This is a genomic window from Postechiella marina (assembly GCF_039538365.1).
Lineage (GTDB): Bacteria > Bacteroidota > Bacteroidia > Flavobacteriales > Flavobacteriaceae > Postechiella > Postechiella marina.
In genome coordinates, this window is the sequence record NZ_BAABCA010000006.1 from 230687 (window position 1) to 346029 (window position 115343).

Consider the following 115343-nt stretch of genomic DNA (forward strand, 5'->3'; position numbering starts at 1 on the left):
CGAACAGTCGTTACTATTAAAAAAAGGAAATTGGCTTTGGACAGAATTATTAGATACCGAAGCAATTTACTATTGTAAACTCTTCTTTTTTTCAGAAAAAAAGCTAACCGATTTTTTAAGTAAGTACACTAAAGACGTTAAGCCTTACCAAGAAAAAGTGCCTTATTTTGTTATTGAAAACGATGATTATATTGCGTCTTTTATAAGCTCTCTTTCATCTAAAACGTTTGAAAACAGCACCTATTGCGATGCTATGTTATCGCTTAAATTTGAAGAAATATTACTGTATTTACTAGACAAATATGGTAGTGAGTTTGAACATTACTTACACGCTTTAATTTCTAAAGAAGTATCACCTTTTAAAAATATAGTAGAAGATCATGTGCATTCTAATTTAAAATTAGAAGAAATTGCCTTTTTATGCAACATGAGCTTGTCTACATTTAAAAGACATTTTACTGCAGAATATAAGGAAGCTCCAGGAAAATGGCTAAAAGACAAACGCCTACAAAAGGCTAAAGAACTTTTACAAGGAGGCGATTTAAAAGCGTCTGATATCTATTTAGATGTAGGTTATAACAACCTATCTAACTTTAGTGTGGCCTTTAAAAACAAGTTCGGAATTAGTCCAACAGAAATTTAAAAATCACTAAACATTCCTAAAACACTAATTACCAATACTTATGATTAAGTTTTAATATTTACCTAACTAATAAAAACACAATTTGAACTTTTTTCATAAGTTATTGAGCCTTTTCAATAAATAAGAAGCTTTGCTTCCATTATACATTTGCATCATCATTACAAACGCTTGGTTTTTCAAGCATCATTTTAAAAAATTAAAACACAGTAATATGGCAAATGTAGCAAAACCCGAATTTAAAGAAAAATACGGAAACTTTATTGGAGGTAAATTTGTTGCCCCAATTAAAGGACAATATTTTGAAAACAGATCTCCTGTAGATGGAAAAGTATTTACACAAGCAGCAAGATCAACACAAGAAGATATAAATCTTGCATTAGATGCAGCTCACGAAGCATTTCCTGCATGGAGCAACTCATCTGCAACAGAGCGTAGCAATGCGTTATTAAAAATTGCTCAGGTTATGGAAGATAACTTAGAGTATCTAGCAACCTTAGAAACAATAGATAATGGTAAGCCAATTCGTGAAGCACGCGCTGCAGATATTCCCTACTGTATCGATCACTTCCGTTATTTTGCAGGAGTTATTCGTGCAGATGAAGGTAGTATTTCAGAACACGATAAAGACACCGTTAGTATTGTATTACACGAACCAGTTGGTGTAGTTGGTGAAATTATCCCATGGAACTTCCCAATGTTAATGTTAGCATGGAAAATTGCTCCAGCTTTAGCAGCAGGTTGTACAGCGGTTGTAAAACCAGCAGAACAAACACCTACAAGTGTTATGGCATTAATGGAACTAATTGGTGATATTTTACCAGCAGGTGTATTAAATATTGTAACTGGTTTTGGTAAAGAAGCTGGTGCAGCATTAGCAACATCAAACCGAATTGCTAAATTATCGTTTACAGGTTCTACAGAAACTGGACGTACGGTATTACATAATGCAGCAGAAAATATTATTCCTGTAACTATGGAGTTAGGTGGAAAATCGCCTAACATTTTCTTCCCATCTGTAGCAGATCAAGATGATGAATTCTTTAGTAAAGCAGTAGAAGGCGCATTAATGTTTGCTTTAAATCAAGGAGAAATTTGCACGTCTCCATCTCGTATTTTAGTACACGAAGACATTGCAGATCGTTTTGTTGAAAAAATGCAAGAACGTTTAAAATTAGTAAAACCAGGAAACCCATTAGATCCAGAAACAATGATTGGTTCTCAGGTATCTAAAGCACAATATGAAAAAATATTAAACTATATTAAAATTGGTATTGAAGAAGGTGCTGCTGTTTTAGCTGGTGGTGAAGCTGGTAATTATGAAGGCGAATTAGCCGATGGTTACTACGTACAACCAACTGTTTTAAAAGGTGATAACAAAATGCGTGTTTTCCAAGAAGAGATTTTTGGACCAGTAGTAGCCTTAACAACCTTTAAAACTACTGAAGAAGCTATTGCTATTGCAAACGACACACCTTACGGTTTAGGTGCTGGTGTTTGGTCTCGTGATGCTCACGAGTTATACCAAGTACCACGTGCCATACAAGCAGGTAGAGTTTGGGTAAACCAATACAACACCTATCCTGCTCACGCTCCTTTTGGTGGTGTTAAAGAATCTGGCTTTGGTCGTGAAAACCATAAAATGGCTTTAGATCATTACCGTGTTGTAAAAAACATGTTAATCTCTTACGATAAAAAACCAATGGGCTTCTTTTAATTAAATTAAACCTATAGACTTTTATAAAAACCTCAGGCTTGTCTGGGGTTTTGTAGTTTTAAGTTTGACTTTGACAGAAAAAAACGATAATTTCGTTTAACCATCGGAAGGTCTTTATCTAAAAGGATATTTTCCCTTTTTATATGTTAATATAGCAACCAAAAACCTTAATTAAATGAAGACAACACACTTTTTTATATTCTTTTTATTAGTTTTAATTTGGGCTTGTAACGACAAAGAAAAAATAAGTCCGATGCATCCAGAAAACTGGTCTAAACGCACTGCAGTTATTAGCGAAACAGATACGCTTGAACACGGGAAATCTTACCTATCGGTTTATTCTCAAATTTATAGCATTTCGGAACATAAAACACATAATTTAACTGCTATGATTAGCTTAAGAAATACTAGCGAAACAGATACTATTTATGTACTAAGAGCCGATTATTACGACACACATGGCAAATCTATTAGAAAATATTTTGATAAACCTGTTTTTTTAGCTCCTATGGAAACTGCGGAAATTATTATAGATGAAATTGATATTTCTGGTGGTACAGGATCTAATTTTATTTTTGAATGGAAAACGCCTCTAAACTGCTCTGAACCGTTGTTTGAAGGTGTAATGAATTCTACTATGGGCCAACAAGGTTTATCGTTTACAACACATGCCAAACGTATTAAATAAATATGGCAGAAATTTTAACTTCAATATTTTTTATTTTTGCTGTAATCGATCCTATAGGAACCATTCCTGTTTATTTGGAAGCCACCAAAGAGTTTGATGCACACCATAAAAAGAAAGTCGCAATTCGCGCATCGATAATAGCCTTTTTTATTCTTTTGTTTTTTATTGTAATTGGCCAGTTAATTTTAGAAGGCATGGCAGTTTCTCTTGATGCTTTTCAAATTTCGGGCGGTGTTATACTGTTTTTATTTGCGCTAACCATGATATTTGGCGATGGTAAACCAGAACAAGAAAAAAATAAAATAACAGATTATAAACACGTTACCATTTTCCCAATTGCAATACCTTCTATTGCTTCACCTGGTGCAATTATGGCAGTAGTTTTACTAACAGACAACCATATTTACACCATACAACAACAAACCATAACAACAGCGCTTGTGCTTTTTGTTATTGGCTTAACTTGTTTAATACTTTTAACAGCAGGTCATTTACAAAAAAGAATTGGTAGCTATGGCATTACGGTTATTAGTAAAATTATGGGATTAATATTGGCATCTTACGCTGTACAAAGTATTTTAAGTGGTATTAGCAGTTATTTTGCAAACGTTTAAATACTTACTTAATACCTTTAATTTACAATAAACACATAGTGTTTCTTTTTTCTAATTACTAAAAAGTATTAACCCATTATAATACACCATATGTTTCAATTAAAAACTTTACCAATAGCAGTTTAAAAACAATCTTATTATAATATTGTTTTTATACATTTGTAGCATGCAAGAACAGACACAAATTTTTGGAATTAGAGCGATAATAGAAGCCATAAATTCTAGCGAAACTATTGATAAAGTATTTCTTCAAAAGGGATTAAGCGGAGACCTTTTTAGCGAGCTAGAATCTTTATTAAATAAAAAATCGGTTAACAAATCTTATGTTCCTGTAGAGAAACTAAATCGGTTAACCAATAAAAACCATCAAGGTGCAGTGGCACAAATATCGCCTATTGCTTTTCACGACATGGAAACTTTGGTTAACAGTGTTATGGAGTCTGGTAAAACACCTATGTTTTTGCTTTTAGACCAATTAAGCGATGTTAGAAATTTTGGCGCTATAATTAGAACTGCCGAGTGTACTGGTGTAGATGGTATTATTGTACAGAAAAAAGGCGGTGCTCCTGTAAATGGAGATACTATTAAAACGAGTGCTGGTGCTGTTTTTAAAATTCCGTTGTGTAAAGTAGACCATATTAAAGATGCTGTATTTTTTATGCAGGCTTCTGGCATTAAAGTTATTGCTGCAACAGAAAAAACAAACGACACCCTTTACGATGTTTCGTTTACAGAACCTTGTGCCATTATTATGGGTAGCGAAGGTAGAGGTATTAACCCCTCGACATTAAAGGTGGTTGATGCTAAAGCTAAATTACCATTGCTTGGCGAAATAGAATCGTTAAACGTATCTGTGGCTTGTGGTGCTTTTTTATACGAAGCTGTAAGACAGAGACGCTAGCTTTTAACCCTTTGCAGTAAAGTTCTCGTCTTCTTTAGGTTTTACTTTTAAAAAATATTTAACCACTGGTGGTGGTATTTCATCAATATCTATTGGTTCTACTTCGGTTTCTATAAAGTTACCGTTTTCGTCGAAGTGTTGTAAAAACACATCGTCTTCTTCGTTAAAATTATCTTGTTCCCAAACATACTTTTTAGGTTGTGCTATTTGTTTTTTAAAGAGCATGGCAAATACTAAACCGGTTATTAAGCCAGATAAATGGCCTTCCCAAGAAATGCCTTCTTTTATTGGCATAGTATACCAAATCATGCTGCCATAAAGAAAAACCACTAATAAGGATAAGGCTATTAGGCGATAATATTTAGCAAAAACACCTTTAAAAAATGTAAAACTCACTAAAACATAAATAAGTCCGCTAGCTCCAATATGATAAGATGGCCTACCTATGCACCATGTTAAAAAGCCAGAAAGTAAGATACCGTATAAAATAACTTTCCAGGCTACGGGTCTGTAAAAGTAAAACAAGGCTGTACACAACACGAGTAATGGTATACTGTTGTGGTACAAATGCTCTATATCGCCATGTATAAATGGACTAAATATTACGCCACGCAATCCTTTTAAATTTTGCGGGTAAACGCCATAGTTACTAAAATTAAATCCAAATCTTATTTCGAACCAAAAGACAAGCCACAATGTTAAAACAAAAAATAGTGGGTAGGCAATTACTCCTGTTGTAAATTTAAATGGTTCGGTTTGCTTTATCATAGTTAACTAAAGATAGCAAATAGTTAACCAACTTTATGTTTGGTGCTAAATTGGCAGATAGGCTCGCGTGAGCGATTGAGCTATTTGTTTGAAATCCTTTTTGTTTTTTTTTCTAAACAAAAAGATTGAGTAGCGAAAGCGCGACCCCGATTTTTCTTCGGGGGCACGCCCAAAATAAAAATTTAAAGTATTTTTACACTATGAATGTGAATGAACCTTTAGCGGAACGTTTAAGACCAAAAACGTTAGATGATTATGTAAGTCAAGCCCATTTGGTTGGGGCTAATGGTGTATTAACGCAACATTTAAAACAAGGTTTAATACCGTCGATGCTCTTTTGGGGACCTCCAGGAACAGGTAAAACAACATTGGCTAATATTATTGCTAACGAATCTGGCAGACCTTTTTACACGCTTAGTGCCATAAACTCTGGTGTTAAAGATATTAGAGATGTTATTGATAAGGCTAAACAGAGTGGCGGTTTGTTTACTACTAAAAACCCTATTTTATTTATTGACGAAATACATAGGTTTAGTAAATCGCAACAAGATTCTTTATTACAGGCTGTAGAAAAAGGGTGGATTACGCTTATTGGCGCTACTACAGAAAACCCTAGCTTTGAGGTTATACCTGCCCTTTTATCGCGTTGCCAAGTATATATTTTAAATGCTTTTGAGAAAAAGGACTTAGAGACACTTTTAAATCGTGCCATTGCTACTGACGAGCATATGGCTGCAAAAAAAATTACACTTAAAGAAACTAGTGCACTACTTAGATTATCTGGCGGAGATGGTAGAAAATTGCTTAATATTTTTGAGCTTATTGTAAATTCGTATAACGATGATACTGTGGTTATTACTAACGAGGCTGTGCTGCAAAAGGTGCAAAATAACACGGTACGATACGATAAAACTGGCGAGCAACATTACGATATTATTTCGGCTTTTATAAAATCTATTCGTGGTAGCGACCCCAATGCTGCAGTATACTGGCTTGCTAGAATGGTTGAAGGTGGTGAAGATGTTAAGTTTATTGCCCGCAGACTTTTAATTTTGGCTAGCGAAGATATTGGTAACGCCAACCCTACTGCATTGGTTATTGCTAATAATGCGTTTCAGGCAGTGAGTACTATTGGTTTTCCGGAGTCTAGAATTATATTAAGTCAATGCGCTACTTACTTGGCCTGCTCGCCAAAAAGTAATGCAGCTTATTTGGCTATTGGCCAAGCGCAACAATTGGTTAAACAAACCGGCGATTTACCTGTACCGTTAGAAATTAGAAATGCGCCTACCAAATTAATGAAAGAGCTTGGTTATGGCGATAATTACAAATACGCGCACAATTATAACAACAATTTTGCGCCTCAAGAATTTTTACCTGACGACATTAAAAACACCAAGTTTTACGAACCTGGTAATAACGCTAGAGAAAATGCACACCGCGATTTTTTAAAACAACGCTGGAAAGATAAATATGGTTATTAAAACAAAAAAATTAGCCATATAATTATGAAAAAAAACGTACTACTAATATTGCTAGTTTTAATTTCGAAGCTTTTATGGGCTCAGAACGAAAATGATATTATTCAATTTAACAACATACTAAATCAATTTAATAATGTTCGAGATTTTTGTATTTCGGCTGATGGAAATGAAGCCTTTTTTACTATACAAAGCCCGAATGGTAAAATTTCTCAATTAGCCACTATTAAGAAAGAAGATAATACATGGTTAGAGCCTGAGCTATTGCCCTTTTGTGATTCGTTTATGTATTTAGAACCTTTTTTATCGATGCATGAAAAACGGTTGTTTTTTGCTTCCAACAGGCCTTTAAATGATTCTTTTGCTGAAAAAAAGGATTTTGACATTTGGTATGTTGATAGAGATAGTAAAAAAGGTAAATGGTCTGAACCCAAGAATATAGGAAAAACAATTAACTCAGAGTCAGACGAATTTTATCCAACTATTAGCGATAACAATAATCTATATTTTACAAAGGACGCTCCAAATGGTTTTGGAAAAGATGATATTTATTTTTGTAAATGGGAGGATGGAAAATATTTAGCTCCTGTTCTTTTAAATAAAAATATTAATAGTGCTGGTTATGAGTTTAATGCCTTTGTTTCCAAGAAAGAAGACTTTATACTGTATACCAAGTACAATACGGAAGATGGACAAGGAAGTGGCGATTTATATATTTCAAAAAAAGAATTAGACGGAACCTGGGGCAAATCAAAAAACATAGGCGTACCTATTAATACTAAATTTATGGAATACTGCCCTTTCTATGACGAGAAAAACCAAATCTTGTATTTTACAAGTAAAAGGCAAGATATTAAACCAAAAAAATTTAAAAGCATATTAGATTTTAAAAAATATACCGAAGAAAGTAAAAACGGTTTAAGTAAAATTTATATGACGCCTTTCTGTATAGAAAAATGACACAAGCATCAACGTTTATAGAAGTTGTAGCTAAAATTAGGTATTATGAGAATCTATTTTCACAAAACGAAAACAAAATATTAAGCAGAAGAAATTAGAAATAGCCCCCACATGTACTAACAAGTTACTAAACATAAGCCAATTGCACCTTTTTTATTTTAAAAAACAAGAATCTATTTTAATCCTGATATTACTATTATGGACATTAAATGTATTTAGTCAACCGGATGCTTTTTTACAAGCTAACAGCGCTAAAGAATGGCAGCTTGTTTTTAAAGATAAATGTACTACCGACTGGACAAAACATTGGACTTTAGACGGTTTAATTGCCAGCGTAGAAAACACAAAAAAAGGCATGCATTTTAAAGCAGGACCCGAAGCAAAAAACGATGCGCACCATGCTGTAATCTGGACAAAAGCGTCATTTAACGGAGATATTAAGATTAAATACGATTATACGCGCACAGACCATGCCATACGCTGGGTAAATATTTTATACATTCAAGCAACTGGAAATAGCGAGAAGGGGTTTGCTCCTGACATATCTACATGGGAAAAATCTCGAAAAATTCCTACTATGAAAACTTATTTTGAAAACATGAATTTACTGCATATTAGCTATGCAGCGTTTAATAATATAGGAGATAGTACGTATTATGTTAGAGCGAGAAGGTATCCTAAACCTAGTAACAATAATTTTAATGCAACCAGAATTACGCCATCGTACGATGAGCTTGGGTATTTTAAAACGGGACAGAAATACCACATAACCGTTATAAAAACTAAAAGGCATCTGTTCTTTAAAATGAAAAGTAAAGATCAGGAAGAACTGTTTTCTTGGGATATTTCTAAAATTGATTCCATTACTACTGGTAGAATTGGATTGAGACACATGTATACACGATCTGCTCTATATAAAAATTTCAAAATTTATAGCAAATAATTAACTTCAAGCTATTTCCAATTTTCTAACTTATAGTCTTCAATTTTTTTATTAATAAAACCTTCTTTATTGTTTTTTATAATTTGAAGCGTTTCACCAGAATATAATTCGGGATAAAACTCTCTAATGTGTTTATCGCTCCAAAGAGATAATTCTGCTATTATTGGCATTAGGTCTACACCCTTTTCGGTTAATGTATAAATATTGGTTTTCTTATTATCTGGCAGTTTATCTTTTGTGATAATCTTAAACTCTTCAAGCATTTTTAATCTTGATGATAATATGTTAGTAGCAATAGCTTCTTCACTCTCAATAAAATCTTTAAACGTTTTTTTTCCTTCAGTCAGCATTTGTTTAACAATAACCAAAGCCCATTTATCGCCAATAACATCAAGCGCAACGGTTATAGGGCAATTACATCTAAATTTATGTTCCATTATATCTAACGTATTTATAATTGATTACAAAGGTACAATTTTTATTTTTTTACTTGCAAAATGAAATTAATTTAATTTTTACTTGCATAATAAAAGTAATGTATATATTTTTGCTTGCGTTTTAAAAGTAATAAATAATATATAAAACAAATAAAAATGAAAAATGTAATTATCACAGGAAGCAGTAACGGATTTGGATACCTTTCAGCAAAACTATTTGCAGACAACGGTTATAAGGTATATGCCACAATGAGAAATCCTAACGGAAGCAATTCTGAAAAGAAACAAGAACTGGAAAATTATTCTTCAAACGTTAAGGTTGTAGCTATGGATGTTGCTAATGATGACTCCGTTACAAAAGCAATGGACAGCATAATTAAAGAAGAAGGTTCCATAGATGTTTTAATAAACAACGCTGGTATTATGCATTTAGGAATTGCAGAAGCGTTTAGTGTAGCCCAAGCAGATGACTTAATGAATATAAACTATTATGGTATTATTAGAACCTCACAAGCAGTATTACCAACTATGCGTAAAGCAGGAAAAGGGTTAATAATTAATACAACATCTGCCTATGGTAGAGTACCTGCTCCGTTTGCAGCAACTTATAGTGCATCTAAAGCAGCAGTAGAAGCGTATACACAAAGTTTAAAATATGAATTGGCACCTACTGGAGTAGAATCTATTTTAGTTGAACCAGGACCATTTGCTACTAATTTAGGAAATTCATTTGTTCCAGAAGCTAGAACAGAAATTGTAGCGGAGAACCCAGAATTACAGAAGATTCTTGGCACTATGGTTGAAGGATTTGGTGAGTTAATGCAGTCAGAAGATATTCCACAGCCTAGTATAGTTGCCGACGCTTATTTAAAACTGGCAGAAATGTCTCAAGGCACAAGACCAACACGTACAACCGTTGGATTGCCATTTGGCGCAGACAAGGTTAATGAACTAACGCAGTCTATACAAGATGAGTCTTTAAGCAATTACAAATTAGAGTACTTATTAGAAACAAAAATTAAATAAAATGACCAATAATATAGCAGACAAAGTAGTAGTCATTACAGGTGGAAGTAGCGGATTAGGAGAAGCTACAGCGCATTATTTGGCAGAAAAAGGAGCAAAAGTAGTATTAGGTGCTCGTAGAGTAGAAAAATTAGAAAAAGTGGCTACCGAAATTAAAGAAAATGGAGGTGCTGTTGAAATTTTAAGAACAGATGTTACCAGTGCCGATGATGTAAAAGCTTTGGTAAAAAAAGCCATTGACAGTTTTGGCAAAATTGATGTTATGGTCAATAATGCCGGTATTATGCCTTTGGCACCATTAAGTGCTTTAAAAGTTAACGAATGGGACAGTATGATTGATGTTAACATAAAAGGTGTGTTATACGGTATTGCTGCAGCCTTGCCAGAATTTGAAAAACAAAAATCGGGTCACTTTATCAATTTAGCATCTGTTGCGGGATTAAAAGTAAGCCCAGGCGGAGCAGTGTATAGCGGAACTAAATATGCAGTGCGTGCCATAAGTGAAGGATTAAGGCAAGAGGTTGGTAAAGATATTAGAACCACAATTCTTTCACCGGGTTTAATAGATTCTGAACTACAATTAGGAAGCTCAGATGAGGGCACTTCGCAATTTATACAGCAAGTTTACAAAGATGCCATTCCTGCAATTTCCATTGCAAAAGCTGTTACTTACGCTATTGAACAACCTGCAGATGTAGATATTAACGAACTCGTAATTCGTCCTACGATACAAGAATTTTAAAATAAAATTAGAATAAAATGGAAGATTTTAAAAAAATATGGAATAACTGGTGTGAAAGTTGGACCATAACTAATAACGCGGAAAGAGAACAAGAGTTACAGAAATTTATAGCCGATGATTTTAAATATACAGATCCGCTTTATCAAGCCAAAGGCCTTACCCAGATATCTGATTATATAGCTCAGTTTCAAGAGCAATTTCCTGGAACAACATTTGTTCCAACAAAAATACTTTCTCATCACGATAGATATCTAATAAAATGGGATATGCTAAACGAAAAGAATGAAGTTGTTGATGATGGAACCAGTTTTGCATTAGTTGAAGACAATAGATTAAAAGACATTACTGGATTCTTTGATGTAGATAATTATCCTAATCTATAATTCAGCCTTTTAACAAAAAAATGTTATTTCAAAAATCACAGTAGTATATTTTATTATTACTGTGATTTTTTTATTTAAGCAATCATCCTAAGCCTATTGCAAATAGTGGATATAAAAAATAAGGTTTAGTCGCTTAAACGAAATGATTTTAATAAATTTATAGTCTGTAACTTAACAGAAAAACAGCATATGTAATTCAAATACTTTTAATATCTCAACCCGATCTGAGCTATATTAAAATTTATAGCAAATAATAACCTTTACAGACATGAATGAAGACAGTATTTCTAAAAAATGCAAAGGATGTAATACTGCATTAACAGGTCCGTTTTGCGCTCAATGCGGAACTCCTAGAGTGCTTCCTAAAATTGATGCCTCGTATATTATATCAGAGATAGTTAGTGTGCTAAACTTTAACAAAGGCATTTTTTACACTATAAAAGAATTACTTACAAGACCCGGAGATAGCGTCCAAAAATTTATTCATAACGATAGAAAAAGACTTGTAAAACCTATAATATTTTTAATTGTATGCTCTTTAATTTATACGCTAGCACAACAGTTTTTAAAATTTGAAGATGGCTATGTTAACGCTGGAGGCTTTGGAGACTCTACAGTTACAACCATTTACAAATGGATTCAGAAAAACTATGGCTACGCAAATATTTTAATGTCCATCTTTATAGCGCTTTGGATTAAACTCTTCTTTAAAAAGCACCATTACAACTTTTTCGAAATTACTATTTTACTGTGTTTTGCTGTAGGCATAGCCATGCTTATTTATACCATATTTGGACTTTTAGAAACTGTTACGCACCTTAAAATTTTACATTTTGGAGGCATTATAGGCGTTATATATATTTCTTGGGCCATTGGGCAGTTTTTCGATAAAAACAAAAAAATCAATTATTTAAAAGGGTTTTTAGCTTATTTTATAGGTATGCTAACCTTTTATTTTCTTGCAGTAGCTTTGGGCTTAGTTATAGATTTATTATCAAAAAATTAAAGTAATACTCTAGTACTTGCTAGTTTATAAAAACATAAATAAAAAAAGACATAGTGCCCATTTTAAACGCAACTGTTCAAAACATAAAAAAACCAACAAAAGATAGATTATCCTTTGTTGGTTTTCTTTTAAATATAAAGTCTAGTTTACTAATATAATACGCTTAAAACTTAATATTTAAAGCTTCTTGTTTTAATGTTTTACCTTCGTAATATTCGGCAACCCAACTGTCTCCTTTTTTATAAATAATGGCATTTTTACCCTCTATTAAATATACATTACTTAAGCCTGTATGCTGTATTTTATAAACCACTTTTGGCGAACTATCTACCAACTGGAAACCGTTTTCTGTTTCTTGAGCATATAACACTCCAGACATTGATTTAGAAACAACTGGTTTTGCTACAACCACCTCTTTTGTTACCGTTTGTACAACTTGTGCTTTTGGCGCAACAACTTGCTTAGCCTCTTCCTGCTTTTGTTTTTTAAGGGTTTCTATTTCTTCTTTTAATTTTTGTATCTCGTTGTTAGAAATCTCCTCATTTTTAGCCACAACACTTGGCTGCTTTACAACTGTAGTGGTTTGTCCTTTTTTAGGAGTGTATTTGTAATTTAAAGCTTTAAAAGATAAAAATGCATCTCTTAAAGATTCATTATAAGCTTTACCAAATTCCTTTTCTCTACTTTCTCCTGTTTTAGACGTATACACCACTTTATCGTTACAGTCTTTTAAAACAGCTTTAAGTCTCGTTTTAAACATCCCTGGCTCTTTAAACACATCTACTCTTAAAGCAGAACACCTGTTATTAAAATAACCTTCAGGGTATTGATCTCCTTCCATAAAAGCAGAATAACCATATTTTTCGAACAAAAACTTAGCTAATCCATTCATTCTATACTCGTCAGGATGTTTTAAGAATGAAAATTGCTTTGGCACTATAATGTATTTGTATTCGTTTAAGTTTTCTTGAGAGAATACACTTGCAACTATAAAAAAAGCTATAAGTGCTGATAAGATATTAGTTTTCATTTTCTATTAAATATGTAATTAAGTCCTAATTGTAAAGATACACTTTGTGCATTATATACGTTTTGATATTCTAAAAAATTATCTGCCATTAAGTAAAGATTAACGTTTCCTAAATGGGCAGAAACCCCTAATCCAACGTTTTTAAACGAGAAGGCATCAACAGTATATGTTGCCTTTGCACTTAAGCCATTAAAAAGTCTGCGATAATAATACGCAGTTAAAGCCATTTGCGGTTGTTTGGGTCTTGCTATGGCATAAAGTTGTAGACCTACTCTATTTAAATATTCGTCGTTATCACTTAAACAATTGCATGCTTCTGTTTTCTTTTTACCAAAAGCATAATTTAACGATGCGTTTAATTTAGCTGGTCGCCAAGTTGTATATTTAGTTTTTGTACTATCTACCTCAAATAATTCTTCAAACTCATCTTCTACATTACTCCAATAATCATCTGCTGTTTGCCCCTCTGGCGACTCGTAGAATAATGGATCTACGCCTTCAAACTGATAATTGCCTTCAATTTTATAATTTTCAACATCTTTTGTATGGCTTATAAAACCTATATCTAGCAAACTAGCATCTACAGTCCATTGTTTGTCTATCTTTTGGGTAAAACCAATATCGAAACCTAACCCTAAATTACCACCTAATAAAAGTCTTTTTTTATAATCGTTTGCAGTAAATCTATCTTCTTCTCCACTTGTTGTATAGCCAGAAGTACGTAATTCTAAATCTAAATTAAAAATATGATTGTAAAAATTATTTTGCCCTATTCTAGTAACAAAAGAGCCTTTATTATTTGTTGAATTTGCATTTAATATACTAGAATAAACTTTACCACGCACACCAAAACTAAAGTTATTGTTTACCTGTTTATTATAACCTATATGCCACACAGAGATTAACTCGGCACTTAAATTGGCATGGCTAGCATCAAACACCCTATTTACATTGTTTTGATTGCCTTCGTAAGCTAAAATAGCATAGTCTTTTGGGTAATACGATATAAAATCGAACTCTTGATACACACCAAAACTAATATACTCTTTTTTATCAAAAATGCTGCCTATTGCAAAACCTCCCGAAAAAATTTCTATCTGTTGGTTTGCTGTAACAAAATTGTTTTCTTGCATACTATAAATAGCATTTTCTAGTTTTGTATTAAAGTTAACTCCATTATCTGCAAATAAATCGTAAACCGAAATACCAGAACTACCAGAATTAAAATGTATGTGAGATAACAGAGGAATACCAAAATACCATTTATTGGTAACCTGGCCTCCAGGATTTTGTATTAATGCCTGCGGAATTTCTGAAAAGCCATATAATATTTGTTTATTTTGCCCTAAGGAAAAACAGGAAACAAGAAATAATAAATAGGTAATTTTCCTCATATTTAGCGATCGATATTTAAATAAAATACTCCTTTTGATTTTAAATGAATGCTTCCTGGTGAATTGGGATCTACAGGAGCTCCTGGCAACATAGTTAACCTAAAAACCAAAGTTGTTGTCTCCTTTAAGTTCTCTAAGGTTTCGTCCTCAAAAACCTCTATATGCTCGAAAGTTAAATTTTCGTTATTTGGCGAAGCATCTGCAGAAAAAGTAAACGAGTGTCTTAGTGTATTGGTATTATCTAAAAAATCTACTTGAACTTGGTATGCTCTATTTATCGAGTTTACAGTTTCGAAAACAAGCTCTGCTTTAATAAGATTATCGTTAACAAACTCATTATCAAAAATATCTAACACCACATAATCTCCTGCGGTGTAAGCACCACTTCCTCCTAAAAAGAAATCGCCTGCTGCAGCTTCAAAATAAAACAAACTAGACTCTAAAACCGGATTAATCTCTAAATCATTAACTTGATCAAGATCGATTTCTTCTGTACAAGAAACGCCAATTAAGCCCATTGAGATTACAAAAAATGCAATTTTAAATAAATGTTTAATCATAGGTCTATTAAACGATAGTTAAATTAAATTCGTATTATTTTATAAAAATTTCTTTAAATGAAGTAAGCTATTTATCTGTTTTATATCTTTATTAACTGTGGTGTTATGCACATCAAAAAAGATACTTTCCATACCCATATTTTTAGCTCCTAAAACATCTGCTTCAAAATCGTCGCCAATCATTACACTATTACTTACAGTTGTATTGGCTTGGTTTAATGCGAAGTCGAAAATTTTAGGGTTAGGCTTTTTAACACCTACCATTTCTGAGTTTGTAACGGTTTTAAAATAATGATTAATCTTCGATTTCTCTAATTTACCTTGTTGTACCTCATCAAAACCATTAGTAATTATATGAAGCGTGTATTTGGTGTTTAAGTAATCTAGAATCTCTAAGGTATGATCTAATAAATAATTAAACGATGTTAAATGGTCTATATAATCGTCTGCCAATTTATTAACAATAGCTTTATCGACCTTAAAATTTAATTCTTTAAAAGTATCGTTTAACCTACCAAAACGTAAAGCTTCCTTTTCAACTTTTTCTTCCCTATATAATTTCCAATAATTTAAATTAATAGGTTTATATGATGCTAAAAAAACACTAACATTAACATCTAGATTGTTAATGTTAAATATCTTGCCAAAAGCCAGCTCAGAGTTTTTATCAAAGTCCCATAAAGTATGGTCTAAGTCAAAAAAAACATCGGTTATTCCTTTTATTTTCATAATACTATTTTTTCAACATTAATCGTTAGCCGATTCTAATATCATATTAAACAAATCTTTAAAGCCTTTCCATCTGGTATCTGTACTAAAAGTATAATTATGAAAAACAGGAACAAACTCTCCATTAACTTGTTTTATTTCGCGAATTAAACCATTTAAAATCTGCTTTTTATCTAATAACGATTTTGTTTTTAGCAAAGTATAATCCATTAAATGATAAGAGCAAACCTTTAAAGGTGTCTGCACTTCGTAATCTAAATCGTAAAATAAAAAAGGCGTGCACGAGCCCGCTCTAAAGCCTATATGGTTTACATACCCCATGGTATAATCTTCTTTTACCTCCAACTCTATTAAGTTTCTATACGATTCTGGTAAATTTAATTTAGAAAACGATTGCCTAGAAGAACATAACGACATGTTAATAATGTTTTCCATTTGTAATTTTTCTTTTTTAAGAATTGAAATATCTTCGATAGAAAAATATGAGGTTTTTAAACCTACTTTGCAATAATCTGCCACATGCTTAATGAGAGATACAAACTTCTTTTTGTTTACATTTATACCCTTATCGTAAGTAGAAAAAGCGCCTATTAAAAAGAAAAACACAAACTTATAAGGTGTTTGTTTTTGCTTATTTATAAGGTATTTAAACGTATCGTGCGGATCGTGTTTTAAACCAGAAACCACCATAAAACGCATGTACACACGTTTAAATTTTAATGTAAAAATATCTTTAATAAACCCACCAAGCGATCTTAAAATGCCTTTTAATTTATATAAATATGCACTAGGTACATCTATAATAGGACGAATACTGTATGTTCTTGCTGGAAATTCGAAATCTGGAAAATGACCTTGCAATGCTTCTTTAAATTTATACGCCCAAATATCTACAACGGGTTGGTGTAAAAACCCATGTTTGTAACCTAGACTCTCGGTTGCTAAAAAACGTCCATAATCGTCTTTAACATGTGGTAAATATTCTTCGTATCTAGAAAGCAAATAAAAAGCTGAAGCAAAAATATCAAAAGGCATGGCACTTTTATCTCCATTAAAAAAAAAGCCTTTTGTGTTTTCCCAGTTTTGCACATTTATTTCTACATCAGATAAACCTTGTTCGAATAATATATCGTGACTTTTTATAAAAAACTCGCTTCCTAATTGCTGTTTTGTATAAGACATTTTTAGGCTATCGTGAGCAATAAAAGCCTCTATTTTTGTTGTAAACTCTACCTGAATTCCTAAAACTCTTATACAAATGTGCTTAAAAACATATTTTAATCTAGGCGATATTTTATGTGTATATACTAAAAGCATTCTTTATTTGTAAACTCTAATCATAAAAATTTAAGGACATTAACTAATAATTAAATAATAGTCAACCTGTTATACTTTTTACAACAAACTCTCGTCTGCAAAACTAAAATATGCTTTTTCTGTTACAATGACGTGGTCTAAAACTTTTATATCTAAACTTTCGGCTGCTTTTTTTAATTTAGAAGTAATTTGCTTATCTGCCTCACTAGGTCTTAATGTACCTGAGGGATGGTTATGCGATAAAATTAACCCTGTTGCTCCTACCTCCAAAGCACTTTTAAGCACTAAACGAACATCGACCAAAGTACCAGTAATACCTCCTTTACTTAATTGATTTTTTTGAATTACTTTATTAGAATTGTTTAAATAAATAATCCAGAATTCTTCGTGCTCTAGCTCGCCTATTACAGGTTGCATTAACTCGAAAACAGCAGTACTAGATGTTATCTTCATTTTTTCTAAAGCCTCTTCGCCACGACGCCTACGCCCCAACTCTAGAGCTGCAATAATGGTAATAGCTTTAGCCTCTCCAATGCCTTTAAACTCCATAAGCTGTTTAATTGTACGCTTACCTAATTCGCTTAAATTATTATCTACACTAGCTAAAATTCGTTTACAAAGTGCTACTGCACTTTCGTCTCTGTTACCAGAGCCTATTAAAATAGCAACTAATTCGGCATCGCTTAAAACACTTTTGCCTTTGTAAAGCAATTTTTCTCTTGGCTGGTCGTCTTGCGACCAATTTTTTATTGAAAATGAAGTAGATTTTTCACTCATGTGATAAAGCTACATATTTTTTTTAATTCTTTTCAAGAGCTGAAAATAAAAAGTTAATTTAATAAGCTTAGCGCCAAAATAGTTATACTACCTTTTTTGTTAATCGATCTTCTCGACTAAAAGATTTAAGCAATTTATATAACTTAACAGGATTAAATGGTTTGCCCATAAAACCATTCATTTTGTAACGTTCTGTTTTTTCTTTAATATCTGTTTGAGCAAAAGCAGTAAGGGCTATTATAGGAATATTTGATTTATAGTTAGGTAACGCTCTTATAATTTTTGTGGTTTGATATCCATTTAAAATAGGCATTTGAAGATCCATTAAAACAACATCAAAATCTGTTCTATCTAAAAGATTTAGTACTTCTTCTCCGTTTTCTGCTATTTTATAATCGACTTTCCACTTCATAAAAAAGCGTTTTAAAATAAGCACATTCATTTTATTATCTTCTGCAATTAAAACCTTTAAATTAATAGGCTTATAATCTGGCTGTATTTTTACCATTTCTGGCTCGTAAAGATTTAACCTATTACTTACCTTAAAATCGACATTAAAAGAAAATGTAGAACCTTTACCAATTTCGCTTTCCACATCTAAATCGCTGCCTTGCAGAGTTAACAACTTTTTACTTATAGAAAGTCCCAGACCAGTACCACCGTATTTAACAGAGGTTTCTGAGTTGGCTTGCATAAAGCTTTCGAAAATAGTTGCTTGTCTATTTTTAGAAATACCAATACCAGTGTCTTTAACTTTAAATTCTAATTTTACTTTATTTTCGTCTACTCCTAAATTATTAATAGACAGCGTAATGCTTCCTTTTTCTGTAAACTTTAAAGAATTGCTTAAAAGGTTTTTTATTACTTGAGTAAGTTTTAATCTATCTCCTATTATATTATTTGGCACATCTTTACCTTTTATTAAATAAAATTTTAATCCTTTTTCTTTAGCTATTATGCTAAAATGAGATTGTATATTCTCTAGGAAATATTTAAAACTAAAATCTTTTTCTGCTACTTTTAATTTACCCGATTTAATTTTATCAAAATCTAACAAATCGTTAATTAGCCCTAGCAAATGCTCGCCAGAGTATTTTAAGGCCTTTAAATTTTCGGCTTGTTCGGGTAAATAGTCTTCCATTAACAGAATGTTAGACAAACCTGTTACTGCATTTAAAGGCGTTCTTATTTCGTGAGACATCGTAGAGAAAAACTCGTCTTTAGACAAACTTGCTTTATGCAACTCTAACTCTGTATTCTTTAAATTTGTAACATCTATAATAGTACCTATAAACCCGCAAGGGTTACCTTTTTTACAATAAATAAGTTTAGATTTTACTTCTAGCCACATCGATTTGTTGCCTTTATCGTACTTAAATATAAATTTAATATGCTTCTTTTCTCTAGAAAGTAATTTTTCAAACTCCTCGTTACCAACAATATTTTCTGGCACAAGAAAATCTTTAAAGCTTCTACCAATAGATTTACTAACCGAAAAACCAGAATATTCTTTCCAAGCTTTATTTAAATATGTAAAGTTACCATCTAAATCTGTCTCAAAAATAATTCCGCCTACATTAGCAACAATATGTTCTAATTGTGTTTTTGTGTTATCTCGTTCGTTTTTTAAAGTTTGATTTGCTAAAAATAATTCTGAGGAACTTTTTTCTAAAATATGCTCTACGTGCTTCAAGTCTTTGTCAAAGCCTTTATAAGCATCGTCAATCATATTTAAAAAATTAGCAAACTTAGGGTCGTCTAGATTATCTAATCCAGATTTCTTTAATTGCCTTTTAAGCAATCTATGTTGGCTGCTATCTAACATTCTGAAAGGGTCGTAATTGTTATTGTTTTATTATGTAACTCACACAAAGAATGTTGGCCATGTGGACCAATTTCTCCATAAGAATAAAAGCCAGTTATACTTGTTTTATCTCCTAAAACATGCCTAACTGCCTCAACCTCTTCTTCTATCATTTGCTTAAAAATTAAGCGTCTGCCTACACAACTTACAATTAAAGCTAAATCGGCTGTTTCTTTTAATTTATTTATAGCTTCTTTAGTAGCATCTTCTGCTCCATTTATTAGCCTATCTATATTGCCTTTCATTAACCTTACATAGCCTCCTTCAGTAATATTTCCTGCAAACGTTATACTCTTTTCTTCTTCATCTACTTTTAAAATAGATCGTACTATAGGTTTGGCTTCTGCATCGGTACGCATACTTAAAGGAAATTGCAATTTGTAATTACAATAATTTTCCTCGCCAAAAAAGGGGCTATAAACATCTAAAGCAGGAATGCCATCGACCTCGTAAAGTACATTTTTTATTGATTTTGTTACTAGTCGTTCTATACCGTAACTATCCCAACCTCCTTTAGAGCCACAACCTACTTTAACATGATTACCATATAGACCTAAGCCTACAATCATTTTATTTACTATCTCGCCTCCATTTATTATAAATGTTGCATTTACACTTTCTCCAGTTCCAGCCAATCCTCCTGTTATACTTATTCCTGGCAATTCTTTTTTTAATCCAGAAACCAAGTCAGACCCGTTAACATGTGTACCCTCACTAAATACAAAAACATGCTTTAAATCTTCGCTATTTAATTTGCTCGCTAAAGCTTTACCTGCATTATAACTCGCGTGCGCATGAGATAAGTTAACAGCTGCTTTTTTAAGTTTAATTTTATCGAACTGAATAGCTGTTAACGACATGGTACTATCTTTTACCGTTACATCTAGTATTTCGCCAGAAGTAGAAGCTCCTATAATTATAGCCTTAGGGTACTGTTTTATTAACACTTTTAAAACATCTTCTTTGGGCTCAAAATGTGGAGATACAAAAAGTATAAATAGACTAACATCTATATTTATTTCTAATAACTTATCACACCAATTATCTTGGGTTAATGAGGCTTGATTTACTTTCATGTCTGGGGATTAACAATTCAAATATATGTATTTAATCGTTAAAAAGAAACACTTAAACGTAAAACTATTAATAATTCATAGTAAAAAACTAACAAAATAAAGACAAATAGGCCTTATAGTAATTTATCAATTAAATTTTTATAAACCTATTACATTGTTTAAATAAAAAATAAGAACATTAGTTTATTTCTCTATTTATAAAATCATTGTATATTTCATAATCCATTATATTAAAAACATGAAATACCCTCCAAAGCATCATCAAGACAACAATATAAACCACATGCTCGAGGTTATTAAAGCCTACCCGCTAGCCACTGTTATTTCTGTAAAAGATAACGCACCTTTAATTACCCATTTACCATTAATATATAATACTAATGGCAAATTAATTGGACATATAGATAAATACAACCCGCAAACCCCTTTACTAAAAAACAATAACGAGATAACTCTTATATTTTCTGGTCCAGAGTGTTACATATCGCCCAACATTTATACTACAAAACAATTGCCCACATACAACTACATAAAAGTACATATTAAAGGTACCGTAAAAGAAGTGCAAAGCAAAGAAGCTTTAAAAAATTCGCTTATTAAAATGACTGAATTCTTAGAAGCTCCAGACCATAAATACACCTTAGAGCCAAATAATAAGGCTATGGATAGCTACTTAGATTACATTAAAATGTTTGAAATTACAATTACCAATTGGGAAGGAAAGTTTAAACTATCGCAGGATAAAACCCCTGAAGATATTGAAAAAGCTAAAAATCAATTAATTAAAACAAACCAAGCTAACATAGCATCTTTTTTAAATAAAATAGTTTAAAATGAAGCACCTTATATTAATTACAATAGTGTTTATCAATTTTACTTTTAAAGGATATAGCCAAACAAAAAATGATGTATTTAATAAAGCTAATACTATTTTATTTCTTGGAGATAGCATAACGTATCATGGCCACTATATTACTTTTTTAGAAGCTTATTTATCAATAAAATACCCCGACCAAGCCTTTCAATTTATTAATCTAGGACTTTCTAGCGAAACCGTTTCTGGCTTATCTGAGGCAAACCATGCTAAAGGTAAATTTCCGCGCCCAGATTTACACGAACGCTTAGATCGCATTTTAAATAAAACTAAACCCGATTTGGTATTTGCCTGCTATGGCATGAACGATGGCATTTACCTTCCTTTTAACAATAGTAGATTTTCTAGTTTTAAAAATGGCATAAATTGGCTACACTATAAAATAGACCAAATAAACGTACCTATTATTCATTTAACACCTCCAAACTACGACAAAGATAAAGCCTATACTACAGTTCTAGATATTTACTCGAACTGGTTGTTAAGCAAACAGTACTCTGCCAATTGGAAGGTTATAGATTTACATTGGCCTATGCAAGATTTTCTAGATCAAAAAAGAAAAACAGATCCAAGCTTTTTCTTAGCAAAAGACGGTATACACCCAAATAAAACAGGACACTGGTTAATGGCTAAACAAATTCTTTTATATTTTGATAATAATGATGTAACAAATATATACAACCCTGAAAATGCTTTTAATAAGATGAAAAATGGACTACAAATTTTAAATCTTGTTGATAAACACCAAAACATAATGAAGCATGCATGGCTAACCTACACTAAACACAGCAGACCAAATATAAAAGCAGGCTTGCCTTTGGCGGATGCTAAACAAAAATCTGAAGCTCTAAAAAAAGAAATTAAGCTCCTCTTAAAATGATGCTATTTAAATAATTCAATTAACCATTGTACTTTGCTTAATCATAAAAAAACAATAACTTCGTTTCGCTTTTTAAAGCGACTAATTGATTGAATAAGTAAGTTTACTTCTATTTAATATTCATGAATAAAATTGATATTCGTACAGTCGATGTTACACAATATGTACAACCTTTAAGAGAAGGTGGCTCACTTCCAGCTATAGTGAAAGCAGATGACGACTTTTTATATGTAATAAAATTTAGAGGAGCTGGACAAGGTAAAAAAGCTTTAATTGCAGAATTTATTGGAGGTGAAATAGCTAGAGCTATAGGCCTTAATGTACCCGAATTGGTTTTTATGAATCTAGACGACTCGTTTAGCAAAACAGAACCAGATGAAGAAATTCAAGATTTATTAAAATTTAGCGTAGGTTTAAATCTTGGTTTACATTTTTTATCTGGCGCTATAACTTTCGACCCGTTGGTTAGCAATGTCGATGCTTATACAGCATCTTTAGTTGTGCTTTTAGACAGTATTATTAGTAATATAGACAGAACAGCAAAAAACACCAATTTGCTACATTGGCATAATGCACTTTGGGTAATAGATAATGGTGCTAGCTTTTACTTTCATCACGATTTTAAAAACTGGAAAAATCACCTTACCAGAACCTTCCCACTTATAAAAGACCATGTACTTGTACAAAAGGCAACCCAATTAGAAGAAGCAAAAAAACAGATAACAACGGTATTAACCACCCATGTTATTAAAGATATAGTAAATAGCATACCAGAAGATTGGTTAACAAACGAATCTGATAACATGTCTAGCACAGAAATGAGAAAAGCTTATATAGAGTTTATAAACTCTAGACTCTCCAAAATAGATTTATTAGTTAAAGAAGCTCAAGATGCAAGATAGGTATACATACGAATATGCAGTAATTAGAATTGTTCCTAAAGTAGAACGCGAGGAGTTTTTTAATGTAGGTGTTATTCTTTTTTCTAAAAGAAAAAAATTTATTGGTATAAAATATCATATCAATGCAGAGAAGTTAAAAGCATTTGCAGCAGAGTCAGAACTAGAAACTTTAAATAATTATTTAAAGGCATGGCAATTAATTTGCGAAGGCGAACCGCTTGGAGGTAAAATAGGAAAAATGGAATTGTCTGATAGATTTAGGTGGCTTGCTGCTTGCCGAAGCACTATTATACAAAGCTCTAAAACACATTCTGGGCTATGCTATAATCCAGAAAAAACTCTTGAAGATTTATTTAAAAGTTACGTTTCTTAACTTTTTTTAGCACATAATTATTTAGCTTTATCCTACTTTATAGTTTTACAATTCGTCTTTAAAAAATAACAATTCAAGCTTTTAAACTTTATTAAGCTAAACTAAAATAGGATTTTTGAATCGTTAATCAATACAACGCAATATTATGGAAGATACGATTAAGATTTTAATTTACATTCACGCCTTTTTTGGCGGATTAGGCTTAATTACAGGTATAGGTAGTATTTTAGTAAAAAAAGGAAGCTTAGCTCACAAAAAAATGGGTAAACTATTCGTTATAGGTATGCTTACAAGCTCGCTTGTTTCAATGCCCATATCTTGTATACCTAATCACGAAAATGCATTTTTATTCTTAATTGGTTTGTTTACCATTTACCTTGTTTTAGTTGGCAAAAGAGCCTTAACTTTTAAAACAAAAGACAAAGCAACCTCGATAGATAAAATAATTTCTGGTAGCATGCTATTATGCGCTCTTATAATGATAACAATGGGTATTTTCGGCCTTATCAATAACACGTCTATGGCAACACTATATTTGTTTTTTGGCGGATTTGGATTGTCATTATCCTTCAAAGATTTTATTTTTTACAAAAACCCTAAAAAACAAAAAAATGCCTGGTTAATTTCTCATTTAAGCAAAATGCTTGGCGCACTAATAGCATCTATAACCGCTTTTATTGTTGCTGGTTTAGGCATTTCTAATTTAATAGCTTGGACGTTACCCACGCTTCTTGGTACAATATACATAGTGTATTGGATAAGAAAAATGAAGCCCAAAAAAGTCTAATACACTTATAAGTTATGTTGTAATTAGCTTATTTGACTTTGTAAAAATTTTCAACTAACTTCGTTTAACAGACGATATGGCTAATAAAAACTGAACGCTATATTAGCGTTTGCAGTAATTAGAAAAATGCAAAAATTAGAAAACAAACTAATAGAAATTATTGAAAGTGATTTATGGATGACTAACATTTTAAAAACTGTTAGAGATTTAAACTTAAATGATTGTTGGATTGGAGCTGGTTTTGTTAGAAACAAAATTTGGGATAAAAAACATGGAAAAGACAGAACAGAACTTAATGATATTGATGTTATATATTTTGACAAATTAAACCCTAGTAAGAAATATGACTTGCAAATAGAAAACAAATTAAAAAACATTAATTCTAATCTAAACTGGTCCGTAAAAAATCAGGCAAGAATGCATATTAGAAATGGGCACCAACCCTATACTAATTGTAAACATGCTATTTCTTTTTGGCCCGAAACTGCAACTGCAGTAGCTGTAAGGCTTAATAGTAAAAATAAAGTTAAATTTATAGCTCCACATGGTTTAGATGATTTGTTTAACCTTATTGTAAGACCAACACCTAAATTTGATTTGACTATTTACCATACTAGAATAAAAAATAAGAGGTGGAAAGAGCAATGGAATAAATTAGAAATAGTTTAAACTAAAAAATGAATTCAATTAAAATACAACATCTTCTAAATTATTTTGACAAATATTGGGCTATTGAAGAATTAACCGTAAAAATGCTTGACAAATGCGTAACTAAAAGGAAGCTTAAGAGAAAAGAAAACATCTTAACAGAAGGAGAAAAATGTAACCACTTAACCTTTGTTATAGAAGGAATTTTAAAGACTTATCATGTGGACAAGAAAGGAAACCAACACAACCTTCAATTTACCTCAGAAAATAAATGGGTAACAGACTTTAGTAGTTTATATAATAGTATTCCTAGTAAACTTAATATTGAGACTATAGAACCTTCTATTATTCTACAAATAAAGAAAGAAGACCTTTTTAAATTATATGATAATTCCCCTATGTTCGACAGAAATATGAGGATTATTACAGAGAATGCATTTATTGAACAACAAGAAAGAGTTCTTCAACACATTAGCTCTACTGCTCATGAAAGGTATCTTTATTTTCTAAATAAATATCCTGATTTGTCAAACCGAATTTCAAACATACAAATTGCTTCATACATAGGTGTAACTCCAGAATTTTTAAGTGCTATTAGAAAAAAAACAACTATCTAAAGTTAATTTTCTTAAACTATCTTATTGTTTTACACGAAATTATGAAGGTAGTTTTGCTACTAATAATTAAAATCAAATAATTCAAAAAATGATAGTAGAAATCACCACTTACAAAACAGCTAAAAATGTAACTCACAAAGAGCTTTTAAAAGCTTCAAAAGCATTTAACAAAGACTATTGCTCTAAATGTAAAGGCCTAGTTAGTAGACAATTTTTAAAAACAGAGGATGGTTATATGGATATCTTTGTTTGGAAAAGCAAAGAAGATGTTGAAAGAGTTCAAGAAACATTTATGCAAAACGACGACGCGATGAAATTTGCTAGTTTGACTGACTCAAATAGTTTAACCATGAAAAACTATGAGGTTTTAGAAACTTCCAATTTTAACAATTAAAATGTCACGTTTTCATAAATTGAATTGTCTTAGTGCTAAAACATAATAATTAGATTTTGAAAAATTATCACGACATATTGTTTCCATTCGCATATAACATTCTTGGTTCTTCTGAAGATGCAAAAGATACTATTCAAGATATTCTTGTAAAGTACTTGATAATTGACAAAGAGCATATTAAGAATGAAATTGGATATTTAATCAAGTCTGTCATCAATCAATCAATTAATGTAAAAAAGAAGAAAAAAGCAATAGTAACTGATAGTATTTGGCTTCCAGAACCACTTTCAACCGAAAATGCAGATGACAACATCAATTACAATGAGGTTTTATCTTATTCAATGCTTACGCTTCTAGAGAAATTAACAGCAAAAGAACGTGCTGTTTTTATTTTAAAAGTAGCTTTTGATTATTCTCATAAAGAAATTGCTGAAACCATTGGTTTTACAATTGAAAATTCAAGAAAATTATTAAGTAGAGCAAAAATTAAACTGAATAATAGCAAAACAAAAAACAATAGTATTCCCAAAAATGAAACCCAAAAATTGAAGCAATACATTGAAGCAATGCAAAATGGAAACTTGTCTGCTTTAGAAAAACTACTATCTAAAGACATACTACTAGCCGCAGATGGAGGGAAAAACATTAAAGTAGTTAGAGAATTAACAAGTGGTATAACAAACACTTCTAAGCTATTACTATATGTTTACAAAGCCTTTTTAACTGGTTTAGAGATTAAACACGCCATCATAAATCACCAACCTGCTATTCTATTTTATCAAAATGAGGTACTTAAAAATTGTCAAATATTTGAAATAGAAAAAAATAAGATTGTAAATATCTACTCTATTGTTGATCCAAATAAACTAAAATCACTTTCCCTGTAAAATTTGTCACGTTTTCTCTTTTGGTTTTGTCATACTATTGAACATAAATACGCAATAGATGAAAAAATTATTACGAATAGATGCCAGCTTAAGAAAAGAAGGTTCGCACTCAAGACACTTAGCTAATTATTTTGAAAAAAATTGGCTAAAAGCCCATCCTACAGGAAAAGTGATTTATAAAGACTTAACAAAAACTGAAATACCTCACTTGCAGAATGAAACAGTAGAAGCATTCCATATCCCTCTGAAAGAGCAGAACAAGATTAACAAACAAGCGACAAGGTTATCTGACCAACTTATTTCGGAACTAAAATCTGCAGACTATGTACTTATTAGTAGTCCGTTGTATAATTTAAATATACCATCAACTTTAAAATCGTATTTAGACCACATTATTAGGTCTGGACATACATTTAGAGTAAATAAAGATGGTAGTTATCAAGGTTTACTCGAAAACATTAAAGCATTTCTAATTACAACTAAAGGCGAGACATATAAAGGTACAGCAATGGCTTCGCTAGATTTTCAAGAACCATATCTTAAAACAATTTTCGGTTTTATCAATTTAGAGCTTAAAGCTATTTTTTCTCTTGAAGGAACAGCTTATCCGGAGCTTCTAGAAAAGAATAATAAAATACAACAGGAAAAAATTTTAATGACCTTACAAAATATTTAATCTATGAAACCAGATTACTTTAATGACAAGCTTGAAAATAAAGCATCTATTATACAGCCTAATGAAGGAGAAAAATTAGAGTTAAGTACCATTGCAATAACATTTAAAGTAACTAGTGAAATGTCTAATGACCAATTAGGTGTTTATGAAATTACGCTTCCGCCAATGGCAATTGGTGCAAAATTGCATTACCATAGATTTATGGACGAAACTTTTATTGTAAACCAAGGAGAGTTAACCATGCAAGTTGGCAAAGAAGAATACAAAGCCAAACCTGGAACTGTTGCTTACGTTCCAAGATTTACACCTCACGGATTTAAAAATGACACGGATAAAACTGTAAAACTGACCTTAATTTTTAATCCATCTCAAAAACGAGAAGGTTTTTTTAAAGGCTTACATGAAACCTTAAATGAAGTACCTATTAACCCCGAAAAATATTTAAAACTATACAATAAATATGATAGTTTTCCTGTAGATACTTCTAATATGATCCCAATAAGGAAATAATTTTTAAAAAATCAAAGCAACTTTAATTAACAACTAAAGTTGCTTTTCCTATTTTAGTTGTTATTTACAATACATTGGAATATAAAGAATACATACCATATAATAATTTAAATTCTATTGTTGATACAATTTGGCTAGCCACAAATTTTAATCAAGAAATTGAATCAAGAATAATTCCTGATGGTCATATCGACGTTATTTTTGAGCTAGATAAAGAAACTTACAATTATTCAAAAAATAAAATTAGAGTTTCAGGAATGATGACCACTTATAAAAAAGTAACCTCAAAAAAAAACTCAAAAACCATAGGAGTACGTTTTAAAGCTGGTCAATTTAATACAATTTCAAACATTCCTGTTTCAGAGTTAAAGAATGAAACATTGAGTGCTTCAGATATATTTCCGCACTTTAATTATTCTATTTTAGACAAGCTCATTGAATGTAAAAATCAATTTGAAAAAATAGCGCTTGTCAATGACTTTATAACAAATTTTATTCAATGGAATAAGGTAAACAAAAACAAGTTAGAACTTTCTGTTTGTAAATCTATTGAAGCTAATTTTCAAGATATTGACCTTGCTAAAATTGCAAAAGAACATTCTATAAGTTTAAGGCAGTTAGAAAGACGTTTTAAAGCCATAGTGGGTGTTACCATGAAGGAATATCATTCTATAACTCGATTTAACAAAACAATGAAACATATTTCTACAAACCCTGACACTAGTTTACTACATGTTGCATTTGATATGGGGTATTTTGACCATTCTCATCTCACTAAAGAGATTCACAAAATGTCGGGTTTAAATCCATCAGAAATTTAATGCTGTCGTTTTTTTACAAAGTATAGAGCTTTGGTTGTTTTTACTTTTGTTTGAAAACAAACAAAATGAGAAAACACTTTTTAATACTTATTTTTATTGGTTTCTCATGCAATCTTCATTCACAAACTAAAAACAAAAAAATGTCAAAATTAGAGTCTCTTACACCTAATATAATGGTTAAAGATGTAAATAAAACACTGGGTTACTATATAGATAAACTAGGTTTTAAATTGATTGATACGAATCCTGAAAAAGGAGAATATGAATGGGGTTATGTTATGCTAGATAATGTAGGCCTTATGCTCCAAGAAGAAAAATCACTAAAAAATGAATATAAAGAAATAGAACCAATGCATGTTGGAGGTGCGTTAACCTTTTACATTCGGGTAAAAAACATACAGGATTATTATAGTAAAATATCTGATAAGGTTACGGTAATTAAGCCAATAAACAAAACTTTCTACGGTACCAATGAATTTGCTATAATGGATATAAATGGGTTTGTTTTAACCTTTTCTGAAACTCCAGAATAAACCTAAAAATGGATTTTGAAAAAATTGCTAAGCAGCTAGCAAATCCATCAGGTGAATTTGGGATAAATGTAGCATTAGGAATGAATTCAATGAATGCATTTATAAGTAAAACAACTTATGATTTATTACAAATTAAAGATGCCGAAAGTGTTCTAGAAATTGGATTGGGTAATGGTAAATTCATTGAAAGCATTTTAGCTTACGGAAATCGTATTTCATATACTGGTATTGATATTTCAGAAATTATGATAACTGAAGCTAAAAAAATTAACAGGCATTTATTAGACACAAATCATATTGATTTATTTAAGGCAGATGTTGAAAAAATGTCTTTTTGGGATGAAACATTTGACAAGATATGTACCATTAATACCATTTACTTTTGGAAAAATCCATCTATTGCACTAAAAGAAATGTACAGAGTATTAAAACCAAATGGCATATTAATTGTTTCATTCAGACCTTTTATTGAAGGGCAAACACTGGACTTTACTAAATATGGATTTAAAGAATATAGAGCTGAAGATTTTGAAGCTTTAATGCAACAAACAAATTTTAAAATAATTGAAAAGATTGATAAAATTGAACCCTCAATTGTTTTTAATGGGCAAATTCACAATCTATCTTCTCTATATTTTACTTTAAAAAAACTAGTGCATAAAGTTCGCTAATTTTCATGAACGAAACGTTAAACGAATATAAACCCTAATCCAAAATCACTTGTTTAACTTCATCAAAATTTAAACCTCCATAATTACCAGAACTCATTAACAACAAGGCTTTGTTATTAAAATCTTGATTAAATAAAAAGGTTTTAAAATCATCTGGGTTGGTGTAAATAATTAAATCGTCTCTCTTAAAAGCATTAGCTATTTGCTCGTGTGTAACTTCTTTAAGTTTTTTAATTTCTACAGCATGTGGAGAGTAAAACACCACAGCAATATCGGCAGCATCTAAGGTGCCTTTGTATTCTTTTAAAAACTCGGCGTTTAAACTACTGTACGTATGCAACTCTAAGCATGCCACAACTGTTCTGTTTTTGTATTGCTCTTTTACTGCATTTGTAGTTGCTTGCACCTTGCTTGGCGAGTGTGCAAAATCTTTATAAGCCACTTTAGTTTTACTTTCGGCAATTTTTTCGAGACGTTTACTGGCTCCTTTAAATGTAGAGATAGCTTCGTAAAAATCGTCTTCGTCTATTCCCATATGCTGGCAAATCCATTTGGCTCCTGCAAGGTTATTTAAATTATGCTTTCCAAAAATTTCTATTGGTAAATCTCCATCTGGAGTAGCCAATAAAGTTTCGCCATTTTCTACTCTATATTCTGGAGTTTGGTAAGCTATTTTTCTAATAGGGTTTGCGCTAGCCTCTACAACACGCTTTACTTCGGGGTCTTCTTGGTTATAATTTATATTTCCGCCACTTACAATAGAGTCTACAAAAATGCTAAACTGCTCTACGTAGTTTTGGTAAGTTGGAAATACGTTTATATGGTCCCAAGCAATACCACTTAACAGAGCTATATTTGGTTTGTATAAATGAAATTTTGGTCTTCTATCTATAGGCGAACTTAAATACTCGTCGCCTTCTAGCACCATAAAATCGTTATCGTCGGTAAGTTTTACCATAACATCAAAACCTTCTAACTGCGCACCAACCATATAATCTACATCGCGATCGTGATAGTGCATAACATGCAAAACCATAGACGTTATGGTTGTTTTACCATGGCTTCCGCCTATTACAACACGTGTTTTATGCTTGGCTTGCTCGTACAAAAACTCTGGATAACTGTATATTTTTATGCCTAACTCTTGAGCTTTTAACAACTCTGGATTGTCTTCTTTGGCATGCATACCCAAAACAATAGCATCTAGATTTGCTGTTATTTTTTCTGGAAACCAACCAAAAGTTTCTGGCAAAAGACCTTTAGCCTCTAATCGCGATTTAGATGGCTCGAAAATAGTATCGTCGCTTCCTGTTACTTGGTATCCTTTATTGTGTAATGCCAAAGCTAAGTTGTGCATTGCTGCACCACCTATGGCTATAAAATGTACGTTCATGTGTTAATTTTGATTATTATCAAAGATAAAAGTTTAAAAGAAATAATGTTTCTAATTCTGGCGGAAATTAAAAAACAATTGAAACAAAACCTATATTAACAAACCCACCCGCGTTAGGGATTGAGGTATTGTTGAAGTTCTTTTTGTGTTGTTGCACATATGCAACACAAAAAAACGACTACCGAAAGCCCGCCCCTTGTGGTAACGCCCAAATACTAAAGTTTTAAAATAACTTGCTTTTGATTTTTAAATGGTTTTATGCTTGGCAAATCGGCCAAGGCTAACTCAATATAACTTAAGGCTTCTTTTTTTTGCTTTTGATGGGTGTAAATTTGTGACAAACGGTAATAAGCCCAGGCTATTGGCACACCGTCTTTGGCTTTGTAATTTTGTATGTAAGTAAAAAGGCATTGCTCGCCCTTTTTTAACTGAACATTATACTGTGCTGCCACTTTGCCTATTTGATAATGTAGTGCGTTACGTTGGTGTTTTTTGTGCGCTGCCTCTATATTTTGTATGGCTTTTTGAGGCTCGTTTTGTTTTTGATATAGTGTTGTTAACTTATTAAAACAAGTTAGAGACCCTCCAATGTTTATGGCTTTTTTGTAATAGGTTTCGGCCAATTCGGGTTCGTTATCGTACTCGTAAACATAGCCTTTTGCCAAATAACCATCTACTTTAGATAGGTTTTCTAATTGGTTAGCATATTGTAAAGATTTGCTTTTGCTACCGCCAATAATACCTGGTAATTGCATGTACAACTCTACAAGCGCCCAACGAGTTTCTATATGGTTGGGGTCTAATTCTGCAGCTTTTAAAAAGGCTGTTTTTACATCTCCAATAATGCCAAGCGCTCTTATTTTACTTATAGAAAGGGCTTTCATGCCCAAAGCACCTCCATATTTATAATGGTAATTGGCTGTGTTTGGTTCTTGTTCTACTAACTTTTTATAACTAGAAATGGCTGCATCCCATTTTTTTTGATGTCCTTGTGCATCGCCCAAAAACTCTATTGCTTTTAAGTTATTTGGATGAGTTACTAGGTAGTTTTTTGCCTGCTCTTCGGCTAAAACAAATTGCTCTTCTTTTAAAAGCTTAGCCACTTGATTTAATGTGCTTTGACTAAGCATAAACATAGGAAACAAGAAAAATAACAAAAACTTATTCATACAGATTTGGTCGAAAACACAAATTTAAGCTTTCTTTAGTTCACACAAAATAGTTAACTTCACTCAGCCAAACACACTGTTTACTCATTTACTATTTTTTGGAATGGCTTTTGAAAGTATTTTAGAGGCATATTATATATAGAAACTGAACTAAAGTCAGCAAACATGAAGCAACCACTAATTTTATTAATGATTATACTTTTATCAAATTTTACTCAAGCTCAAGCTCCAAATTACAATAAACTTTGGGCAAAAATTGAACGTTTAGAAATTAATGGCTTACCAAAATCTGCCCTAGAAGTTGTAGAAACTATTGAAAAACAAGCTAAAAAAGACAAAAACGATGCGCAAATTATTAAAACTATGCTTTTTAAAAGCAAATTTGCCTTGGTTCTTGAAGAAGATGCACAACTTAAAATTATTAAGAGCTTTAAATCTCAAATTGAAGCAAGTAAGTTTCCTACCAAACATATTTTAGAAAACATATTGGCTAAATTGTATTGGCAGTATTTTAACCAAAATAGATGGCAGTTTTATAACCGGACAAAAACATCTGAAAAAGTGAATGCCGAAGATTTTAGAACGTGGGATTTACAAACACTTTTTAACGAAATACATTTACATTACCAAAATTCGTTAAAAAACGGATTAATGCTTCAGTTAGAAGGTCTATCTAAATATGATGCTATTTTAACGCAACAAAAAGACTCTAGACTTTATAGACCTACGCTATTCGATTTTTTGAGTCACAATGCCTTAGAGTTTTATAAAACCAACGAAACAAATATTACTAAACCTGCTTATAAGTTTGAAATAGACAACACTAAATATTTAAGTGATGTACTTACCTTTTCTAATTTAAAACTAAAATCTAAAGATTCTACTTCTTTACAATTACATGCTTTAAAAATATACCAAGACCTTGCTAAACTTCATTTAAGCAAAAAGTCTCCGCTAGCCTTGGCAGATGTAAATATTGAGCGTTTAAAATATATTAAGCAACATGCTACTTTTAGTAATAAAGATTCTCTTTTAATTGATGCTTTAAAAACAGATAAAAAGGAGTTAAACAACCATGAAACTTCTGGCTTATATGATTTTGAAATTGCAACTGTTTTAAAAAACGAAGGCTCACAATACAACCCCAAATTACATGAAGAAAATCGTTGGAAAAAGAAAGAAGCTCTTAGTATTTGCAATACTGTTATAGTTAATTTCCCAGAAAGTCGAGGAGCTAAAAAGTGCATGATACTAAAAAACGAAATACTTAAAGAGTATTTAAATATTACCACAGAAGATTTTTTACCTACCCAAAAAGAAGCACGACTTCTGGTACGTTATAAAAATATTGAAACTCTCGATTTTAAAATTTTTAAAATCTCTAGAAAGCAACATTTAGAGTTAGATAAAATATACAGAAAAGAAGAACAAAAGGCTTTTATTAAAAAGCTTAATGCAATAACACAATGGCAAAGTAATTTAACAAACGAACAAGATTACCAAACCCACACAACCGAGGTACTTTTTCCTAAATTAAACAATGGCACTTACGTTGTTTATGCTACTAAAAAAGAAGACCACGAAGCCTTTGCTTTTAGCACTATACAGGTAACAAATATTGCCCTTGTAGAAACCAACGATTATACACATCAAACGTTTCAGTTAATTAACAGAACCAATGGTTTACCTATTGGTAATGCCAACATAAAACTTACCTATTACAAAAATAACCAAAGGCATAATACCTCTAAAAACTTTATTACAGATACCAATGGCGAAATAAAAATAAAAAAAGGCAACGACAGATATAGAAATACTATTATTGAAGCTAAATATGATAACGAAACAGCTTATTTTGGAGATTTTCATATTAACAGATTTTATAAGCAGGACAAAACAAAACCGACTTATAATGCTTTTACGTTTACAGACAGAAGTATTTATAGACCAGGACAAACGGTTTATTTTAAATCGATACTTATAAAAAAAGAGGAAGCAAAATCTACACCTTTTGCCAACGACAATGTTTTTGCAACATTATACAACACAAACTCTGAAAAAATAGCAGAACTCGATTTAGAATCGAACGAATATGGTTCGGTTTCTGGATCATTTATTTTACCTAACACCGGTTTAAATGGGCAATATTCCATAGAAATATACACCACATTAGGATCTATTAGAAATCGACATTATTTCTCTGTTGAAGAATACAAGCGCCCTAAATTTGAAACTACCTTTAATACAGTAAAAGAAACCTTTAAGGTTAACGACTCTGTTACTATAAAAGGCAATGCCTTAGCCTATGCGGGTAGTAATATTACCGATGCCAAGGTTGTATACCGTGTACACAGAAAAGTAGAGTACCCTAATTGGTACTATTGGTATCGCCCATCTTTTTATAGCGAACCACAAGAAATTACGCATGGAGAAAGTAGCACTAATGCTAAAGGAGAGTTTAAAATAACTTTTAAAGCTTTACCAGATTCTAGCGTAGACAAAACAAGTTTACCCGTTTTTAAATATGAAATTATAGCAGACGTTACCGATCTAAATGGAGAAACAAGAAGCGCTACTACAACTGTTAACGTTGGCTATCATGCCTTGTTAGCCAATATTAATGCAGATTCTTACATTAATAAGTCTAAAAAAGACAATAGTATTAGCATTGATACTAAAAATTTAAATGGAGCTTTTATTGCTGCTAAAGGCATAATTAAAATATATAAGCTTAAAGCGCCAAACTACACATTAAGAACACGACCTTGGGCTGCACCAGATTATAAATTATTTGAAAAAGATAAATTTAAAATGCTTTTTCCGCATGAAGCATATAGTGATGAACATATTGCCGAGAATTGGAAAAAAGGCGACTTGGTTTTCGAAAAAGCATTTAATACCGAAAACAATAACACCATTAACCTGGGAAAAACAAAAAAGTGGTTATCTGGCAAATATATTATCACCCTACAAAGCAAAGATAAATTTGGACAAGAGGTTAAAGACCAAGTAAAAATCACACTTTTTAGTAACGACGACAAAACTTTGGCAGACAACGAGTTATTCAACATTTCTACCAACAAATCTAGTTACAACGCTAACGAGTTAGCTAAAATTAATTTAGCATCGACTTCCAAAAACTTAAACGTTACGCTTCATATAGAAAAGAAAAATAAAATTATTAAAACACAAATTATAAAACTTAGTAATAATAAAAAATCGTTTACTATTCCTGTGTCTACAGAAGACATTGGAGGTTTTATAGTGCACTACAGTTACGCTGCATATAATAGTTTTAAATCTGGCAGCCTACCTATTAAAGTGCCCTACCCTACAACCGATTTAAATATTGAAACCACAACATTTAGAGATAAATTGCAACCAGGAACAGACGAGACTTGGCGTTTTAAAATTAAAGGTCCAAAAGGAGATAAAGCATCTGCCGAATTGCTAGCAAGTATGTATGATGCTTCTCTAGATCTATTTAAATCGCACAGTTGGAGTTTTAACCCGATAAACAAACCCACATATTTCTCTTATAATCAAAGTAGAGCTCACAGTAGTTTTGGCACAGAAAACTTTAGAGTATACAATAAAAGTATGCCTAGATTTAGTTATCCAAATCTTAATTACGACAAATTAAATTGGTTTGGCTTTTACTTAAATAACCCATGGAAATATAGTAATTACATAAATACTTTAAGAAATAAACACACTTCTAAATTCGACAAAAACATTAAAGAAGGCTTTATAACTGGCTCTATTTACAACGAAAACGGAGACCCTTTACCAGGTGTAAATATTATTATAAAAGGTACAACTACCGGAGTGACAACAGATTTTGATGGTAAATTTACCATAGAAGCAAAAAAAGGAGCTGTATTACAAATGAGCTACCTTGGATATAACACTCATGAAATTAAAATTAGCAAAAACAATAAATTAAGTATCATTTTAGGAGAAGACAGCGCTTCGCTTGACGAAGTTGTAATTGTTGGCTATGGCACACAAAAAAGAAGTGAGGTAACTGGCGCTGTTGCTATGGCAAAAGGAGAAAGTATTAGTGAGGAAGCAGATGTCTCTTTTGTTTTAGCAAATAAAACTCCAGGTATAAGCATTAGAGGAAACAGTTCTAATAACAACATGAAAAAACCTTTATATATTGTTGATGGCGTTGTTGTTGATGGCGACCCTAAATTAAACCCAAAAGATATAGAATCTATTGATGTTTTAAAAGATGCTGCCTCTACAGCTATTTATGGTAGTAAAGGTGCAAATGGCGTAATTTTAATCACTACAAAAAAAGCAGCTAGCGTACTATCGCAAGTAAAAATCAGGAAAAACCTAAACGAAACAGCCTTTTTCTTTCCGCAATTACAAACCGATAAAGACGGTAATGTTAGTTTTAGTTTTACCACTCCAGAAGCATTAACCAAATGGAAACTGCAATTATTAGCACATACTAAAACTTTAGAAAGCGCTACTAAAACATTAACAACTGTAACACAAAAAGAACTAATGGTAATACCAAACGCACCACGTTTTTTTCGAGAAGGCGACAACATTACGGTAAGTACAAAAATTGCAAACCTATCTAAAAAACAATTATCTGGAAACGCTATTCTACAATTATTTGATGCCATTTCTGGGAATAAAATAGACACCAAATTAGGAAACGCAAATTTTAACCAGCACTTTACTGTTAAGGCTAATGGTAATACACAAGCATCTTGGAACTTAACCATTCCCGAAGGCGTACAAGCAGTGCAATATAAAATTATAGCTACAACAGGAGATTTTAGCGATGGCGAGCAAAATGCATTACCTGTTTTATCTAATAGAAAATTAGTTACCGAAACATTACCAATGTGGATTAGAAGTAACCAAACCAAAACATTTACGCTAGACAAATTAAAAAACAACACCTCAACCACGCTTAAAAACCATAAGTTAACGCTAGAAATGACTTCTAACCCTGCATGGTATGCAGTGCAAGCACTACCGTATTTAATGGAATATCCTTATGAGTGTAACGAGCAAACCTTTTCTAGATATTATGCTAATGCGCTAGCAAGTCATATAGCAAATACTAACCCAAGAATTCAGGAAGTTTTCAATCAATGGAAAAATACAGACGCGTTACTTTCTAACCTTGAAAAAAACCAAGAACTTAAATCTATTTTAATTCAAGAAACACCATGGTTGCGCGATGCACAAAGCGAAACAGAACAGAAAAAACGTATTGCGTTACTATTCGATTTAAATAAAATGAATAGCGAATTACAATTAGCAATAAAGAAACTTCAAAACAATCAAATGTCTTCTGGTGGCTGGCCATGGTTTAATGGAGGACACGAAAACAGGTACATTACACAGCATATTATTAATGGTTTCGGGCACCTATCTAAACTTGGCGTTTCGCTTAGCGCTATAGAAGGATCGGAAACTAAAATGATTTCAAAAGCTATTAAATACCTAGATTCCGAATTTATTAAAGAATATAAAAACTTAAGAAAATATAATAAAGATGTCGATTTAAATAACGATCATTTAAGCAACACACAATTGCATTATTTATACATGCGAAGCTTTTTCCCTGAGATTAAAAAAACTAAAGAAGTAGAAAAAACCATAGCATATTACCAAACACAAATACAGAAATATTGGTTAAGTCGCTCTTTATACTCTAAAGGTTTAATGGCCTTAGTATCGCATAGAAGTAACGATTCTAAAACTGCATTAAAAATTTTAAAATCATTAAAAGAAAATAGCATTACCAACGAAGAGTTAGGTATGTACTGGAAAGCCAACACAAATTCGTGGTTTTGGTACCAAGCACCAATAGAAACGCAAGCGCTATTAATTGAAGCCTTTAGTGAAATTGAAAATGATACCGAAACTATAGACAATCTTAAAGTGTGGTTACTTAAAAATAAACAGACTAACCGTTGGAAAACAACCAAAGCAACCACCGAAGCTGTTTATGCTTTATTATTACAAGGTAGCGATTGGCTTAGCGTAACAGACATGGTAGATGTTGTTATTGGCGGAGAAAAAATAGCTCCTTCTAAACTGGAAAATGTAAAAATTGAAGCAGGAACAGGCTACTACAAAACCTCTTGGAATACTTCTGAAATTAAACCAGAAATGGGAGATGTAAAACTAACTAAAAAAGGAAACGGTATTGCTTGGGGAAGTTTATACTGGCAATATTTTGAAAATTTAGATAAAATTACTTCTGCAGAAACCCCACTTACTTTAAAGAAAAAATTATTCTTAAAAAAGAATACCGATACAGGTGAAGAAGTAACCAAAATAACAAAAGACTCATATTTAAAAGTGGGCGATTTAGTTCGTGTTCGTATAGAATTGCATAGCGACAGAAACATGGAGTTTTTACACATGAAAGACATGCGCGCTTCTGGCTTAGAACCCGTAAACGTAATTTCTAAATATAAATGGCAAGACGGTTTAGGCTATTACGAAAGCACTAAAGACGCCTCGACCAACTTCTTTTTCGATTATTTACCAAAAGGCGTATATGTATTTGAATACGATTTAAGAGTAAACAACGCAGGTAACATGAGCAACGGTATAACTACCATACAAAGTATGTATGCACCAGAGTTTAGTAGCCATAGCGAAGGCATGAGAATTTCTATAAACAACGAATAGTTAAAGTAAATTACTTGATAACCGAGAGATTTATTAACTTTACATAAGTTTTTAAATTTTTCGGTTTGAAAAAAATAGCGCCCCAAAATATTATTTTCAAAAAACCTACACACATACTTTTAGTGTTTGTACTCCTGTTTGTGTCTTCTTGTATCGCTAAAAAAGAATTACCACAAAACGATTTTATAGCAGAAGAAAACCCTAAACTTATATTCTTAAATTACACCGTAAAAGAAACCAGTAATGGTACCAAGTCTATAGATTTTATTAGCAAAAAAATTACAGATGGTAAAGCCAGAAACAATGGCAACAAATACACAAAAACAGGCAGTATTGGCGATTTAAAATTTTCGCAAGTCGATAAGAATGCTCGTAATTTACACAGCGTTTTTATTAAAAATCCATTACACAAGCATTTAGAGTTTATTAACGATTCGCTTCAGTTTGAAAGTAAAGCCTTAGAACTAAAAAAATCATCGCTTTTTCTACGCTTACAATTACATGCAGACACAGAAAACATTATTATTTCTGAAGTTACAGATTCTTTGCAAAACACAAGACCCATATACATAACTAAATTAGATACTAAATGAAATACGTTTTAATACTTTGCGCGCTTTTATTTAGTATGAATTTTACACATGCTCAGGTTTTTAGTGTAGAAAAAATAAAAAATGCAGGTGATAATGATAAAAGACTAAACCTTGTTATTTTAAGTGAAGGCTACCAAAGTACAGAATTCGATAAATTTAAAACAGATGCAGAAAGTTTAGTATCTGACATGTTTACGCAATCGCCCTTTTTAGAATATGCCGAGTATTTTAACGTACATATTATTAAAGTACCATCGGCACAAAGTGGTGCAGATCATCCTGGCACAGCTATTGGCGAAAGTGGCATAACACCTGTTTATAAAGACACATACTTTAACGCTACCTTCGATGCCTTTGGCTACCATAGGTTTTTATACTACGGATTAGATTATGATGACGACGACGAAGCCGAAATTAAAATACACGCTGTTTTAGCCGATAATTTCCCCACTTACGACCAAGCATTAATATTAGTAAATACTGATGAGTATGGTGGTACTGGAGGTGAATTTCCCATATCATCTACCGGAGTATCTGGCAACCAAATTGCCATACACGAACTTGGACACTCTTTATTCGATTTAAAAGATGAATATATAGTACCCGATGTATTTTATGGCGAGGCCATTAACATGACTCAAGAAAACAATACTAGCCTTGTAAAATGGAAAAATTGGGTAGACAAGAATGGCATTAACGTTTATGTATATGGAACTTCTGGTGTTTCTGCCACTTGGTACAGACCACATCAAGCGTGTAAAATGCGTTATTTGGGGTATCCTTTTTGCTCTGTTTGTAAAGAAGGTATGGTAGAAAAAATACACAGTCTTATTTCTCCTATTGAGTCTTACAGTCCAGAGTCTAGCAATATTTCTACCCCATCTTTTCCTTTAGATTTTGAGTTAGGTTTAATAAAAACCATACCCAATACCATAGAAAGTGTATGGACGCTTAATCATACTAATTTTGCTAACAATGTAGATAATGTTTCTCTTACAGAAAACGATTTAAACGCTGGCACAAACACACTAACAACCGTTGTACACGATGCCACAACTTTAGTAAATATAGACAACCATGACAGCACACATATTTACACCATAACTTGGACCATCGAAAACTCGTCTTTAGGTGTTAATAACATTACTAGCAAAGAGAATAATTTAAGTTTCACCATGTTTCCTACCCCAAGTAATGGCATTATTAATTTTAAAATTGACAGCGATAACAATTCAAGTTTAAAAATAGATATACTAACTATAGATGGGAAAAAAGTAAAAACTATTTTAATATATAACCACAGTACACAACAAGTAGACATAAGCAATTTAAGTAATGGCTTGTACATTGTAAACCTTTACTCTGATGCTATATTGGTTGCCAATAAAAAATTAATTAAGCGTTAAATTATTCTTTTGGAGGGTAAGCTACTAACACTTTTTCTGCTATAGCATTTAAGCGTGCTTCGCGCTTTTCTGGAGCTTCGTTTTGTTTAAAACCAGATTCGCTTACAGCTTGCCAGAAAAGACCAATACCTTTGTCGTCTACAAAATCTATAGTTATTTCTCGGTTTAAATTGGGCTGACCAATTGGTAGGCCTATCGATATTCCGCCACCTACATTTCGTCCGCCTCCGCCTACTCCAACACCTACGGTTTGTCTGGGTGCTGCTTGAAATTGACTGCTTTTTATATCGATTAAAAAATCGGGAGTATCTGATACTGTTAGCCCTTTTGCTGCTAACTTTGCATCGAGTGCGTCTAGAAAACGTTTGGTATCTAACGGACTTAAACCTGTTTTCATGTCGCCATAATATTGGTAGGTTTTATATTTGGTAAAATCTACTTTTTTATCGTAATCGTAATTTACACGTACGGGAGCGCAGGCAACTATAGCTAAAATTAAGACTGCTATTAATATATTTTTCATCAACTTATTTTTATATAAATTTAATCAAAAATTATTCCACAGTATAATTTTAGTTGTAATTGCGTTAGGGATTGAAGCTTTTGTTGAAGCTCTTTTTGTGTTGTTGCACATATGCAACACAAAAAAGCGACTGCTGAAAGCCCGACCTTTAGGTAACGCCCAAATGTTTTAATTAAGCATTTTCCATAGTGTATCTTTTAACTCTGTAATGCCTTGTTGGGCTACAGATGAGATGAATACATATGGTATTGGAAGCTCGTTATCTAGCTCTGTTTTTAGTTCTGTTTTTAGTTCGTCGTCTAACATATCGCATTTAGAAATGGCTATGATGCGGTCTTTATCTAGCATTTCTGGGTTATAGCGACGTAGCTCGTCTAATAGAATATCGTACTGTTTTTTTATGTCTTCGGCATCGGCTGGAATTAAAAACAATAATATAGAGTTACGTTCTATGTGGCGTAAAAAGTAGTGTCCTAAACCTTTACCTTCTGCTGCTCCTTCTATAATCCCTGGGATATCTGCCATTACAAAGGTTTGAAAATCGCGATACTCTACAATGCCTAAGTTTGGCTTTAGGGTTGTAAACTCGTAATCGGCAATTTTTGGTTTTGCAGATGTTACAACAGATAAAAGTGTAGATTTCCCTGCGTTAGGAAAACCAACTAAACCAACATCGGCTAGTACTTTTAGCTCTAGTGTTACGTATTTTTCTTCTAATGGAAGTCCTGGTTGTGCGTAACGAGGTGTTTGGTTTGTAGAGCTTTTAAAGTGCCAGTTTCCTAGTCCGCCTTTACCTCCTTCTGCAACAATTATTTCTTGGCCTTCGTCTGTAATTTCAAAAAGAATATTATTAGTTTCTGTGTCTCTTACTACAGTACCTAGTGGCACGTCTAGATAGACGTCTTCTCCGTCTGCTCCAGAGCTACGACTTTTACTACCGTGAGCACCGTGACCTGCACGAATGTGTTTTTTAAATTTTAAGTGAAGTAATGTCCAAAGATTAGAGTTTCCTCGAAGTATAACATGGCCTCCTCGACCTCCATCGCCTCCATCTGGGCCTCCTTTTGTAATATATTTTTCGCGATGTAAATGCACAGAGCCTTTACCTCCGTTACCAGAAGATACGTACATTTTTACGTAGTCTACAAAATTTCCTTCAGTCATTGTATCAGTTAAAAGTTATGAGTTAAAAGTTAAAAGCTACCTTACTCTTACCTTTATAATGTTTGGTACTTAAGCTTACACTAGCGTACTTATATTTTTCAATTTAAAAAACAAAAACTAAATTTTAAAAAAAATTAAAACTTAGTTTTGTTTAATAACATTTCTGCTTTTGCAGAACTTTATAATTTATCGATTACAGCACTTAAACGTACCGTAATATCTTCTATACTACCTACACCATTTACACCAAAATATTTATTTTGATCTGCGTAATAGTCTTTAAGTATTGCTGTTTTACTGTAATATTCTTTAACACGGTTTCTTATAATAGACTCGTCTGCATCGTCTGCTCTTCCGCTTGTTTTTCCTCTTTCCAAAAGTCTTTTAACAAGTATTTCGTCTTCTACTTCTAAAGCAATCATTGCGTTAATTTGCGAATCTTTGCTATCCATTAACTTATCTAAAGATTCTGCTTGTGCATTTGTTCTTGGAAAACCATCAAAAATAAAACCATTTGCATCGGCATTTTTTTCTACCTCGGCATTTAACATGTCTATTGTTACTTGGTCTGGAACTAACTCGCCTTTATCTATAAAAGATTTAGCTAACATGCCTAATGCGGTTTCGTTTTTAATGTTAAATCTAAAAACATCGCCAGTAGATATGTGTACTAAATTATACTTCTCTTTTAAGAAATTAGCTTGCGTTCCTTTACCCGCACCTGGAGGGCCAAATAATACTAAATTTGTCATGTGTTGTGTTTCTTTTATTTGATAAACTTCTGGTAAATTTCTCCCTAACCCATCATAATCTAGACCGTAGCCCACTATAAATTTATTAGGAATTTCTATACCAACATAATGTAATTTAAAATCTTTTTTATAAGCTTCTGGCTTGTAGAAAAGGGTTGCTATTTTTAACGATTTAACCTTTTCGTTTTTAAAAATTCTATGTACTTCGGCCAGCGTGTTACCTGTATCAATAATATCTTCAAGTATAATTACAGTTCTATCTGTTAAATCTTGAGTAATGCCAATTAAACGCTGAATGTCTTCGGTCGATTTTACACCTTCGTACGATGCTAACTTTATAAAAGTAACCTCGCATGGCTTTGGATATTTTTTAACAAAATCGCTTACAACCATAAACGACCCATTAAGTATACCTATAAACACAGGGATTTCGTCTCCTACATCTTCAGCTATTTCCTTTGCCAGTCGCTGCATAACCTCATCAATTTGTTGTGCAGGAATAAAGGGTTTAAAATATTTATCGTGTAGCTTTATCACGGGTTCTAAATTTTCAAAGATGCAAAGATAATCAATAGATTAAGGAATAACGATTTTTTGATTATATGATTTAGGGACTAATTAATATTTAAGTGTATTTTTGCGTAACATTAGTTAATTAAACAATTAAAAATGAATTATTTTTCTTCAAATTTTAAACTAGGTATTCTTGGTGGTGGCCAATTAGGCAAAATGATATTAAACGATACTAGAAAATTTGATATTTATACCTGTGTTTTAGACAACAGCGAAGAAGCACCATGTAAACTAGCTAGTAACGAATTTTACTTAGGCGATTTAATGGATTTTGATGCTGTTTACAATTTTGGAAAACAAGTTGATGTTTTAACTTTTGAAATAGAAAATGTAAATGTAGATGCGCTTGAAGCTCTTGAAAAGGAAGGTGTAAAAGTTTATCCGTCGTCTAAAACATTACGTACTATTCAAAATAAAGCAACTCAAAAAATATTTTACACAGATAATAATTTACCAACTGCTCCATTTTCGAGGTTTGCTTACACATCTAAAATTAAAGATGCTATAAACCATGGCAAATTAACTTTACCTTTTGTTTGGAAAAGCGCACAGTTTGGCTACGATGGTACAGGTGTTAAAATTGTAAAATCTGTTAGCGATTTAGAGCATTTACCAAATGTAGAGTGTATTGCAGAAAACTTAGTGCCTTTTAAAAACGAATTGGCAGTAATTGTAGTTAGAACACCATCTGGCGACACAAAAACATACCCTGTTGTAGAAATGGAATTTCACCCAGAAGCCAACCAAGTAGAATATGTTATTTGCCCTGCTAGAATAGACGATGTTGTTGCAAAAAAGGCTCAAAATATTGCTTTAAAAGCATCTAAAGCATTTAACCATGTTGGCCTTTTAGCTGTAGAAATGTTTCAAACAGAAAACGACGATATTTTAATTAACGAAGTAGCTCCTAGGCCTCATAATTCTGGGCACCAAACTATAGAAGCCAGTTACACCTCTCAATTTGAACAACACCTTAGAGCCATTTTAGATTTACCTCTAGGAAGAACTGATAGCAAAGTAGGTGGCGTTATGGTAAACCTTGTTGGTGCTGAAGGCTATACAGGCAACGTGATTTACAAAAACATTGACAAAATAATGAATATGGATGGAGTTACACCTCATATTTATGGCAAAAAACAAACTAGACCATTTAGAAAAATGGGCCACGTTACCATTGTAAACGAAGATTTAAATGAAGCTAGAAAGGTTGCTGAGGCAGTTAAAAAAGCTATTAAAGTTATAAGTGAATAATTCTCAAAAAAAAGACATGAGTAAAATAGGTATTATTATGGGAAGCAAAAGTGATCTTCCTATTATGAAGGATGCTGTAGACATCTTAAAAGGTTTTGATATTGAAGTTGAAGTCGATATTGTTTCGGCTCACAGAACACCCGAAAAATTATTTGATTACGGTAAAAACGCCCACACCAAAGGCTATTCTGTTATTATCGCTGGAGCAGGTGGTGCAGCACATTTACCAGGCATGATTGCTTCTTTATCGCCATTACCTGTTATAGGTGTACCTATTAAAAGCAGCAATTCTATTGATGGTTGGGATTCTGTTTTATCCATTCTACAAATGCCAGGAGGTGTTCCTGTTGCAACTGTTGCTTTAAACGGAGCAAAGAACGCTGGTATTTTAGCTGCTCAAATTATAGGATCTAGCGATAAATGTGTATTAGACAAAGTAATAGCTTACAAAGAAGGCTTAAAAATAATGGTGCATAAATCAGCAGAAGATTTAAAATAAAAAAACCTCGAATAAATTCGAGGTTTCCGTAGCTATTAACAATAATTCATTAGAGCTATGAGATAACTCCTCGAAAAATCTGTGCAAATATATATAATATATTCAATATATCAGTATATTTTTAAGTAAAATTTAACATTTCTTTGATATTCTAAGATTATGACAAAAAACATATTACTTCAAAAATTTAAAACAACATACAATACAGCGCCCTTTTCTCAAATAAAAAACGAAGACTACCTACCTGCCTTTAAACAAGCTATTGAAGATGCAAGAGCAGAAATAGACGCGATAACAAACAATTCTGAACCTGCTACTTTTCAAAATACAATAGAGGCTTTAGATTTTTCTGGAGAGCAATTAGATAGAATATCTTCTATCTTTTTTAATTTAAACTCTGCCGAAACAAACGAAACAATTCAAAAAATAGCACAAGAAATATCGCCTTTATTATCTGAGTTTGGAAACGATATTACTTTAAACGAAGGATTATTTAAACGTGTAAAAGCTGTTTACTCAAAAAAAGACTCCCTTTCTTTATCTACCGAACAACAAACACTTCTTGATAAAAAATATAAGAGTTTTTCTAGAAATGGAGCTAATTTAACTGAAGACAAAAAAGAAAAGCTAAGAGAAATAGACAAAAAACTAAGTCAGTTAAGTCTTAAATTTGGAGAAAATGTATTAGCCGAAACAAATAAGTTTGAAATGCTTATTACAAATGAATCTGATTTATCGGGTTTACCAGAAGGCACCAAAGAAGCTGCTAAACAACTAGCAGAATCTAAAGAAAAAGATGGTTGGTTATTTACTTTAGATTACCCTAGCTATATTCCGTTTGTAACTTATGCAGACAACAGAGAACTTAGAAAAAAACTTACACTTGCAGCAGGAAGTAAAGCGTTTAAAAATGATGACTTAGACAATCAAGACATTGTTTTACAAATTACAAAATTAAGACATAATCGAGCTAATCTTTTAGGTTACAAAACACACGCCCATTTTGTATTGGAAGAGCGCATGGCGCAAACTCCAGAAACTGTTTTAAACTTTTCGAACGAACTGTTAGAAAAAGCAAAACCTGCTGCCAAAGCAGAATTTAAAAACCTAGAGAACTTTGCTAAAGAACTTGATAATATTGATAGATTAGAAAAGTGGGATGGCTCTTATTACTCTGAAAAACTAAAGCAAAAGCTATTTAGTTTAGATGATGAAAAACTAAAGCCTTATTTTAAATTAGAAAATGTAATTGATGGTGCTTTTGCTGTGGCCAATAAACTTTTCGATTTAAAATTTGAAGAAATTGACACTATAGATAAATACCATCAAGATGTATTAACATACAAAGTGACTAATAAAAATGGCAACTTAATTGCTTTATTTTATGCCGACTTTTTCCCTAGATCAGGAAAAAGAAATGGCGCATGGATGACCTCTTACAAACCTCAATTTGTTAAAAACGAAGAAGACAACAGACCTCATGTTTCTATTGTTTGTAACTTTACAAAACCAACAAAAAGCAAACCATCACTTTTAACGTTTAACGAGGTTACTACCTTATTCCACGAATTTGGACACGCACTACACGGTATGCTTGCCAATACAGTATACCCTAGCTTATCTGGAACTAGCGTATTTTGGGATTTTGTAGAGCTACCAAGTCAAATACTAGAAAACTGGTGTTACGAAAAAGAAGCGTTAGAGTTATTTGCAAGACATTACGAAACCAACGAAGTAATACCTATGGAATTGGTTAATAAAATAAAAGAGTCGGCTACATTTCACGAAGGTATGCAAACGCTTCGCCAATTAAGCTTCGGGCTATTAGACATGAGTTGGCACGCTAACGAAAACCCAGAATCTATAGAATCTGTTAAAGCTCACGAAACACATGTTTTTAAAAATACATCGCTTTATCCTGAAACACAAGAGACTTGTATGAGTACTGCATTTTCTCATATTTTTCAAGGCGGATATTCTTCTGGATATTACAGCTACAAATGGGCAGAAGTTTTAGATGCAGATGCTTTTGAATACTTTAAAGAGGCAGGAATATTTAACAAAGACGTGGCTACTAAATTTAAAGACCATGTATTGTCGCAAGGTGGAACAGAAAACCCGATGACGCTTTACAAACGTTTTAGAGGTCAAGAACCAAAACCAGAAGCGTTGTTAAAGCGTGCTGGATTGTTAAAATAAGAATTAAAAGGTTGAATGTTACAATTCAGCCTTTTAAATTAAAATAAACTTTCAATAATTACTGAAAGTTTAAAAATTTTAATATATTTACACCATGGAATACGAAGAAGCAAAAGAAAAATTTATTACAACCTGGGGGAGTTTAGGCTCTTTATGGGGTATAAATAAAGCTATGGCACAAATACAATCGCTTCTTTTTATTTCTACAAAACCTCTTTCTATGGAAGAGATTATGGAAGAACTTCAAATTTCGAGAGGAAACACAAGTATGAATCTGCGCCAGTTAATGGATTGGGGCATTGTAACAAAAGAATCTGTACGCGGAGAGCGCAAAGATTTTTTTACCACAGAAAAAAATGTACAAGAATTAGCAAGACATATTGCAAAAGAACGAAGCAGACGAGAAATAAAACCTGTAATTAAAATTTTAAAAGATGTTAGCTCTATTAAAGACGATGGTACAGCCAAAACAAAAGAATTAATAAAACAAACTAAAGCATTACACGATTTAACCGAAAATGCTGATGCTATAATTAATAAGTTAGTTAGTCAAGAACAAAACTGGATAACTAAATCTTTAATCAAACTATTTAAATAAAAAATTTAAATATAACTTTCAATAGTTTCTGAAAGTTTAAAACATACAAGAAAAATGAAACTAATACACTATATAAATGCCACGGTCTATTCAATATTTTTTATTTTATCTACAAGTAGTTTTTTAAGCTCTGGCAAAACCGATTTCTTAATTCTAGCCCATATAACTCTTGGTATACTACAACCCATTTTAGCTTTAATACTATTAACATATTTAGGTATAATTAGCTCATTTAAAAAAAAGCTATTAGCTATCTATTGGCTAATTGTTATATCATTTTTTGTTATAATCACCTTTATAAGCACTCTAAATTTAGACTCTAAGCTAATCTTTCAATGCTTCTCTTGCCTACCTGCTTTAATAGCCACCTACTTTGTATATGTTACTTACAAAATAAACATTAAATAATTATGAAACTACAAATTCCCTATTGGTTAATTATTTTATCTGGATGTGGACAAATATTCACTGCAATAATTTACCCATATATAAGACACAAAGTTTTCGATTGGTATAATGATGTTAAGCAATTAAAACCGCTTAATCAAGAAATTGCAAAAACATACGGTCGCTATATTCAAGGATTAAATTTTTCTTTTGGTGTTATTACTATTCTAATACCAAAAGATCTTCAAAACCAATCGAATTTAGCTATAGCCATAACAACATTAATTGCAAGTTATTGGGTTGGCAAAGTCGCTACTCAAATTGCTTATTATCCTATGTATTCTATACCTCAAAAAAGAATATTTAAAATAGGTAGTTATGGAATGAATATGCTCTTTTTATTATTTGCTTTGGTATTTACTCTTCTATCTATCATTAATATTTTCAAACTTTAAAACTATTTTTATGGCAACATCTAACATATTTATGACAGGAAATTGGAAAAATTTAATTATGTCTACATACCAAGTAAACAGTAAAATACTAGAACCCTATTTGCCAAAAGACACAGAAATAGACTTATACAAAGGTAAAGCACTAATAAGCATGGTTGCCTTTACGTTTTCTAAAGTGCGCTTTTTTGGTATTCCTGTTCCTTTTCATCAGGAATTTGGACAAATTAATTTTCGCTTTTATGTAAAATCTAAAATCGACGGAAGTAAAGGTGTTGTTTTTATTAAAGAGTTTGCTCCGAAACCACTTATTGCCTGGGTTGGAAATTTAATATATAACGAGCCTTACCATTATAAAAAAATATACTTTAACATTACTAAAAAGAGCAATAACGCAACTATTAGGTACACACATAAAACAATAAAAATAGTAGCAAAAAACACCTTAAAAACACAAAAATTAAAACCAGAATCTATAAACCATTTTGTGGTAGATAGATATATTGCATTTATAAAAAACAGCAAGAAAAAAACGGTTAAGTACACTATAAACCATAAACCTTGGCTGTTAATACAAACTAAAACCATTACTGTTAATAATAAAATTCTAGATTTATTACCATCTAAATTTAAAGAGGCAAAACACATAACATCTTGTTTTGTAGATGGCTCTTATGTTACTGTTGCTAAAGGCGTATTACAACCCACGTTTTTAAAACAAAAAAGTCTTGTTGTAACTACATAGCAAACCTACATTTTAAATGATTTTGGAATAAAAACAGTTTTTAATTATTTTATGCTATTTTTGAAAAAAACAATTGTTTATCAATGCCAAACCATAAAATAAATCCTAATAAATGGATTGATTTATATTCTGATTATCTTTTTAACTATACTATATCTCGTGTAAGTGATAGAGAAATAGCTCAAGATCTTGTTCAAGATACTTTTTTAGCAGGTTTAAAATCTATGAAGAATTTTAAAGGTGAAGCTAGCGAGCGCACTTGGCTTATCTCTATTTTAAAAAGAAAAATTATAGATCATTACAGAAAAATAAATTCTAAAAAAGGTAAAGCCGAAGTTAGAATGACCTATTCTGGTGAAGAAAATGAAGGTGATTGGCTAGAAGAACGTGTTGCAGACCCTTTTGATAAAACTGCTGAAGACACTATAGAAAATGAAGAGTTAAGCAGCGCTATTTATAATTGTTTAGACAAACTCCCTAAAAAACAATCTGATGTTTTTAAAATGAAAACCATTTTAAATTACGAAACAGAAGTTATTTGTAATGAACTAAATATCACTGCGTCTAATCTTTGGGTAATTATTCACAGAGCAAGAACAGCAATGGCTAATTGCCTTGAAGAAAATTGGTTTTAAATTATGAGTAAAAAGAATAAAATATTTTTAGCGTGTGATGAAGCACAACATGTTTGCAATAAAACACAATATAAAAACTCTACATTTTGGGAAAAAATAAAGTTAAATATTCATTTATTATATTGTGCAGCTTGTAGAAAATATAGTAGTAATAATTCAAAATTAACTAAGATTGTTAAACAATCGAATGTAGACTGTTTAGATGACGATTGTAAAGAAGCCATGAGAAAAGAGCTTGAAAAAGCAATAAAAGAAAACGCGCTTTAGTTAAACAATAGCATAAAAATTAACCATAAAACCGGTACACCTTCAACCAAAAACGAGCTAAAATATTTTCCCTGCTCTTTTTTAGATATTAAAATTAAAACTCCTGTTATTAAAGCTATAGTTATTAAAACCGAAGTATTAACTGCAATAATATCATTCTTAAAAAATTGAAGCAAACAAAAAACAAAAAGCAATAAAACACCCATTAATTTTGTTTTTACTACCCCTATTTTTTGTGGTATGGTAGACAACTTTAAACTATCATACTGTAAGTCTCTTATTTCAAACGGAAGCATTAATGCCATGATAAATAAAAACTGCTGAGTTGCTGTAATAAAAACATCGGCACCTAACAAAACATTGGTGTTTATTAATGGCAAAAAAACTGTAACACCAGACCAAATTAAAGCTATTAAATAAATTTTTAATCCGCCTATACTTCTTAAATTCTGCTGACTATCTAGAAACAAACGCTTTGGCAAAAAAGGAATAGCATATAAAAAGGTAAGCAACCCCAAACCGCCAATATAAACCAAGGTTTTTAGCTCTAACTTCAACGCATAAAAACACATTAAAACAAAACAAATTAAAGAGAATAATTGTATGGCTTTTAACCAAGTGGTTAATCGTCTATGATGAAATTTTGCAACCCCAAAGTATTTTACAAAATTATACCCAGTAATGGTAGCAAAAAAATTAAAACATAAGATGTTTTCGTTGTAGGCTTTACCAAACTCTAAAAGCGTAATCCAAGATAAAGCATATACAGATAATGCAACGTGAACACTACTATTTATATAAAAATTAAAAAGTTGCTTTATAAGCTTCATTTCACAAAAATAATCAAAGTGTTGACAACATATTAAAATGGTTAAAAACTTTCCACTTTTCTCAAAAAAATCATGCTTTATTTACTTATTTTTGCGAATTATTTAAACAATTTAGCTTAATGAATACAAATGCTTTTGCTTTACGTCATATTGGTCCTAATGAAAACGACCAAAACAGTATGCTAGAAACTATTGGTGTCGATTCTTTAGACCAACTAATTTACGAAACCATTCCGGATGATATTAGATTACAAAAAGGTCTTGATCTTGATAAACCAATGACCGAGCATGAGTATCTTTTACACATTCATGATTTATCTAAAAAAAATAAAGCTTACACAACATATATAGGTCTAGGCTATCACCCAACAATTATGCCTGCTGTAATACAACGAAACATTCTTGAAAATCCAGGATGGTATACCGCATACACGCCCTACCAAGCAGAAATTGCGCAAGGTAGACTTGAAGCTTTATTAAATTTCCAAACCATGATTACCGATTTAACAGGTATGGAAATAGCAAATGCTTCATTACTTGACGAAAGTACAGCAGCAGCAGAAGCGATGAGTTTATTATTTGCTGTTAGAGATCGTGCACAGAAAAAAGCAGGTATAAGTAAGTTTTTTGTTTCAGAAAACATATTACCTCAAACCCTATCATTATTACAAACTAGAGCTAATCCAATAGGCATTGAGCTTGTTATTGGTAAAGAGGATACTTTTAATTTCTCTTCAGATTTCTTTGGTGCTATTTTACAATACCCTGGAAAAGACGGGCAGGTAACAGATATAAAATCGTTTATAGAAAATGCGAAAGAAGCAAATATAAAAGTAGCAGTAGCTGCCGATATTTTAAGTTTGGTAAAACTAGAAGCTCCTGGTAAATTTGGAGCAGATGTTGTTGTGGGTACAACGCAACGTTTTGGTATACCTATGGGCTATGGTGGTCCGCATGCAGCCTACTTTGCAACAAAAGAAGCTTACAAACGTGATTTACCAGGTCGTATAATTGGTGTAACAAAAGACACCAATGGCAATAGAGCCTTACGCATGGCTTTACAAACAAGAGAACAACATATAAAAAGAGACAGAGCTACATCCAATATTTGTACAGCACAGGTATTGTTAGCAGTTATGGCTGGTATGTATGCTGTTTACCACGGACCAAAAGGCTTGAAATTTATAGCTAACAAAGTTCATAATAAAACAGCAACCTTAGCAAAAGCCTTAAAAGAATTAGGCTACGAGCAAACAAACACCTCTTATTTTGATACGCTTCAAATAAAAACAAAAGCAAAAAAAATAAAAGCAATTGCAATAGATAAAAAGGTAAACTTGTACTACCCAGACAAAAACACTGTTACTATATCTATTAACGAAACAACAGCTATTAGAGATATAAACTATTTAATTTCTGTTTTTGCAGAAGCTGCAGGTAAAGAAACTATTGAAGTATCTACTGTTTTAAAATTTAATAATATTGATGAGTCTTTACAAAGAACATCAAATTTTTTAACTCTAGATGTTTTTAACAAACACCACTCAGAAACGCAACTAATGCGTTATATAAAATCTTTAGAACGTAAAGATTTATCGTTAAACCACTCTATGATATCTCTTGGGTCTTGTACCATGAAACTTAATGCAGCATCAGAAATGTTACCACTAAGTTGGTTTAAATGGGGTAATATTCATCCATTTGCCCCAAAAAATCAAGCCAAAGGTTATTTAACGGTTTTAAAAAAATTAGAAGATCAACTTACAGAAATTACAGGTTTTGCTGCTACATCTTTACAACCAAACTCTGGTGCTCAAGGTGAATTTGCTGGTTTAATGGTTATAAAAGCATACCACGAATCTAGAAACGACCACCACAGAAATATATGTTTAATCCCGTCGTCTGCACACGGTACAAACCCTGCGAGTGCAGTTATGGCTGGGATGAAGGTTATTGTAACAAAATCTACAGAAGAAGGAAACATAGATGTAGAAGACTTAAGAGAAAAAGCCATTTTACACAAAGACAACCTATCTTGTTTAATGGTTACCTACCCTTCTACTCACGGTGTTTACGAATCTGCCATTAAAGAAATTACACAAATAATTCACGATAACGGAGGCCAAGTATATATGGATGGGGCCAACATGAATGCCCAAGTAGGATTAACTAATCCTGGAAATATTGGTGCAGACGTTTGCCACTTAAACCTACATAAAACATTTGCTATTCCTCATGGAGGTGGTGGCCCAGGTGTAGGCCCAATATGTGTAGCGAAACAGTTAGAGCCATTTTTACCAGGAAGCCCTTTATTTAAAACCGGTGGAGATAAAGCCATTACAGCTATATCTGCTGCACCTTTTGGTTCTGCATTAGCTTGTTTAATATCTTACGGTTACATCAAAATGTTAGGCGCAGAGGGGTTAACACAATCTACTAAAACAGCCATTTTAAACGCCAACTATATTAAGCAACGCTTAGAAGGGCATTTCGATACACTTTACTCTGGAGAACGCGGTAGAGCTGCTCACGAAATGATTGTAGACTGTAGACCTTTTAAAGCCAATGGTATTGAGGTTACAGATATTGCTAAACGCTTAATGGATTATGGCTTTCATGCACCAACAGTATCTTTCCCGGTAGCAGGAACTTTAATGATAGAACCTACAGAAAGTGAAAGCAAAGATGAAATAGACCGTTTTTGTGATGCTATGATTTCTATAAAAAAAGAAATAGACAGCGTATCGAAAGAAGATAAAAATAACGTTTTAAAAAATGCACCACACACGTTAAGTATGCTTACTAACGACGAGTGGCTATTCCCTTACTCTAGAGAAACAGCTGCTTATCCGCTAGACTTTGTAAAGGATAACAAGTTTTGGCCAAGTGTAAGACGTGTTGATGATGCTTACGGAGACAGGAATTTAATTTGTACTTGTACACCTATTGAAGCTTATGCAGAGGCTTAAAAAAGTGGTTGAACATCGTAATTTTAATTAAACATAAATTGCTATATCTAAAAAGTTGCTTAATTTAGTATGCACGCATAACACTTTTAGTAAATTAGTTTTTTATGAGTATTAAAATCACCGGAACAGGAAGCTACATCCCAGCAAATATTGAAAAAAATGAAAACTTCCATAACCACGAATTTTTAAATAGCGATGGCTCTATTATTAAAGCATCAAACGAAGTTATAGTTAGAAAATTTAAGGCCATTACGGGTATTGACGAACGTAGATATGCCAAGAACCATTTAAACACATCAGATTTAGCATCTTTTGCAGCAGAAAAGGCTATAGAAGATGCTAAAATCAATCGAGAAGACTTAGATTATATTATTGTAGCTCATAATTATGGAGATGTAAGACATGGCAGTATACAAAGCGACACTGTACCAAGTATAGCATCAAGAGTAAAACATTTACTTCAAATAAAAACACCAAATTGTAAAGCATACGATTTACTTTTTGGTTGTCCTGGATGGGTAGAAGGCGTCATACAAGCCAATGCTTTTATTAATGCTGGAATTGCTAAAAAATGCTTAGTAATTGGAGCAGAAACTTTATCTAGAATTACAGATCCGCACGATAGAGATTCAATGATTTATAGCGATGGTGCTGGTGCAGTAATTGTAGAACAAACAACTGAAGAAGGCGGTGTTATTTCCCATAATTCTGCCACATATTCTTTAGACGAAGCACATTATTTATATTTTGGAGAAAGTAATAACCCAGAATTAGACGACAACCGTCGTTACATAAAAATGTATGGTCGTAAAATTTACGAATTTGCATTAACCAATGTGCCTTTAGCCATAAAATCTTGTCTAGAAAATAGTGGTTATAAAATAAACGACGTTAAAAAGATTTTAATACATCAAGCTAACGAAAAAATGGACGAAGCCATTGTTAAACGTTTTTACGAACTATACGATATGGCCATGCCAGAAGGCATTATGCCAATGACTATAAGTAAATTAGGAAACTCAAGTGTTGCAACCGTACCAACCTTATACGATCAAATTTTAAAAGGCGAATTAGAAAATCAAGAAATAAATAAAGGCGATGTTATTATATTTGCAAGCGTTGGTGCTGGCATGAATATTAACGCGATTGTTTATAAGCATTAATAATATTGCGTATATTGCTATTTCAAATTTCTCTAAAAGGAAATGAAAAATAGACTTAATTTATGTACGAAAAAACCTTTCCTAACAAGCGTTTTAAACATACTATAGAATTTTTAGAAAAACACATTTCAACTTCTGAATCTATTCTAGATTTAGGAGTTGTTAATCCGTTTTCTAAAATTATGAAAGACCACCATTTTTCTGTTGAAAACACCAAAGGCGAAGATCTAGACATTGACACCTCTACCATTACAAAATCTGAAGCAGAGGTAGTTACTGCTTTTGAAATTTTTGAGCACTTACTCTCCCCTTTTACAGTTTTAAAATCTATAAAATCGAATAAATTAGTAGCAAGTGTCCCTTTAAAATTATGGTTTTCTTCGGCCTACAGAAGCAAAACAGATATGCTAGACAGGCATTACCACGAATTTGAAGATTGGCAGTTCGATTGGCTATTGGAAAAAGCAGGTTGGAAAATTATAGATAGACAAAAATGGACTAATCCAACAAAAAAAATTGGTATTCGCCCTATTTTACGTTGGTTTACACCTCGTTATTACATTATTTATGCCGAAAGAGTTTAACTTTTAACATATAAAGCTTACTATATTTTGAATTTTTACATTATCATTCCAGCGCACAACGAGCAAAGTTCTATTGGATTAACTATAAACTCTTTAGCTAACCAAACACTATTGCCTAAAAAAGTTGTTGTTGTTAATGATAATTCTACCGATAAAACTAAAAATATTGTTGAAGACTATGCCAAAAAGCATAAATGGCTACATATAGTAAACTCTATATCTTCAAACAAGCATTTACCTGGTTCTAAAATAATAAATGCCTTTTACAAAGGCTATAATATTTTGGATGACAACTATGATGTAATTTGCAAATTTGATGCCGATTTAATTTTTCCTGATAATTATTTAGAAACCATTTCAAATCATTTTAAAGCAGATAAAAATTTAGGCATGGCTGCTGGCTTTTGCTACATAGAAAAAAACAATACATGGATACTAGAAAACTTAACAAATAAAGATCATATTCGTGGCGCTTTAAAAGCCTATACTAAAGCTTGCTTTTTAGAAATAGGAAAACTAAAACCTTCAATGGGTTGGGATACAGTTGATGAATTATTAGCTAAATATTATAATTGGAACATATTAACCGATGAATCTCTGCATGTAAAACACCTAAAACCTACGGGAATAAGCTATAATAAGGCATCAAAATACCTACAAGGCGAAGCTATGTATAAAATGCGGTATGGCTTAACCATTACTTTAATTTCTGCCTTAAAATTGGCTTATAAGAAAAGAAGTTTTTCTTTGTTTAAAGATTATATGTCGGGTTATTTTAAAGCTAAAAGAAAAAATATTGAGTATTTAGTTTCTAAAAAAGAAGGCCAATTTATTAGAAATCTTCGTTGGAAAGGTATTAGAGGTAAGTTTTTATAATACACTAAAAACTCCAATTTTTATAATTTGTAGAAGCTTCTAATTTGTTCTCCAGTTTATCTTCTAATTGCGGACAAAAATCGATACCTGTTAACTTTTCAATTTCATCTACAGATACTACAAACTCATAAAGAGGCTTTTTAGAATCTTTATGTGGCATTAAAAAAGCTATAACTTTCGTTTTACCTGTATTGTTATCTATTAAGACTTTATAAAATTGATTGGGCACAGCTACTTCTTCGTCTCCTATAGTTTTCATACTACCTTTTAAAACGCCACCAGTAACCACGAAAACACCATTATATTTACCAGCCCAATAACGTACTTTTTGCTCTAACCTATTCCAAACTCCAGAATTAAACTTGTGCTCTTGTGGCGATATATTACTAGTTAAAAACGTTTCGTCGTGCGCAGATTTAGAATAACGCCTATCTCCTGCTGGGCACAAATGACCGCGATCGAAACCGGACTTTTTATAATTACGCCAATGTGCAGCTCCTGTTTTAACTGCTTTATCTACTTCAAAATAGGGTCTCTTATGATTAATTGAAGATAAATGAGATTTTTTTAACTCGTAAGCTACCCACTCAGCTTGTTCATGTTTTTCGTTATATGACAACGAATACCCTTGATGGTGCACAATTTGTCCGGTAGTGCTTGTTGGCAAAAAATACTCATTAGTATCTTTCTTTACTATTTTTCCTTTTTTAACTATAGTAGCAACTTCTTCTTCTTCTAAAAAATATTCATAACTATACACCCCTAAAAGTATTAGGAGTGCCACAGCAGAATATATTGTTTTTTTATTCAAAATAAATTACTCTAAAATAAATTCTAAAGGTTTCCCAGATGCTCCGTTAGGAAAACTAATACCTAAAAGCGCCGATATTGTAGAGGTAATGTCTGGTATTACTGTTTTCTGTAAAGTTGCCCCATGTTTTATTCCATAACCAAAAAATAAAAGTGGTACATGTGTATCATAATTAAATCCAGAACCATGAGATGTTCCTGTTTTTCTATAAAAAATATGATTTGGGTATGGTACAGTTAAAATATCTCCAGAGCGTTTTTGGTTATATCCATTTTGCAATAAGTGTTCTATCCCTTCAGAAAAATAGCTTGTACTCATCGTAGTAGCAGAATAGGCTTTATAAACTTTACCATAGGTTATAATCTCATTAACTAGTGTTTGCTGTACATAAGATAAATCTAACCCTAATTCTTTAACCTTGTTTCTGTTTAAAAAGACTTGATTATTACTAACATTTTTTATTAACCCATCTGTTTTAAACCTTTCTAAACAAAAAGATTTTAAAGCATCTTTAAGATCTTTAGACTTAATATACCCAGAAGGAATTTTTAAACTTTGCAAATATAAAGGTACATCTACAGCACCATGATCTGCTGTTAAAAACACGGTATAACTGCCTTGTCCAACCTCTTTATCTAGCGTATTAAAAAGACGTTCTAAATCCTTATCTAAGCGTAAATATGTATCTTGAATTTCTTTTGAATTTACACCAAAATTATGACCTACATAATCTGTACTAGAAAAACTAACTGTTAAAACATCTGTATCTTTATCTTTTCCTAAAGCCTCATTTTTAATTGCTTCTATAGCAAAATCTGCTAATAAACTATTACCATAAGGACTTTGTTTTAAGATATTAAAACCGCCATTTTTTTTGCTTAACGCTTTTAAATCATAAGGAAATGTTGCTGTTTTTTTTCCATTAAATCCGCCTTCAAAATTATTTAAATCGTCACCACTTTCTGTGTAAGTAGAAATATCGTATAAAGTTTTCCATTCTTTTAAATAAGACTTTGCAGTATTGGAGTTGTTAAAGTCTTGCACCCATTTAGGCAAATTATCCATGTAGTAATTACTGGTAATAAATTTCCCCTCGTCTTTACCTCTAAACCAATAAGCTGCATTTGCTGTATGCCCTACAGGTAAAATAGCACCTCTATCTTTTATAGAAATACCTATACTTTTACCTCGCATTTGCGTAAACAATCTATTCTCGTCTGCAAAAGTTGTAGTATTCATTCTTCGAGGAGACATTCGTTCTGCTTCAGAACTGGTTCCTACCGCTAAAACTGTATTATCTTCTGCACAATAAACCATTTTATCAGTTTCCTTGTCATACCAATCGTTAGCTATAATACCATGATTTTTTGGTGTTGTTCCGGTAAAAACAGAAGCGTGCCCTGGCCCAGTATATGTTGGCACATAATTAAAATGATTGTTTTTACAATTAAAACCTTCATTCATCATACGCTTAAATCCACCTTCGCCATACTTACTATAAAAACGCGTTAAATAGTCGTAGCGCATTTGGTCTACAATAATACCAACTACTAGTTTTGGATTAGAAAACTCAGATTTTTTACCATGAGACCCCTCCATACTCTTCTGAGAATAAGAAGACCAAGTAAAACACACCACAATAAACACAAATAACAACTTCCTCATAATCCTTATTTTTACCTTTATAAATTTTGGCAAAAATACATATTTACAACTATCTAAATTTTAATTAATAGTTAAATACACCTAACTTTTTTTTACTTTAGCCTAATAATTTATTTTATGACCTACCTTCATAATATTGGCGCTTACTTTTTAATGATTCGAGAAATGTTTCGAAAGCCTACCAAATGGAGTGTTATGAGGCAACTTATTTTTAATGATGTTAACGACCTCATCATTGGATCTCTTGGTATTATTGCTTTTATTTCATTTTTTGTTGGCGGTGTTATTACCATTCAAACAGCTTTAAACATCGAAAGTCCCTTAATACCAAAATACTTAGTTGGCTTTGCAACTAGACAATCTATAATTTTAGAATTTGCACCTACGTTTACCTCTATAATTATGGCAGGAAAAGTAGGGTCTTTTATAACATCGAGCATAGGCTCTATGCGTGTTACAGAACAAATTGATGCCCTTGAAGTTATGGGTATAAACGCTTTAAACTATTTAGTTTTTCCTAAAACGGTAGCCTTAATGCTTTACCCTTTTGCTATTGCTATTGGCATGTTTTTGGGTATTTTAGGAGGTATGGCTGCTTGTGTGTTTGGAGGCTACTCGACATTAGCAGATTACACTACAGGGATTCAAACAGATTTTGAATCGTTTCACGTTATTTATGCGTTTATTAAAACCTTTGTTTTTGCTTTTATACTAGCTACAATACCTTCTTTTCATGGTTTTTACATGAAAGGAGGCGCACTTGAAGTGGGAAAAGCAAGTACAACTGCTTTTGTTTGGACATCGGTAGTTATTATTTTATTAAATTATATTTTAACAGGTGTAATGCTAGGCTAATGATAGAGGTTAAAAACTTACATAAATCGTTTGGAGAAGCCCATATTTTAAAAGGGATTACTACTACTTTTGAAAAAGGGAAAACTAACCTTATTATTGGGCAAAGTGGCTCTGGAAAAACGGTTTTTTTAAAATGCTTATTGGGCTTATTTAATTATGAAGATGGATCTATTGCTTACGATGGACAAATTTTTAGCCAACTAAGCGACGACGAGAAAAGAAATATGCGTGCGCAAATAGGTATGGTTTTTCAAGGCAGTGCGCTTTTTGATTCTATGACTATTGCAGAAAACGTTATGTTTCCGCTTAAAATGTTTACTAAGCAAAGTAAAAGCGAAATGCAAGATCGTGTAGATTTTGTTTTAAAACGTGTTAACTTACCAGATGCTCATAAAAAAATGCCAAGCGAGGCTTCTGGAGGTATGCAAAAACGTGTAGCCATTGCTCGCGCTATTGTAAATAATCCGAAATATTTATTTTGTGATGAACCAAATTCTGGATTAGACCCCAAGACATCTATAGTTATAGATAATTTAATTCAAGAAATTACAGACGAATATCAAATAACTACAGTTATAAATTCTCATGACATGAATTCTGTAATGGAAATTGGAGAAAAAATTCTATTCTTAAAAAATGGTTTAAAAGCCTGGGAAGGATCTAACAAAACTATTTTTAAAACCGATAACGATGTGGTAACAGATTTTGTTTACTCGTCTAATTTATTTAAAAAGGTACGTAAAATGTATCTTGAAGAAAACCAATAAATCTGGCATTTTCTAAAAGCTATAAAACACTTTAATTTATACTACACTTACTGCACACTTTGACAACGCTTAACATTAGGTTTATTAAAACTCTGTTTATATTGTAAATATGCAATACAAAAAAGCGACTACCGTAAGCACAACTTTTAGTTAAGCCATAAAAAATATCTAAAGCATATTATTCTAAAGACTTATACATTTTCTGCTATACTTTTATCTAAAAATAATATAGGTAGATACTACGATTAAGCAAATAAACACACCCACTATTTTAACAGGCTTCCATGGGGTTACATCGACTTGCTCTGTGTATGCCAGCTCGTAATCAGTTTCTCGGGGTTTTAACTTACCTATTACCAACATTATTACTACTGTAAGTACACAGGTTAGGGCCTGCATATGTAACATATGCAAATCAATCACTCCCAATCCATTTGCCAAAATAATATAAATCACATAAATTGAAAAGGCAAATATAACGCCCACTTTTGCTGCTATTGCAGGCACTCTTTTAGTTACAAAACCAATAATTATAACGGTTAAAATAGGCACACTGTAAGCTCCGTTTACAGTTTGCAAGTATCCAAAAATACTATCGGCATAAACTAAAAACGGTGCAATTATCATGGCAAAAAAAGCTAAAAAAACACCAAAACGCTTCCCTTTTTTTACCACGGTTTCGTCGCTTGCATTTTTATCTATAAATTGTTTATAAATGTCTACTCCGTATAAGGTTACACAACTGTTTAAAGCCGAATTAAACGAGCTTAAAATGGCTCCAAATAATACTGCTGCGAAAAAACCAATCCAAACCTCTGGCAATACATCGGCTACTAGAGTTGGATATACATCGCTAGTATGCATATTTGCTCCATATTTATGAAAAGCAATAATACCTGGTAAAACCACTATTATTGGGCCTAGTATTTTAATAAAAGCAGCTATAGTTAACCCCTTTTGACCTTCAGCTAAATTTTTTGCTCCTAATGCACGCTGAATTATTTGTTGATTACTTCCCCAATAAAACAGCTGCACCAACATCATCCCTGTAAAAATGGTTGCAAATGGTATTGAAGAGTCCGGACCACCAATGGCATTAAATTTCTCTGGATTTTCTGTGGTTAACTTAGCTAAACCTCCAAAAACACTTCCATCTTCACTTATCGAAATTAATCCAAAAACAGGGATTAAAAGTCCGCCAATTAACAAACCAATAGCATTTATAGTGTCTGACACTGCTACTGCCTTTAAACCGCCAAAAATAGCATAAATAGAACCTATTATACCTATAGCCCAAACGCAAATCCAGACCGATGCCCAATCGCTTACACCTAACATTTCTGGTATATTAAACATACCACTAATGGCTTTAGAACCTGTAAATAATACCATAGGCAACAAAACAACAGCATAACCTGTTAAAAACAAACCCGATGTTAATGCTTTTGTTGTACTATCAAATCGTCTTTCTAAAAAAGTGGGAATGGTAGAAATACCTCCTTTTAAATATCGTGGCAATAAAAATACTGCAGTAATAACCATGGCAATAGCTGCAAGTGTTTCCCAAGCCATTACCAATATACCATCTCTGTAAGCATCTCCATTTAAACCTACTATTTGTTCTGTAGATAAGTTGGTTAATAGTAACGAACCAGCAATTACAGTAGCTGTTAAGCTTCTGCCTCCTAGAAAATACCCATCAGATGTGTTTTCGTTAGTATTTCTAGTAGCATAATAAGCTATTATTGCCACTAGCAATGTAAAACCTACAAAAGAAATAATTCCCATAATTTTATTTTTAATTGTTTAAGTTTATTTATGTTATGAATAATAGCTTATTAATTTAAGCTAAAAAAGCGAACTGAACACCAAGCATGTACAATTCGCTTTTTATTTTATATCCTTTAACACCAAGTACAAGGGCGTTAAAAGGTGTTTTTATTTTAAATATATTGATTTACAATATTCTCAAATAACTCTTGCTTACCACTCTGTAAACTTAACTCTCCGTTATCTTGAGCTATTTTGTATAAATCTTCCATAGATAACTTTCCGTCTTCAAAATCTTTACCTTTCCCCGCATCAAAAGAGCTATAACGTTCTGTTCTTAATTTTTCGTAAGGTGATGATGTTATAATTTTGTCTGCAATTAATAAAGCTCTAGCAAACGTATCTGCTCCACCAATATGTGCATGAAATACATCTTCTAAATCGGTTGAGTTTCTTCTAATTTTAGCGTCAAAATTAACGCCTCCACCTTGTAAACCACCTGCTTTAAGAAAAACTAACATAGCCTCTGTAGTTTCTTGAATGTTATTAGGAAATTGGTCTGTATCCCATCCATTTTGGTAATCGCCACGGTTAGCATCTAAACTACCTAACATTCCTGCTTTTGCAGCCACCTCTAATTCGTGCTGAAATGTATGCTGAGCTAATGTAGCGTGATTTACTTCTATATTTATTTTAAAATCTTTATCTAAACCGTATTCTCTTAAAAAACCTATAGCTGTAGCAGAATCGAAATCATATTGGTGCTTAGATGGCTCCATTGGTTTTGGCTCTATAAAAAAGTTACCTTTAAAACCTTGTGCACGAGCATAATCTCTAGCCATGGTTAAAAACTGCCCCATATGGTCTAACTCACGCCCCATATCTGTATTTAATAAAGACATGTAACCTTCGCGACCTCCCCAAAACACATAATTTTCTCCGCCTAATTTAATAGTAGCGTCTAAAGCCAATTTAACTTGACCTCCAGCACGAGCAACAACATTAAAATCTGGATTTGTAGACGCCCCATTCATATAACGCGGATTAGAAAAACAATTTGCTGTACCCCAAAGTAATTTAGTTCCAGAAGCAGCTTGTTTTTCTTTTATATAATCTGTTATTATAGATAATCGACTCTCAGACTCTGAAAAAGTGGCACCTTCTTGAATTAAATCGTAATCGTGAAAACAGTAGTAACCAAACCCCATTTTTGTAATAAATTCAAAAGCAGCATCTGCTTTATCTTTTGCTGCCTGAATAGCATCAGAAGACTTATCCCATTCAAACTGTTGTGTTCCTGGTCCAAAAGGATCAGATCCTTGTCCGCAGAATGTATGCCAATACGCCACCGAAAACTTAAAATGCTCACGCATTGTTTTTCCTGCAACCACTTGGTCTGGATTATAATATTTAAATGCTAACGGATTGTCAGATTCTTTTCCTTCAAACTTAATTTCTCCAATACCTTTATAGTATTCTTTATTTCCTATTAATGCCATATTTTAAATTAGCTTTTAGCCACAAGCAATTTGCTTTTGGCTTGTAGTTATTAGTTATTTATTTTTTAAAATTAATTCCAATTCTGCTTTCCATTTCTCATAAGCTTGCACGTATGGTTCTTTATTACCTAGTGGCTTATACGTCATAACATGGTCGTTATTTGTAATATTATCGCCAAACTTTTTAAAATCGCCATCGGTTAAACCTGCTGCTCTTGCTGCTCCAACAGCGCCTGTAGTATTATAAATTTCTATTTCGTAACCAATTAAAGTCGCTACGGTATTAGAGAAAATTTCTGATCTGAATAAATTATCGTTACCTGCTCTAATTACATTTACTATAGCATTATCGTTTTTTAAAATATCCATACCATAAACAAAAGAAAACGCTATGCCTTCAAGAGCTGCGCGATACATATGTGCATCGTTATGCTTATTAAAGTTAATATTACAATAATGCGTACCTATATTTTTATTATTAAGAATACGCTCTGCTCCGTTTCCAAAAGGAATAACACATAAACCTTCAGATCCTACAGGTACTTCACCTGCTTTAATATTCATCTCTTCGTAAGACTTTGCAGCCATATTATCTTTTAACCAACGGTACTGTATTCCAGAACCATTAATACACATTAACTTTCCTAAAACTGGCTTTTCTTTTGTGTAGTTTACGTGTGCAAAATTATTAATTCTTGAAGATTCTTTAGATTTTAAGGCATTTGTTACCGCATAAATAACTCCCGATGTTCCTCCTGTAGCAGCAACTTCGCCATGATTAAACACATTTAAAGATAATGCATTGTTAGGTTGGTCTCCTGCGCGATAATTTACCGTAGCACCTATTGGCAAGCCCGTTTCTAAAGCACCTTTTTTATTAACTGTAGATTGATTTGTAAAATTCTCTACAATATCTGGAGTTAATGCTTCATCGATACCATAATGTTCTAATAAAAAACTGGCAAGTGTATCATTTTCAAAATCCCATAAAATACCTTCAGACAATCCGTTTTTTGTAGTATGAATTTGCCCTGTTAATTTATAAGCTATAAAATCGCCAGGAAGCATGTATTTATATATTTGAGCATAAACTTCTGGCTCATTATCTCTAACCCATTTTAACTTTGAAGCAGTAAAATTACCTGGAGAATTTAATAGTTTATCGGCACATTTCTCTTCACCTATTTCTGTAAAAGCCTTGTTACCAATATCTACTGCTCGACTATCGCACCAAATAATAGAATCACGAAGTGGCTCGCCTTGCTTATCTACCACAACCAAACCATGCATTTGGTAAGATATACCAATGCCCACAATTTTAGAAGCATCTATATTTGCTTCTTTAATAGCTCTTTGTGTTGCCTTACAAGTATAAGCCCACCATTTATTAGGGTCTTGCTCTGCCCAATCTGTGTGCACAGCAATAATTTCCATTTCGTTTTCTGGCTCGTTTAAAGCCACTAACTTTTCTCCTGTTTGTGCATTTACAATGGCAACTTTTACAGAAGAACTTCCTAAATCATATCCTATATAATACAAATGCTGAATTTTTAAAATACCCGTTTGAGATTGGGAAATTAAAAATTCAGCATCAATTTCAACATAATTTAATGTAAGTCTTTACTCTTTTTTACGAAAAATTTAAGTTATAATAAAAAAGAGAGGTTCCAATAATTATTCAAGCACCTCTCTTTAATGTGTTTAACAACACTAATTTAAAACTACAACGACGCCTCTAAAACACGCGTATTCTCGCTAGACGTTAACTTAACATTTGTTGTTGTGGCTGGTAATAAAATAGTTTCTCCTGTATTCATGGTATAAATACCTGCTTCGCACTCAAGTTTTAAAGCACCTTCAACACACATATATATTACAAAAGAATCTGTATTTGTATAATCCCTATTTATCTCACCATTAATTTCAACTATGTTGGTTTTAAAATAAGGCGAGTGTACTAATTTTTTAGATGCATTTGTTTCAACCTCGTAAGCTGTTTCATAATCATCATAAAACTTATAGTCTATAGCATCAACAGCCATATCTGTATGCAACTCGCGCATTTCACCAGTTTTAGCATCTACTCTATTGTAATCGTAAATTCTATAAGTAATGTTCGATGTTTGTTGTATTTCTGCCAACAAAACCCCAGCGCCAATAGCATGCACACGACCTGTTGGTATGTAAAATGTATCTCCTCTTTCAACTTTTTCAATATTCAAAATATCGGTAAGCGTTCCATTTTCTACATGTTTAACATAGGCATCCTTCTCTACATCTTGATTAAAACCAACAATTAATTCTGCATCTTTATCGGCTTGCATAATGTACCACATTTCGTTTTTTCCAAACGAGTTGTGGCGCTCTTTAGCCAACTCGTTACTAGGGTGCACTTGTATAGAAAGTGGTGTTTTAGCATCAATAAATTTAATAAGCAACGGAAAATCTGTTCCAAAATCTTCATAAACTTTATTCCCTACAAAATCACCTTTAAACTGCTCGGTTAATTGTCTTAATGTTTTTCCTGCTAAATCGCCATTAGCCACAGTAGTTTCGTTTCCATCTACATCCGATATCTCCCAAGACTCACCAATAGAATCTTCTTCATACGTTTTATTTAGTACAGTTTTTAATTTTTCTCCGCCCCAAATACGGTAGCTATAAACAGGATTAAATTTTAAAGGATACAATTTCATGTCTTTCGTAGTTTATTTTTCATTGCTAAAATAACACAGTATTTACAGCTATCCAAGCATACTATTCTAAAACACAGCGCAAGCGATTGCATAAAAAATAAAAACAGCATTTTAACGTACTTTTATGTTAAGTAAGTTTCTTTTTTACGACTTAATTAACTAGTTTTCATTTTTCATGATCTAAAACATTATCAATGTCAAAAACATATTACGATCCAGCCGATTTAAGAAAGTTTGGAAAAATAACAGAATGGAACGAAGAATTGGGCAACAAATTTTTCGATTATTACGGTAAAGTATTCGAAGAAGGCGCACTAACAGCCCGCGAAAAATCGTTAATCGCACTTGCAGTAGCGCATACAGAACAATGCCCGTATTGCATAGACGCTTACACCAAAGATGGTTTACAACGCGGCGTAACCAAAGAAGAAATGATGGAAGCCATACACGTTGGTGCAGCCATAAAAAGTGGCGCAACCCTTGTACATGGCGTACAAATGATGAATAAAGTAAACAAATTAGACGGATAGATTTTGGGCGCTACCCAAGGGTCGGGCTTTTCGCAGTCGCTTTTTTGTGTTGCATACGTGCAACAACACAAAAAGAGCTCCAACAATGCTACAATCCCTAGCGCAATTATCCGCCAGGTGCTGTTTTAAAAACTAAAACAACATCTTAATTTATAAAAATCTGTAAAAACAATTAATGGCAGCAACAAAGTCTTTACAAAAGCGCGACAGCGACTTAGCAAATAGTAACAGGCAACTCGAAATTTTATCAAATGGTATCTTTAAAAATGGAGAATTACCAACCTTTAAAGATAAAATATCCGAAACAGGCCAATTTCCGCTTAAAGCGAAAAAACTAGAAATACTACAAATAAACGTAGGCTACATGTGTAACCAAGTTTGCGACCATTGCCATGTAGATGCAGGTCCAGACCGAAAAGAAATTATGACGCGCGACACCATGCGCCAATGTCTAGAGGTTATAAAAAACACAGGTGCACACACACTCGATTTAACGGGTGGCGCACCAGAAATGAATCCAGATTTTCGTTGGTTTGTGGAAGAAGCAGCAAAAGCAGGTATTAAAGATTTTATTGTACGCTCTAACCTAACCATAATTAGAGCCAATAAAAAATACTACGATTTGCCAGAGTTCTTTAAAAAACACAACGTACACGTAGTAAGCTCTATGCCACATTGGACACGCGGAAAAACAGATAAACAACGTGGCGATGGTGTTTTCGATAAATCTATTAAAGCCCTACAAGACCTCAACGCTATAGGTTATGGTATGCCAGGCAGCGATTTACGCCTAGATTTGGTTTACAATCCGTCGGGAGCCTTTTTACCAGGAGACCAAGTGGCTATGGAAAAAGATTTTAAAAAAGCACTAAAGGAAGATTTCGATATACAATTTCATAATTTATTTGCTATAACCAATTTACCAATTGCAAGGTTTTTAGATTTTCTAATAGCATCAGAAAATTACGAAGATTATATGTATTCGCTAGTCGAAGCCTATAACCCAACAGCAGTAGAAAACGTGATGTGTACCAACACCTTATCTATAAGTTGGGATGGTTATTTATTTGATTGCGATTTTAATCAAATGCTAGATTTACCCGTAAACAGTAAAGCCAAACATATTAGCCAATACAACGAAGAACTGCTAGAAGGCAGAAACATAGTAATTTCTCAACATTGTTACGGTTGCACTGCTGGTGCAGGAAGTAGTTGCCAAGGCGTGGTTGCATAAAGATGAAAGAAAATAAAATAGCCATATTAATTTTTGCAAACTCTGCCGAGAAGGAGATGGTTTCTAAACCGTTTTCATCAAGCAGTTTGTTTGAAGCTTTAAACCTTCAAACCATAAATATTGCAAAAAAAACAGGCTTACCGTATTTTCATCTTAACGAGGCGCAACAAGTTGGCGCTAACTTTGGCGAGCGCTTTACAAATGCCATACAAACAGTTTACAACCAAGGCTATAATAGTGTCATTACTATTGGTAACGATACGCCACACCTAACAAGTAAACATATTTTAAAAACTGCCGAGAAACTAAAAACACATCATGTGGTTTTGGGCCCATCTACAGATGGTGGTTTTTATTTAATGGGTTTAAAAAAACAACAATTTAATCCCGATGTTTTTCTAAAGTTGCCTTGGCAAACCACCAATTTAAACAGAAGCATTTCTAAGGTTTTAGCTTCTAAAAAATCTAATATCCATTATTTAGAAGTATTAACAGATATTGATAATGCTTCAGATATAAAACTAGTTTTAAATAGTTTCAAAAGTATTTCGACTACTATAAAATCGATTTTACTTCAGTCTATTTTAAACATTTCAAAAATAATAGCTTATCATAACATTGCCTTTAACAACTTCATTTTAAATAGGCAACACAACAAGGGATCCCCTGCACTACTTCATTTATAACTAACATATTTAAAAAGTCTTTCCGAAGATTTAACTCAACTTTTATACTCATAAATGAAGCATATTTTACTATGCATAACGTTTGCTATATTTGGTATTACGCATGCACAAACAACTATAACGGGTCGTGTAACAGACTCGCAAAGCAATAACCCGCTCCCGTTTGTTAACATTACAAGTAACAAAACCGGAACTATTACCGACGAAAACGGAAACTATACTATAGATGTAAATTCTAAATCGAGTGTTTTAAAATTTTCCTTTATAGGCTACAAAACAGAAACCGTTACCATAGCAAACAATACCGTTATAAATATAAGTTTAGCCGAAGATGCTGCTGCACTTAACGAAGTTGTTATTACTGCCTTGGGCATAAAACGCGAATCTAAAGCTTTAGGTTACTCTGTTCAATCCATAAAATCTGAAAGCTTAACCGAAGTAAAAACAGTTAACTTTCTTGATAATTTACAAGGTAAATTAGCTGGTGTTACGGTTACCCAAGGCGCAACAGGTGTAGGCTCTACTTCTAAAATTACTATTCGAGGCGAGGCATCTTTCTCAAACAACAATCCGCTTTTTATTGTCGATGGCACACCAATTAACAACGAAACCGTTTTTAATTTTACAAACGAAGCTGCTGCTGGTTTCCAAGAAATAGATTTTGGAAATGGCGCTATGGAAGTTAACCCAGACGATATAGAATCGGTAACCGTTTTAAAAGGCGCTAGTGCTGCTGCACTTTACGGAACCAGAGCATCAAACGGTGTTATTGTTATAAAAACCAAAGACGGAAGAAACCAAAAAGGATTTCGAGTAAGCTTAAACTCATCGGTTACTATAGATTCTGCTTTTAAACTTCCCGATTTTCAAAATGAATATGGTCAAGGTCAATCTGGCGCGTTCGAATACGTCGATGGTTTAGGTGGTGGCACAAGCGACAATATCACCTATTCTTGGGGACCACGATTGGATGCAGGGAATTTAATTCCGCAATTTGATAGTCCCGTTCAGCTTGCAGACGGATCTTTTGTTCGTGGTGGCGATACAGCATTGTACAATGGTTTACCTATTACCCCAACACCTTTTAACTCGAATCCAAATAACTTAAAAGACTTTTACGAAACAGGCGTAACCACATCTAACAACATATCCATTTCTAATGGGTTTAACACAGGAAGTTATAGATTATCGTTTACCGATTTAAGAAGCGAATCTATTATTCCAGGTGTAAACCTAGATCGACAAACTGTTGCTACAAAACTTAATTTTAAACCTTCGGAAAACACAGAAATTAACACATCTATAAGTTACGTTAATTCAAGTAGCGACAACCGACCATCTAACGGTTACGGAAGTGAAAACGTAAACTACTCTCTTGTTGCTTGGGGACCACGGTCTTTAAATATTAATAACTTAAAAAACTACTGGCAACCCGGTTTAGAAGGTGTGCAACAATACTCCTTTAACTATACGTTTTTCGATAACCCTTATTTTATTTTATTAGAAAACAGAAATGCTTTTAATCGCGATAGAATTTTTGGAAACATTGCGTTAAAACAACAAATTACAGATCATTTAAGTGTTTCGTTAAGAACGGGAATGGATTACAGTAGCGAAACCAGACAACTACTAAGAAACTTTAGCAGTAACCGTTTTAAAAATGGTGCCTATGCAGAGCACGATGTTAAATACAGAGAAGTTAACACCGATTTCTTAATCAATTACAAAAACCAATTCGGCGATTTTTCTTTTGATATTTCTGCTGGTGGCAATCGATTAGACCAAACTGCATCTACAAAACAATCGCAAACTGTAAACTTAGCACAACCTGGAATTTTTAGCTTAAACAATGCTGCTTCGCCCATAGAAGTTTTTCAATTTAAAAGTAATAAACGCATCAATTCACTTTACGGTATTGCAAAATTAGGGTACAAAAATTATTTGTTTTTAGATATTACAGGACGTAACGATTGGTCTAGCGCCTTAGCAACACCTTTTTCTGTAGATGGCACATCATTTTTCTATCCTTCAGCTTCTGCTAGTTTTGTTTTATCTAACGTTGCCAAATTACCAAGTGCTATTTCCTTTGCTAAACTGCGTGCGAGTGTTGCGCAAGTTGGTAACGATACAGGAGCTTTTCAAACCTCGGGAGCTTTTGTTTCTCAAACACCATTTAATGGTCAGCCAACATTTAGCAACCAAGATTTTATACCTAACGCTAATTTAAAACCCGAACAAACTACAAGTTACGAGATTGGCACTGATTTACGATTCTTAAAAAACCGTATTAATTTAGATTTTACCTATTACAACGCGACAACCAAAGATCAAATTATTTCGTTACCCATTGCTATTTCCTCTGGTTATAATCAGCAAGTTGTAAATGGTGGAGAAGTAAACACACAAGGCGTTGAAATTGTTTTAGGCGTTACACCTACTAAAACCCAAAACTTTAAATGGCATAGTACGTTTAATTTTGCAGCTAACCGAGCTACAATAGAAAACTTACCGCAAAACGATGGCCGATTAACGCTCGCTTTTAGCCGAATTTACGATAGCGCCAACCAAACCGTTTGGTTTCAAGTTGAAGAAGACGGACGCATTGGCGATTTTTACGGTACAGGGTATTTAAAAAACAGTGATGGTGAATTTGTAATTAATGATAACGGAGAATTTATTGCTGATAATAATTTACAAAAACTCGGCAATTACAACCCTGATTTCACTTTAGGATGGAACAACAATTTCAATTACAAAAACTGGAATTTAAACTTCCTTTTCGATTGGAGACAAGGTGGCGAAATAGTATCTAGAACACGTGCCTTGGGTAATGTTGGTGGCCAATTAGCAGAAACCGCGTTTAGGCCAGAGGCAGGTATTGTTGCGCAAGGCGTTAACCAAACTACCGGTTTAGCAAATACTGTTGCTGTTTCTGCAGAAAGTTATTACAGACAGTTTTACAACAGAAACCATGAAGAGAATAATGTATACGATGCTTCCTTTTTAAAATTACGTCAATTTGCTATTGGTTATAATTTCAAATTAAAAAAAGGGCTTTTAGGTCTGAAAAATGGAGGCGACTTAAACCTATCGTTTACCGGAAACAATTTATTCGCAATTACCGAAAACCCGCATTTCGATCCTGAGCAAATTGCTGTGCAAGGTAATGGTTTTGTAAGTGGTGTAGAAGATTTAAGTTATGCCACAACAAGAAGTTTTGGATTTAAAGTAGGCATCGATTTTTAAAAGCATGTTTTCGTTTTCGCGGAAATTAAAAATATCATTTTATGAAAAACACATTATACATATTAACTTTTTTAAGTCTTTGGATTACTATAAGCTGTACCGACGACTTTCAAAATATAAACACCAACCCAAACGCTCCTGTTTCAGTACAACCCAGCTTATTATTACGCCAAGTAATTTATAATTTTGGAGAAGAAATGAGCTATGAAGGTTTTGTTGCAGGCGATTTATTATCGCAACACCGTACTGCATTAGATTTTAATTTATTTGATAGGCACGCCCTTAAATCGCCACAATTAGGAGGTAACCCTTGGCCCATATTTTACACCAATTTACGCGATAATGAAATTATTTTAAATCAAGCTAAAACTATAAACGCTTATAAAGTATACGAAGGACCTGCGTTAATTCTTAAAGCCTACATGGCTGCAGGCTTAACCGATTTATTTGGAGATGTGCCTTATTTTGAAGCTTTTAATGGTGTAGACGGAAGCGTAACACCAGCCTACAACAATCAGGAAGATATTTACACTGGTGAAGATGGTGTTTTAGACAATCTAGACAAAGGCATTATTGCTATTCAAAACTACAACGATGCTATTGCTTTAGAAGGCGATATTTTATTTAATGGTGATTTACAAGCATGGATTCGTTTCGCTAATTCATTAAAAATTAAAAGTCTCATTAGAATCTCAGATAAAATAGATGTTTCGTCCGATTTACAAACTCTTTTTGACAATGACAATTATATAAAAAACAACACGCAAAATGCGGTATTCGATTTTACAAATTCAGATCCAAACAGCTTTAGATTAGCACAATTACGAGTGGGCGATTTTAACAATTTTGTGTTATCTGAAACTATGGAAGATATTTTAACCCATTTAAACGACCCTAGATTAAGTACACTTTTTAGGCCATTCTCTAACTCGACTACAAACGAATTTAATGGTTTATTAAATGGTATCGACGGTGCAGTTACCACTCCAAAACTAGCTAATTACTCACTAGCAGGAACTATGTTTAGAGAAGACACATCGACTTTAGACGCTAATTTTATAACCGCTTGGGAAGTTTATTTCGCTTTCGCGGAAGCTGCCACTAAAAACCTAATAACTGCTGATGCCAAGCAACTTTATGAAACTGGTGTTGCTCTAGCTTTTGAATATTGGAATACTGAATTGCCCGCAAATTACTTAACAGGAACCGCTGCTTTTAATGCTAGCAACAAAACGCCTTTAGAGCAAATTATTACTCAAAAATGGATTGCCAATACCATTAACGGTTACGAAGGTTGGATTGAATATAACCGCACGGGGTTCCCAGAGTTAAAAACCATTTCTGCCAGTTTAAATAACGATTTAATCCCTGTTAGAATGCCATATCCTGCAGAAGAAGCGACGCTAAATGCTGATAACTACGCTAAAGCAGCAGCCACAACAGATAATAACAGTATTAACAACCCAGTTTGGTGGAATGAATAATATAGACGCAACAACATGGCAATGGGTGTTAATTGTAGCATCGAGTTTAATACTCTTTTTATTATCGCCATTTGCAAAAACAAAAGATCAGTTTTTTAAAGCTACCAAAAAATTAAAAAAACCAAACACCTTGGTTTTAACAGGTAGCTTAATAATTTCCTGGATTTTTGCTAAAAGCATCACCAATGCAGCTAACTTAGGTTTAAGCTTTGGTCTTGTTGGTGGTGTGGCCTATGCTGGTTATTATTTATCTTTTGCTGTTGCTGGAATATTGCTTTATCAACTTAGAGTAAAAGGTGGTTTTAACAGCATACACCAATTTTTAACAACCAAATTTGGAAAAGGCGCCATGGCCATTTTTTCAGTTTTAATCGCATTTAGGCTTTTTAACGAAGTTTGGAGCAACACCATGGTTATTGGCAGTTATTTTGGAGCGCCTAGAAGCGAACCTTATTACTGGTCTATTGTTCTATTTACGGTATTAACATTGGCTTACGCCATTAAAGGCGGACTAAGCAGTTCTATTTTTACCGATGTTATTCAAATGGGACTATTTTCAGTTTTACTCATTGTTATTTTATATCAAGTTTTTTCTATAGAGAATTTTTCGATGCAAGATGTTACATCCTCAGGAACTTGGAGTTTCGAACTCGGTTTAAATCTATTTTTTGCTGCTATTATTCAATCTTTCAGCTATCCATTTCACGATCCAGTTTTAACAGACAGAGCCTTTATTAGTTCGCCAAAAGTAACCCGTCGCAGTTTTTTAATAGCGAGTGTTCTAGGTGCTTTTTGCATTATAGCTTTCAGTGTTATTGGTATTTATGCTCAAACCCAAAATATGGAAGGTCAGGCAGCAGTAGAAGTCGGCAAAGCTTTTGGTGTTATTATTTTACTTGTTATTAATTTTATCATGATAACTTCGGCAGCTTCAACTTTAGATTCTACTTTTTCATCGTTTTCAAAATTACTATCAATCGATTTAAACCTTGGAAAAAACGTAACATTCGGCAGGGTTTCTATGGTTCTTGTTGCTGTTCTAGGTACGCTTCCTGTATTTCTTAATGCAGAAATACTATCGGCAACAACCATATCGGGAACCATGGTTATTGGCCTAACACCAGTTTTTCTGTTTTGGAACCTAGATGTTCCTAAAATAAGTTATTACCTCAGCGTGGGTTGCGGACTCTTTTTCGGCATTATTTTAGTATTACAAATATTTCCAGAATCACTCATTTTTACAAAAGGAAAATACGCCAATTTATTATGGATTAATTTCTGGGGCGTTTTAAGTTGTATCACATTATATATTATTCCAAAATGGATAAAAAAATAGAACACTTAGGTAAACTTTCGGGCAAAGTATTACTCTTTGGTGGCGTTTATAGCAACCTTCAAGCTTTAGAGGCTATCAAGCAAATTTCAGAACAAGAAGGCATTTTGCCAGAAAACTGCATTTGTACAGGCGATATTGTTGGTTATTGCGCACAACCCGAAGAAACCGTGCAGCTTTTTAAACTTTGGAAAGCAAAAAGTATTGCTGGTAATGTTGAAATTCAGCTTAGCGAAGGCGCAGAAAATTGTGGATGCGAATTTAAAGAAGGATCGCGCTGCGATGGATTTTCACAACTATGGTATCCTTATGCGCAAAGTCAGCTTTCAAAAAACTCTTTAGATTTTATTAAAAGCATACCCGAGCACATCACTTTTAATTATGCAGGAAAAAATGTTATGGTGGTACATGGCTCGTACAGAAACACGTCGGAGTTTATTTTTAAATCTTCACCTTGGGAAGTTAAAGCACCTAATTTTTCACCAAGCAATAAAAACGACTACGATGTTGTAATTGGTGGACATTGCGGTTTACCTTTTAACGACTCGCAAAACAACAAATTATGGCTTAATCCAGGTGTAATTGGCATGCCTGCTAACGATGGTTCTCCTGCTGTTTGGTATGCTATTTTAAACGATACTACAGGGCATTTAGAATATAAACACCATACATTAAACTACAACTACAAGCTAACCAACAAGCTTATGCAAAACGGATTATTACCTCAAGAATACGCTAGAACTATAGTTACGGGTATTTGGGATAACACAGAAATTTTGCCCGCTCTAGAAAGTGGTTTACAAGGTTTCGGTGTTCAACTGTAATTTTCTTAAATTTGAGAGACTAAATAATTATGAAAAACATCATTTTAATTTTATTATTTCTTTGCAGTACCGCAGTATTTGCTCAAAAATCAATAGATAAACTTTTAAAAAAATATAATGATAATAGCATTCCGTATATTTCTCCTCAAGAATTAACTTTACCAGAAACCAATGTTTTTCTGTTAGACTCAAGAGAGTTAAAAGAGTACGAAACCAGTCACTTAAAAAACGCGATTCACGTAGGCTACGATCATTTTAAAATGGATAGTATTCATAAAAAAATTCCTAATAAAAATTCTAAAATTATAGTGTATTGCTCGGTTGGTATTAGATCGGAATCTATAGGAGACAGCCTAAAAAAAGCAGGTTATAAAAATGTAAAAAATTTACACGGTGGCATTTTTGAATGGAAAAGCAACAATTTACCCGTATATAACAAAGAGGAAAAAGAAACAGATAGCATACACACCTTCAATAAAACATGGAGTAAATGGCTAAAAAAAGGCATAAAAGTATATGAATAAAACACTTGTTATTGTTTTTGTAAAAAACATAAAACTAGGAAAAGTAAAAACAAGACTTGCCAAAACCATTGGCAACCAAGGGGCTTTTAATGTGTATAGCGAACTTGTAAAAGTTACAGAAAAAGCTACTAAAAACTTAAATTGTGATAAGCATATTTATTTTTCTGAAGCTATAGTTGAAAACCAATGGCCAAACGATTATAAAACGGTACAACAGGGAGCGAACTTAGGAGAACGCATGAAAAACGCCTTTAAAAACGGGTTTAATGCAGGCTACCAACGTATTATTTTAATAGGGTCAGATTTGCCAGACATAAAAAGCACACATATTAATGCGGGCTTAGAAAAACTAAAGCAAAGCAGTGCGGTTTTTGGTCCTGCCCAAGATGGTGGCTATTACCTCATTGGGTTATCTAAAATGCAAGAATTCATTTTCGAAAACAAGCCTTGGAGTCAAGAGCACTTACTAAAAGAAACACTAAACGAATTAACAAAAAACAAGGTAACTTTTAGTACCTTAGAGGTGTTAAACGACATCGATACTTTTGAAGATTTAATAGCATCTTCTTTTTATAAAAACAACATAAAATTACAAGAAAAAATTAAACAATTACATGATTAAACAAATAAACGAGACTGTAGAGTATTTACAAAGTAAAGGGTTCGATAGCCCAGAATTAGGTATTATTCTTGGTACAGGATTAGGTCAACTTTTAAACGAAGTAGATATTATAAAAGAAGCGAGTTACAACCACATTCCTAATTTTCCAACAGCAACCGTAGAGTTTCACAAAGGAAAATTAATTTACGGTAACCTATCAGGTAAAAAAGTTATTATTATGCAAGGTCGCTTTCACCTTTACGAAGGCTACACCCTACAAGACGTAACCTACCCGGTACGTATTATGGAAAAACTAGGCATAAAAACGCTATTAGTATCAAACGCATCTGGCGCCATAAATTTAAACTTTAAAAAAGGCGAACTTATGTTAATCGAAGACCACATAAACCTTCAAGGCGGCTCTCCTCTAGCCTTTAAAGGCGTAGAAAATTTAGGCGAACGTTTTACAGACATGAGTGCACCATACAACACCAATATAAACACCCAATTTAAAGCCATAGCCAAAGAGCAAGGCATTAAACTTCACGAAGGCGTTTACGCTAGTGTTGTTGGTCCGCAATTAGAAACAAGAGCAGAATACCGCATGTTAAAAATTATAGGCGCAGACGCTGTAGGCATGAGCACCGTACCAGAAATTATTGTTGCCAACCACTTAAATTTAAAAGTAGCAGCAGTATCTGTTTTAACAGACGAATGCGACCCAAACAACCTAAAACCAGTAGATATTAACGAAATAATAGCCATGGCAGGTAAAGCAGAACCAGAAATGATAACCCTGTTTAAAGAACTAATAAAAACACTTTAAACTATAGCGTTACCCAAGGGTCGGGCTTTCGCGAGTCGCTTCCCAAAGAAAAATTGGGAGAGCTCCAACAATCGCTCAATCCCTAACGCACACACCAACTATTGGCGGTTTATAACACCAAGTTATGGTCGCCAATATTTAGTTAGTTAACTATGAATAAGTATATAGAACTTATAAAAAACTCCTATTCTGGGTATTGGAATTATCTTAAAAACGAGATACTTTTTCAAAACCAATGGGATAATTATTTTTATGGACTAATAGCCATTTCACTTATTGTTTGGACTTTAGAAATTATTTTTCCTTGGCGAAAAAACCAATCTATTTTTAGAAAAGATTTTTGGCTAGACACCTTTTACATGTTCTTCAACTTCTTTATTCTAAACCTAATTGTATTTATAGCCTTATCTAACACCGCAGCACAGTTACTAAACGATATTTTAAAAACAGTAGGCTTATCGCTTTCTAGCTTTCAATTATACAACACTAACGATTTACCAAAATGGCTAGGCTTATTAATTTTCTTTCTAGTTTCCGATTTTGTTCAATGGAACACACACCGCTTATTACACCGGTTTGAGTTTTTCTGGAACTTCCATAAAGTACACCACAGTGTAAAAGAAATGGGCTTTGCTGCACACCTACGTTACCATTGGATGGAGCCTGTTATGTACAAGTCTATTCTTTACATTCCGTTAGCTTTAATAGCCAATTACAGCGCGCAAGATGTTGCCATTGTCTATTTTTTTAGCATAGCTATTGGCCATTTAAACCATGCAAACTTAGGTTGGGATTATGGTATTTTAAAATACATATTTAACAACCCTAAAATGCACATATGGCACCATGCAAAAGAATTACCAGAACATGTTAGGTATGGTGTAAATTACGGACTAACATTAAGTATTTGGGATTATCTTTTTAAAACAGACTACGTACCTCACAATGGCAGAGATATAGAACTTGGTTTTAAAAACGACGAACAATTTCCTAAAGATTTTATAAGTCAAGAACTTTACCCTAAATTCTCAAAAAAAGAGAATCTTTAAAATAAAATTAATTAATGAAACACCTACAATTCATTTTAATTCTTTTTTTTATTACCGCCTGTTCTAGCACAAAACACAATGTTATTAAGGCGCAAAAAGAGGGAGCAGAAGCCCCAAAAACAAACACCACAATTGCTTCTAAAGTCTGGCATAAAACCACTAAACAAAAAGATACTATTAAAACACCCAAAAATGTTATTTCTTCTCCTGCTACAACCCCTATAAAAGGGTCTATAAAAAAACCTCATCATAAAGATTTTAATACTTTACTACAAAAATATGTATCTAAAAACGGACTTGTAAATTATAAAGCCCTTAAAACAAAAAGAGCCCATTTACTAAGCTACATAACATACCTTGGCCAAAACACACCAGAAAACTCTTGGAGTAAAGAAGACAAACTGGCCTATTGGATTAACGCATACAACGCCTTGACCATAGATTTAATTTTACGCCATTATCCCGTAAAAAGCATAAAAGACATTAAAAAACCTTGGGAGCGTCGGTTTTGGAAACTTGGCAATAAATGGTACAACCTCAATGATATTGAGCACAATATATTAAGAAAACTTAACGAACCTCGTATTCATTTTGCTATTGTTTGCGCTTCGTTTTCTTGTCCAAAATTATCTAATATTGCATACACAGCGTCAAATATAGATGCACAATTAACAACAGCAACCAAAGACTTTTTAGCAGATGCAAAACGTAATTATATTTCTAAAAACAGCATCGAACTATCAAAAATTTTCCAATGGTTTATCAAAGATTTTAAACAAAGTGGAAATTTAATCGATTTTTTAAACCAATATTCTCACGTTAAAATATCCGCGAAAGCGAGAAAAACATATAAAGATTATAATTGGAGTTTAAATGAGTAAAATATCTGTTATTATTCCCGTTTATAATGAAGCAGATCGCATCGTTAATTTATTAAGCTATCTTGTAAAAAATGGTTCAGAAAAAAATATTTTAGAACTTATAATTGTTGATGGTGGCAGCCAAGACGAGACTTGCACAGGTGTTAAAAATGCCAAATTAAAAACTAAAATACACATCACTTTAGTTCACTCTAAAAAAGGACGCGCCAAACAAATGAATGCGGGCGCTAGAATTGCAAAAGGCAGTATCCTTTATTTTTTACACGCAGATTCTTACCCTCCAAAAGGCTTCGATAAACTTATTGTAAACCAAGTAAACAAAAACAATTTAGCTGGCTGTTTTAAAATGAAATTCGACTCGAACCACATATGGCTAAAGCTTGCTGGTTGGTTTACGCAATTCTCTTTAAAATCGTTTAGAGGTGGCGACCAAAGTTTGTTTGTAACAAAAACATTGTTTTATAAAGTTGGTGGCTTTAACGAAACGTTTACCATTTACGAAGACAACGATTTAATAAGAAAACTTTACGATTGTAAGCAATTTGTAGTTATTCAACATTGGTTAACAACCTCTGCACGGTGCTATAACACCAATGGCGTTTTTAGGCTTCAGTTTCATTATTGGACTATTCATTTAAAAAAAATGTTTGGAGCTTCGCCTAAGCATTTAAACGACTATTACCTTAAGCATGTTAGTGTTAAAAACTAATAAATTTCACTTAACAAAATTATAATTGTTACAAAAAACTCATTTAATCGTCTACTTTTATAACATCATCAATTATAAAGACAATTAGAATGAAACATTTTTACTTTGCACTTTTAAGTTTATCCTTTTTAACGTTTCAATTGCATGCACAAGAGCAGTCTATTGGCGCTAAATTAATAGATTCATTATCTAAAAAACCTATTCCTTTTGCTACCATTTCTACAACAAAAAACTCGGGTGTAATAAGTAATAGCTCTGGTAATTTTGTAATACATTTTAGAAAAAAACCATCAAAAAAAGACTCTATATTTATTAGGTGTTTAGGCTACAAAACAAAACGTTATTTAACACATACATTTACAGACAGTATTGTTTTACTAAGTCCTGAGTCTATTGAACTAAATGAGGTTTTATTATCGAACAAAAACTACACTGCAGAAGAAATTATTGAAAAAGCCAAAGAAAACTTAAATACCAATTACGAATTTAATTATATAAAAAGCAGGTTATTTTACAGAGCTTCTGATTTTTCTAATATGACGAAAAACGAAGTTGACATTAAAAAATCTACCATTCCAGAATTTAATCAAAAATTTGTAGATAGCATATTATTAGCCATGCCTAAAAATGCAGACGATTATACAGAAATACTTGCCGATTTGTATGGTAAATCTAACCAAGACGAATCTTTTAAACTAGATATTATAAAGGCGTCGCACCTATATGATAAAAGTAAACAAGTATCTTTGGAAGGGTTTGAAGAAAAATTTAATTCTATTGTAAAAAAGTATGTAAAACGCGACTCATATTTTAAAATTAAATCGGGGCTTTTTGGTACAAAAGAAAGTATAGACTCTAGTTTTTTTGAAAGTAATAAACAAGAAGAAATAGAGCAAACAGAAGCTTTTATAGAGCAGAAAAAGAAAAATGAAGCTGCACGTAAAAAAAACTTTTTAAATTATAGAAAATCTTCTATTGCAGACTTACAGAATACGAGTTTTCTTTTTGAAGACAGTGATTTAAATTTTTTAGAAAAGCCAAACAGGTATCATTTTAAAATTGAAGACTATAGTTTTTTAAACGACAACTTTGTTTATAAAATAACTTTTACACCCAAGCGAAAAGAAGACTACAAAGGCACAATTTATATAAACGCAGACGATTTTGCTATTGTTAGGCTAGATTACGAAAATGTAAAAGCTTTAAAAAACTTTAGGCTTTTAGGTATTTCTTATAGTAAATATTTAAAAAAAGGCACCTTTATTTACTCGAAAATAAGTACAGATAAATACAGTTTAAAATATGCCGATATTGAGGAAGGTTCTACATTTGGAATAAAAAGACCTTTGGCCATTATTGAAAAAAACAAACATACTAAAGGCCGAAGAAAGCAAAACGAATTGTCTTCAGACATTCATTTTATAATATCTAACAGACATAAAAACGAATTGGTAGTTTTTGAAGACGAGCCTATTACAGAAAGTCTGTTTAATAATTTTACAGAAAAACCCAAAACAAGCCCTATTTATTTACCTAAATACAATCCGGATTTCTGGAAAGGTTATAATGTTATAGAGCCAAACCAAGCCATTAAAGATTTTAAGAGTATAGAGTAAATTAATCTTTATTTCTTCCTTTTTCGTCTGGGTATAAAGTATATACAGCATCGCTTTGTAAAAAGGCCTTGGTGTCTATATCCATACCTGTTATTTTACCGCGAAAAGCAGCACCTGTATCTACATTCCAGATATTAACCGCGTTCATTGGCACATCTACATTAAAATTGGTTGTAGGTGTATGGCCTATATAAATTTCTTTGTAATGTTTTAAACGCTTAGGATAAATAACATCATCTACAGCAATATTTTTGTCTATAGCCAAAGTCATTTCCCAAAGAGTTCTATCAAAATAAAGTGTTTCTTTAAAAGTCTCTTTTTCTGCCCCATGCATAGATGTAAATCCAGCATGTAAAAACAGTCTATTTTTACTATCTAAATAATACATTCTTAAATTTTCAAAAAACTCTAAATGTTTACTTTTTTCTTCTGCAGAAAAACCTGAATAACTTTCCATAGTTTCTTTTCCACCGTGTATATACCATGTTGGATTAACCTCTCCTTCTCTTAAATAGTTTTCGCACCAAACATCGTGGTTTCCTTTTATAAAAACACACTTTATGGTTTGAGAAAGCTCTATTAAAAACTCTATAACTTGAGCAGATTCGCTCCAACCATCTACATAATCTCCCATAAAAATTAGAGTATCGTCATCTTTAACCTCTAACTTATTTAAAAGTTGTATTAATGCCTTTAACCCACCATGTATATCTCCTATTGCTAAAACGCGCATAAATCTTTTTAAGCAAAATTAATAGAATCTATTAAAAATAAGCAAACTTCATATTAAATTATTATTAATAGAAAATACTTAAAAACTATTACTTCAAACATTTTAATTATCGCTAAATGTTAGCTATTTTAGGAAAAACTATTTATAGACTAAAAAAACTATTCCATTGAAAATTAAAAAAGTACTTGTTGCCAATCGCGGAGAAATCGCTATTAGAATTTTTAGAGCTTGCACAGAAATTAATGTAAAAACTGTTGGAATTTACACCTTTGAAGACCGCTACTCTTTACATAGATACAAAGCTGATGAATCTTACCAAATAGGACAAGATAACGAGCCTTTAAAGCCATATTTAAATATTAATGCTATTATAAAAGTAGCTTTAAAAAATGGTGTAGACGCTATACATCCTGGTTACGGGTTTCTATCTGAAAATGCAGATTTAGCTCAAGCCTGCGAAGACAACAATATTATTTTTATTGGCCCCAAGGTATCTGTTTTAAAAGCATTAGGCGATAAAATTACAGCTAAAAAGGTAGCTGTAGCTAACAACATCCCTATTATACAAAGTAACAAAAACCCTTTAACAAGTATTGATGTAGCCATTACCGAAGCTAAAAAAATAGGCTACCCAATTATGCTTAAAGCAGCGTCTGGTGGTGGTGGACGAGGCATGCGCGTTATAAGAAAAGAAGATGAACTAAAAAGTGCTTTTAACGAAAGTAAACGCGAAGCATTAAATGCATTTGGTGACGACACCGTTTTTTTAGAAAAATTTGTAGAAAATCCTAAACATATAGAGATACAAATTGTTGCAGATAATTATGGTAACACGGTACATTTATTTGAAAGAGATTGCTCTGTACAAAGACGTTACCAAAAAGTAATAGAATTTGCCCCTTCTTTTGGTTTAAAAGAAGAAACAAAACAAGCTTTATACAATTATGCTATTAAAATATGTAAAGCTGTAAACTATAATAATATTGGTACAGTAGAGTTTTTGGTAGACGATGATGGTTCTATTTATTTTATAGAAGTAAACCCACGTGTACAAGTAGAACATACGGTAACCGAAGTAATTACTAATATAGATTTAATAAAAACACAAATAAATATTGCCAATGGCTATAAACTAGCAGATGAGCAAATTAAAATTGGCAGCCAAGATTCTATAAAAATAAATGGCTATGCGTTACAATGTAGAATTACGACAGAAGACCCTCAAAACGATTTTAAACCAGATTACGGTACTGTTAGCGCTTATAGAAGTGCTTCTGGTTTTGGTATTAGGTTAGACGCTGGTAGTATATATCAAGGCGCAACTATTTCTCCGTTTTTTGATTCTATGTTGGTAAAAGTAACCGCTAATAGCACAACTCTAGAAGGTGCTAGCAGAAAAATACGTCGTGCTTTAGCCGAGTTTAGAATTAGAGGCGTAAAAACCAACATGCCTTTTCTTGATAATATTTTAAAACACGACACTTTTAGACAAGGCAAAGTAACGGTTAACTTTATTAAATCTAATCCAGACTTATTTATTTTTAAAGCGCCAAGAAACAGAGCAACTAAACTTATTACGTATTTAGGAGACATTATTGTTAATGGAAATGCTGATGTAAAAAAGAAGGACAATTCTAAAACTTTTGTACTACCTAAAGTACCTAAATTTGATACTGAAGCCAGGTACCCAGAAGGCACTAAAGATTTGCTAACCAAGCTTGGTCCAGAAAAATTTTCGCAATGGTTAATAAACGAAAAGAAAGTACATTTTACAGACACAACCATGCGTGATGCACATCAAAGTTTGCTAGCCACACGTATGCGTACTTACGATATGATGAAGGTTGCTGAAGGTTATGCAAAAAACCATCCAGACATTTTTAGCATGGAAGTTTGGGGAGGCGCCACTTTTGATGTGTGTTTACGGTTTCTTCAAGAAAACCCTTGGGAGCGTTTACGTGCTTTACGTAAAGCCATGCCAAACGTATTACTACAAATGCTTATTCGCGGATCTAATGGCGTGGGTTACAAAGCCTATTCAGATAATTTAATAGGAGAATTTGTTGAACAATCTTGGGAAAATGGCGTAGATGTATTTAGAATTTTTGACTCGCTTAACTGGATGCAATCGCTAGGACCTTGTATAGAGCATGTAAGAGCACGCACTGGTGGTTTGGCTGAAGGCTCTATATGTTACACCAACGATATTTTAAACCCAGAAAACACAAAATATAACTTAAAATATTACGTAAACTTAGCAAAAGAAATTGAAGGCGCAGGTGCCCATATTTTAGGTGTAAAAGATATGGCTGGTTTATTAAAACCTTATGCTGCTTACGAACTTATATCGGCTTTAAAATCTGAATTAAAAATTCCTATTCATTTACATACACACGATACATCATCCATACAATCGGCAACCTATTTAAAAGCCATAGAGGCTGGTGTAGATGTTGTAGATGTTGCCTTAGGAGGTTTATCTGGATTAACGTCTCAACCTAACTTTAACTCGGTTGTAGAAATGATGAAATTTCAAGACAGAGCAAGCTCGATTAATATAGACTCTTTAAACGAATACTCTAATTATTGGGAAGCTGTAAGAACTTATTACTATCCTTTTGAATCTGGTTTAAAATCGGGTTCTGGCGAAGTATTTAAACATGAAATACCAGGCGGACAATACTCTAATTTAAAACCACAAGCACAAGCTTTAGGCTTAGAAGATCGTTTTCACGAAATTACTAAAATGTATGGCGAAGTAAACACCTTATTTGGCGATATTATTAAAGTAACTCCAAGCTCTAAGGTTGTTGGAGACATGGCGCAATATTTAGTAAGTAACAACCTAACTATACAAGATGTTATAGAACGTGGCGACAGTATTTCTTTTCCGCAATCTGTTGTCGATTTGTTTAAAGGACAATTAGGTCAACCTGTTGGCGGATTCCCTAAAGCGTTGCAAAATCTTATTTTAAAAGATCAAAAACCTTTTACAGACAGACCCAATGCACACATACCGCCATTAGATATTGAAAAGGAGTATAAAGCTTTCAAAAAAATATTTGAACACGATTTAAGTAGAACTATTGATTACACCGATTTTTTATCTTATCAACTTTACCCAAAAGTATTTACAGATGCTTTTAACAAGCATTTAAAATATGATAATTTAATGAATTTGCCTACCAAAAATTTCTTTTATGGCATGGAAATAGGCGAAGAAATTATTATAGAATTAGACCGAGGAAAAACGCTACTTATTACTTTAGACTCGATAGGTAAAGCAAATGAAAGTGGTATTGTTACGGTTTATTTTAAAGTTAACGGTCAAGGACGTAGTGTTGAAATTAAAGATACATCTATAAAAATAGATAAGACCGAAAATATAAAAGTAGATAAAGCAGATGATAACCAAATTGGTGCTCCATTACAAGGCATGCTATCTACAATTTTAGTGAAAAAGGGAGAAAAAGTAACAAAAAATCAACCTTTGTTTATTATTGAAGCCATGAAAATGGAGACTACTATTACTGCCACGAAAGATGCTACAGTAAAGAAAATTGTATTAAAAACAGGATTTATGGTAAATGCTGAAGATTTAATAGTTGTATTAGACTAGTAAATTTTTAAAAATACTGACCAATTCCAAAAACTAGACCTTTGGTCTCACCTTTTGTGAGACCAAAGCCATAGTCTATTCTAAAAATAGCATTATATATTTTTTTGTGAATAAAACGCATACCTATTCCAGAATACAGTTTTATATTATCGCTATTGGTTAAATCGCTTAAGTTTCCGCCTGGGTTTCTCCATGTTCCAGCATCTACAAAGGTATTACCCTGTAAACAAAACCAATTTTTATCGTAAAGTGTATATCTATATTCGGTATTAAAAACAATAGACCCTGTGCCTCTGTCAATAGTATTACCAACACCTCTTATGTTTATATTATTATCTACAGAAAAAGGTGCAAATGGTGTTTTATCGTTTTTAGAAAAGCCTATTCTCATTCTATTTGCCCAATTTCCTTTAGCACCTAATCTTTTAAAATAATAAAAATCGTTCCAGCCAATAAAAAAATCTTGTAAAGCATCATCTGTAGATGTTACATATTGTAAATTAAGCATGTTTCTAAAACCAGAAACATATTGGTAATTATAATTTAAATTATTAAACTCATAAATACCTTTAACCAACCATTTATCTACATTTAACTCTTGTGGTACGTTTGGGTTTGTTGCTCCAGATTTATAATTATAGTCTTCAACAAAATAATTAAAACCAAACTCTATTCTATTTTTAAAATTTAGTTCGTAAAGTCCTAATGCTTCTATAGAGGTGTTATTATATTTATAATTGGCAGTTGTGTTATCAAAAAAAACAGGCTCTTGTGTTGTTAAATCTTGATAATTTATTGCTAAACCAAATGTGTTAGAAAATAAATAAGGCGCCCTAAAATTTACAGCATAAGAATCGTAAACATCTTTTTGATAAAAAACACCTAAACCTATATTGCTTCCAAATAAATTATACTCGGTAACACCTATTCTATAAGCAAACTCATCGTTATTAGTCGTGTATAAACTTAAATTAGGAATTAAGGTAAAGTTTTCTTCAATGTTATAAAAGACATTATAGTGATTATCATGAGATTTAAACACCTGATAATAGGCATGAGAAACCGCAGGTAAACGTTTAAGCCTAATAATATCTTGCTCGATAATTAATGAGTCTAATTTTGCATTAGGTTTAAGTACAGAAATATGCTTTAAAAACGATGCTTTTATTTTTTTATTACCCTGAATTTTTACATCATCAACAATATTGTTTTGCGCCAGTAGGCAAAAACCAATAAAATTTATAAAAAAGAAAATGATGTATTTTTTTATCATTGAGATTCAAACGTTTTTAACACGACCCAATTTACCCAATTATCTTGACTAACATCCATTAATGTAAAATTATATGCATCTCCTAGAATTAAATCTGGAGGATCTTGTGTGGTTACATTAAGAACTACATTACTGGTATTATAATATTGAAACTGATTTTGATATGTATAAGTACCTGATAACAAATTATTTTGATTATCTGAAATTACCTGAAAATAAATAGCATTATCTCCAACCGCATTATTTTGCCATGTAAAATTTGGCATACCAGACTGGGTTTGATCTATAACCACCTCGTTTGTCCAAACCGTTGGTTTTGTTATTTGCTTAGAACGAATAGGGTTAGATATTTTAATCTCATTATTTAACTCAAAAGTAATTATAATCCATTTTTCAGCAACGTTACTCTGAGTAAACTTACCTAAATACCCATTAAAAAAAGGTTCACTTTCAATAAAAACCTGAGTATATTTAGAAAAATCTAGTTTATCTACATCACTATTTAAAGTTTCGTAAAACCTAATGTTTATAGCGCCAGCTTCTGGGTAATAAAAGGTTAACACATCGTTTGTGTTTTCGTCGCTAGCAGCACAAGCAATTACAGCTCCTAGTTCGTAATTTTGGTTATTTATGTAAGTAGACAGTGTTATTAAAGCATTATCGTCTAGATCGGTTTCGCAAGACAAAAACAACAGAAAACAAGTTACTAAGTACTTTAAATATTTCATTTTAAACCATACTGTTTTTTTAACAATGCCTCTACAGGTTTGTTTTGGGGTGTAAATCTAGAATTATTTTTGCCTCCAGAGCTTTCGTAATTATGATGCCATTTCCATATAAAACCACCAGCAAACCAATCTTCGCTCCAAAAGGTTTCAAATAAAGCTTTTGTAGCATTAGTTTGTGCTTCTAAGTTTACCTGCGTCATATTCCTATCGCTCGCCCAAGGTTCTTTTGCAGAAAAATCGACACTTCTATAGCCATACTCTGTAAATAAAATGGGTTTATTATAACGTTTTGAAAACAATTGTATAGTCGACTTATGCGCTTCCCAGCCTTTTAAACAAGCTTCTACGCTTGGAGTTTTATCGCTAGATACAGGAAAATAAGCATCAACTCCAATATAATCTAACTCACTCCAAAAAGGCGTTCTTTTAAACTCATCCCAATTGGCAGCATAAGTTAATTTTCCTTTGTAAATTGTTTTAATTTCTTTTATTAAGGCTAACCAATAGTCCGGTCTATTAATTACAAATTGTTCTAACTCTGTGCCTATACAAAAAATCTCGGTGTTTGTTTCTTGTGCTAATTGTGCATATGTTAAAATAAAATTAGAATATGCTTTTTCTAACACCTTCCAATCGGCTTCATTCTTCATTTTCACATAGCCTGTAAACTCACCTCTCCTAATCCATATTTGAGGCTTGAGCATAATTTTTATATTAGCCTTTTTAAGCGTTTCGATGTAATGCTTAGCACCTACTTTGGTTTCTCCAAACCATTGTCTTTCTGTATTAAATTTAATATCTGGATGCGATAAATTGCTAATAAAACCAAAAGGCATAATGGCTGCGTAATTAGCATTAACATTAACAACTGGACTAACATGTCTCTCGTTAATTTTATCGCGAGAGGCAACAAAACTAATTCCATTTATTTTTGATACTTGCCCTGTACAAGACTGTATCGTTATTATAATAAACAAAAAAAGAGGTTTAATTAGTTTCATTAAGAATTACTTTTAAACCTCTAATTTAGTTTATTTATTTTATTATTAAAATAATGCTCTAAGACCAATATTAAAAGATTGCCCTAAACCTGTATCTTCACCTCTAACAAAGTTACTGTATAAAACTTCCAGATTTAAAACTTGTGTTAATTGATATTTACCTCCAAAACCTAAAGCGGTATAATCTTGTTCGAAATCGCCCATACGTTGTTGATGCTGTACAAAACCTAATACGGTAGTTTCTTTACTTGGAAAATAGCTCATAAAAACACCTGGAGCCAATACAAAGGTTTTATTTGCAAAACTATCTTCGTCTCCAAAATTATATTCTGTATTTAACTCTGTAAACAACTGCCAGTCTCCGCTAGGAAAAGTATAATCGTAGAAAAAGCGATTTTGAAATGTGTAAGCTGTCTGGTCTAAAAACACACTGTTTTCACTTTCATTATCTACTAAAGGAATATGAAAAGCGGTTTGTATAGTAAAATTACTCACTTTTTTTAATGGATTAAATTTTACAGCAGGAGCAATTGATGTTAAACCAGATCGTGCTGTAGTTTTATCGCTATCAAATTCAAAAACATCAAAAGCACTTCTGTCTCCAATGGTATTAGAACGAATATCGAACAATAAACCAACGTTTAACGAACTTGTCTCAGAAATACCTGTAAAGATATCGAAACTTGTTGTAAAATAGTTTTCTCGGTCTTTGTCTCTTTTAATTCCTTTAACGCGCTCTTTGGTTTCTGTATATAGATTATTAAACCATTTTATATCCCACTGGCCTTTTTTTAATAATTTTGAGGGTGTGTATGTTTGAATATTACTTTTCTCTTCCTTTTCTTCTTGAGCAAAGCCCGAAAAAGGCAGCGCTAATAATGTTACTATGGCTAATATTTTTTTCATTTTTATACTTGGTTTTTTAGTTTATTATTGTTTATTAACTTTCCAGTTGTATGGAAAGTAGCTTATTTTAAATTTTTTATCTAATTTTTCGGTTCTATATGTGTTTATAAAATCAATTTCACTTTGTCCATTCATTGTAAAATCTTCTTTATACCATTCCATAATTTGCGAGGCTTCAACACGTTTTTTCTTCGTATTAACTCTTAAAAAAGCGCCATTTATAGCCTTTTTAGTTTGTGTTTCTAATTGTACATCTAAAGTTTTAGGTAAATACGCTTTACTTATTAATGGAGGACATCCTAAAGCACCGCATACCAATACAAAATGAAAACGTGCATCTTTAAAATGACCTCGTAATAGTTTGTGTTCTATATTATTTAAAGTAATACTTTTACCTCCTAAACTATACGTTGTTTTATCAAAAAAACCTTTATTATCAAGCGGAGAATTAGTTGGATAATTATCTATAATCCCTTTTATAACAGCTAAATTATAAGCGTTAATCCAAAAGGCTTGGTAGTTTTTGGCATCACTTTTGGAAACCGAAATACTTTCTGCCATTTTTAAAACAGCATTTAAGGCTTCAGGGTTAGAATGAATTTTAGAGTACGCTACTTTTCCCTCGATTACATTTGTTTTAAAAAAAGCATCTGCCTTATTAAAAAAAGCATCTAGGTCTTGCGAAAAACCGTTTACCCAAATTAAAGTTAATACTAATAAAATTGTTATTTTTCTCATAATCTTAAAATTTCTTATTGCAAATTTACAGTGTATAGGTCGCACTAAATGTTAGATAGCTTACAATGGTTTTAAAAAAAATTAGCGTCTTAAAAAAGCGCTAAGCCTTACAAATACTAGGCTATTTAAATTCATTATAAATTAAACCATTAAGATAAGTTATTATCTTTAACTACGACCTAATACCACATAACAATCAAAATTATGGAACACATTGCAATTATTGGAAATGGAATATCTGGGGTAACTGCAGCCAGACATATTAGAAAGCTTTCTGATAAAAGAATAACCATTATTTCTGCCGAAACAGATTATTTCTTTTCTCGTACTGCACTTATGTATGTTTACATGGGACATATGAAATTTGAGCATACACAGCCCTATGAAAACTGGTTTTGGAAAAAAAACAGAATAGAGCTAAAAAAAGGAATTGTAAAACAAGTTGATACGGAGTCTAAAGCACTTCATTTTAATGAAGGTGACAAACTTAAATACGATAAACTTATAATAGCCACTGGTAGTAAACCCAACAAATTTGGTTGGCCAGGGCAAGATTTAAAAGGTGTTATGGGCATGTACCATAAGCAAGATTTAGAAAATCTAGAAAAATACGCTCCAAATAACAAAGTGTGCAAACGCGCTGTAATAGTAGGTGGTGGTTTAATAGGCATTGAAATGGCAGAAATGCTGCATTCTAGACATATTCCTGTAACATTCTTGGTTAGAGAAAATAGTTTTTGGAATGGTGTTTTACCAGAAGGCGAGAGCAATATGATTAATAAAGAAATATTGAGCGCTGGAATAGATTTGCGTCTTTCTACAAACTTGAAAGAAATTGTTTCGGATGAAAACGGACAGGTAAAATCTGTAATTATTCAAGAAACAGGCGAAGAAATTACATGCAATGTTGTGGGGTTAACCGCTGGTGTATCTCCTAATATTGATTTTTTAAAAGATTCTAAAATTGAGTTAGGCCGAGGTGTTAAAGTAAATAGGTTTTTAGAAACCAATATTCCAGATATTTATGCCATTGGCGATTGTGCAGAGCAATATAAAGGTATAGACCAACGCAGACCTATTGAAGCAGTTTGGTATACAGGACGAATGATGGGTGAAACCCTTGCCCAAACTATTTGTGGTAACCGTATTAAGTACAAGCCAGGACATTGGTTTAACTCTGCAAAATTTATAGATATAGAATATCAAACTTACGGTTGGGTATGGGCGCAACCTAAAGAAAACGAAGCTCGTTTTTATTGGGAACACGAAAGCGGTAAAAAATGCATTCATATAAATTATGATAAAGATAGTCGTGAGTTTATTGGCATTAACAACTTCGGGATACGTATGCGTCATGAATTTTTCGATAAGGTTTTAAACGAAAAACAAAGTGTCGATTATGTTTTAGAACATTTGGCTGATGCTAATTTCGACCCAGAATTTTACAAACTTCACGAAAAAGAAATCGTAACAAAATTTAACCTAGAAAACAACAGTAATATTAAACTAAAAAAGAAAAGCTGGAAACGCATTTTTAGCAAAGCATAAGATATGAAATTAATAAAACAAAGCGGTATAATCCTTTTCTTAATAGGATTGGGAATCTTTATAGCAACTGTATTTTTAGGCTCTTTTAACTTAAAACAAGAACAATTAGACAGTTTTCTAAAAGAAAAAAATTATAAGAGCACTATTATAGCTGGAGAATTACAAAAAGCTATTGTAACTAATGATGCTTTAAATATTTTTGAATTTTCTAGTCGAGTAAGGCAGGCTTACGCAACATCGAACGCGCATTACGATAACCTGATAAAAAAATATGATACCGAAAAAAACTGGGATAAAAAAGGAGAACAATTTCAATATAAAATCTCAGGAAAACTACATAGTATAAGCTTCTCTCTAGCTAAAACTTCAGGTAAAGGCTTAGCAGTAAACAATACTTGGCTAATGTGGTTTTTAACCTTTGGCTTAGCTATAATTGGAGCTTTAATGTATATAATTCCAGATGTTATTTTATTGGGTAAACCTGGGATAAAAAACAACGGTATATTTTTAAACGCAGCTACTAATCGTGGTTGGATTGGTTGGTTCGCTTTTATTTTCTTAGTTACTTTTTACATTCTACTTTATTTTTATCCAGATTATATAGTAAACTGGGTGTATTTAGTAGATCCTATTAGTAAATCGATAAGCGGAAACCCAGCTAGCCAATGGTTTTTATACGGGTTTTTATATTGTATAGTAATGACAGTTATGGCTGTGAGAATGTACATAAAATATCGCCACAACAAATACCAAATATTAAGAACAACATCGGTTTTATTCTTTCAAATTGTATTTGCCTTTTTAATTCCTGAGATATTAGTTCGTTTTGAAAAACCTTGGTACGATTTTAAAAATGCCTTTCCTCTTGATTACGATTTCTTCTTTAAATGGAATTTACAAGAACTATTAGATAGTGGTGCTTTTGGCTTATTTATTTTAGTTTGGGGTATTATTTTAACAATAGTTGTTGTACCTGTAATGGTATATTTCTTCGGAAAAAGATGGTACTGTTCTTGGGTTTGTGGTTGTGGTGGTTTAGCCGAAACTTTGGGAGACCCGTACAGACAACTATCTAGTAAAACATTACTTTCTTGGAGACTAGAACGTATTATAATTCATTCTGTACTTGTATTTGTTTTAGTAATGACTGGTTTTGCTCTTTACACCTTTTTCTCTGGCAAAGGAGAAATACTAGGTATTCAAACACAAACCATTCAAGATATTTACGGATTTTTAATAGGAGCTATATTTGCAGGTGTTATTGGTACAGGCTTCTACCCTATTTTCGGAAACCGCGTTTGGTGTCGTTTTGGATGTCCATTGGCTGCTTATTTAGGTTTTGTACAGCGTTTTAAATCTAGATTTAGAATTACAACCAATGGCGGACAATGCATTTCTTGCGGAAACTGTTCTACATATTGCGAACAAGGTATCGATGTTAGAGCTTATGCACAAAAAGGAGAAAACATTATACGCTCTAGCTGTGTTGGCTGCGGTGTATGTTCTGCTGTTTGCCCAAGAGGTGTTTTAAAATTAGAAAACGGACCAGAAGAAGGACGTATAAATCCTACTGATGTGTTACTTGGTAACGATGTTGACTTAATGAATTTAGTGAATAAAAAATAAAAAAGTCTTCGAGAAGCTCATATAAACTCTAAACACCAATGAAAACCTTAATAATAACCATATATCTTCTAATACAATTTAATGTTTCTACAGAAACATTTTACAAAAAAAATTATTACGACAATGGTGTATTAAAGTCTGAAGGTTGGGTAATAAACGACCAAAAAACAAAATACTGGAAATTTTATTACCCCAATGGTAAACTAGAAAAAAAAGGTCATTTTTATAAAAACGAAGCAACAAAGTACTGGTATTTATATTACGAAAACGGAAAAAAGGCTAGCGAAGGACATTTTATAAACGGACAAAAAAACAAATGGTGGCTGTTTTATAATCAAAAAGGAGAAATTACCCATAAGTGTCAATTAAAAAACAATCAAAAAAACGGTTATTGTCTCATGTATAAAAACGAAAAAATAATTTCTGCTACCAAATACAAGGCAGGAATTAAAATAAAAAAGTGGACAAATTTAGCAGCTTTTAAAAAGGAAAATAGTCTAAATGATTTAAGAGATTAAATAAACTTGAAATTTATCACAAATACGCTTATCATCAATAAATATAAATAGCCATCTTGTTAGTTATTTACTTGATGTACGTCTAAGCTTATTGTATTTTTGCATTACAAAATTATATATGTCAATAATTAAAGTCATAATTCCTGCTTATAACGAAGCAGACTCCATAGCCCTTGTTATAAAAGACATCCCTACGCATGTAGACGAGGTTATTGTGGTAAACAACAATTCTACAGACCTCACAGAGGCTAACGCAAAAAATGCAGGAGCTACCGTTTTAACAGAAAGTCGAAAAGGCTATGGCTACGCTTGTTTAAAAGGCATGGACTATATTGCTAAGCAGAGCAAAAAACCGGACATTATTGTTTTTCTTGATGGAGATTATAGCGATTATCCAGAAGAATTAACAAAAATAACAACTCCAATAATAGACCATAATATCGATTTTGTAATTGGTGCCCGAGTAAAACGACTTAGAGAAGAAGGCTCTATGACGTTTCCTCAAATTTTTGGAAATTGGCTAGCAACCTCATTAATGCGAATGATGTTTAGAGCTAATTTCTCAGACCTAGGCCCTTTTAGAGCCATTAAGTACGATAAACTTCTTGGTTTAAACATGGAAGACAAAACTTACGGTTGGACAGTAGAAATGCAATTAAAAGCCATAAAACAAAAATTAACCTACAAAGAAATTGCTGTAAATTACCGCAATAGAATTGGAGTTTCTAAAGTTTCTGGAACCGTAAAGGGCGCTATATTTGCAGGCGTAAAAATATTAACTTGGATTTTTAAATACAGCTTAAAATAATGATTATAGATAGCATCGTTATTACAATTTACACCATTGCCCTAGTGCTAATTTTTATGTATGCATTGGCGCAATTAAACTTATTATTTAATTACTTATCTGCGCAAAAACAGGTTTGTAAAAGCCCAAAATACGACCTTACCAAAGCAAACGAAATCCCTTTTGTTACCATACAATTACCCGTTTATAACGAAATGTATGTCATGGAGCGCTTGTTAGATAATATTGCTTTAATAGATTACCCCAAAAATAAACTAGAAATTCAAGTACTCGACGACTCTACAGACGAGACCGTGCAAACCACAGCATTACAAATAAAACGTTTACAAAAAACTGGGTTAAACATACAGCACATATGTCGTACCAACCGCACAGGTTTTAAGGCAGGTGCTTTAAAAGAAGGTTTAGAAGTGGCTAAAGGCGAATTTATTGCCATTTTCGACTCTGATTTTCTACCACAAAAAGATTGGTTAAAACGCACAGTGCCTTATTTTAAAGACCAAAATATAGGTGTGGTACAAACCCGTTGGGGGCATATAAACCGTAACTATTCTATTCTTACAAAAATTCAAGCCTTTGCACTCGACGCCCATTTTACACTAGAGCAAGTAGGCAGAAATAGCAAAGGACATTTTATAAATTTTAATGGCACAGCTGGTATTTGGAGAAAACAGTGTATTATTGACGCTGGAAATTGGGAAGGAGATACTCTTACCGAAGACCTAGATTTAAGCTACCGCGCCCAATTAAAAAACTGGAAATTTAAATATCTAGAAAACGTAGAAACACCAGCCGAGTTACCTATTGTTATAAGTGCAGCACGCTCGCAACAATTTAGATGGAATAAAGGCGGTGCCGAAAACTTTAGAAAAATGCTTTGGCGCGTTTTAAAAAACAAAAACATATCTCCAAAAACAAAAGTGCATGGCCTATTGCATTTACTAAATAGCACCATGTTTTTAAACATACTAATTGTAGCCATACTTAGTATACCCATGCTATACATTAAAAACGAATACGCACATTTAAAAGCCTATTTTTATGTTATGAGTTTTTTTGTGTTAAGCACCTTAATATTTTTTATATGTTATTGGATTATGTACAAAAAAATATATGGCGGTGGCATAAAAGGCTTTATGAACTATTTAGGCATGTTTTTCGTGTTTTTCTCAATAGCCATGGGCTTTTCATTACACAACTCTATTGCAGTTTTAGAAGGTCATTTTGGTAAAAAAAGTGAATTTGTACGCACTCCAAAATTTAATATCAGTTCGTTAAAAGACAATTGGAAAAATAACAAATACATTAAAAAAACGGTGTCGGTAAATGTTATTTTCGAAGGCTTACTTATGTCTTATTTTGCATTTGGCATGTACAGTGCTTTTGTTGTTGGCGATCAAGGTGGCGATTTTGGGTTATTTCCCTTTCACCTTATGTTATTTTTAGGTTTTGGCTATGTATTTTTTAAATCTTTAACTTCTAAGGTTTAAAATTTCACATCAAAATCAAAACGAATTCTATTACCATTTTCTTTATAATTACCATAAGCAACAAGTTGGTCTACAAAATAACATTTCATTTTAAACGTCATGTTTTTATTCAATTTATAAGCAGTTACAAATTCGGTACCTTTATAGTTTGTTAACCTACCATCTGGAGAATTAAAAGACGAATAATCCCACCTAACCCAATCGTTTTGCGCTAAAAAGTCTACTGCAGCATACTGTTCTAAATAATTATAAGTTAGTTTAAAAAACCAATCGCCTTTTGTTTTTAAAGCCCCATAACTTACACCAGCTACAAAACCTTCAGTCTCATTTTTTAATTGGTTTGGTATATTAGTAGTAGAGCTATAGTCTTCAATATTATTGTAATAATCAGCCTCTAAATTTATAAGCGGTTTTTTAGATAAGCTTAATTCTCCGCCAACATGAAAAACGGTATAATCGAAAACAAAAGTAGCATCACCATCAGGAATATTAGGCATGTTTTTAAACAGATATAAAGACGGAAATAAACTAAGTTTTTTATTAAACATCGTCCATGAAGTTTGCAAACCTTCAAAATAACCATCGTTATCCAAACTCTCGCCAGAAGTAGCTACTATAAAATGGCCTATACTAATGTTTACATCGTTAAACATCTTAGAGTTTAATACAAACTTGTTTTTTAAAAACACACCTTCTGGGTACACATTATCGCTCCAAAACTGCTCGTTATTTTTCTTAAACGGAAAAGTATTTTTGCCCAACCAACCCAAAAAGTTTTTATGCTTGACTTCAAAAAATAATTTTTCGAAACCAATAGGCAATGTTCCAAATTCTTTCGATGCGTCTCCCAAAGTAATTTGCGGGTCTTGCTGCTTTTTTGGGTCTCCGGTACGCACTCTTACCCCCACATTTGCCCAATCGTTAAACTTGTAATTCACACCTAACCTAGCTCTATATCTCAACCTAGAACGGTCGTCTCTATAAGTTCCATCAGATTTTCTAGAGTTCCAATCTTGCTCTACTCGAAACCTAAAATCTCCCGAAAATTTAATATTAGACAACACACTATTTTGCGCACTCAAATTAAAAATAATGCCTAAAAAAAAGATTAAGACCGTTTTCATTTTAAATAAATATAGCTAATTGATTAAAAAAAACTCTAAAATAAAAAACCTAACCTAACAATAAGAATTATGGCACGAAACTATTTTTATATAACTCCTAAAATAAATTTTATGCCATTTAAACAAAGTAAATTAGGGCGTTACCCAAAAAGGGTCTCGCTATCACTACTCGCTCCTCCTTAGGTCGGGAGCTCAAACATACCGCTCTATCGCTAACGCAGAAAAAACCATATATCTAACTAAATAAACAAGTAAGTAATTCTAAATTAAGCAGACAAACAAATAATACTATATTTACCACATGCTTTTAAACCCAAATTTTATAAAATTAAACAAGCTGCCTTTGCTTTTTGTAGCTGCTTCTATCTTGTTCTATTATATATTTGCTTACCATTTAGTACGTACAGATTATATAAAACTATTAACGCTTTATACAGCCTTATTTACATTGTTTTATAAACTTGTACAAACTACCAAGCATAATTTTAAGTCTTTGGTTATGGTAGCCTTCTTGTTTCGTGCCATTTTTATTTTGGCAGTACCAAATTTATCGCAAGACTTTTATCGTTTTATATGGGATGGACGCATACTATTACAAGGCATTAATCCGTATTTAAACACAGTAGAATCGTTTATAACATCGGGCGAATTTCCTGTAGCACAAGCCCAAGAACTTTATACTGGCATGGGCACTTTAAACGGAAGCCATTTTACCAATTACCCTCCTGTAAACCAACTGTGTTTTGCTATTGCAGGTTTGCTTACAGGTAAAAGTATTTTAGGAACTGTCATGGTTTTTAGAATTATAATTATTCTAGCCGATTTTGGCACACTCTTTTTTGGTAAAAAGCTACTAGAAAAACTAAACATTCCTGTTTACAATATCTTTTGGTATATATTAAATCCATTTATAATTATAGAACTTACAGGTAACCTGCATTTTGAAGGTGTTATGATTTTCTTTTTAATTTGGAGTTTGTATTTACTACATATTGGCAAATGGCAATTTGCTGCTGTGGTTTTAGCTTTATCTATATCTGTTAAATTAATTCCTTTAATTTTTTTACCTCTATTTTTTCAGTTTTTTGTAAAACGTAAAACCCTAAATAGCGAAAATACTTTACCTACATCGATTAAAACAAATCTACGTACAAACCTTAAAAAGCTAACCTTTTTTTATGCTATAGTTGGTATAACAACTGTTATACTTTTTGCTCCTTTTTTCTCTTCACAATTTGTAAGCAACTATTCTAAAACGGTAAGTCTATGGTTTCAAAATTTCGAGTTTAACGCCAGTTTCTATTACATAGCCAGAGAAATTGGATATCTTTTTAGAGGTTGGAACGAAATTGCTATAATTGGTAAAACAACGCCAATTATTGTTGTTCTTGTTTTATTAATAATGACTTTTTTTAGAAAAAACAGAACTACAGTCGAGCTTATAACTGTAATGCTTTTAGGATTATCGTTTTATTATTTCACAGCCACAACCGTACACCCTTGGTATATAGCAACACTTTTAATACTCTCTGTTTTTACAAAATATAAATTCCCGCTAGTGTGGAGTTTTGTTATTATTTTAAGCTATCTCGCTTATGTAAATATTAATAAGGCAGATAAATCTGAAAATTTATGGGTTATTGCTATAGAGTACCTTGTGGTTTATGGCGTGTTTTTATGGGAAATTTTTATAAAAAAGGCTCCCAAATTGGAAGCCTAAATTATAATTTATTTAAAAGTTAACTTACAACTTTTCTAATTTTGTAATAGTATTTATTTCGTCCTCGTCTTCGTTACCGTCTTCGTCTTGCGACACTTTAACAACTTGCGTGTAGGTTACTTTAAACTTTGTACCTATTAAAGCTTCAGAATTTAAATTAAAAGCCTTTAAAACCGTCTCTTCTACTTCATGGCAAGTTAATGTACGCTCGTCACCATCTTTATCTTTAATTAAAAAATTGTATCCATAATCTTCTTTACCGTCATAAATTGCAGTAACAGTAAAAACCTCTTGGTTTACAATAGCAACCTCATTTCTTAATAATGTATCTGCTTTAAAGCCAGAAAACACAAATAGAGAAATAACCAAACCACTTAATAAAATTACATTTTTTGTCTTCATTTTAATAAAATTTTAAAAATTAATTGAAATTATTTATCGGAAAAATACGCCTACCACAAGCCCGAATTTCTTATAGCAATCTTACCCGTAAGACCACTAGTAGTCAAGTTATTGCATGTACGTTTCTTTTCTTTATTTAGATTTCATTATTTTTAAAATAATATTAATTTTAACATTTAAAGTAAAGTATTTAGACTGCTATTAGTTTTAAGCTCTCTACTCTGTAAAAAACATCGTCTCCATCTTCGTCTTCAACAAACGTAATTTTAAATTCTTGGTCTACTAAATTCTCATCTTCTTTTAAATTAAATTGTTTTAATACGCGTGGATGCACGTCTTCAAACATTAATTCTTCTCCATTTTCGAACCAAAATTTATAATAACCTTCTTCATAAGATTTAAAAATAGCTGTTCTCATAAGTCTAAAAAATATTTAATCGTTTTCTTATAATTCGTTTCCTTCTATATTAGGATCCTGTATTGCTTCCGGATCGTTGTCTGCAAAATCTTCATAATCATCTTCATCATAATTCTCCATAGTTAACTCTAACTTGGTACTTACCTTTACTAAATATTTGGTGGTATCTGTTGTTACCTCTACACATTCTACCCATTCGTTATTTGCATTTTTAAAAGCAATAACATGATCATCATCATATCCGTCAGGATATTTATCTACTAACAAAGCCAATATTTCTGGTGTTAGCTTTTTAAAATCTACAATAACGCGTTTTAAATTATCGTTTCTGTTTTTCATGATTTGGTAATATTTGGTTTTATTAGGCTACTAAATTGTGAAACTATATATAGTTATAAATTTATACTTTAATTATTTAAATACTTATATTTTATTGTTATTTTTTATACGAATTACATCGTAAACGTCTTTACGTCTGTCTTTTAAGTTTTTTACTGCGCCAAAAGAATGCAATTCTCTTAATAAACTTAAATCGACATCGGCAACCAAAATCATTTCTGTATTTGTTGTTGCTTCTGCTTTTATACCATTACTAGGAAACGAAAAATCGCATGGTGTAAATACAGCAGATTGTGCATATTGAATATCCATATTATTTACATTTGGTAAATTACCAACACTTCCTGCAATGGCTACATAGCATTCGTTTTCTACTGCTCGTGCTTGGGCGCATAAACGTACACGAGAATATCCGTTTTGAGTGTCGGTTAAAAAAGGCACAAACAAAATATCCATACCTTCGTCTGCGAGTAATCTAGACAGCTCAGGAAACTCAGAATCGTAACAAATTAAAATTCCTATTTTACCACAATCTGTTTCAAAAGTTTTTAACTTATCGCCACGTTGCATGCCCCAAACCTTAGCTTCGTCTGGCGTTACATGTATTTTTTCGTAACGCTCAAAACTACCATCTCTTCTGCATAAATACCCCACATTATACAGCTTATCGTTTACCAATTCTGGCATACTACCAGAAATAATATTTATGTTATACGATATAGATAATTGCTTTAACTTATTAACAATAACGGTTGTAAACTTGGCCAACTCTCTAATAGCATCTGGTTCGTGCAAGTGGTTAAACTCTGCCATTAAAGGTGCATTAAAAAACTCTGGAAATACAGCAAAGTCTGATCTGTAAGCAGCTACACTATCTATAAAATACTCAACCTGTTGCATTAAATCGTCTAGGCCAGCATAAGGGCGCATTTGCCACTGTATTAAACCTAATCGCACCACCGTTTTTATGGTACTTGCCTTTTTATTTGGCTTGGCATAATAAATATTATCCCACTCCATTAAAACTGCATACTCGCTTGATGCGGTATCGCCTTCTAAATAATTTTTTAATACACGAACGGGATGAAAATCGTTCGAAATTTGAAAATTTAAAACCGGATCGTGAATTTCTTTCCGCTTTACCTTTTCTATATATTCTTTAGGCGAAAACGATTTATGTTTATGGTAATTAGGCATACGCCCACCAAAAACAATGCTTTTTAAGTTTAAATTTTCGCAAACTTCTTTTCTGTAATCGTAAAGACGTCTCCCCAAACGAAGTCCGCGATATTCTGGTTTTATAAACACATCTATGCCATATAAAACATCGCCTTCTGGATCGTGGTTTTTAAACGATTCGCCTCCAATAATATCTTCGTAAGTATGCTCGTCTTCTATAGTATCGTAATCTACAATAAGCGACAAGGCACAACCAGCTATATCTCCATCTATTTTAATAACAACCTGACCTTCTGGAAATATAGACGTTAAATCTTCTATATGATGCTTTTTCCAATAAGAATTAAGTACACCTGCGTACGACTCTAGAGTTGCTGCTTTTAATTCTTCAAAATCATCAACTGTTAAGAATTTTAATTCTATATTTTGAATTTTCTTTGCATCCATGGTTACTGACCTAGTAAATAAGCAAAAATTAATGGAGCAACAATAGTAGCATCGCTCTCTACAATAAACTTAGGTGTATTAATATCTAGTTTACCCCAAGTAATTTTTTCGTTTGGCACAGCACCAGAATACGACCCATAACTTGTTGTAGAGTCGCTAATTTGACAAAAATAACTCCAAAACGGTGTATCTGTACGCTCCATATCTTGATATAACATAGGTACAACACAAATAGGAAAATCGCCAGCAATACCTCCTCCAATTTGGAAAAAACCAATACCTTTTGATGAATTATCTGTGTACCAATCTGCTAAAAAGGTCATGTATTCTATACCAGATTTCATGGTATTTGCTTTTAACTCACCTTTAAGCACGTAGCTTGCAAAAATATTACCCATTGTACTGTCTTCCCAACCTGGGCAAACAATAGGCAAGTTTTTTTCGGCTGCAGCGTACATCCAAGAATCTTTTAAATCGATTTCGTAATACTGCTCTAAAACTCCAGACAACAACATTTGGTACATGTATTCGTGTGGTAAGTAGCGTTCGCCTTTGGCCTCTGCATCTTTCCATATTTTATAGATGTGTTCTTGCAACCTTCTAAATGCTTCGTGTTCTGGAATACAAGTATCTGTAACACGATTTAAACCTTTTTCTAACAAATCCCACTCTTCTTGAGGCGTTAAATCACGATAATTAGGCACACGTTTGTAATGCGAGTGTGCTACTAAATTCATAATATCCTCTTCTAAATTGGCACCTGTACAAGAAATGATGTGCACTTTGTCCTGACGAATCATTTCCGCAAAACTTTTACCTAGCTCTGCAGTGCTCATGGCACCTGCAAGCGACACTAACATTTTAGCTCCAGACTCCAACTGCGCTTCATAACCTTTTGCGGCATCTACTAATGCTGCTGCATTGAAATGCAAGTAATGCGTTTCAATAAATTGAGAAATAGGGCCTTTAGTAGTTGTCATCTTCAGTAAATTTTAATGTGTTGTTTTTTTGTTTTGTTTGTTCGTTATTGTTGTCGTAATCGTCTTCTGTATTATCGTTCATAAACTTATAGCTTAGCATTTTGTAATATAATTTTGCAGCTAAAAAGTCTGATGATTTTTCTTTTTTATTTGGGCATAACTCAACTATATCGAATCCTACCACGTTTTTTTCTTCAAATACTTGTTTTAAAAACTCTAAGGTTTCGTACCATAATAATCCACCAGGTTCTGGTGTTCCTGTGCTTGGCATAATCGACGGATCGAAAGCATCTAAATCAAAGGTGATAAAAACATTATCTGTCATTTGGTCTATTGCCGAATCCATCCACGTATCATCTACAGCCATGTCGTGAGCAAAATAGGTTTTATCTTCGTCCATTACTGTTTTTTCAATAACATCCATAGAGCGAATTCCCACCTGAATTAAATTGGTGTTTTGGCTCGCTTCGTAAACTGCACAAGCATGGTTACAAGTAGATCCGTCGTACTCTTTTCGTAAATCGGCATGTGCATCAATATGCAAAACCGTTAAACTTGGGTACATTTCGTTAAAGGCACGAATAGTACCAATAGAAATTGAGTGCTCGCCACCAAAAATAGTTACAAATTTATTTTTCTTAATATATTTTTTGGTTGCTCTATGTACTGCTTCTACCATAGCCTCTGGCGATGCATTTTCTGTTACTGCATCTGCTAAAAACACTCCTTGTTGGTAAACCTCTGTACCTGTTTCTATATCGTAAAGTTCCATATTCTCTGAAGCTTCTAAAAAAGCTTTTGGTCCTTTATCTGCTCCCTTTTGCCAAGTACTTGTACCATCGTAAGGTACAGGAATTAACACTATTTTTGCACGCTCTAATTTGGCAAACTCTTGAGCTATGCCAGCATATGTATTCGTTTTCATTTTTTTTTAGTTGTAAGTAGTAATAGTAGTAGTTGCTTCTAAAGTGTTTTTTTCAATATCTTTTTCTTGGCACTTTTGGTAACCTAATATTTTAAGTAAATCTTCACTTTTTTGTTCTTCGCTATACACTGTTTTTATAATGTTTCCATTAGTATCGCGATCTAATAAAATATGCTTTGGCGAAGGTATTAAACAGTGCTGTAAACCTCCAAAACCACCAATAGTTTCTTGGTAAGCTCCGGTATTAAAAAAACCAATATACAAGTCTTTGTCTTTGTTGTATTTTGGCAAATAGATCGCATTCATGTGCTGCTCACTATTATAATAATCGTCGCTATCGCAAGTTAAACCACCTAATAAAACACGCTCGTAACTTTCGTGCCATCGGTTTAAAGGTAGCATAACAAAACGTTTATTAATGGCCCAAGTATCTGGCAATGTTGTAATAAACGAAGAGTTTATCATATTCCATTTTTCTCTATCGTTTTGCTGTTTTTGGTATAACACCTTGTAAATAGCTCCTCCACTTTCGCCTACTGTAAAGCTTCCAAACTCTGTGAAAATATTAGGTACATCTACACCTTCTTCCTCGCAAACTGTTTTTATTTGGTTAACAATCTCGTCTACCATATAAGCGTAATCATAATCAAAAGCTAAAGAGTTTTTAATAGGAAAACCACCACCAATATTTAAGCTGTCTAGAGACGGACAAATCTTTTTTAAGTTTGTGTATACCTTTAAACATTTTGTTAACTCGTTCCAGTAATAGGCGTTGTCTTTTATGCCAGTATTAATAAAAAAGTGCAACATTTTAAGCCCAACTTTATCATTATTAGCAATTTGATTTTTATAAAAAGGTACAATATTTTTATAACCAATACCTAAACGCGAAGTATAAAACTCAAATTTTGGTTCCTCTTCTGATGCTATACGAATACCAACATTAAACCTACCGTTAATTTCTTTAGACAATAAATCTATTTCTTCATAATTATCTATAATAGGAATCGCATTTTTATGCCCGTTGTTTATTAAACGAGCAATATTAGTAACGTACTGTGTACGCTTAAAACCATTGCTTATTACAAAAGTATCATCTGTAATTTTTCCTTCTGCCTTAAGACTTTCAACAATATCGATATCAAAAGCAGACGACGTTTCTATATGAATTTCGTTTTTTAAAGCCTCGTTTAAAACATGTTTAAAGTGCGAACTTTTTGTACAGTAACTATAGTTATACTTTCCTGCATAATTATGTTTTTCTATTGCATCTGCAAACCACTTTTTAGCTCTGTTAATGTTGTTAGATATTTGTGGTAAATATGTAAATTTTAACGGTGCTCCGTAAGTTTCAACCAACTCCATAAGGTTAACACCGTGAAATTGTAATGTTTTGTTTTCTAGTTTAAATTCCTCCTGAGGAAAATCAAAAGTCTGATTTATTAAATCAATATATTTAGTATTCAATGTAATATTTTATTTAAAAGTTAAAGATGTAAATTGCAGGTTAACTACAGGTTATGTCAATAAAAAATAAATAATATCAAATACTAAGCTCTTTATGCGTTGTAGGCACAAATGCATATTCATGCTGTATAGCATGTATTGGAGAAACGGAAGTTAGCTTTAAAATTCGGTCACTTAATCTGTAAGCTGCTTTTGAATATGACTTCCTAATCTTCAAAAGCCCGAACATAGAAACAGTATTCAATGTGTTCAGCTAAAAGTCGGGCAAAAATATATTTTTTTTTGACATTCAAAACTTTTTTTGTGTTTTTTTTTAAATAATTTTTCAAATTAATATTTTGTCGTTATCTCAAGAGCTAAACGTCTGCAAGACAATCTCTTTCAACACCTTTAACAATTACTTAATCCTTAACACAAAAATAGAAATTCTTAAAAAAGATGCCTTATTTTAATATTCTTAACACAAAAACAATTAAAAAGCACAAAAAAATTGCGTAAAAAAAGCCTGAATAGCTTTAAAACTATTCAGGCTTTTTTTTAATATTTTATGTTTAAAAATTAAAGCATTTTTAAAGTGTTTAATTCTTGAACCGTTAAATGTTTCCAACTACCACGCGGAATATCTTTTTTAGTTAAATGCCCAATAGCAACACAATCTAAACTTACAATTTCGTATTTTAAATAATCGAAAATACTACGAATAACTGTGTTTCCTGTATTTTTAATTTTAAGTCCAATTTCTTTTTTAGAAGCTCCATCAATATAGCTTATCTCTTCTACATTAATTAACTTACCTTCTATTCTTAAACCTTCTTGTATCTTTTTTAAATCTTCAAGTCTTAAATTTTTATTCAATTCTATATGAAATAAACGAGGTACACCATGTTTAGAATTGGTAAACTTAGCTGCAATAGCATCATCATTTGTAAAAAATAACAATCCTTTTGAGTTTCTACCTAAACGCCCAATAGGTTTTATTCGAGAGGTTGTTGCATTGGCAACCAAATCCATAACCGTTCTTCCTTTTCCCTCGCTAGTAGTTGTAGCAAAACCTTTTGGCTTATTAAGTAAAACGTAAGCCATTTTCTCTGGGTTAATACGCGCACCATCGTATCTTACCTCGTCGCCAGGCTTAACCTTAAACCCCATTTCTACAATAACCTTACCGTTAACCGATACTAAGCCTGTTGCAATATGCACATCGGCCTCTCTACGAGAACATACTCCAGAATTGGCTACATATTTATTTAAACGAATTTCGTTTGGGTTAGATTTTTTAGGTTGCGGGCCTTTTTTAGGCGCATCTTCATACCTTTTAAAAGCGGGTTTCCCTTTTGCGTAACCTTTGCCTGCGTTTTTATTAAATCCGCCTGCTGCAGTTTTTCCTTTTCTTTGTCCACCTTGTTGTTTACTCATCACTTTAAATTTTGATGCAAAGATATAATAAAGCCATTGGGTTTCAAGCACCAAAAGAACAAATTAAAAATAGATAAGTAAATCGTTTTTAAATTCTGCTTAAAATAACGCTCACATCTATAAGTAAAATGCTAAAAACACCGGTTAGAATTATAAATTTTAAAATATTATGAAGTATTAAATAATGCGTTTTAGAATTAGATTTCCAAAGTAAAAAAAGAAAAACAATAAGTAATAATACACTTAAATAAAAGAAATAATGCATATTACCAACTTCAAATTTAAAGAGTAATAAATATGCTGGTACTAGAGTTAAAGCAGATAAAATAGTTAACATGAGTTTAGACGTATTTTCGCCATATATAACTGGTATTGTTTTATAACCCAATGCTATATCTCCTTTTAAATTCTCTAAGTCTTTAGTTAACTCGCGCATAGAAATAATTAAAAACAAAAACATAGCATGTACAAAAATAACTGTCTCTAAATTTTTATAATAAATAAAAATGGCAAAAAATGGTGTAATGGTTAATATGGCAGAAGTTATATTACCAATAAAAGGTAATTTTTTAAGCTTGTGCGAATAAAACCAAATGCCAAAAATGTAACTAGAAAAGAAAATAACAGAAAAAAACGATACCGAACTAGCCATTATTACTGCTATAAAGTTAAGTACGAAATAAAAAGATAGTTTTGTATTTTGACTTACCAACCTATCTAATTTAGATTTTATAGGTCTGTTAATTAAATCTTTTTCGGAATCGTAAAAGTTGTTAATAATATAACCACCAGCAATAGTAGCTGCAGAAGCCAATACAAGCATTAACAAATTTACATCTAAAACAACCGATTTTAGTGTTTTATCGTGAGCTAAAATGTAAATAGATGTTAGGTATTGAGCAATTACAATAATTAAAATATTGTAACCTCTAACTACAGAAAACAAGCTAAAAAATTTAAGCAAAATATGTTTTTGTCTTCTAGAGAGCATAAAATTAAATTTTAGACGCTTTGACTGCGCTCAAGGTGAAAGTGTCTATAACTTTAAAAAGAATTAAAAATTATAAACTACTTCTAATTTATAATCTTTAAGAGATGCTTTTGCACGGTCTATATCTTCGGTAAAGCCAAGAATATAGCCACCTCCGCCAGAACCACAAAGTTTTAAATAATACTCGTTAGTTTCTATACCTTTTTTCCAAAGCTCATGAAATTGCTGTGGTATCATTGGTTTAAAATGATTTAAAACAATTTTAGACAGCTGTTTTGTATTTGTAAATAAAGACTTGATATTTCCACTTAAAAAATCGTCTACACAAGCATCAGTGTGTTTTATAAACTGATTTTTTAGCATACTACGAAAACCTTCTTGCTTCATGTTTTCCATAAAAAGGCTTACCATAGGCGCTGTTTCGCCAATTATACCGCTATCTATTAAAAAGACAGCATTTTTCCCTTCGTTATTTTGAGAAGGAATACCTGTTGCTTCAATATTATCTTTAGATTTTATTAAAATAGGAATACTTAAATAACTGTTTAAAGGGTCTAAACCAGAAGATTTTCCATGAAAAAACGATTCCATTGCAGAGAATACTTCTTTTAATTTTAACAGTTTTTCTCGTGTTAAGTTTTCTAATACAGTTATTTTATCAAAAGCATATTTATCGTAAATAGCTGCAACTAATGCACCGCTACTACCAACACCATAGCCTTGCGGAATAGAAGAGTCGAAATACATACCACCTGCTACATCTTGCCTTAATGTATTTATATCAAAACGTACTAGATCATCATTAATATTCGCTAAATAATCTACGTAATTTTTTAAGCTTGCATTAGATTCTATAGCTGTTTCAGAAGGGTTTTCTTCTACCTTTAATGCTCCATTATAAAAATTATAAGGAATAGATAAACCTTTAGAATCTTTAATGATTCCGTACTCACCGAAGAGTAATATTTTTGAGTAAAATAATGGTCCTTTCATAAGCTTCAATTAAAATACAATAGCGAAAAAACTAACAATTATTATTTTAATTATTTAACAATAATAATTAATAAGTTCACCATTTTGGTCGATTTGGTAGTGCAAATTTACAACAGTTGAGCTCCAAATCCAATTTTATCTTTAATATACTCTCCTTTTTGGCAAAACACAACTAATTCATTTTTAATGAATTCTACTATTTTATCACTTTCATTTTCTGGATATAACACATGTACATTTGCTCCTGCATCTAGCGTAAAACAAATTTTAGATCCCGTATTTTGTCTAAACGACCATATTTTATTTATAATTTCTAAGGTATTAGGTTTCATTAAAATAAAATAAGGCATGCTTGTCATCATCATAGCATGTAGTGTTAATGCTTCGCTTTCTACCAAAGCAATAAAACCGTCCATATCTCCTGTTTTTAAAATAGGAATAAGCTTATTTAAGTTTGCACTGGCTTGTTTAAATCGCTCTTGTGCAAATGGGTGATTATGCATTAAATTATGCCCAACAGTACTACTTACTTGCTTTTCGCCTTTATCTACCAATAAAATGGTGTCTTGATAATTCTTAAAGTTTTCGTGTACTTGATACGGGTATTTTACACCAAATAAGTTGCTACTACCTTCAATATTTTTGTGATTCCCCCAAACTATTAAATCGCCTTCAAGACTTCGGCAAGCGCTACCCGAACCTAAACGGGCTAAGAATGATGCTTTTTGATAAAAAACCTCATCTAAAATAATATTACCACTAAGCTCTTTTTCAATACTCATTAAACAAAGCGCTAAAGCACTCATCCCTGAAGCAGATGATGCTATACCTGAACTATGCGGAAATGTATTGGAGGTTTCTATTTTAAAATAAAAACCTTTTAAAAACGGTAAATACGTTTCTATTCGCTTAAAAAAAGTTTCTATTTTGGGCTTAAAATCGTCTTTCTTTTCATCATCTAAAAACACATCAAAAGCAAAATGATCTGTACTTTCTTTTTTAGAGAAACTTAATTTTGTAATGGTTTTACAGTTGTTAAGCGTAAAACTAATTGATGGGTTTTCTGGAATTTGATCTTTCTTTTTTCCCCAATATTTTACTAAAGCAATATTACTTGGCGACGACCATGTAAAGCTTCCTTTTTCTATTGAATTGGAATAAGATTTAGGAATAAATTGATTTTCTTGCATATTATTTTAAATCTGTTGACAAAGATAATAACTTTACCATAGTTTTATAATTTCTAGCTGTAGCGGTTACGTTTAATTTTCTTTCGAAAAAATTATTACTACATTTTGATTTACCATAACCTGTAGAACAATAAAAATACACGCAAGTATTGGTAATAGTAAATGTTTCGTTTACATAAGATATTTGCGATACCTCTTTGGCTAGCTTCTTGCTTGGAACTGTGTACAAAAAAGTAAAATAACTCTGCGTTTTTTGCTCTTGAGAAAACGGACAATTATTAAAAATAGTTTGTAAATCTTCGGGGGTTTTTATTAAAACAGGGACATCAAAACCAAATAGATTTTTAATACTTTGATGTATTAAAAGCTCTAATTTTTTTATACTGCTTTCTTTCGATTGAAATATAACATTACCGCTTTGTATGTAGGTTTTTACACGCTGTAAGCCAATTTCTGTAAGCAAATTACGTAAGTCTGCCATTAAGATTTTCTTATTTCCACCAACATTAATACCTCGTAAAAGGGCTATGTACGTCTTCATTTTAATTCAAAATATTTTGAGCTACAATAAAGCCACTTGTCCAGGCATTTTGAAAATTAAATCCGCCAGTTACAGCATCTACGTTTATTACTTCGCCAGCAAAATAGAGGTTTTTGTATAACTTGCTTTCAAAAGTTTTAAAATTAATTTCTTTTAAATCTACACCACCAGCAGTTACAAACTCTTCTTTAAAAGTACTTTTACCGTCTACATTAAAAATGGCTTTTGTAAGCTGATTAGCTAAGGCTTCTAATTGCGTTTTATTTAAATCGGCCCAACGTGTTTCGGTAGTCATATCACAAACTAAAACTAGTTTATGCCAAAGACGTTTAGGCAAACCGAACTGCGTAGATTTAAACACTGTTTTTTTAGCTAAATCTTGTTTAAGCGTTTTTAAAACATCTAAACAATCGTTAAAAGATTGTTTTATAAAATTAATTTCTATTTGAAATTTATAATTGCAATTTGCTAATGCAATAGCTCCAAATGCAGACAGTTTTAAAATAGAAGGCGCACTCATACCCCAATGGGTAATTAATAAAGGGCCTTCGCTCCATAAATCTGTTCCTAAAACTTTAACCTCAACATTTAAGGCAACCACACCAGGAATATCTTGTATGCGTTCGTCTTTTAAATTAAAAGTAAAAAGTGATGGGACCGGTTTAGATATGGTATGCCCTAAATTTTCAAGCAAATGCCATATTTTAGGATTACTTCCTGTAGCAACTACTATTTTTTTAGATGAAAAGAGGCCTTGAGTGGTTTCTATACAATAAGCATTATTGCTTTCTGTAATTTTTTTTACTGAATGATTCAATAAAATATCTACACGATACTTTTTTGCTTCATTTAAAAAACAATTTATAATGGTTTGAGACGAGTTTGAAACAGGAAACATTCTACCATCATCTTCAATTTTAAGTTCGACACCTCGACTTTCAAACCAAGCTATGGTATCGCCCGTCATAAATTTATGAAATGGGCCTAACAGTTCTTTTTCGCCTCTAGGATAATTTTGTACAAGATCTTGCGGAATAAACTCGGCATGGGTAACATTGCACCTTCCACCTCCAGACACTTTTACTTTGGTTAATACTTCTTTACCGCGCTCTAAGATGGCAATTTTTAAATTGGGGTTTTGCTCTGCTATATTAATTGCTGTAAAAAAACCTGCTGCGCCACCTCCAATTATAATGACATCTTTTTCTATCATATTCTATCTGGATAATCAGAAATTATACCATCTACTCCATAAGATTTTATACGTTCAAGTGGTTTTAAGTTATTTACCGTAAACGTAATAACTTTAAAATCTTCTTGTAACTCAAGTACGTTCTCCTCTGTTAACATGGTATAAATAGGCAATATAGTTGAAGCTTTTATCTTTTTTGCAAAAGTAACCGCTTTGTCTAAATCTGTATCGGTAAGTACTCCTAAAGGAATTTTATCGTTTATTTCGTGAACCGTTTGCAATAATTCTTTTTGAAAACTTGAAACTATAAAATTAGAATAGTCCCAACCTTTTTTATCGACATAAAATGTAATAATTCTACTAGCCTCTTTAGCTGTATCTTTACCTTTTAACTCTATATTTAATAAACATTTATTATCTATTAAGGTTAAAACTTGTGCTAAAGTTGGAATTTTACAATTTCCGGTAACTTTTAATTTTTGCAATTCTTTAAAGGTAAACTTTGAAACTTCTCCACTACCATCGGTCATTCTATTCAAAGTAAAATCGTGAAATACCACTAATTCTCCAGATGCACAACGGTGTACATCTATTTCCACCCCATTAACACCTAACTTCATGGCTTTTCCTATAGATTCTAAAGTATTTTCAGCTGCATGTCCTTTGGCGCCTCTGTGGCCAATTTTTAAAATGGGATTCATAATAAGGGAATTGTGTTTAAAATATTCTGTAAATTTAACATTTAAAAAACAGTTTATGAAAAAATCTCCCATCTTCCTGCTTATTCTTATTTTTTTTGCCTGTAAGTCAGGCTTTTTAAAAATAAAAGCAGACCTACCAAAGTCCCTAAATGAAGTTTCTGGGACAGAAAAAACACCTAAATCTGATTTAATTTGGATGCTAAACGATAGCGGGAACAAACCAAAACTCTATGGTATTAATAAAAAAGGTGATATAATTACCAAATTAAACATAAATGCTAAGAATAATGATTGGGAGGATTTAGCTGCAGATACAGACGGAAATATTTACATTGGAGATTTTGGAAACAATGAAGGTAAACGTAAAGATTTATCGATTTTAAAAGTAAGTGCAT

General features: G+C 32.4%; 108 protein-coding genes (2 of these 108 running past the window's edge). 65 read left to right on the forward strand and 43 right to left on the reverse strand.

Annotation, left to right across the window (positions count from 1 at the left end):
• The 5 genes from ABD715_RS14625 to rlmB form a co-directional block, all read left to right on the forward strand.
• Window positions 1-643 carry the 3' portion of a helix-turn-helix domain-containing protein gene (locus tag ABD715_RS14625; protein WP_344789046.1) on the forward strand. 191 nt of this gene lie to the left of the window's left edge, so 643 of the gene's 834 nt are visible here — the last part of the coding sequence; the start codon falls outside the window, past its left edge; the stop codon is at window positions 641-643.
• Window positions 644-854: 211 nt separating this feature from the next.
• The gene (locus tag ABD715_RS14630) at window positions 855-2357 is read left to right on the forward strand and encodes an aldehyde dehydrogenase family protein (protein WP_344789047.1); all 1503 of its coding nucleotides are present in this window, start codon (window positions 855-857) and stop codon (window positions 2355-2357) included.
• 175 nt (window positions 2358-2532) lie between these two features.
• Window positions 2533-3045, forward strand: coding sequence for a DUF3124 domain-containing protein (locus ABD715_RS14635; RefSeq protein ID WP_344789048.1), 513 nt, complete (start codon window positions 2533-2535; stop codon window positions 3043-3045).
• Window positions 3046-3047: 2 nt separating this feature from the next.
• Entirely contained in the window at window positions 3048-3659 is a 612-nt protein-coding gene (locus ABD715_RS14640; RefSeq protein WP_344789049.1) for a MarC family protein, read from the forward strand.
• 166 nt (window positions 3660-3825) lie between these two features.
• Complete coding sequence (rlmB, locus tag ABD715_RS14645; RefSeq protein WP_344789050.1) at window positions 3826-4560, forward strand: 23S rRNA (guanosine(2251)-2'-O)-methyltransferase RlmB; 735 nt, start codon at window positions 3826-3828, stop codon at window positions 4558-4560.
• A gap of 3 nt (window positions 4561-4563) precedes the next feature.
• Here rlmB and ABD715_RS14650 read toward each other — a convergent pair whose 3' ends face one another.
• A complete protein-coding gene (locus ABD715_RS14650) occupies window positions 4564-5325 on the reverse strand; it encodes a rhomboid family intramembrane serine protease (RefSeq protein ID WP_344789213.1) in 762 nt (253 codons plus the stop codon).
• A gap of 209 nt (window positions 5326-5534) precedes the next feature.
• Between ABD715_RS14650 and ABD715_RS14655 the strand changes: the two genes are divergently transcribed.
• The 3 genes from ABD715_RS14655 (at window position 5535) to ABD715_RS14665 (ending at window position 8712) form a co-directional block, all read left to right on the forward strand.
• Entirely contained in the window at window positions 5535-6812 is a 1278-nt protein-coding gene (locus tag ABD715_RS14655) for a replication-associated recombination protein A (RefSeq protein ID WP_344789214.1), read from the forward strand.
• A 24-nt stretch (window positions 6813-6836) separates the two neighbouring features.
• Window positions 6837-7769 (forward strand): hypothetical protein, encoded by a 933-nt coding sequence (locus ABD715_RS14660; RefSeq protein WP_344789051.1) that lies wholly within the window; start codon window positions 6837-6839, stop codon window positions 7767-7769.
• Between the two features lie 142 nt (window positions 7770-7911).
• On the forward strand, window positions 7912-8712 hold the full coding sequence (locus ABD715_RS14665) for a DUF1961 family protein (RefSeq protein WP_344789052.1): 801 nt from the start codon (window positions 7912-7914) through the stop codon (window positions 8710-8712).
• 11 nt (window positions 8713-8723) lie between these two features.
• Here the strand turns inward: ABD715_RS14665 and ABD715_RS14670 are convergent, their stop codons facing one another.
• Complete coding sequence (locus ABD715_RS14670) at window positions 8724-9149, reverse strand: winged helix-turn-helix transcriptional regulator (RefSeq protein WP_344789053.1); 426 nt, start codon at window positions 9147-9149, stop codon at window positions 8724-8726.
• 156 nt (window positions 9150-9305) lie between these two features.
• Here ABD715_RS14670 and ABD715_RS14675 point away from each other — a divergent pair, with 156 nt between their 5' ends.
• The 4 genes from ABD715_RS14675 (at window position 9306) to ABD715_RS14690 (ending at window position 12306) form a co-directional block, all read left to right on the forward strand.
• Window positions 9306-10175: an SDR family oxidoreductase gene (locus tag ABD715_RS14675; RefSeq protein WP_344789054.1), complete on the forward strand. Its 870-nt coding sequence runs from the start codon at window positions 9306-9308 to the stop codon at window positions 10173-10175.
• Between the two features lies 1 nt (window position 10176).
• Complete coding sequence (locus tag ABD715_RS14680; RefSeq protein WP_344789055.1) at window positions 10177-10917, forward strand: SDR family oxidoreductase; 741 nt, start codon at window positions 10177-10179, stop codon at window positions 10915-10917.
• 17 nt (window positions 10918-10934) lie between these two features.
• On the forward strand, window positions 10935-11300 hold the full coding sequence (locus ABD715_RS14685) for a nuclear transport factor 2 family protein (protein ID WP_344789056.1): 366 nt from the start codon (window positions 10935-10937) through the stop codon (window positions 11298-11300).
• A 268-nt stretch (window positions 11301-11568) separates the two neighbouring features.
• A complete protein-coding gene (locus ABD715_RS14690; RefSeq protein ID WP_344789057.1) occupies window positions 11569-12306 on the forward strand; it encodes a DUF3667 domain-containing protein in 738 nt (245 codons plus the stop codon).
• Between the two features lie 163 nt (window positions 12307-12469).
• Here ABD715_RS14690 and ABD715_RS14695 read toward each other — a convergent pair whose 3' ends face one another.
• The 8 genes from ABD715_RS14695 to ABD715_RS14730 all read right to left on the reverse strand — a co-directional run bounded on the left by ABD715_RS14695 (window position 12470) and on the right by ABD715_RS14730 (window position 21053).
• A complete protein-coding gene (locus ABD715_RS14695; RefSeq protein WP_344789059.1) occupies window positions 12470-13336 on the reverse strand; it encodes a hypothetical protein in 867 nt (288 codons plus the stop codon).
• Window positions 13333-14730 (reverse strand): DUF5723 family protein, encoded by a 1398-nt coding sequence (locus ABD715_RS14700; protein WP_344789060.1) that lies wholly within the window; start codon window positions 14728-14730, stop codon window positions 13333-13335. Before ABD715_RS14700 ends, ABD715_RS14695 begins: the two co-directional genes overlap by 4 nt.
• A gap of 2 nt (window positions 14731-14732) precedes the next feature.
• Window positions 14733-15290 (reverse strand): hypothetical protein, encoded by a 558-nt coding sequence (locus ABD715_RS14705; RefSeq protein ID WP_344789061.1) that lies wholly within the window; start codon window positions 15288-15290, stop codon window positions 14733-14735.
• Window positions 15291-15329: 39 nt separating this feature from the next.
• Window positions 15330-16019, reverse strand: a complete 690-nt coding sequence (locus ABD715_RS14710) for a YjjG family noncanonical pyrimidine nucleotidase (protein WP_344789062.1) — start codon at window positions 16017-16019, stop codon at window positions 15330-15332.
• A gap of 18 nt (window positions 16020-16037) precedes the next feature.
• Window positions 16038-17336, reverse strand: a complete 1299-nt coding sequence (locus tag ABD715_RS14715; RefSeq protein ID WP_344789063.1) for a polysaccharide deacetylase family protein — start codon at window positions 17334-17336, stop codon at window positions 16038-16040.
• A gap of 78 nt (window positions 17337-17414) precedes the next feature.
• Window positions 17415-18113, reverse strand: coding sequence for a RadC family protein (gene radC, locus ABD715_RS14720; RefSeq protein ID WP_344789064.1), 699 nt, complete (start codon window positions 18111-18113; stop codon window positions 17415-17417).
• A gap of 82 nt (window positions 18114-18195) precedes the next feature.
• A complete protein-coding gene (locus ABD715_RS14725) occupies window positions 18196-19938 on the reverse strand; it encodes an ATP-binding protein (protein WP_344789065.1) in 1743 nt (580 codons plus the stop codon).
• Window positions 19932-21053, reverse strand: coding sequence for an FIST signal transduction protein (locus tag ABD715_RS14730; RefSeq protein ID WP_344789066.1), 1122 nt, complete (start codon window positions 21051-21053; stop codon window positions 19932-19934). Before ABD715_RS14730 ends, ABD715_RS14725 begins: the two co-directional genes overlap by 7 nt.
• Window positions 21054-21291: 238 nt before the next feature.
• On the opposite strand from ABD715_RS14730, the gene ABD715_RS14735 reads away from it, so the two are divergent.
• From ABD715_RS14735 to ABD715_RS14800, 14 genes are all read left to right on the forward strand, one after another.
• Complete coding sequence (locus ABD715_RS14735; protein ID WP_344789067.1) at window positions 21292-21885, forward strand: FMN-binding negative transcriptional regulator; 594 nt, start codon at window positions 21292-21294, stop codon at window positions 21883-21885.
• A gap of 1 nt (window position 21886) precedes the next feature.
• A complete protein-coding gene (locus ABD715_RS14740; RefSeq protein WP_344789069.1) occupies window positions 21887-22807 on the forward strand; it encodes an SGNH/GDSL hydrolase family protein in 921 nt (306 codons plus the stop codon).
• A 122-nt stretch (window positions 22808-22929) separates the two neighbouring features.
• Window positions 22930-23709, forward strand: coding sequence for a HipA family kinase (locus ABD715_RS14745; protein ID WP_344789070.1), 780 nt, complete (start codon window positions 22930-22932; stop codon window positions 23707-23709).
• Window positions 23699-24082 carry a DUF3037 domain-containing protein gene (locus ABD715_RS14750; protein WP_344789071.1) on the forward strand — a complete coding sequence of 128 codons (384 nt, stop codon included), beginning with the start codon at window positions 23699-23701 and terminating at the stop codon, window positions 24080-24082. Before ABD715_RS14745 ends, ABD715_RS14750 begins: the two co-directional genes overlap by 11 nt.
• A gap of 145 nt (window positions 24083-24227) precedes the next feature.
• On the forward strand, window positions 24228-24869 hold the full coding sequence (locus ABD715_RS14755) for a hypothetical protein (RefSeq protein WP_344789072.1): 642 nt from the start codon (window positions 24228-24230) through the stop codon (window positions 24867-24869).
• 126 nt (window positions 24870-24995) lie between these two features.
• Window positions 24996-25538, forward strand: coding sequence for a nucleotidyltransferase family protein (locus tag ABD715_RS14760; protein ID WP_344789073.1), 543 nt, complete (start codon window positions 24996-24998; stop codon window positions 25536-25538).
• Window positions 25539-25546: 8 nt separating this feature from the next.
• Window positions 25547-26134, forward strand: coding sequence for a Crp/Fnr family transcriptional regulator (locus ABD715_RS14765; protein ID WP_344789074.1), 588 nt, complete (start codon window positions 25547-25549; stop codon window positions 26132-26134).
• Between the two features lie 88 nt (window positions 26135-26222).
• On the forward strand, window positions 26223-26528 hold the full coding sequence (locus tag ABD715_RS14770; protein ID WP_344789075.1) for a hypothetical protein: 306 nt from the start codon (window positions 26223-26225) through the stop codon (window positions 26526-26528).
• A gap of 56 nt (window positions 26529-26584) precedes the next feature.
• Window positions 26585-27415: a sigma-70 family RNA polymerase sigma factor gene (locus ABD715_RS14775; protein WP_344789076.1), complete on the forward strand. Its 831-nt coding sequence runs from the start codon at window positions 26585-26587 to the stop codon at window positions 27413-27415.
• A gap of 58 nt (window positions 27416-27473) precedes the next feature.
• On the forward strand, window positions 27474-28091 hold the full coding sequence (locus ABD715_RS14780) for an FMN-dependent NADH-azoreductase (protein ID WP_344789077.1): 618 nt from the start codon (window positions 27474-27476) through the stop codon (window positions 28089-28091).
• 3 nt (window positions 28092-28094) lie between these two features.
• Window positions 28095-28601, forward strand: coding sequence for a cupin domain-containing protein (locus ABD715_RS14785; protein ID WP_298486776.1), 507 nt, complete (start codon window positions 28095-28097; stop codon window positions 28599-28601).
• 74 nt (window positions 28602-28675) lie between these two features.
• Window positions 28676-29422, forward strand: a complete 747-nt coding sequence (locus ABD715_RS14790; protein WP_344789078.1) for a DUF6597 domain-containing transcriptional factor — start codon at window positions 28676-28678, stop codon at window positions 29420-29422.
• A 140-nt stretch (window positions 29423-29562) separates the two neighbouring features.
• Window positions 29563-29955 (forward strand): VOC family protein, encoded by a 393-nt coding sequence (locus ABD715_RS14795; protein ID WP_344789079.1) that lies wholly within the window; start codon window positions 29563-29565, stop codon window positions 29953-29955.
• Window positions 29956-29963: 8 nt separating this feature from the next.
• Window positions 29964-30626: a class I SAM-dependent methyltransferase gene (locus tag ABD715_RS14800; RefSeq protein WP_344789080.1), complete on the forward strand. Its 663-nt coding sequence runs from the start codon at window positions 29964-29966 to the stop codon at window positions 30624-30626.
• Between the two features lie 34 nt (window positions 30627-30660).
• Here the strand turns inward: ABD715_RS14800 and ABD715_RS14805 are convergent, their stop codons facing one another.
• Both ABD715_RS14805 and ABD715_RS14810 read right to left on the reverse strand, forming a co-directional pair.
• Window positions 30661-32019: a UDP-N-acetylmuramate--L-alanine ligase gene (locus ABD715_RS14805; protein WP_344789081.1), complete on the reverse strand. Its 1359-nt coding sequence runs from the start codon at window positions 32017-32019 to the stop codon at window positions 30661-30663.
• 215 nt (window positions 32020-32234) lie between these two features.
• On the reverse strand, window positions 32235-33188 hold the full coding sequence (locus ABD715_RS14810) for a tetratricopeptide repeat protein (RefSeq protein ID WP_344789082.1): 954 nt from the start codon (window positions 33186-33188) through the stop codon (window positions 32235-32237).
• Window positions 33189-33353: 165 nt separating this feature from the next.
• On the opposite strand from ABD715_RS14810, the gene ABD715_RS14815 reads away from it, so the two are divergent.
• The 3 genes from ABD715_RS14815 (at window position 33354) to ABD715_RS14825 (ending at window position 41862) form a co-directional block, all read left to right on the forward strand.
• Window positions 33354-39863, forward strand: coding sequence for an alpha-2-macroglobulin family protein (locus ABD715_RS14815; RefSeq protein WP_344789083.1), 6510 nt, complete (start codon window positions 33354-33356; stop codon window positions 39861-39863).
• A gap of 65 nt (window positions 39864-39928) precedes the next feature.
• On the forward strand, window positions 39929-40456 hold the full coding sequence (locus ABD715_RS14820; protein WP_344789084.1) for a hypothetical protein: 528 nt from the start codon (window positions 39929-39931) through the stop codon (window positions 40454-40456).
• On the forward strand, window positions 40453-41862 hold the full coding sequence (locus tag ABD715_RS14825) for a T9SS type A sorting domain-containing protein (RefSeq protein WP_344789085.1): 1410 nt from the start codon (window positions 40453-40455) through the stop codon (window positions 41860-41862). Before ABD715_RS14820 ends, ABD715_RS14825 begins: the two co-directional genes overlap by 4 nt.
• Before the next feature lies 1 nt (window position 41863).
• On the opposite strand, the gene ABD715_RS14830 is transcribed toward ABD715_RS14825, so the two are convergent.
• The 3 genes from ABD715_RS14830 to ABD715_RS14840 form a co-directional block, all read right to left on the reverse strand.
• Complete coding sequence (locus ABD715_RS14830) at window positions 41864-42385, reverse strand: DUF4136 domain-containing protein (RefSeq protein WP_344789086.1); 522 nt, start codon at window positions 42383-42385, stop codon at window positions 41864-41866.
• A 168-nt stretch (window positions 42386-42553) separates the two neighbouring features.
• Complete coding sequence (gene obgE, locus ABD715_RS14835; protein ID WP_344789087.1) at window positions 42554-43549, reverse strand: GTPase ObgE; 996 nt, start codon at window positions 43547-43549, stop codon at window positions 42554-42556.
• Between the two features lie 179 nt (window positions 43550-43728).
• Window positions 43729-44838: an adenylate kinase gene (locus ABD715_RS14840; RefSeq protein ID WP_344789088.1), complete on the reverse strand. Its 1110-nt coding sequence runs from the start codon at window positions 44836-44838 to the stop codon at window positions 43729-43731.
• Between the two features lie 132 nt (window positions 44839-44970).
• On the opposite strand from ABD715_RS14840, the gene ABD715_RS14845 reads away from it, so the two are divergent.
• The 8 genes from ABD715_RS14845 (at window position 44971) to ABD715_RS14880 (ending at window position 51907) form a co-directional block, all read left to right on the forward strand.
• Window positions 44971-46125 (forward strand): 5-(carboxyamino)imidazole ribonucleotide synthase, encoded by a 1155-nt coding sequence (locus ABD715_RS14845; RefSeq protein ID WP_344789089.1) that lies wholly within the window; start codon window positions 44971-44973, stop codon window positions 46123-46125.
• Between the two features lie 16 nt (window positions 46126-46141).
• Window positions 46142-46624 (forward strand): 5-(carboxyamino)imidazole ribonucleotide mutase, encoded by a 483-nt coding sequence (gene purE, locus ABD715_RS14850; RefSeq protein ID WP_344789215.1) that lies wholly within the window; start codon window positions 46142-46144, stop codon window positions 46622-46624.
• A 159-nt stretch (window positions 46625-46783) separates the two neighbouring features.
• Window positions 46784-48823 (forward strand): M3 family metallopeptidase, encoded by a 2040-nt coding sequence (locus ABD715_RS14855; protein WP_344789091.1) that lies wholly within the window; start codon window positions 46784-46786, stop codon window positions 48821-48823.
• Window positions 48824-48917: 94 nt separating this feature from the next.
• Window positions 48918-49421: a GbsR/MarR family transcriptional regulator gene (locus ABD715_RS14860; protein WP_344789092.1), complete on the forward strand. Its 504-nt coding sequence runs from the start codon at window positions 48918-48920 to the stop codon at window positions 49419-49421.
• A 410-nt stretch (window positions 49422-49831) separates the two neighbouring features.
• Window positions 49832-50263 (forward strand): hypothetical protein, encoded by a 432-nt coding sequence (locus ABD715_RS14865; protein WP_344789093.1) that lies wholly within the window; start codon window positions 49832-49834, stop codon window positions 50261-50263.
• A gap of 10 nt (window positions 50264-50273) precedes the next feature.
• On the forward strand, window positions 50274-51005 hold the full coding sequence (locus ABD715_RS14870; protein ID WP_344789094.1) for a YqjF family protein: 732 nt from the start codon (window positions 50274-50276) through the stop codon (window positions 51003-51005).
• A gap of 83 nt (window positions 51006-51088) precedes the next feature.
• The gene (locus tag ABD715_RS14875; RefSeq protein ID WP_344789095.1) at window positions 51089-51640 is read left to right on the forward strand and encodes a sigma-70 family RNA polymerase sigma factor; all 552 of its coding nucleotides are present in this window, start codon (window positions 51089-51091) and stop codon (window positions 51638-51640) included.
• A 3-nt stretch (window positions 51641-51643) separates the two neighbouring features.
• The gene (locus tag ABD715_RS14880) at window positions 51644-51907 is read left to right on the forward strand and encodes a hypothetical protein (protein WP_344789096.1); all 264 of its coding nucleotides are present in this window, start codon (window positions 51644-51646) and stop codon (window positions 51905-51907) included.
• On the opposite strand, the gene ABD715_RS14885 is transcribed toward ABD715_RS14880, so the two are convergent.
• Window positions 51904-52737: a UbiA prenyltransferase family protein gene (locus ABD715_RS14885; RefSeq protein WP_344789097.1), complete on the reverse strand. Its 834-nt coding sequence runs from the start codon at window positions 52735-52737 to the stop codon at window positions 51904-51906. The genes ABD715_RS14880 and ABD715_RS14885 overlap by 4 nt on opposite strands.
• Before the next feature lie 119 nt (window positions 52738-52856).
• On the opposite strand from ABD715_RS14885, the gene gcvP reads away from it, so the two are divergent.
• From gcvP to ABD715_RS14905, 4 genes are all read left to right on the forward strand, one after another.
• Complete coding sequence (gcvP, locus tag ABD715_RS14890) at window positions 52857-55706, forward strand: aminomethyl-transferring glycine dehydrogenase (protein WP_344789098.1); 2850 nt, start codon at window positions 52857-52859, stop codon at window positions 55704-55706.
• A 104-nt stretch (window positions 55707-55810) separates the two neighbouring features.
• Window positions 55811-56869: a 3-oxoacyl-ACP synthase III family protein gene (locus tag ABD715_RS14895; RefSeq protein ID WP_344789099.1), complete on the forward strand. Its 1059-nt coding sequence runs from the start codon at window positions 55811-55813 to the stop codon at window positions 56867-56869.
• Between the two features lie 62 nt (window positions 56870-56931).
• Complete coding sequence (locus ABD715_RS14900) at window positions 56932-57453, forward strand: methyltransferase (protein WP_344789100.1); 522 nt, start codon at window positions 56932-56934, stop codon at window positions 57451-57453.
• A gap of 27 nt (window positions 57454-57480) precedes the next feature.
• Window positions 57481-58329: a glycosyltransferase family 2 protein gene (locus ABD715_RS14905; protein ID WP_344789101.1), complete on the forward strand. Its 849-nt coding sequence runs from the start codon at window positions 57481-57483 to the stop codon at window positions 58327-58329.
• Window positions 58330-58333: 4 nt separating this feature from the next.
• On the opposite strand, the gene ABD715_RS14910 is transcribed toward ABD715_RS14905, so the two are convergent.
• Both ABD715_RS14910 and pafA read right to left on the reverse strand, forming a co-directional pair.
• Window positions 58334-59140 (reverse strand): DNA/RNA non-specific endonuclease, encoded by an 807-nt coding sequence (locus ABD715_RS14910; RefSeq protein WP_344789102.1) that lies wholly within the window; start codon window positions 59138-59140, stop codon window positions 58334-58336.
• Window positions 59141-59146: 6 nt separating this feature from the next.
• Window positions 59147-60805, reverse strand: coding sequence for an alkaline phosphatase PafA (pafA, locus tag ABD715_RS14915; RefSeq protein WP_344789103.1), 1659 nt, complete (start codon window positions 60803-60805; stop codon window positions 59147-59149).
• 117 nt (window positions 60806-60922) lie between these two features.
• Between pafA and ABD715_RS14920 the strand changes: the two genes are divergently transcribed.
• Window positions 60923-61660: an MlaE family ABC transporter permease gene (locus ABD715_RS14920; RefSeq protein ID WP_344789104.1), complete on the forward strand. Its 738-nt coding sequence runs from the start codon at window positions 60923-60925 to the stop codon at window positions 61658-61660.
• Window positions 61660-62427 (forward strand): ABC transporter ATP-binding protein, encoded by a 768-nt coding sequence (locus tag ABD715_RS14925; RefSeq protein WP_344789105.1) that lies wholly within the window; start codon window positions 61660-61662, stop codon window positions 62425-62427. Before ABD715_RS14920 ends, ABD715_RS14925 begins: the two co-directional genes overlap by 1 nt.
• A gap of 213 nt (window positions 62428-62640) precedes the next feature.
• Here the strand turns inward: ABD715_RS14925 and ABD715_RS14930 are convergent, their stop codons facing one another.
• The 4 genes from ABD715_RS14930 to ABD715_RS14945 all read right to left on the reverse strand — a co-directional run bounded on the left by ABD715_RS14930 (window position 62641) and on the right by ABD715_RS14945 (window position 68392).
• The gene (locus tag ABD715_RS14930; RefSeq protein ID WP_344789106.1) at window positions 62641-64215 is read right to left on the reverse strand and encodes a solute:sodium symporter family transporter; all 1575 of its coding nucleotides are present in this window, start codon (window positions 64213-64215) and stop codon (window positions 62641-62643) included.
• 155 nt (window positions 64216-64370) lie between these two features.
• Window positions 64371-65696, reverse strand: a complete 1326-nt coding sequence (gene xylA, locus ABD715_RS14935; protein WP_344789108.1) for a xylose isomerase — start codon at window positions 65694-65696, stop codon at window positions 64371-64373.
• Between the two features lie 54 nt (window positions 65697-65750).
• Entirely contained in the window at window positions 65751-67235 is a 1485-nt protein-coding gene (locus ABD715_RS14940; RefSeq protein WP_344789109.1) for a xylulokinase, read from the reverse strand.
• 182 nt (window positions 67236-67417) lie between these two features.
• A complete protein-coding gene (locus ABD715_RS14945; protein WP_344789110.1) occupies window positions 67418-68392 on the reverse strand; it encodes a type I phosphomannose isomerase catalytic subunit in 975 nt (324 codons plus the stop codon).
• 194 nt (window positions 68393-68586) lie between these two features.
• Between ABD715_RS14945 and ABD715_RS14950 the strand changes: the two genes are divergently transcribed.
• The 14 genes from ABD715_RS14950 to ABD715_RS15015 all read left to right on the forward strand — a co-directional run bounded on the left by ABD715_RS14950 (window position 68587) and on the right by ABD715_RS15015 (window position 83935).
• Window positions 68587-68922: an arsenosugar biosynthesis-associated peroxidase-like protein gene (locus ABD715_RS14950; protein WP_344789111.1), complete on the forward strand. Its 336-nt coding sequence runs from the start codon at window positions 68587-68589 to the stop codon at window positions 68920-68922.
• A gap of 175 nt (window positions 68923-69097) precedes the next feature.
• Window positions 69098-70156 (forward strand): arsenosugar biosynthesis radical SAM (seleno)protein ArsS, encoded by a 1059-nt coding sequence (gene arsS, locus ABD715_RS14955; RefSeq protein WP_344789112.1) that lies wholly within the window; start codon window positions 69098-69100, stop codon window positions 70154-70156.
• A gap of 2 nt (window positions 70157-70158) precedes the next feature.
• Entirely contained in the window at window positions 70159-70842 is a 684-nt protein-coding gene (locus ABD715_RS14960; RefSeq protein ID WP_344789113.1) for a TIGR04282 family arsenosugar biosynthesis glycosyltransferase, read from the forward strand.
• A 54-nt stretch (window positions 70843-70896) separates the two neighbouring features.
• The gene (locus ABD715_RS14965; RefSeq protein ID WP_344789114.1) at window positions 70897-74088 is read left to right on the forward strand and encodes a SusC/RagA family TonB-linked outer membrane protein; all 3192 of its coding nucleotides are present in this window, start codon (window positions 70897-70899) and stop codon (window positions 74086-74088) included.
• 41 nt (window positions 74089-74129) lie between these two features.
• Window positions 74130-75572 (forward strand): SusD/RagB family nutrient-binding outer membrane lipoprotein, encoded by a 1443-nt coding sequence (locus ABD715_RS14970; RefSeq protein ID WP_344789115.1) that lies wholly within the window; start codon window positions 74130-74132, stop codon window positions 75570-75572.
• Window positions 75565-76908, forward strand: coding sequence for a sodium:solute symporter (locus ABD715_RS14975; protein WP_425567981.1), 1344 nt, complete (start codon window positions 75565-75567; stop codon window positions 76906-76908). The genes ABD715_RS14970 and ABD715_RS14975 overlap by 8 nt, the downstream gene beginning before the upstream one ends.
• Window positions 76893-77729: a metallophosphoesterase family protein gene (locus ABD715_RS14980; RefSeq protein ID WP_344789116.1), complete on the forward strand. Its 837-nt coding sequence runs from the start codon at window positions 76893-76895 to the stop codon at window positions 77727-77729. Before ABD715_RS14975 ends, ABD715_RS14980 begins: the two co-directional genes overlap by 16 nt.
• Before the next feature lie 29 nt (window positions 77730-77758).
• Window positions 77759-78253, forward strand: a complete 495-nt coding sequence (locus tag ABD715_RS14985) for a rhodanese-like domain-containing protein (protein ID WP_344789117.1) — start codon at window positions 77759-77761, stop codon at window positions 78251-78253.
• Window positions 78246-78875, forward strand: a complete 630-nt coding sequence (locus ABD715_RS14990) for a TIGR04282 family arsenosugar biosynthesis glycosyltransferase (RefSeq protein WP_344789118.1) — start codon at window positions 78246-78248, stop codon at window positions 78873-78875. Before ABD715_RS14985 ends, ABD715_RS14990 begins: the two co-directional genes overlap by 8 nt.
• The gene (locus ABD715_RS14995; protein WP_344789119.1) at window positions 78868-79680 is read left to right on the forward strand and encodes a purine-nucleoside phosphorylase; all 813 of its coding nucleotides are present in this window, start codon (window positions 78868-78870) and stop codon (window positions 79678-79680) included. The genes ABD715_RS14990 and ABD715_RS14995 overlap by 8 nt, the downstream gene beginning before the upstream one ends.
• Before the next feature lie 152 nt (window positions 79681-79832).
• The gene (locus ABD715_RS15000) at window positions 79833-80729 is read left to right on the forward strand and encodes a sterol desaturase family protein (RefSeq protein WP_344789120.1); all 897 of its coding nucleotides are present in this window, start codon (window positions 79833-79835) and stop codon (window positions 80727-80729) included.
• 14 nt (window positions 80730-80743) lie between these two features.
• Window positions 80744-81610, forward strand: a complete 867-nt coding sequence (locus ABD715_RS15005; RefSeq protein ID WP_344789121.1) for a DUF547 domain-containing protein — start codon at window positions 80744-80746, stop codon at window positions 81608-81610.
• Window positions 81603-82319 carry a TIGR04283 family arsenosugar biosynthesis glycosyltransferase gene (locus ABD715_RS15010; RefSeq protein WP_344789122.1) on the forward strand — a complete coding sequence of 239 codons (717 nt, stop codon included), beginning with the start codon at window positions 81603-81605 and terminating at the stop codon, window positions 82317-82319. The genes ABD715_RS15005 and ABD715_RS15010 overlap by 8 nt, the downstream gene beginning before the upstream one ends.
• 89 nt (window positions 82320-82408) lie before the next feature.
• Entirely contained in the window at window positions 82409-83935 is a 1527-nt protein-coding gene (locus tag ABD715_RS15015; RefSeq protein WP_344789123.1) for a carboxypeptidase-like regulatory domain-containing protein, read from the forward strand.
• A gap of 1 nt (window position 83936) precedes the next feature.
• On the opposite strand, the gene ABD715_RS15020 is transcribed toward ABD715_RS15015, so the two are convergent.
• A complete protein-coding gene (locus ABD715_RS15020; protein WP_344789124.1) occupies window positions 83937-84668 on the reverse strand; it encodes a metallophosphoesterase family protein in 732 nt (243 codons plus the stop codon).
• A 166-nt stretch (window positions 84669-84834) separates the two neighbouring features.
• Between ABD715_RS15020 and ABD715_RS15025 the strand changes: the two genes are divergently transcribed.
• Complete coding sequence (locus ABD715_RS15025; RefSeq protein WP_344789125.1) at window positions 84835-88287, forward strand: pyruvate carboxylase; 3453 nt, start codon at window positions 84835-84837, stop codon at window positions 88285-88287.
• Window positions 88288-88294: 7 nt separating this feature from the next.
• On the opposite strand, the gene ABD715_RS15030 is transcribed toward ABD715_RS15025, so the two are convergent.
• Genes ABD715_RS15030 through ABD715_RS15050 form a run of 5 tightly spaced genes read right to left on the reverse strand, consistent with a single transcriptional unit; the run spans window position 88295 to window position 92933 of the window.
• Window positions 88295-89560 carry a BamA/TamA family outer membrane protein gene (locus tag ABD715_RS15030; protein ID WP_344789126.1) on the reverse strand — a complete coding sequence of 422 codons (1266 nt, stop codon included), beginning with the start codon at window positions 89558-89560 and terminating at the stop codon, window positions 88295-88297.
• Entirely contained in the window at window positions 89557-90288 is a 732-nt protein-coding gene (locus ABD715_RS15035; RefSeq protein WP_344789127.1) for a hypothetical protein, read from the reverse strand. Before ABD715_RS15035 ends, ABD715_RS15030 begins: the two co-directional genes overlap by 4 nt.
• Window positions 90285-91289, reverse strand: a complete 1005-nt coding sequence (locus tag ABD715_RS15040; RefSeq protein ID WP_344789128.1) for a glycoside hydrolase family 113 — start codon at window positions 91287-91289, stop codon at window positions 90285-90287. Before ABD715_RS15040 ends, ABD715_RS15035 begins: the two co-directional genes overlap by 4 nt.
• A 45-nt stretch (window positions 91290-91334) precedes the next feature.
• Window positions 91335-92195: a transporter gene (locus ABD715_RS15045; RefSeq protein ID WP_344789129.1), complete on the reverse strand. Its 861-nt coding sequence runs from the start codon at window positions 92193-92195 to the stop codon at window positions 91335-91337.
• Between the two features lie 24 nt (window positions 92196-92219).
• The gene (locus tag ABD715_RS15050) at window positions 92220-92933 is read right to left on the reverse strand and encodes a DUF547 domain-containing protein (RefSeq protein WP_344789130.1); all 714 of its coding nucleotides are present in this window, start codon (window positions 92931-92933) and stop codon (window positions 92220-92222) included.
• A gap of 204 nt (window positions 92934-93137) precedes the next feature.
• On the opposite strand from ABD715_RS15050, the gene ABD715_RS15055 reads away from it, so the two are divergent.
• The 5 genes from ABD715_RS15055 (at window position 93138) to ABD715_RS15075 (ending at window position 98923) form a co-directional block, all read left to right on the forward strand.
• Window positions 93138-94481 carry an NAD(P)/FAD-dependent oxidoreductase gene (locus tag ABD715_RS15055; RefSeq protein WP_344789131.1) on the forward strand — a complete coding sequence of 448 codons (1344 nt, stop codon included), beginning with the start codon at window positions 93138-93140 and terminating at the stop codon, window positions 94479-94481.
• A gap of 3 nt (window positions 94482-94484) precedes the next feature.
• Window positions 94485-96107: a 4Fe-4S binding protein gene (locus ABD715_RS15060; RefSeq protein ID WP_344789132.1), complete on the forward strand. Its 1623-nt coding sequence runs from the start codon at window positions 94485-94487 to the stop codon at window positions 96105-96107.
• 38 nt (window positions 96108-96145) lie between these two features.
• A complete protein-coding gene (locus tag ABD715_RS15065; RefSeq protein WP_344789134.1) occupies window positions 96146-96625 on the forward strand; it encodes a toxin-antitoxin system YwqK family antitoxin in 480 nt (159 codons plus the stop codon).
• Between the two features lie 118 nt (window positions 96626-96743).
• Window positions 96744-97433: a glycosyltransferase family 2 protein gene (locus tag ABD715_RS15070; protein ID WP_344789135.1), complete on the forward strand. Its 690-nt coding sequence runs from the start codon at window positions 96744-96746 to the stop codon at window positions 97431-97433.
• The gene (locus ABD715_RS15075) at window positions 97433-98923 is read left to right on the forward strand and encodes a cellulose synthase family protein (protein WP_344789136.1); all 1491 of its coding nucleotides are present in this window, start codon (window positions 97433-97435) and stop codon (window positions 98921-98923) included. The genes ABD715_RS15070 and ABD715_RS15075 overlap by 1 nt, the downstream gene beginning before the upstream one ends.
• On the opposite strand, the gene ABD715_RS15080 is transcribed toward ABD715_RS15075, so the two are convergent.
• Window positions 98920-100047, reverse strand: coding sequence for a putative porin (locus tag ABD715_RS15080; RefSeq protein ID WP_344789138.1), 1128 nt, complete (start codon window positions 100045-100047; stop codon window positions 98920-98922). The two genes, ABD715_RS15075 and ABD715_RS15080, sit on opposite strands and share 4 nt — an antisense overlap.
• Before the next feature lie 301 nt (window positions 100048-100348).
• Between ABD715_RS15080 and ABD715_RS15085 the strand changes: the two genes are divergently transcribed.
• The gene (locus tag ABD715_RS15085) at window positions 100349-101767 is read left to right on the forward strand and encodes an MptA/MptB family glycosyltransferase (protein ID WP_344789139.1); all 1419 of its coding nucleotides are present in this window, start codon (window positions 100349-100351) and stop codon (window positions 101765-101767) included.
• Window positions 101768-101791: 24 nt separating this feature from the next.
• On the opposite strand, the gene ABD715_RS15090 is transcribed toward ABD715_RS15085, so the two are convergent.
• The 14 genes from ABD715_RS15090 to ABD715_RS15155 form a co-directional block, all read right to left on the reverse strand.
• Window positions 101792-102169 (reverse strand): hypothetical protein, encoded by a 378-nt coding sequence (locus tag ABD715_RS15090; RefSeq protein ID WP_344789140.1) that lies wholly within the window; start codon window positions 102167-102169, stop codon window positions 101792-101794.
• Window positions 102170-102359: 190 nt separating this feature from the next.
• Entirely contained in the window at window positions 102360-102587 is a 228-nt protein-coding gene (locus ABD715_RS15095; RefSeq protein ID WP_344789141.1) for a hypothetical protein, read from the reverse strand.
• 27 nt (window positions 102588-102614) lie between these two features.
• Window positions 102615-102926 carry a hypothetical protein gene (locus ABD715_RS15100; RefSeq protein WP_344789142.1) on the reverse strand — a complete coding sequence of 104 codons (312 nt, stop codon included), beginning with the start codon at window positions 102924-102926 and terminating at the stop codon, window positions 102615-102617.
• An 84-nt stretch (window positions 102927-103010) separates the two neighbouring features.
• Entirely contained in the window at window positions 103011-104552 is a 1542-nt protein-coding gene (locus ABD715_RS15105) for a bifunctional GNAT family N-acetyltransferase/carbon-nitrogen hydrolase family protein (RefSeq protein WP_344789143.1), read from the reverse strand.
• A 2-nt stretch (window positions 104553-104554) separates the two neighbouring features.
• On the reverse strand, window positions 104555-105532 hold the full coding sequence (locus tag ABD715_RS15110) for a deoxyhypusine synthase family protein (protein WP_344789144.1): 978 nt from the start codon (window positions 105530-105532) through the stop codon (window positions 104555-104557).
• Complete coding sequence (speB, locus tag ABD715_RS15115; RefSeq protein WP_344789145.1) at window positions 105519-106457, reverse strand: agmatinase; 939 nt, start codon at window positions 106455-106457, stop codon at window positions 105519-105521. The genes ABD715_RS15110 and speB overlap by 14 nt, the downstream gene beginning before the upstream one ends.
• A 6-nt stretch (window positions 106458-106463) precedes the next feature.
• Window positions 106464-107924: an arginine decarboxylase gene (locus ABD715_RS15120; RefSeq protein WP_344789146.1), complete on the reverse strand. Its 1461-nt coding sequence runs from the start codon at window positions 107922-107924 to the stop codon at window positions 106464-106466.
• A gap of 558 nt (window positions 107925-108482) precedes the next feature.
• A complete protein-coding gene (locus tag ABD715_RS15125; protein ID WP_344789147.1) occupies window positions 108483-109340 on the reverse strand; it encodes a pseudouridine synthase in 858 nt (285 codons plus the stop codon).
• Between the two features lie 88 nt (window positions 109341-109428).
• Window positions 109429-110331, reverse strand: a complete 903-nt coding sequence (locus ABD715_RS15130) for a geranylgeranylglycerol-phosphate geranylgeranyltransferase (protein WP_344789148.1) — start codon at window positions 110329-110331, stop codon at window positions 109429-109431.
• Between the two features lie 63 nt (window positions 110332-110394).
• The gene (locus ABD715_RS15135; RefSeq protein ID WP_344789149.1) at window positions 110395-111324 is read right to left on the reverse strand and encodes a mevalonate kinase family protein; all 930 of its coding nucleotides are present in this window, start codon (window positions 111322-111324) and stop codon (window positions 110395-110397) included.
• 107 nt (window positions 111325-111431) lie between these two features.
• Window positions 111432-112514 (reverse strand): diphosphomevalonate decarboxylase, encoded by a 1083-nt coding sequence (locus ABD715_RS15140; RefSeq protein WP_344789150.1) that lies wholly within the window; start codon window positions 112512-112514, stop codon window positions 111432-111434.
• Between the two features lies 1 nt (window position 112515).
• Window positions 112516-113055, reverse strand: coding sequence for a DUF1697 domain-containing protein (locus tag ABD715_RS15145; RefSeq protein ID WP_344789151.1), 540 nt, complete (start codon window positions 113053-113055; stop codon window positions 112516-112518).
• A gap of 1 nt (window position 113056) precedes the next feature.
• Window positions 113057-114268: a BaiN/RdsA family NAD(P)/FAD-dependent oxidoreductase gene (locus ABD715_RS15150; protein WP_344789152.1), complete on the reverse strand. Its 1212-nt coding sequence runs from the start codon at window positions 114266-114268 to the stop codon at window positions 113057-113059.
• Complete coding sequence (locus tag ABD715_RS15155) at window positions 114265-114948, reverse strand: glycerophosphodiester phosphodiesterase (protein ID WP_344789153.1); 684 nt, start codon at window positions 114946-114948, stop codon at window positions 114265-114267. Before ABD715_RS15155 ends, ABD715_RS15150 begins: the two co-directional genes overlap by 4 nt.
• A 55-nt stretch (window positions 114949-115003) precedes the next feature.
• Here ABD715_RS15155 and ABD715_RS15160 point away from each other — a divergent pair, with 55 nt between their 5' ends.
• A protein-coding gene (locus tag ABD715_RS15160) for a hypothetical protein (RefSeq protein ID WP_344789154.1) crosses the window boundary here: on the forward strand, window positions 115004-115343 show its 5' end (the start). The gene runs 506 nt beyond the window's last position; 340 of the gene's 846 nt are visible here — the first part of the coding sequence; the start codon lies at window positions 115004-115006; the stop codon falls past the right edge of the window.

What these genes read in the sequence shown, in the direction of transcription:
- ABD715_RS14630 (WP_344789047.1), top strand. Translation starts at nt 855, where the DNA reads ATGGCAAATGTAGCAAAACCCGAATTTAAAGAAAAATACGGAAACTTT.
- ABD715_RS14635 (WP_344789048.1), top strand. Translation starts at nt 2,533, where the DNA reads ATGAAGACAACACACTTTTTTATATTCTTTTTATTAGTTTTAATTTGG.
- ABD715_RS14640 (WP_344789049.1), top strand. Translation starts at nt 3,048, where the DNA reads ATGGCAGAAATTTTAACTTCAATATTTTTTATTTTTGCTGTAATCGAT.
- rlmB (WP_344789050.1), top strand. Translation starts at nt 3,826, where the DNA reads ATGCAAGAACAGACACAAATTTTTGGAATTAGAGCGATAATAGAAGCC.
- ABD715_RS14660 (WP_344789051.1), top strand. Translation starts at nt 6,837, where the DNA reads ATGAAAAAAAACGTACTACTAATATTGCTAGTTTTAATTTCGAAGCTT.
- ABD715_RS14670 (WP_344789053.1), bottom strand. Translation starts at nt 9,149, where the DNA reads ATGGAACATAAATTTAGATGTAATTGCCCTATAACCGTTGCGCTTGAT.
- ABD715_RS14675 (WP_344789054.1), top strand. Translation starts at nt 9,306, where the DNA reads ATGAAAAATGTAATTATCACAGGAAGCAGTAACGGATTTGGATACCTT.
- ABD715_RS14680 (WP_344789055.1), top strand. Translation starts at nt 10,177, where the DNA reads ATGACCAATAATATAGCAGACAAAGTAGTAGTCATTACAGGTGGAAGT.
- ABD715_RS14685 (WP_344789056.1), top strand. Translation starts at nt 10,935, where the DNA reads ATGGAAGATTTTAAAAAAATATGGAATAACTGGTGTGAAAGTTGGACC.
- ABD715_RS14690 (WP_344789057.1), top strand. Translation starts at nt 11,569, where the DNA reads ATGAATGAAGACAGTATTTCTAAAAAATGCAAAGGATGTAATACTGCA.
- ABD715_RS14695 (WP_344789059.1), bottom strand. Translation starts at nt 13,336, where the DNA reads ATGAAAACTAATATCTTATCAGCACTTATAGCTTTTTTTATAGTTGCA.
- ABD715_RS14700 (WP_344789060.1), bottom strand. Translation starts at nt 14,730, where the DNA reads ATGAGGAAAATTACCTATTTATTATTTCTTGTTTCCTGTTTTTCCTTA.
- ABD715_RS14705 (WP_344789061.1), bottom strand. Translation starts at nt 15,290, where the DNA reads ATGATTAAACATTTATTTAAAATTGCATTTTTTGTAATCTCAATGGGC.
- ABD715_RS14710 (WP_344789062.1), bottom strand. Translation starts at nt 16,019, where the DNA reads ATGAAAATAAAAGGAATAACCGATGTTTTTTTTGACTTAGACCATACT.
- ABD715_RS14715 (WP_344789063.1), bottom strand. Translation starts at nt 17,336, where the DNA reads ATGCTTTTAGTATATACACATAAAATATCGCCTAGATTAAAATATGTT.
- radC (WP_344789064.1), bottom strand. Translation starts at nt 18,113, where the DNA reads ATGAGTGAAAAATCTACTTCATTTTCAATAAAAAATTGGTCGCAAGAC.
- ABD715_RS14725 (WP_344789065.1), bottom strand. Translation starts at nt 19,938, where the DNA reads ATGTTAGATAGCAGCCAACATAGATTGCTTAAAAGGCAATTAAAGAAA.
- ABD715_RS14730 (WP_344789066.1), bottom strand. Translation starts at nt 21,053, where the DNA reads ATGAAAGTAAATCAAGCCTCATTAACCCAAGATAATTGGTGTGATAAG.
- ABD715_RS14735 (WP_344789067.1), top strand. Translation starts at nt 21,292, where the DNA reads ATGAAATACCCTCCAAAGCATCATCAAGACAACAATATAAACCACATG.
- ABD715_RS14740 (WP_344789069.1), top strand. Translation starts at nt 21,887, where the DNA reads ATGAAGCACCTTATATTAATTACAATAGTGTTTATCAATTTTACTTTT.
- ABD715_RS14745 (WP_344789070.1), top strand. Translation starts at nt 22,930, where the DNA reads ATGAATAAAATTGATATTCGTACAGTCGATGTTACACAATATGTACAA.
- ABD715_RS14750 (WP_344789071.1), top strand. Translation starts at nt 23,699, where the DNA reads ATGCAAGATAGGTATACATACGAATATGCAGTAATTAGAATTGTTCCT.
- ABD715_RS14755 (WP_344789072.1), top strand. Translation starts at nt 24,228, where the DNA reads ATGGAAGATACGATTAAGATTTTAATTTACATTCACGCCTTTTTTGGC.
- ABD715_RS14760 (WP_344789073.1), top strand. Translation starts at nt 24,996, where the DNA reads ATGCAAAAATTAGAAAACAAACTAATAGAAATTATTGAAAGTGATTTA.
- ABD715_RS14765 (WP_344789074.1), top strand. Translation starts at nt 25,547, where the DNA reads ATGAATTCAATTAAAATACAACATCTTCTAAATTATTTTGACAAATAT.
- ABD715_RS14770 (WP_344789075.1), top strand. Translation starts at nt 26,223, where the DNA reads ATGATAGTAGAAATCACCACTTACAAAACAGCTAAAAATGTAACTCAC.
- ABD715_RS14780 (WP_344789077.1), top strand. Translation starts at nt 27,474, where the DNA reads ATGAAAAAATTATTACGAATAGATGCCAGCTTAAGAAAAGAAGGTTCG.
- ABD715_RS14785 (WP_298486776.1), top strand. Translation starts at nt 28,095, where the DNA reads ATGAAACCAGATTACTTTAATGACAAGCTTGAAAATAAAGCATCTATT.
- ABD715_RS14795 (WP_344789079.1), top strand. Translation starts at nt 29,563, where the DNA reads ATGTCAAAATTAGAGTCTCTTACACCTAATATAATGGTTAAAGATGTA.
- ABD715_RS14800 (WP_344789080.1), top strand. Translation starts at nt 29,964, where the DNA reads ATGGATTTTGAAAAAATTGCTAAGCAGCTAGCAAATCCATCAGGTGAA.
- ABD715_RS14805 (WP_344789081.1), bottom strand. Translation starts at nt 32,019, where the DNA reads ATGAACGTACATTTTATAGCCATAGGTGGTGCAGCAATGCACAACTTA.
- ABD715_RS14810 (WP_344789082.1), bottom strand. Translation starts at nt 33,188, where the DNA reads ATGAATAAGTTTTTGTTATTTTTCTTGTTTCCTATGTTTATGCTTAGT.
- ABD715_RS14815 (WP_344789083.1), top strand. Translation starts at nt 33,354, where the DNA reads ATGAAGCAACCACTAATTTTATTAATGATTATACTTTTATCAAATTTT.
- ABD715_RS14825 (WP_344789085.1), top strand. Translation starts at nt 40,453, where the DNA reads ATGAAATACGTTTTAATACTTTGCGCGCTTTTATTTAGTATGAATTTT.
- ABD715_RS14830 (WP_344789086.1), bottom strand. Translation starts at nt 42,385, where the DNA reads ATGAAAAATATATTAATAGCAGTCTTAATTTTAGCTATAGTTGCCTGC.
- obgE (WP_344789087.1), bottom strand. Translation starts at nt 43,549, where the DNA reads ATGACTGAAGGAAATTTTGTAGACTACGTAAAAATGTACGTATCTTCT.
- ABD715_RS14845 (WP_344789089.1), top strand. Translation starts at nt 44,971, where the DNA reads ATGAATTATTTTTCTTCAAATTTTAAACTAGGTATTCTTGGTGGTGGC.
- purE (WP_344789215.1), top strand. Translation starts at nt 46,142, where the DNA reads ATGAGTAAAATAGGTATTATTATGGGAAGCAAAAGTGATCTTCCTATT.
- ABD715_RS14855 (WP_344789091.1), top strand. Translation starts at nt 46,784, where the DNA reads ATGACAAAAAACATATTACTTCAAAAATTTAAAACAACATACAATACA.
- ABD715_RS14860 (WP_344789092.1), top strand. Translation starts at nt 48,918, where the DNA reads ATGGAATACGAAGAAGCAAAAGAAAAATTTATTACAACCTGGGGGAGT.
- ABD715_RS14865 (WP_344789093.1), top strand. Translation starts at nt 49,832, where the DNA reads ATGAAACTACAAATTCCCTATTGGTTAATTATTTTATCTGGATGTGGA.
- ABD715_RS14870 (WP_344789094.1), top strand. Translation starts at nt 50,274, where the DNA reads ATGGCAACATCTAACATATTTATGACAGGAAATTGGAAAAATTTAATT.
- ABD715_RS14875 (WP_344789095.1), top strand. Translation starts at nt 51,089, where the DNA reads ATGCCAAACCATAAAATAAATCCTAATAAATGGATTGATTTATATTCT.
- ABD715_RS14880 (WP_344789096.1), top strand. Translation starts at nt 51,644, where the DNA reads ATGAGTAAAAAGAATAAAATATTTTTAGCGTGTGATGAAGCACAACAT.
- ABD715_RS14885 (WP_344789097.1), bottom strand. Translation starts at nt 52,737, where the DNA reads ATGAAGCTTATAAAGCAACTTTTTAATTTTTATATAAATAGTAGTGTT.
- gcvP (WP_344789098.1), top strand. Translation starts at nt 52,857, where the DNA reads ATGAATACAAATGCTTTTGCTTTACGTCATATTGGTCCTAATGAAAAC.
- ABD715_RS14895 (WP_344789099.1), top strand. Translation starts at nt 55,811, where the DNA reads ATGAGTATTAAAATCACCGGAACAGGAAGCTACATCCCAGCAAATATT.
- ABD715_RS14900 (WP_344789100.1), top strand. Translation starts at nt 56,932, where the DNA reads ATGTACGAAAAAACCTTTCCTAACAAGCGTTTTAAACATACTATAGAA.
- pafA (WP_344789103.1), bottom strand. Translation starts at nt 60,805, where the DNA reads ATGAGGAAGTTGTTATTTGTGTTTATTGTGGTGTGTTTTACTTGGTCT.
- ABD715_RS14920 (WP_344789104.1), top strand. Translation starts at nt 60,923, where the DNA reads ATGACCTACCTTCATAATATTGGCGCTTACTTTTTAATGATTCGAGAA.
- ABD715_RS14925 (WP_344789105.1), top strand. Translation starts at nt 61,660, where the DNA reads ATGATAGAGGTTAAAAACTTACATAAATCGTTTGGAGAAGCCCATATT.
- ABD715_RS14930 (WP_344789106.1), bottom strand. Translation starts at nt 64,215, where the DNA reads ATGGGAATTATTTCTTTTGTAGGTTTTACATTGCTAGTGGCAATAATA.
- xylA (WP_344789108.1), bottom strand. Translation starts at nt 65,696, where the DNA reads ATGGCATTAATAGGAAATAAAGAATACTATAAAGGTATTGGAGAAATT.
- ABD715_RS14945 (WP_344789110.1), bottom strand. Translation starts at nt 68,392, where the DNA reads ATGAAATTGTATCCTTTAAAATTTAATCCTGTTTATAGCTACCGTATT.
- ABD715_RS14950 (WP_344789111.1), top strand. Translation starts at nt 68,587, where the DNA reads ATGTCAAAAACATATTACGATCCAGCCGATTTAAGAAAGTTTGGAAAA.
- arsS (WP_344789112.1), top strand. Translation starts at nt 69,098, where the DNA reads ATGGCAGCAACAAAGTCTTTACAAAAGCGCGACAGCGACTTAGCAAAT.
- ABD715_RS14960 (WP_344789113.1), top strand. Translation starts at nt 70,159, where the DNA reads ATGAAAGAAAATAAAATAGCCATATTAATTTTTGCAAACTCTGCCGAG.
- ABD715_RS14965 (WP_344789114.1), top strand. Translation starts at nt 70,897, where the DNA reads ATGAAGCATATTTTACTATGCATAACGTTTGCTATATTTGGTATTACG.
- ABD715_RS14970 (WP_344789115.1), top strand. Translation starts at nt 74,130, where the DNA reads ATGAAAAACACATTATACATATTAACTTTTTTAAGTCTTTGGATTACT.
- ABD715_RS14975 (WP_425567981.1), top strand. Translation starts at nt 75,565, where the DNA reads ATGAATAATATAGACGCAACAACATGGCAATGGGTGTTAATTGTAGCA.
- ABD715_RS14980 (WP_344789116.1), top strand. Translation starts at nt 76,893, where the DNA reads ATGGATAAAAAAATAGAACACTTAGGTAAACTTTCGGGCAAAGTATTA.
- ABD715_RS14985 (WP_344789117.1), top strand. Translation starts at nt 77,759, where the DNA reads ATGAAAAACATCATTTTAATTTTATTATTTCTTTGCAGTACCGCAGTA.
- ABD715_RS14990 (WP_344789118.1), top strand. Translation starts at nt 78,246, where the DNA reads ATGAATAAAACACTTGTTATTGTTTTTGTAAAAAACATAAAACTAGGA.
- ABD715_RS14995 (WP_344789119.1), top strand. Translation starts at nt 78,868, where the DNA reads ATGATTAAACAAATAAACGAGACTGTAGAGTATTTACAAAGTAAAGGG.
- ABD715_RS15000 (WP_344789120.1), top strand. Translation starts at nt 79,833, where the DNA reads ATGAATAAGTATATAGAACTTATAAAAAACTCCTATTCTGGGTATTGG.
- ABD715_RS15005 (WP_344789121.1), top strand. Translation starts at nt 80,744, where the DNA reads ATGAAACACCTACAATTCATTTTAATTCTTTTTTTTATTACCGCCTGT.
- ABD715_RS15010 (WP_344789122.1), top strand. Translation starts at nt 81,603, where the DNA reads ATGAGTAAAATATCTGTTATTATTCCCGTTTATAATGAAGCAGATCGC.
- ABD715_RS15015 (WP_344789123.1), top strand. Translation starts at nt 82,409, where the DNA reads ATGAAACATTTTTACTTTGCACTTTTAAGTTTATCCTTTTTAACGTTT.
- ABD715_RS15020 (WP_344789124.1), bottom strand. Translation starts at nt 84,668, where the DNA reads ATGCGCGTTTTAGCAATAGGAGATATACATGGTGGGTTAAAGGCATTA.
- ABD715_RS15030 (WP_344789126.1), bottom strand. Translation starts at nt 89,560, where the DNA reads ATGATAAAAAAATACATCATTTTCTTTTTTATAAATTTTATTGGTTTT.
- ABD715_RS15035 (WP_344789127.1), bottom strand. Translation starts at nt 90,288, where the DNA reads ATGAAATATTTAAAGTACTTAGTAACTTGTTTTCTGTTGTTTTTGTCT.
- ABD715_RS15040 (WP_344789128.1), bottom strand. Translation starts at nt 91,289, where the DNA reads ATGAAACTAATTAAACCTCTTTTTTTGTTTATTATAATAACGATACAG.
- ABD715_RS15045 (WP_344789129.1), bottom strand. Translation starts at nt 92,195, where the DNA reads ATGAAAAAAATATTAGCCATAGTAACATTATTAGCGCTGCCTTTTTCG.
- ABD715_RS15050 (WP_344789130.1), bottom strand. Translation starts at nt 92,933, where the DNA reads ATGAGAAAAATAACAATTTTATTAGTATTAACTTTAATTTGGGTAAAC.
- ABD715_RS15055 (WP_344789131.1), top strand. Translation starts at nt 93,138, where the DNA reads ATGGAACACATTGCAATTATTGGAAATGGAATATCTGGGGTAACTGCA.
- ABD715_RS15060 (WP_344789132.1), top strand. Translation starts at nt 94,485, where the DNA reads ATGAAATTAATAAAACAAAGCGGTATAATCCTTTTCTTAATAGGATTG.
- ABD715_RS15065 (WP_344789134.1), top strand. Translation starts at nt 96,146, where the DNA reads ATGAAAACCTTAATAATAACCATATATCTTCTAATACAATTTAATGTT.
- ABD715_RS15070 (WP_344789135.1), top strand. Translation starts at nt 96,744, where the DNA reads ATGTCAATAATTAAAGTCATAATTCCTGCTTATAACGAAGCAGACTCC.
- ABD715_RS15075 (WP_344789136.1), top strand. Translation starts at nt 97,433, where the DNA reads ATGATTATAGATAGCATCGTTATTACAATTTACACCATTGCCCTAGTG.
- ABD715_RS15080 (WP_344789138.1), bottom strand. Translation starts at nt 100,047, where the DNA reads ATGAAAACGGTCTTAATCTTTTTTTTAGGCATTATTTTTAATTTGAGT.
- ABD715_RS15085 (WP_344789139.1), top strand. Translation starts at nt 100,349, where the DNA reads ATGCTTTTAAACCCAAATTTTATAAAATTAAACAAGCTGCCTTTGCTT.
- ABD715_RS15090 (WP_344789140.1), bottom strand. Translation starts at nt 102,169, where the DNA reads ATGAAGACAAAAAATGTAATTTTATTAAGTGGTTTGGTTATTTCTCTA.
- ABD715_RS15095 (WP_344789141.1), bottom strand. Translation starts at nt 102,587, where the DNA reads ATGAGAACAGCTATTTTTAAATCTTATGAAGAAGGTTATTATAAATTT.
- ABD715_RS15100 (WP_344789142.1), bottom strand. Translation starts at nt 102,926, where the DNA reads ATGAAAAACAGAAACGATAATTTAAAACGCGTTATTGTAGATTTTAAA.
- ABD715_RS15105 (WP_344789143.1), bottom strand. Translation starts at nt 104,552, where the DNA reads ATGGATGCAAAGAAAATTCAAAATATAGAATTAAAATTCTTAACAGTT.
- ABD715_RS15110 (WP_344789144.1), bottom strand. Translation starts at nt 105,532, where the DNA reads ATGACAACTACTAAAGGCCCTATTTCTCAATTTATTGAAACGCATTAC.
- speB (WP_344789145.1), bottom strand. Translation starts at nt 106,457, where the DNA reads ATGAAAACGAATACATATGCTGGCATAGCTCAAGAGTTTGCCAAATTA.
- ABD715_RS15125 (WP_344789147.1), bottom strand. Translation starts at nt 109,340, where the DNA reads ATGAGTAAACAACAAGGTGGACAAAGAAAAGGAAAAACTGCAGCAGGC.
- ABD715_RS15130 (WP_344789148.1), bottom strand. Translation starts at nt 110,331, where the DNA reads ATGCTCTCTAGAAGACAAAAACATATTTTGCTTAAATTTTTTAGCTTG.
- ABD715_RS15135 (WP_344789149.1), bottom strand. Translation starts at nt 111,324, where the DNA reads ATGAAAGGACCATTATTTTACTCAAAAATATTACTCTTCGGTGAGTAC.
- ABD715_RS15140 (WP_344789150.1), bottom strand. Translation starts at nt 112,514, where the DNA reads ATGCAAGAAAATCAATTTATTCCTAAATCTTATTCCAATTCAATAGAA.
- ABD715_RS15145 (WP_344789151.1), bottom strand. Translation starts at nt 113,055, where the DNA reads ATGAAGACGTACATAGCCCTTTTACGAGGTATTAATGTTGGTGGAAAT.
- ABD715_RS15150 (WP_344789152.1), bottom strand. Translation starts at nt 114,268, where the DNA reads ATGATAGAAAAAGATGTCATTATAATTGGAGGTGGCGCAGCAGGTTTT.
- ABD715_RS15155 (WP_344789153.1), bottom strand. Translation starts at nt 114,948, where the DNA reads ATGAATCCCATTTTAAAAATTGGCCACAGAGGCGCCAAAGGACATGCA.